This is a genomic window from Proteus hauseri, assembly GCF_004116975.1.
Classification (GTDB): Bacteria; Pseudomonadota; Gammaproteobacteria; order Enterobacterales; family Enterobacteriaceae; genus Proteus; species Proteus hauseri.
In genome coordinates this window covers 3,806,314-3,921,656 of the sequence record NZ_CP026364.1, presented here as the reverse complement: position 1 = coordinate 3,921,656, position 115,343 = coordinate 3,806,314, and the positions used below count along the sequence as shown (strand labels likewise).

Annotated in this window: 103 protein-coding genes, 1 tRNA gene, 1 pseudogene and 2 riboswitches (2 of these 107 only partly in view); of the genes and pseudogenes, 58 read left to right on the top strand and 47 right to left on the bottom strand. The window is 37.7% G+C overall.

Annotated elements, in window-relative coordinates:
- From flhC to PH4a_RS17970, 15 genes and pseudogenes are all read left to right on the top strand, one after another.
- Positions 1–316 (top strand): annotated as a pseudogene (gene flhC / locus PH4a_RS18040) (flagellar transcriptional regulator FlhC) (it extends 265 nt beyond the left edge of the window).
- A 134-nt stretch (positions 317–450) separates the two neighbouring features.
- The gene (gene motA, locus PH4a_RS18035) at positions 451–1,344 is read left to right on the top strand and encodes a flagellar motor stator protein MotA (protein WP_129036837.1); all 894 of its coding nucleotides are present in this window, start codon (positions 451–453) and stop codon (positions 1,342–1,344) included.
- A 2-nt stretch (positions 1,345–1,346) separates the two neighbouring features.
- On the top strand, positions 1,347–2,393 hold the full coding sequence (motB, locus tag PH4a_RS18030; RefSeq protein ID WP_129036835.1) for a flagellar motor protein MotB: 1,047 nt from the start codon (positions 1,347–1,349) through the stop codon (positions 2,391–2,393).
- A gap of 34 nt (positions 2,394–2,427) precedes the next feature.
- Complete coding sequence (cheA, locus tag PH4a_RS18025; protein ID WP_129036833.1) at positions 2,428–4,608, top strand: chemotaxis protein CheA; 2,181 nt, start codon at positions 2,428–2,430, stop codon at positions 4,606–4,608.
- A gap of 21 nt (positions 4,609–4,629) precedes the next feature.
- Positions 4,630–5,130: a chemotaxis protein CheW gene (cheW, locus tag PH4a_RS18020; RefSeq protein ID WP_064720389.1), complete on the top strand. Its 501-nt coding sequence runs from the start codon at positions 4,630–4,632 to the stop codon at positions 5,128–5,130.
- A gap of 395 nt (positions 5,131–5,525) precedes the next feature.
- The gene (locus PH4a_RS18015) at positions 5,526–7,244 is read left to right on the top strand and encodes a methyl-accepting chemotaxis protein (protein WP_129036831.1); all 1,719 of its coding nucleotides are present in this window, start codon (positions 5,526–5,528) and stop codon (positions 7,242–7,244) included.
- 59 nt (positions 7,245–7,303) lie between these two features.
- Positions 7,304–8,950: a methyl-accepting chemotaxis protein gene (locus PH4a_RS18010; protein ID WP_129036829.1), complete on the top strand. Its 1,647-nt coding sequence runs from the start codon at positions 7,304–7,306 to the stop codon at positions 8,948–8,950.
- A gap of 6 nt (positions 8,951–8,956) precedes the next feature.
- Complete coding sequence (gene cheR, locus PH4a_RS18005; RefSeq protein WP_129036828.1) at positions 8,957–9,847, top strand: protein-glutamate O-methyltransferase CheR; 891 nt, start codon at positions 8,957–8,959, stop codon at positions 9,845–9,847.
- Entirely contained in the window at positions 9,840–10,892 is a 1,053-nt protein-coding gene (locus tag PH4a_RS18000) for a protein-glutamate methylesterase/protein-glutamine glutaminase (protein ID WP_129041736.1), read from the top strand. Before cheR ends, PH4a_RS18000 begins: the two co-directional genes overlap by 8 nt.
- 59 nt (positions 10,893–10,951) lie before the next feature.
- Positions 10,952–11,341 carry a chemotaxis response regulator CheY gene (gene cheY, locus PH4a_RS17995; protein ID WP_129041734.1) on the top strand — a complete coding sequence of 130 codons (390 nt, stop codon included), beginning with the start codon at positions 10,952–10,954 and terminating at the stop codon, positions 11,339–11,341.
- 9 nt (positions 11,342–11,350) lie between these two features.
- Positions 11,351–12,004, top strand: coding sequence for a protein phosphatase CheZ (cheZ, locus tag PH4a_RS17990; protein WP_064720383.1), 654 nt, complete (start codon positions 11,351–11,353; stop codon positions 12,002–12,004).
- Positions 12,005–12,412: 408 nt separating this feature from the next.
- The gene (gene flhB, locus PH4a_RS17985) at positions 12,413–13,561 is read left to right on the top strand and encodes a flagellar biosynthesis protein FlhB (protein ID WP_064720382.1); all 1,149 of its coding nucleotides are present in this window, start codon (positions 12,413–12,415) and stop codon (positions 13,559–13,561) included.
- Positions 13,554–15,641 carry a flagellar biosynthesis protein FlhA gene (gene flhA / locus PH4a_RS17980; protein ID WP_129041732.1) on the top strand — a complete coding sequence of 696 codons (2,088 nt, stop codon included), beginning with the start codon at positions 13,554–13,556 and terminating at the stop codon, positions 15,639–15,641. The genes flhB and flhA overlap by 8 nt, the downstream gene beginning before the upstream one ends.
- Positions 15,642–15,878: 237 nt before the next feature.
- On the top strand, positions 15,879–17,102 hold the full coding sequence (locus tag PH4a_RS17975) for a two-partner secretion domain-containing protein (RefSeq protein ID WP_129041729.1): 1,224 nt from the start codon (positions 15,879–15,881) through the stop codon (positions 17,100–17,102).
- Between the two features lie 218 nt (positions 17,103–17,320).
- Positions 17,321–18,643 carry a two-partner secretion domain-containing protein gene (locus PH4a_RS17970; protein ID WP_129041727.1) on the top strand — a complete coding sequence of 441 codons (1,323 nt, stop codon included), beginning with the start codon at positions 17,321–17,323 and terminating at the stop codon, positions 18,641–18,643.
- 107 nt (positions 18,644–18,750) lie between these two features.
- Here the strand turns inward: PH4a_RS17970 and PH4a_RS17965 are convergent, their stop codons facing one another.
- From PH4a_RS17965 to flgA, 3 genes are all read right to left on the bottom strand, one after another.
- The gene (locus tag PH4a_RS17965) at positions 18,751–19,191 is read right to left on the bottom strand and encodes a flagella synthesis protein FlgN (RefSeq protein WP_129041725.1); all 441 of its coding nucleotides are present in this window, start codon (positions 19,189–19,191) and stop codon (positions 18,751–18,753) included.
- Positions 19,192–19,202: 11 nt separating this feature from the next.
- Positions 19,203–19,502, bottom strand: coding sequence for a flagellar biosynthesis anti-sigma factor FlgM (flgM, locus tag PH4a_RS17960; protein WP_129041723.1), 300 nt, complete (start codon positions 19,500–19,502; stop codon positions 19,203–19,205).
- A 118-nt stretch (positions 19,503–19,620) separates the two neighbouring features.
- Entirely contained in the window at positions 19,621–20,277 is a 657-nt protein-coding gene (gene flgA / locus PH4a_RS17955) for a flagellar basal body P-ring formation chaperone FlgA (protein WP_129041721.1), read from the bottom strand.
- Between the two features lie 210 nt (positions 20,278–20,487).
- Between flgA and flgB the strand changes: the two genes are divergently transcribed.
- The 11 genes from flgB (at position 20,488) to flgL (ending at position 30,628) form a co-directional block, all read left to right on the top strand.
- The gene (flgB, locus tag PH4a_RS17950; RefSeq protein ID WP_129041719.1) at positions 20,488–20,901 is read left to right on the top strand and encodes a flagellar basal body rod protein FlgB; all 414 of its coding nucleotides are present in this window, start codon (positions 20,488–20,490) and stop codon (positions 20,899–20,901) included.
- Positions 20,902–20,906: 5 nt separating this feature from the next.
- Positions 20,907–21,311, top strand: coding sequence for a flagellar basal body rod protein FlgC (gene flgC, locus PH4a_RS17945; RefSeq protein ID WP_064720373.1), 405 nt, complete (start codon positions 20,907–20,909; stop codon positions 21,309–21,311).
- 12 nt (positions 21,312–21,323) lie between these two features.
- Positions 21,324–22,157, top strand: coding sequence for a flagellar hook assembly protein FlgD (locus PH4a_RS17940; protein ID WP_244212914.1), 834 nt, complete (start codon positions 21,324–21,326; stop codon positions 22,155–22,157).
- Positions 22,158–22,184: 27 nt separating this feature from the next.
- Positions 22,185–23,399, top strand: a complete 1,215-nt coding sequence (flgE, locus tag PH4a_RS17935; protein ID WP_129041717.1) for a flagellar hook protein FlgE — start codon at positions 22,185–22,187, stop codon at positions 23,397–23,399.
- A gap of 21 nt (positions 23,400–23,420) precedes the next feature.
- The gene (locus PH4a_RS17930) at positions 23,421–24,176 is read left to right on the top strand and encodes a flagellar basal body rod protein FlgF (RefSeq protein WP_064720370.1); all 756 of its coding nucleotides are present in this window, start codon (positions 23,421–23,423) and stop codon (positions 24,174–24,176) included.
- Between the two features lie 19 nt (positions 24,177–24,195).
- Positions 24,196–24,978 (top strand): flagellar basal-body rod protein FlgG, encoded by a 783-nt coding sequence (flgG, locus tag PH4a_RS17925; RefSeq protein ID WP_064720369.1) that lies wholly within the window; start codon positions 24,196–24,198, stop codon positions 24,976–24,978.
- A gap of 62 nt (positions 24,979–25,040) precedes the next feature.
- Complete coding sequence (locus PH4a_RS17920; protein WP_064720368.1) at positions 25,041–25,784, top strand: flagellar basal body L-ring protein FlgH; 744 nt, start codon at positions 25,041–25,043, stop codon at positions 25,782–25,784.
- Between the two features lie 14 nt (positions 25,785–25,798).
- Positions 25,799–26,905, top strand: coding sequence for a flagellar basal body P-ring protein FlgI (locus PH4a_RS17915; RefSeq protein WP_064720367.1), 1,107 nt, complete (start codon positions 25,799–25,801; stop codon positions 26,903–26,905).
- Positions 26,905–27,891: a flagellar assembly peptidoglycan hydrolase FlgJ gene (gene flgJ, locus PH4a_RS17910; RefSeq protein WP_129041715.1), complete on the top strand. Its 987-nt coding sequence runs from the start codon at positions 26,905–26,907 to the stop codon at positions 27,889–27,891. The genes PH4a_RS17915 and flgJ overlap by 1 nt, the downstream gene beginning before the upstream one ends.
- Positions 27,892–28,009: 118 nt before the next feature.
- Positions 28,010–29,650, top strand: a complete 1,641-nt coding sequence (gene flgK, locus PH4a_RS17905) for a flagellar hook-associated protein FlgK (RefSeq protein ID WP_064720365.1) — start codon at positions 28,010–28,012, stop codon at positions 29,648–29,650.
- A 27-nt stretch (positions 29,651–29,677) separates the two neighbouring features.
- Entirely contained in the window at positions 29,678–30,628 is a 951-nt protein-coding gene (flgL, locus tag PH4a_RS17900) for a flagellar hook-associated protein FlgL (RefSeq protein ID WP_064720364.1), read from the top strand.
- A gap of 137 nt (positions 30,629–30,765) precedes the next feature.
- Here flgL and PH4a_RS17895 read toward each other — a convergent pair whose 3' ends face one another.
- From PH4a_RS17895 to fliF, 14 genes are all read right to left on the bottom strand, one after another.
- Positions 30,766–30,996, bottom strand: a complete 231-nt coding sequence (locus PH4a_RS17895; RefSeq protein ID WP_129041713.1) for a hypothetical protein — start codon at positions 30,994–30,996, stop codon at positions 30,766–30,768.
- 907 nt (positions 30,997–31,903) lie between these two features.
- Complete coding sequence (gene fliR / locus PH4a_RS17890; RefSeq protein WP_064720362.1) at positions 31,904–32,686, bottom strand: flagellar biosynthetic protein FliR; 783 nt, start codon at positions 32,684–32,686, stop codon at positions 31,904–31,906.
- Positions 32,687–32,691: 5 nt separating this feature from the next.
- The gene (gene fliQ, locus PH4a_RS17885; protein WP_064720361.1) at positions 32,692–32,961 is read right to left on the bottom strand and encodes a flagellar biosynthesis protein FliQ; all 270 of its coding nucleotides are present in this window, start codon (positions 32,959–32,961) and stop codon (positions 32,692–32,694) included.
- 14 nt (positions 32,962–32,975) lie between these two features.
- The gene (gene fliP / locus PH4a_RS17880) at positions 32,976–33,746 is read right to left on the bottom strand and encodes a flagellar type III secretion system pore protein FliP (protein WP_064720360.1); all 771 of its coding nucleotides are present in this window, start codon (positions 33,744–33,746) and stop codon (positions 32,976–32,978) included.
- Positions 33,746–34,195 (bottom strand): flagellar biosynthetic protein FliO, encoded by a 450-nt coding sequence (fliO, locus tag PH4a_RS17875; protein WP_129041711.1) that lies wholly within the window; start codon positions 34,193–34,195, stop codon positions 33,746–33,748. The genes fliP and fliO overlap by 1 nt, the downstream gene beginning before the upstream one ends.
- 3 nt (positions 34,196–34,198) lie before the next feature.
- Complete coding sequence (gene fliN / locus PH4a_RS17870; RefSeq protein WP_064720358.1) at positions 34,199–34,609, bottom strand: flagellar motor switch protein FliN; 411 nt, start codon at positions 34,607–34,609, stop codon at positions 34,199–34,201.
- Positions 34,602–35,633 carry a flagellar motor switch protein FliM gene (fliM, locus tag PH4a_RS17865; RefSeq protein ID WP_129041709.1) on the bottom strand — a complete coding sequence of 344 codons (1,032 nt, stop codon included), beginning with the start codon at positions 35,631–35,633 and terminating at the stop codon, positions 34,602–34,604. Before fliM ends, fliN begins: the two co-directional genes overlap by 8 nt.
- 5 nt (positions 35,634–35,638) lie before the next feature.
- Positions 35,639–36,121: a flagellar basal body-associated protein FliL gene (gene fliL, locus PH4a_RS17860; RefSeq protein ID WP_064720356.1), complete on the bottom strand. Its 483-nt coding sequence runs from the start codon at positions 36,119–36,121 to the stop codon at positions 35,639–35,641.
- Between the two features lie 177 nt (positions 36,122–36,298).
- Positions 36,299–37,714, bottom strand: coding sequence for a flagellar hook-length control protein FliK (locus PH4a_RS17855; protein ID WP_129041706.1), 1,416 nt, complete (start codon positions 37,712–37,714; stop codon positions 36,299–36,301).
- Entirely contained in the window at positions 37,714–38,160 is a 447-nt protein-coding gene (gene fliJ / locus PH4a_RS17850) for a flagellar export protein FliJ (protein ID WP_064720354.1), read from the bottom strand. The genes PH4a_RS17855 and fliJ overlap by 1 nt, the downstream gene beginning before the upstream one ends.
- Before the next feature lie 36 nt (positions 38,161–38,196).
- Positions 38,197–39,564 (bottom strand): flagellar protein export ATPase FliI, encoded by a 1,368-nt coding sequence (gene fliI / locus PH4a_RS17845; RefSeq protein ID WP_064720353.1) that lies wholly within the window; start codon positions 39,562–39,564, stop codon positions 38,197–38,199.
- Positions 39,564–40,283 carry a flagellar assembly protein FliH gene (gene fliH / locus PH4a_RS17840; protein ID WP_064720352.1) on the bottom strand — a complete coding sequence of 240 codons (720 nt, stop codon included), beginning with the start codon at positions 40,281–40,283 and terminating at the stop codon, positions 39,564–39,566. Before fliH ends, fliI begins: the two co-directional genes overlap by 1 nt.
- Entirely contained in the window at positions 40,276–41,271 is a 996-nt protein-coding gene (fliG, locus tag PH4a_RS17835; RefSeq protein WP_064720351.1) for a flagellar motor switch protein FliG, read from the bottom strand. The genes fliH and fliG overlap by 8 nt, the downstream gene beginning before the upstream one ends.
- Entirely contained in the window at positions 41,268–42,992 is a 1,725-nt protein-coding gene (gene fliF / locus PH4a_RS17830; RefSeq protein ID WP_129041704.1) for a flagellar basal-body MS-ring/collar protein FliF, read from the bottom strand. Before fliF ends, fliG begins: the two co-directional genes overlap by 4 nt.
- Positions 42,993–43,268: 276 nt before the next feature.
- Here fliF and fliE point away from each other — a divergent pair, with 276 nt between their 5' ends.
- The 3 genes from fliE to PH4a_RS17815 all read left to right on the top strand — a co-directional run bounded on the left by fliE (position 43,269) and on the right by PH4a_RS17815 (position 45,239).
- Positions 43,269–43,580 (top strand): flagellar hook-basal body complex protein FliE, encoded by a 312-nt coding sequence (fliE, locus tag PH4a_RS17825; protein WP_064720349.1) that lies wholly within the window; start codon positions 43,269–43,271, stop codon positions 43,578–43,580.
- A gap of 502 nt (positions 43,581–44,082) precedes the next feature.
- Positions 44,083–44,868, top strand: coding sequence for a hypothetical protein (locus tag PH4a_RS17820; RefSeq protein WP_129041702.1), 786 nt, complete (start codon positions 44,083–44,085; stop codon positions 44,866–44,868).
- Positions 44,859–45,239, top strand: coding sequence for a HEPN domain-containing protein (locus tag PH4a_RS17815; RefSeq protein WP_129041699.1), 381 nt, complete (start codon positions 44,859–44,861; stop codon positions 45,237–45,239). Before PH4a_RS17820 ends, PH4a_RS17815 begins: the two co-directional genes overlap by 10 nt.
- A gap of 115 nt (positions 45,240–45,354) precedes the next feature.
- Here the strand turns inward: PH4a_RS17815 and PH4a_RS17810 are convergent, their stop codons facing one another.
- Entirely contained in the window at positions 45,355–45,726 is a 372-nt protein-coding gene (locus PH4a_RS17810) for a nuclear transport factor 2 family protein (RefSeq protein WP_129041697.1), read from the bottom strand.
- Between the two features lie 177 nt (positions 45,727–45,903).
- Between PH4a_RS17810 and PH4a_RS17805 the strand changes: the two genes are divergently transcribed.
- From PH4a_RS17805 to PH4a_RS17770, 8 genes are all read left to right on the top strand, one after another.
- On the top strand, positions 45,904–46,245 hold the full coding sequence (locus PH4a_RS17805) for a GlpM family protein (protein WP_129041694.1): 342 nt from the start codon (positions 45,904–45,906) through the stop codon (positions 46,243–46,245).
- Between the two features lie 195 nt (positions 46,246–46,440).
- Positions 46,441–47,400 (top strand): cytochrome P450 family protein, encoded by a 960-nt coding sequence (locus PH4a_RS17800; protein ID WP_129041692.1) that lies wholly within the window; start codon positions 46,441–46,443, stop codon positions 47,398–47,400.
- Positions 47,397–47,774 (top strand): antibiotic biosynthesis monooxygenase family protein, encoded by a 378-nt coding sequence (locus PH4a_RS17795; protein WP_129041690.1) that lies wholly within the window; start codon positions 47,397–47,399, stop codon positions 47,772–47,774. Before PH4a_RS17800 ends, PH4a_RS17795 begins: the two co-directional genes overlap by 4 nt.
- A gap of 71 nt (positions 47,775–47,845) precedes the next feature.
- A complete protein-coding gene (locus PH4a_RS17790) occupies positions 47,846–48,067 on the top strand; it encodes a DUF6500 family protein (protein WP_129041688.1) in 222 nt (73 codons plus the stop codon).
- Between the two features lie 101 nt (positions 48,068–48,168).
- Positions 48,169–48,384: a hypothetical protein gene (locus PH4a_RS17785; RefSeq protein WP_064720341.1), complete on the top strand. Its 216-nt coding sequence runs from the start codon at positions 48,169–48,171 to the stop codon at positions 48,382–48,384.
- A 332-nt stretch (positions 48,385–48,716) separates the two neighbouring features.
- Entirely contained in the window at positions 48,717–49,850 is a 1,134-nt protein-coding gene (locus PH4a_RS17780) for a hypothetical protein (RefSeq protein WP_129041686.1), read from the top strand.
- A gap of 243 nt (positions 49,851–50,093) precedes the next feature.
- Positions 50,094–50,375, top strand: coding sequence for a DUF2622 domain-containing protein (locus tag PH4a_RS17775; RefSeq protein WP_129041684.1), 282 nt, complete (start codon positions 50,094–50,096; stop codon positions 50,373–50,375).
- 236 nt (positions 50,376–50,611) lie between these two features.
- On the top strand, positions 50,612–51,070 hold the full coding sequence (locus tag PH4a_RS17770) for a GNAT family N-acetyltransferase (RefSeq protein WP_129041682.1): 459 nt from the start codon (positions 50,612–50,614) through the stop codon (positions 51,068–51,070).
- Positions 51,071–51,196: 126 nt separating this feature from the next.
- On the opposite strand, the gene fliT is transcribed toward PH4a_RS17770, so the two are convergent.
- Genes fliT through fliD form a run of 3 tightly spaced genes read right to left on the bottom strand, consistent with a single transcriptional unit; the run spans position 51,197 to position 53,418 of the window.
- A complete protein-coding gene (gene fliT / locus PH4a_RS17765) occupies positions 51,197–51,550 on the bottom strand; it encodes a flagellar protein FliT (protein ID WP_129041680.1) in 354 nt (117 codons plus the stop codon).
- A gap of 18 nt (positions 51,551–51,568) precedes the next feature.
- A complete protein-coding gene (fliS, locus tag PH4a_RS17760; RefSeq protein WP_064720336.1) occupies positions 51,569–51,967 on the bottom strand; it encodes a flagellar export chaperone FliS in 399 nt (132 codons plus the stop codon).
- A gap of 20 nt (positions 51,968–51,987) precedes the next feature.
- Complete coding sequence (gene fliD / locus PH4a_RS17755; protein WP_129041678.1) at positions 51,988–53,418, bottom strand: flagellar filament capping protein FliD; 1,431 nt, start codon at positions 53,416–53,418, stop codon at positions 51,988–51,990.
- A 387-nt stretch (positions 53,419–53,805) separates the two neighbouring features.
- On the opposite strand from fliD, the gene PH4a_RS17750 reads away from it, so the two are divergent.
- The 5 genes from PH4a_RS17750 (at position 53,806) to fliZ (ending at position 59,430) form a co-directional block, all read left to right on the top strand.
- Positions 53,806–54,969, top strand: coding sequence for a FliC/FljB family flagellin (locus tag PH4a_RS17750; RefSeq protein WP_129041676.1), 1,164 nt, complete (start codon positions 53,806–53,808; stop codon positions 54,967–54,969).
- A 311-nt stretch (positions 54,970–55,280) separates the two neighbouring features.
- Positions 55,281–56,399 (top strand): FliC/FljB family flagellin, encoded by a 1,119-nt coding sequence (locus PH4a_RS17745; protein ID WP_129041674.1) that lies wholly within the window; start codon positions 55,281–55,283, stop codon positions 56,397–56,399.
- A gap of 153 nt (positions 56,400–56,552) precedes the next feature.
- Positions 56,553–57,671: a FliC/FljB family flagellin gene (locus tag PH4a_RS17740; RefSeq protein WP_129041671.1), complete on the top strand. Its 1,119-nt coding sequence runs from the start codon at positions 56,553–56,555 to the stop codon at positions 57,669–57,671.
- A 450-nt stretch (positions 57,672–58,121) separates the two neighbouring features.
- Positions 58,122–58,844 carry an RNA polymerase sigma factor FliA gene (locus tag PH4a_RS17735; RefSeq protein WP_036912728.1) on the top strand — a complete coding sequence of 241 codons (723 nt, stop codon included), beginning with the start codon at positions 58,122–58,124 and terminating at the stop codon, positions 58,842–58,844.
- 58 nt (positions 58,845–58,902) lie between these two features.
- Positions 58,903–59,430, top strand: coding sequence for a flagella biosynthesis regulatory protein FliZ (fliZ, locus tag PH4a_RS17730; protein WP_064720291.1), 528 nt, complete (start codon positions 58,903–58,905; stop codon positions 59,428–59,430).
- Positions 59,431–59,847: 417 nt separating this feature from the next.
- On the opposite strand, the gene putA is transcribed toward fliZ, so the two are convergent.
- On the bottom strand, positions 59,848–63,816 hold the full coding sequence (gene putA, locus PH4a_RS17725; RefSeq protein ID WP_129041669.1) for a trifunctional transcriptional regulator/proline dehydrogenase/L-glutamate gamma-semialdehyde dehydrogenase: 3,969 nt from the start codon (positions 63,814–63,816) through the stop codon (positions 59,848–59,850).
- 472 nt (positions 63,817–64,288) lie between these two features.
- Here putA and putP point away from each other — a divergent pair, with 472 nt between their 5' ends.
- Positions 64,289–65,773, top strand: coding sequence for a sodium/proline symporter PutP (gene putP, locus PH4a_RS17720; RefSeq protein WP_129041667.1), 1,485 nt, complete (start codon positions 64,289–64,291; stop codon positions 65,771–65,773).
- A 197-nt stretch (positions 65,774–65,970) separates the two neighbouring features.
- Here the strand turns inward: putP and PH4a_RS17715 are convergent, their stop codons facing one another.
- Positions 65,971–66,810, bottom strand: a complete 840-nt coding sequence (locus PH4a_RS17715; protein WP_129041665.1) for a hypothetical protein — start codon at positions 66,808–66,810, stop codon at positions 65,971–65,973.
- A gap of 545 nt (positions 66,811–67,355) precedes the next feature.
- A tRNA-Lys gene (locus PH4a_RS17710) sits at positions 67,356–67,431 on the bottom strand.
- A gap of 259 nt (positions 67,432–67,690) precedes the next feature.
- Here PH4a_RS17710 and cycA point away from each other — a divergent pair.
- The 3 genes from cycA (at position 67,691) to PH4a_RS17695 (ending at position 70,865) form a co-directional block, all read left to right on the top strand.
- The gene (gene cycA / locus PH4a_RS17705; protein ID WP_129041663.1) at positions 67,691–69,103 is read left to right on the top strand and encodes a D-serine/D-alanine/glycine transporter; all 1,413 of its coding nucleotides are present in this window, start codon (positions 67,691–67,693) and stop codon (positions 69,101–69,103) included.
- Between the two features lie 322 nt (positions 69,104–69,425).
- A complete protein-coding gene (locus tag PH4a_RS17700; protein WP_129041661.1) occupies positions 69,426–69,860 on the top strand; it encodes a universal stress protein in 435 nt (144 codons plus the stop codon).
- 186 nt (positions 69,861–70,046) lie between these two features.
- The gene (locus tag PH4a_RS17695) at positions 70,047–70,865 is read left to right on the top strand and encodes an MBL fold metallo-hydrolase (RefSeq protein WP_129041659.1); all 819 of its coding nucleotides are present in this window, start codon (positions 70,047–70,049) and stop codon (positions 70,863–70,865) included.
- A 162-nt stretch (positions 70,866–71,027) separates the two neighbouring features.
- Here PH4a_RS17695 and PH4a_RS17690 read toward each other — a convergent pair whose 3' ends face one another.
- On the bottom strand, positions 71,028–71,474 hold the full coding sequence (locus tag PH4a_RS17690; protein ID WP_064720280.1) for a universal stress protein: 447 nt from the start codon (positions 71,472–71,474) through the stop codon (positions 71,028–71,030).
- Positions 71,475–71,710: 236 nt separating this feature from the next.
- Here PH4a_RS17690 and psiE point away from each other — a divergent pair, with 236 nt between their 5' ends.
- Together psiE and rlmA are read left to right on the top strand one after the other, a co-directional pair.
- Positions 71,711–72,124 carry a phosphate-starvation-inducible protein PsiE gene (gene psiE / locus PH4a_RS17685; RefSeq protein ID WP_064720279.1) on the top strand — a complete coding sequence of 138 codons (414 nt, stop codon included), beginning with the start codon at positions 71,711–71,713 and terminating at the stop codon, positions 72,122–72,124.
- 106 nt (positions 72,125–72,230) lie between these two features.
- Positions 72,231–73,043, top strand: a complete 813-nt coding sequence (gene rlmA / locus PH4a_RS17680) for a 23S rRNA (guanine(745)-N(1))-methyltransferase (protein WP_129041657.1) — start codon at positions 72,231–72,233, stop codon at positions 73,041–73,043.
- 124 nt (positions 73,044–73,167) lie between these two features.
- Here rlmA and mntP read toward each other — a convergent pair whose 3' ends face one another.
- The 4 genes from mntP to pabB all read right to left on the bottom strand — a co-directional run bounded on the left by mntP (position 73,168) and on the right by pabB (position 77,901).
- A complete protein-coding gene (gene mntP / locus PH4a_RS17675; protein WP_064720277.1) occupies positions 73,168–73,755 on the bottom strand; it encodes a manganese efflux pump MntP in 588 nt (195 codons plus the stop codon).
- 6 nt (positions 73,756–73,761) lie between these two features.
- Positions 73,762–73,954: riboswitch (yybP-ykoY riboswitch) on the bottom strand.
- Between the two features lie 467 nt (positions 73,955–74,421).
- Complete coding sequence (locus PH4a_RS17670; protein WP_064720276.1) at positions 74,422–75,783, bottom strand: L-serine ammonia-lyase; 1,362 nt, start codon at positions 75,781–75,783, stop codon at positions 74,422–74,424.
- A 185-nt stretch (positions 75,784–75,968) separates the two neighbouring features.
- Positions 75,969–76,529 (bottom strand): CoA pyrophosphatase, encoded by a 561-nt coding sequence (locus PH4a_RS17665; RefSeq protein WP_129041654.1) that lies wholly within the window; start codon positions 76,527–76,529, stop codon positions 75,969–75,971.
- On the bottom strand, positions 76,516–77,901 hold the full coding sequence (gene pabB, locus PH4a_RS17660; protein WP_129041652.1) for an aminodeoxychorismate synthase component 1: 1,386 nt from the start codon (positions 77,899–77,901) through the stop codon (positions 76,516–76,518). The genes PH4a_RS17665 and pabB overlap by 14 nt, the downstream gene beginning before the upstream one ends.
- A gap of 116 nt (positions 77,902–78,017) precedes the next feature.
- Here pabB and PH4a_RS17655 point away from each other — a divergent pair, with 116 nt between their 5' ends.
- Positions 78,018–78,200 carry a YoaH family protein gene (locus PH4a_RS17655; RefSeq protein ID WP_064720273.1) on the top strand — a complete coding sequence of 61 codons (183 nt, stop codon included), beginning with the start codon at positions 78,018–78,020 and terminating at the stop codon, positions 78,198–78,200.
- A 97-nt stretch (positions 78,201–78,297) separates the two neighbouring features.
- Positions 78,298–78,693 carry a protein YebF gene (gene yebF / locus PH4a_RS17650; RefSeq protein WP_129041649.1) on the top strand — a complete coding sequence of 132 codons (396 nt, stop codon included), beginning with the start codon at positions 78,298–78,300 and terminating at the stop codon, positions 78,691–78,693.
- A 114-nt stretch (positions 78,694–78,807) separates the two neighbouring features.
- Here yebF and PH4a_RS17645 read toward each other — a convergent pair whose 3' ends face one another.
- Positions 78,808–79,041, bottom strand: a complete 234-nt coding sequence (locus PH4a_RS17645; protein WP_129041647.1) for a DNA polymerase III subunit theta — start codon at positions 79,039–79,041, stop codon at positions 78,808–78,810.
- A gap of 1,332 nt (positions 79,042–80,373) precedes the next feature.
- Between PH4a_RS17645 and PH4a_RS17640 the strand changes: the two genes are divergently transcribed.
- Positions 80,374–81,846: an alanine/glycine:cation symporter family protein gene (locus tag PH4a_RS17640; protein WP_129041645.1), complete on the top strand. Its 1,473-nt coding sequence runs from the start codon at positions 80,374–80,376 to the stop codon at positions 81,844–81,846.
- Between the two features lie 100 nt (positions 81,847–81,946).
- Positions 81,947–82,786, top strand: coding sequence for an N-acetylmuramoyl-L-alanine amidase (locus PH4a_RS17635; RefSeq protein WP_129041643.1), 840 nt, complete (start codon positions 81,947–81,949; stop codon positions 82,784–82,786).
- A 91-nt stretch (positions 82,787–82,877) separates the two neighbouring features.
- Here the strand turns inward: PH4a_RS17635 and brnQ are convergent, their stop codons facing one another.
- From brnQ to PH4a_RS17620, 3 genes are all read right to left on the bottom strand, one after another.
- Complete coding sequence (gene brnQ, locus PH4a_RS17630; protein ID WP_129041641.1) at positions 82,878–84,236, bottom strand: branched-chain amino acid transport system II carrier protein; 1,359 nt, start codon at positions 84,234–84,236, stop codon at positions 82,878–82,880.
- 300 nt (positions 84,237–84,536) lie between these two features.
- Entirely contained in the window at positions 84,537–85,343 is an 807-nt protein-coding gene (gene yidA / locus PH4a_RS17625) for a sugar-phosphatase (RefSeq protein ID WP_129041638.1), read from the bottom strand.
- A gap of 135 nt (positions 85,344–85,478) precedes the next feature.
- Complete coding sequence (locus PH4a_RS17620; protein ID WP_064720266.1) at positions 85,479–85,865, bottom strand: helix-turn-helix domain-containing protein; 387 nt, start codon at positions 85,863–85,865, stop codon at positions 85,479–85,481.
- 308 nt (positions 85,866–86,173) lie between these two features.
- Between PH4a_RS17620 and mgrB the strand changes: the two genes are divergently transcribed.
- Both mgrB and PH4a_RS17610 read left to right on the top strand, forming a co-directional pair.
- Complete coding sequence (gene mgrB / locus PH4a_RS18390; RefSeq protein WP_341868138.1) at positions 86,174–86,383, top strand: PhoP/PhoQ regulatory lipoprotein MgrB; 210 nt, start codon at positions 86,174–86,176, stop codon at positions 86,381–86,383.
- Positions 86,384–86,529: 146 nt separating this feature from the next.
- A complete protein-coding gene (locus tag PH4a_RS17610; protein ID WP_064720265.1) occupies positions 86,530–87,903 on the top strand; it encodes an amino acid permease in 1,374 nt (457 codons plus the stop codon).
- A gap of 140 nt (positions 87,904–88,043) precedes the next feature.
- Here PH4a_RS17610 and pagP read toward each other — a convergent pair whose 3' ends face one another.
- Positions 88,044–88,679 (bottom strand): lipid IV(A) palmitoyltransferase PagP, encoded by a 636-nt coding sequence (pagP, locus tag PH4a_RS17605; RefSeq protein WP_129041636.1) that lies wholly within the window; start codon positions 88,677–88,679, stop codon positions 88,044–88,046.
- A gap of 1,095 nt (positions 88,680–89,774) precedes the next feature.
- A riboswitch (TPP riboswitch) is annotated at positions 89,775–89,864 on the top strand.
- 58 nt (positions 89,865–89,922) lie between these two features.
- Here pagP and thiD point away from each other — a divergent pair.
- Positions 89,923–90,720, top strand: a complete 798-nt coding sequence (gene thiD / locus PH4a_RS17600) for a bifunctional hydroxymethylpyrimidine kinase/phosphomethylpyrimidine kinase (RefSeq protein ID WP_129041634.1) — start codon at positions 89,923–89,925, stop codon at positions 90,718–90,720.
- A gap of 60 nt (positions 90,721–90,780) precedes the next feature.
- Here thiD and fbaB read toward each other — a convergent pair whose 3' ends face one another.
- From fbaB to PH4a_RS17560, 8 genes are all read right to left on the bottom strand, one after another.
- On the bottom strand, positions 90,781–91,830 hold the full coding sequence (gene fbaB / locus PH4a_RS17595) for a class I fructose-bisphosphate aldolase (RefSeq protein WP_064720262.1): 1,050 nt from the start codon (positions 91,828–91,830) through the stop codon (positions 90,781–90,783).
- A 49-nt stretch (positions 91,831–91,879) separates the two neighbouring features.
- Positions 91,880–92,773 (bottom strand): lipid kinase YegS, encoded by an 894-nt coding sequence (gene yegS, locus PH4a_RS17590; RefSeq protein WP_129041632.1) that lies wholly within the window; start codon positions 92,771–92,773, stop codon positions 91,880–91,882.
- A gap of 325 nt (positions 92,774–93,098) precedes the next feature.
- Positions 93,099–94,478 carry a prephenate-dependent tRNA uridine(34) hydroxylase TrhP gene (gene trhP, locus PH4a_RS17585; protein ID WP_129041630.1) on the bottom strand — a complete coding sequence of 460 codons (1,380 nt, stop codon included), beginning with the start codon at positions 94,476–94,478 and terminating at the stop codon, positions 93,099–93,101.
- A gap of 119 nt (positions 94,479–94,597) precedes the next feature.
- The gene (gene baeR, locus PH4a_RS17580; protein WP_064720259.1) at positions 94,598–95,305 is read right to left on the bottom strand and encodes an envelope stress response regulator BaeR; all 708 of its coding nucleotides are present in this window, start codon (positions 95,303–95,305) and stop codon (positions 94,598–94,600) included.
- Positions 95,306–95,313: 8 nt separating this feature from the next.
- Positions 95,314–96,690: an envelope stress sensor histidine kinase BaeS gene (baeS, locus tag PH4a_RS17575; protein ID WP_129041628.1), complete on the bottom strand. Its 1,377-nt coding sequence runs from the start codon at positions 96,688–96,690 to the stop codon at positions 95,314–95,316.
- Complete coding sequence (gene mdtC, locus PH4a_RS17570) at positions 96,687–99,770, bottom strand: multidrug efflux RND transporter permease subunit MdtC (protein WP_129041626.1); 3,084 nt, start codon at positions 99,768–99,770, stop codon at positions 96,687–96,689. Before mdtC ends, baeS begins: the two co-directional genes overlap by 4 nt.
- Complete coding sequence (locus PH4a_RS17565) at positions 99,767–102,898, bottom strand: MdtB/MuxB family multidrug efflux RND transporter permease subunit (protein ID WP_129041624.1); 3,132 nt, start codon at positions 102,896–102,898, stop codon at positions 99,767–99,769. Before PH4a_RS17565 ends, mdtC begins: the two co-directional genes overlap by 4 nt.
- A complete protein-coding gene (locus tag PH4a_RS17560) occupies positions 102,898–104,139 on the bottom strand; it encodes an MdtA/MuxA family multidrug efflux RND transporter periplasmic adaptor subunit (protein ID WP_129041622.1) in 1,242 nt (413 codons plus the stop codon). Before PH4a_RS17560 ends, PH4a_RS17565 begins: the two co-directional genes overlap by 1 nt.
- 563 nt (positions 104,140–104,702) lie before the next feature.
- Between PH4a_RS17560 and dtpA the strand changes: the two genes are divergently transcribed.
- The gene (gene dtpA / locus PH4a_RS17555) at positions 104,703–106,169 is read left to right on the top strand and encodes a dipeptide/tripeptide permease DtpA (RefSeq protein WP_129041620.1); all 1,467 of its coding nucleotides are present in this window, start codon (positions 104,703–104,705) and stop codon (positions 106,167–106,169) included.
- A gap of 147 nt (positions 106,170–106,316) precedes the next feature.
- Positions 106,317–106,946, top strand: a complete 630-nt coding sequence (locus PH4a_RS17550) for a helix-turn-helix domain-containing protein (protein WP_129041618.1) — start codon at positions 106,317–106,319, stop codon at positions 106,944–106,946.
- A gap of 23 nt (positions 106,947–106,969) precedes the next feature.
- Here the strand turns inward: PH4a_RS17550 and PH4a_RS17545 are convergent, their stop codons facing one another.
- Positions 106,970–107,656 carry an RES family NAD+ phosphorylase gene (locus PH4a_RS17545; RefSeq protein WP_129041616.1) on the bottom strand — a complete coding sequence of 229 codons (687 nt, stop codon included), beginning with the start codon at positions 107,654–107,656 and terminating at the stop codon, positions 106,970–106,972.
- A 243-nt stretch (positions 107,657–107,899) separates the two neighbouring features.
- The gene (locus PH4a_RS17540) at positions 107,900–109,267 is read right to left on the bottom strand and encodes an MFS transporter (protein WP_129041614.1); all 1,368 of its coding nucleotides are present in this window, start codon (positions 109,265–109,267) and stop codon (positions 107,900–107,902) included.
- Positions 109,268–110,037: 770 nt separating this feature from the next.
- Here PH4a_RS17540 and PH4a_RS17535 point away from each other — a divergent pair.
- On the top strand, positions 110,038–110,259 hold the full coding sequence (locus tag PH4a_RS17535) for a hypothetical protein (RefSeq protein WP_129041612.1): 222 nt from the start codon (positions 110,038–110,040) through the stop codon (positions 110,257–110,259).
- Between the two features lie 536 nt (positions 110,260–110,795).
- Here the strand turns inward: PH4a_RS17535 and mgtE are convergent.
- The 3 genes from mgtE to ppk1 all read right to left on the bottom strand — a co-directional run.
- Entirely contained in the window at positions 110,796–112,259 is a 1,464-nt protein-coding gene (gene mgtE, locus PH4a_RS17530; RefSeq protein WP_129041610.1) for a magnesium transporter, read from the bottom strand.
- A 234-nt stretch (positions 112,260–112,493) separates the two neighbouring features.
- Positions 112,494–114,026 carry an exopolyphosphatase gene (gene ppx / locus PH4a_RS17525; RefSeq protein ID WP_129041608.1) on the bottom strand — a complete coding sequence of 511 codons (1,533 nt, stop codon included), beginning with the start codon at positions 114,024–114,026 and terminating at the stop codon, positions 112,494–112,496.
- A 4-nt stretch (positions 114,027–114,030) separates the two neighbouring features.
- Positions 114,031–115,343, bottom strand: the 3' portion of a protein-coding gene (gene ppk1, locus PH4a_RS17520; RefSeq protein ID WP_129041605.1) for a polyphosphate kinase 1. Its footprint extends 769 nt past the window's final position; only the last 1,313 of its 2,082 coding nucleotides appear in the window; the start codon falls outside the window, past its right edge; its stop codon occupies positions 114,031–114,033.

Below are 115,343 nucleotides of genomic sequence, written 5' to 3'. Positions count from 1 at the left end.
TGTTGGTGTTGAAGCTGTCGTTAAAGCATATCGTCTATATCTAGAACAATGTCCACCAGACAAAAACGAAGAACCAATTTTAGCCTTAACAAGAGCATGGACATTAGTACGCTTTGTTGAAAGTGGTATGTTGCAACTTTCAGTTTGTACCAGATGTAATGGTTCATTTATTACACACGCACATCAGCCAGCCAGCAATTATGTTTGTAGTCTGTGCCAGCCACCTTCTCGCGCAATAAAAAAACGTAAACTTTCCGCCAATCCTGCCGATATTAACTTACAACTGTTGGATGGTCTTGAACAGTTTGCAATGTGATTCGAGATTGAAAGTTAAATACCAGGTTATAGAGTCAACTTTTCTATAACCTGAACCGCTTCTTCATCCCCTCCTATCTCTTGCTGCTATGTTCGCCATTCTCTCTATAACGAAATTAGCTAAAGGGATATCGCGTGTTAGTACTCTTAGGATATATCGTGGTTACTTGTGCTGTCCTCGGAGGGTATACCCTCGTCGGAGGAAGTTTAGGCGCATTATATCAACCCGCAGAGTTTTTAATCATTTTTGGTGCCGGCATCGGTGCTTTTATTGTAGGTAACAATGGTCGCGCTATCGTATCGACGGTAAAAATCTTACCTAAGTTACTGCGTAGCACAAACTACAATAAAGCGATGTATATGGATTTAATGGCACTCATGTTTCGTTTATTGTCCAAAGCACGCCAAAACGGCATGTTAGCGCTAGAGAGAGATATCGAAAATCCGCAACAAAGTGATATTTTTTCGCAGTATCCTCGCATCATGAAAGATGCCTATATTCTCAATTTTATTACCGACTATATGCGCTTAATGGTTACTGGGAATATGAACCCTTATGAAATCGAATCGTTGATGGATGAAGAAATTTCCACTTTCGAAGAAGAGAGTGAAGTTCCTGCTTCTGGCTTATCAACCATGGGCGATTCATTACCCGCATTTGGTATTGTTGCTGCGGTAATGGGGGTTGTAAATGCTTTAGGTGCAGCAGATAGACCCGCTGGTGAAATGGGTGCGCTAATTGGTCACGCGATGGTGGGTACTTTTCTAGGTATTTTATTAGCTTACGGATTTATTTCTCCGTTAGCATCACGGATCAGACAACGCTCTAGTCAACAAATGAAAATGATGGAGTGTATCAAAACAACCTTGTTATCTAGCATGAATGGATATGCACCACAGATAGCAGTTGAGTTTGGGCGTAAAACCCTCTTTCTGGCAGACAGACCTTCATTTATTGAATTGGAAGAACATGTACGTCAGGTACGGACACCGATGCAGGCAAATCCTGATGCAATGAAAGAAGAGTAACTATGAAGAGTAATTCACAGATAATCAGGGTTAAAAAGCGAGGGAGAAAACAGCATAACACTCATGGCGGCTCATGGAAGATAGCTTATGCTGACTTTATGACTGCAATGATGGCTTTCTTTCTGGTGATGTGGCTGCTTTCTATCGCCAGCCCACAAGAATTAACGCGTGTAGCAGAATATTTTCGTACACCACTAAAAGTCGCTATTGAAAAAGGGCGCTTTAGTGGAGATGCAACAAATCCTATTCCTGGTGGTGGTCGTGATCCTGTCTACAATGAAGGTGATATTTTGCCAAAAGGGCAGGAAGATAAACAGCTCAATGAAAAACAACAGTTTCGTCGTTTAAAAGATAATTTAGAGCAAGTCATTTTAAATGATCCTCGCTTAAAAGATCTTAAACCACATTTGCTGATCGATATGATGGATGAAGGATTACGTATTCAGATTATTGATAAAGAAAGCCGCCCAATGTTTAGGGTGGGCAGTGCCATAGTTGCGCCTTATATGAAGGATATTCTAACTGCTATTGCACCCATTCTTAATGATACGCCTTATAAAATAAGTCTATCAGGTCATACCGATGATATTCCTTATGCCAGTGGTGCAATGAAATACAGCAACTGGGAATTATCGACAGATCGTGCAAATGCCTCTCGCCGAGAACTTATTGGTGCAGGTCTAAACGAATGGAAAATTTTACGAGTTGTTGGAATGGCATCAACAGTTCATTTAGTCAAAGAGGATGGTTTTGCTCCTGCAAACCGACGGATAACAATCATTGTGTTAACTAAGCAGGCAGAACAAAAAATTATACATGAGAATGAGCGGGTTGCACCGACAGTAAAAGAGGCATCAGAAGTTGAGCCTCTACTTTCAGGGCAAGAAACCCCACAAGAAAAAGCAGGAAACACACAGACACAACCGTCTGTGTCTTCCGCATCTGAGCTTCCCGAATCAAAAAAGGAAAATGTTGAAACAGGAGTTTCTGGGGAAAGTTTGCCATCACAATCGACAAATATTACGACAAGACAGGGTGCAAGCTCTTAATTGTTAGTAATCGCGTAAAGGTGAATGAGTAACGATGGATATTACTGAGTTTTATCAAACATTTTTTGATGAAGCAGATGAGTTGTTAGCTGATATGGAGCAGCATCTTCTATTACTTGATCCGCAAAACCCGGATCAAGAACAGATGAATGCTATTTTCCGCAGTGCGCACTCCATAAAAGGAGGGGCCGCAACATTTGGCTTCGTTAAACTTCAGCAGACCACTCATGTGCTTGAAAACTTGCTCGACAGTGCAAGACGCCATGAGATGGCGCTCACCGACGACATTATTAACCTGTTTCTGGAAGCGAAAGATATTATGCAACAGCAATTGGATGCACATAAAAACTCACAAGAACCGGATGAGGAAACATTTAACTATATTTGTGAGAAGTTGCGTCAGTTGGCTCTCGATGTAAAAGATGAACAATCAGCACCGACAGTAGAAGTGGTCGCTGAGGCAACATCTTCAGCCGTAGATGCCCCACCTCTTAACAGTTCTGCTCAATCATCAGAAGTTGATAATGTACAAACTGAAGAAGTTGAGACTAAATCTCAACGCGCAGCGGATGGTCACTTTTACCATCACATTATTTTATCTGACCTTAAAGAGACAGATATTGATTTAATGCTAGATGAATTAAAACATCTTGGTGAAGTCAGCCAAGCTGAAAAACAGCATCATGGCCTTGAAGCAATATTAAAAACAACAGCGACAGAAGAAGATATTAGTGCTGTTCTTTGTTTCGTCATTGAGCCAGAACAGATCTCATTTGGTAAATCAGCATCGCAAGAGAACACGAGCAATAATCATCAAGAAGCCTCTGAAGTAAAAAAAGAAGCTAATGAAATTGCTGCTGCGGATAGTGTAAAAGAAAAAAGTGCTGATTTAGCAGAGGTTGCACAATCTCCAACACCTGAAATAAAAGAGCCTACTAGCCCAGCACCTGCCGCTACACCATCTGCTCCCGCAAGAAGACCGACAGCTGCTGCGACACCGAAAACAGAATCTACCAGTATTCGAGTTGCGGTAGAAAAAGTGGATCAGTTAATCAACTTAGTTGGTGAGCTGGTTATTACACAATCTATGTTGGCGCAACATAGTGATACGCTTGAGCCATCTATTTACAGCGATCTACTAAGTTGTATTGCTCAATTACAGCGTAATTCTAGAGATTTACAAGAATCGGTTATGTCGATTCGTATGATGCCGATGGAATATGTTTTTAGTCGTTTCCCCCGAGTTGTACGCGATGTAGCGGGTAAAATGAATAAAAAAGTTGAGCTAAATATGATTGGTAGCTCAACTGAACTCGATAAAAGTTTGATTGAAAAAATTATTGATCCACTGACTCATTTAGTACGCAATAGCTTAGATCATGGTATTGAAATGCCAGCAGATCGTGTTGCAGCTGGTAAACCTGAAGCGGGGCAGTTAACTCTGTCAGCAGAACATCAAGGTGGCAATATTTGTATTGAAGTGACTGATGATGGTGCTGGGTTAAATCGCGAACGTATTTTGAAAAAAGCGATGTCTTCAGGGCTTTCTGTTTCAGAAAACATGAGTAATGAAGACGTTGCAATGCTGATTTTTGCACCTGGTTTTTCTACCGCCGAAGTCGTTACTGATGTGTCTGGCCGTGGTGTGGGTATGGACGTTGTAAAACGAAATATCCAAGAAATGGGCGGTCAAATTCAAATTAGTTTTGAAGTTGGCAAAGGGACACGTATTCGTATTTTACTTCCGCTGACGTTAGCCATTTTAGATGGTATGTCTGTAAAAGTTCAGGATGAAGTCTTTATTTTACCACTGGGCACGGTTGTCAGCTCGTTACAACCTGAAGAGGATGATATTTATCCACTTGCGGGTGATGAAAAATTATTGCAAGTAAGGGGTGAATACTTACCGCTTATTGAACTACATCGTACTTTTAATATTGAAGGTGCTCAAACTGATATTACGCAAGCTATTGCCGTAATAGTACAAAGCGCAGGACGTCGCTATGCATTATTAGTTGATAAATTAGTTGGCCAGCATCAGGTTGTGGTTAAAAATATAGAAAGTAATTACCGAAAAGTTCCGGGTATTTCTGCGGCAACAATTATGGGTGATGGCAGTGTTGCTTTAATTCTTGATGTGCCAGAATTACAACGTTTAAGTCATACACAAATGACAAAAAAGAAAAAGAATACAACTGCAAGTGCAGTTATTTAATAGTGAGGATAAAATAAGATTATGGCTTCGGAACATTTCGAGAAATTATCCGGTGAAACTGTTGGACAAGGATTTCTAATTTTTACGCTGGGCGATGAAGAATACGGAATTGATATTTTAAAAGTACAAGAAATTCGTGGATATGATCAAGTTACTCGTATTGCTAATGCACCAAGCTTTATTAAAGGGGTAACTAACTTACGGGGTGTAATTGTTCCGATAGTTGATCTACGTATTAAATTTTCACAAGAAAATGTGACTTATAATGACAATACTGTTGTTATTGTGGTTAACTTATTAAACCGTGTTGTGGGTATTGTTGTGGATGGCGTTTCTGATGTTCTTACGCTAAAACCAGAGCAAATCTGCCCTGCGCCAGAGTTTGCAGTTACAATGTCAACCGAATACTTAACAGGACTTGGCACTTTAGATGAAAGAATGTTGATTCTGGTTGATATTGAAAAATTACTCAATAGCGAAGAAATGGAATTAGTTGATAGCGCAACAATCCAAGCTAAATAAATTTTATTTTTTAAAAATATATTTATTCTAACACTGTTCCGGTAGCTTTACCGGAATAGCTATTTTTATATTTTATATTTTTTTATTAAATATAAATGAAAATTTCACTTAATTTAAACTTAAGCGAAATTAGGGATTAAAAAATAAATTTATAATTTCATTTAAGTTTTGTTTCTTTAGTTTATTAAATTAAGATCACCAATCAATTACCTGTAGTATTATTATTTTTACAAATATAACTATAAAGTTTTTTATGCTAATCATTTTAATATTGAACAATATTAACACCGTTTACTAATAGAGTAAAAACGGCATTAAGGCGAATGAAAACCTATAAAGTTTCTCTTAAGTCTGCCGATAACTTGCTCATACCATTTATTATAAAAAGGGAAACTATGTTTAGCCGAATGAAAATAGTGACTGGATTATTATCCATTCTTCTGTTGTTTGGTGTTTTGCAATTTATATCCGGGGGTGTTTTCTACTCAAATATAGTAGAGACAAGAAGTGACCTTGATAAAACACTAACGATACAAGAGCAACGTGAGCGCCTAGATGAAATCTGGGCTAACTTACTACAAGCGCGTAATAATATTAATCGTGCCGCGATTAGCTATCTATTACAAGATAGAGAGATGAAAGTTGACGAATCATTATCAACCGATTATCTCACAGGTCTTGCACGTAAAAACATGGCGCGTGCTGATGAGAAATTCAAAGAATTTGAAAAGAACGTTACGGCTTTTGCCGTTCATTCAGAAGATGATGTTCGTGCCTTAAAGGGACGTTTTATTGAATATTTCTCAGCATTAAATCAGCTGGAAATTCTCCTTCAAGATAAAAACTTGAAGGATTTTTTTGAACAACCCACTACGACTTATCAAGATGGATTCTATAAAGAATACCTCTCTTATGTAATGCGTAATGAGAAATTTAATGAAGAATTAAATCTGGCATTAGAAGCCTCTCATCAACGTACAGTCGCGACCATGATTGCATTAGCCGTTATCGTCATTACTGCATTAATTCTATGCTGGTTTGCGCTGCGTAATGCATTGATTAGACCGCTAAATGCACTTTTATTAAGTATTAAAACCTTCTCAGAAGGTGATTTACGTCCAAATATTGAAGTGAAAGGACGTAACGAGATGAGCATGTTAGCCAGCGGATTGAAACACATGCAACAAGAGCTCATCCATACCGTTCGCGGTGTTTATCAGAGTACAGAAAATATTTATAACAGCACTAGCGAAATTGCTGCGGGAAATAATGATTTATCTGCACGTACTGAAGAGCAGGTGGCATCACTGGAAGAAACTGCGGCAAGCATGGAACAGTTAACTGCGACAGTTAAACAGAACGCAGATAACGCTCGTCAAGCAAGTAATCTTGCGAATGATGCTTCAGATATCGCCCGCCAAGGCGGAAAAGTTGTTGCTAATGTGGTGCAAACAATGCACGACATAGCCGGAAGTTCTCAAAAAATCACCGATATCACAGCAGTGATTGATGGCATCGCATTCCAGACCAATATTTTGGCGTTGAATGCGGCTGTTGAAGCTGCAAGAGCTGGTGAGCATGGTCGCGGATTTGCCGTAGTTGCCGGCGAAGTTCGTAATCTTGCACAGAGAAGTGCAGAAGCTGCTAAAGAAATAAAAACACTGATTGAAGACTCTGTTAGTCGTACAGAAACTGGCTCTGTGCTAGTAGAAAGTGCGGGAGAAACCATGACACGCATTGTGGATTCAGTGACTCGTGTAACCGATATTATGGGGGAAATTGCCTCGGCATCGGATGAGCAAAGTCGAGGAATATCACAAGTTGGTCTTGCTGTATCTGAAATGGATCGTGTCACTCAGCAAAACGCCTCTTTAGTAGAACAATCTGCAGCCGCTGCTGCTGGTCTTGAAGATCAAGCAGTTGCATTAACCCGCTTAGTTTCAATCTTCAAATTACCGGGTCAACAAAGTCAGGAAGAAGTCGTATTGCAAGAAAAAAAGGAATTGGATGCAACCCCTGTAGTTAAAGCCGCTGCTCCACTTATAAAACCAGGAACCTCAGAAAAGAAAAAGAGCAGCAGTGTTGAAGATCCCGCTAACTGGGAAACTTTCTAACAACAACAAGTGGCTGACAAGCGGTGGCAATTTACCACCGCTTTAAACGAGGTGAAGGCATGTTTAGGTTTCGCAAATTAAAGATATCCACCAGTCTATATATATTACTGATGATGTTTTGCGTTATGCAGGTGATTTCTAGTGGTATCTCACTGGGAATAGTGCATTTGAATAACAATCAGATCACCAGAATAGATTTAGATACTTCCAAGCGAGATGAATTAGGATTAAGTTGGGCATCTTTGATACAGACCCGCAATGCGATTAATCGTGTTGCTATCGCAATGAAAACTGAACAGTCAACGGATTATATTCAATCTATTGAATCAATAGCACTTTCACGCTTGGAAACGGCGAATACTCATTTTCAAACTTTCCTCGCTGATATTAATAAAGAGGCGATACCTGAAGCAGAAAAAGAGATAGTTGATTCTGTAAAAAGTGATTATCAAGCGTTATATAGCGCATTAAAAGATTTACACCGAATGCTCAAAAGTGGTGACTTCCAAGGATATTTAGATCAACCGACAGAACGTTATCAAACAGCAATGGAAAATTCATTTAATACCTATATGAATTATGTACAAAACGAAATTACTGACTCTATTGAACAAGGACATCAATCTTATTCTATTGCTATTTTGATGTTTATCGGTGCAATAGCGATGGTTATTGTCGTGTCAATTGCTGCTCATCGCTGGCTAAGTTTTAATATCATTAAGCCTTTTGCAAGTTTAAGCCATTACTTCAATGATGTTGCTACAGGCAAATTAAATCGTGAAATCCTCGTTTTTACTGATGATGAAATTGGTGATGTGTTTCGCAAGCTTCGGGATATGCGAGGCAAACTTGCAGGCTCTATTCGTATTGTACGCGACAACAGTCATGCGATGCATTCTGGTATTCAGGAAATTTCTAGAGGAAATACGGATCTCTCTTCTCGCACCGAGCAACAAGCTGCTTCTTTAGAAGAAACGGCGGCTAGCATGGAGCAGTTAACAGCAACAGTTAAACAGAATGCGGATAACGCGTTGCAAGCGAGTAAGCTTGCGGAATCTGCATCTGAAACAGCAATACGTGGTGGTGAAATCACTCACAGTGTTGTTGAAACGATGGATGCGATTACACAAAGTTCTCAAAAGATAGGTGCTATTATCAGTGTGATTGATGGTATTGCGTTCCAAACCAATATATTGGCACTTAACGCGGCAGTGGAAGCTGCTCGTGCGGGTGAACAAGGGCGTGGATTCTCTGTTGTTGCAGGAGAGGTTCGTAACCTTGCCCAGCGTAGTGCTGATGCTGCTAAAGAAATTAAGTTATTGATTGATGAATCTGTTTTACGTGTCTCTCAAGGTTCTCAATTAGTCAATAATGCAGGGCAAACAATGGAGGAACTCGTCACATCAGTAAATAAAGTCACTGAGTTAATGGCAGAAATCGCCTCCGCTTCTGACGAACAAAGCAGAGGTATTCACCAAGTCGCTGATGCAGTCAGTCAGATGGATCAGGTGACACAGCAAAACGCTGCACTGGTGGAGCAATCAGCATCTGCTGCCGCAGCATTAGAAGATCAGGCTAATAACCTTGTTAATGCTGTATCGGCATTCGAGTTGCCTGAAACGGATGAGAACGAGTCTTCTCAATCCCTAGAAGGTAATGGGTTGAAAAAAGCAGATAAAAAATCATTTTTTAAAAAGACCCATTAAAAAATAATGAAACGTAATGTTACTGAAGTCTTATCAGATATCGCTGCTCAACCGTTAGACATATTTGCCCAACGGTTCATGTTGTCCGATGATCAGTTTCAATCCATATGCCAATTGATTTATCAAAAGGCAGGTATTGTACTGACTAACAACAAAAGGGAGATGGTCTATAACCGTCTCACTAGGAGGTTACGTGAATTACGGATGAATAACTTTGGTGACTATCTTGCGTTTCTTAAAAGTGATGTACGCAACCCTGAATGGCAAGAGTTTATTAATGCATTAACGACTAATCTCACTGCATTTTTCAGGGAAGCGCATCATTTTCCTATTTTGGCAAAACATGCCAGAAAAAGGGCAGGAGGAGTCTACCGAGTATGGTGTGCAGCTGCATCTACTGGAGAAGAGCCTTATTCAATAGCGATGACTTTACGCGATGTTTTTGGAAACAATCCCTATAAAACAAAAATTATTGCCAGCGATATCGATACGAATGTGTTGGATAAAGCCCGTAAAGGTGTTTACCGACAGGAAGAGCTTAAAACATTAAATGAGGAATATTTAAAAAAATATTTTCTCAAAGGTGTCGGCGATTTTGAAGGATACGTGAAAATTAGACAGCAAATCAGCGAGATGGTCTCTTTTCAGTATTTGAATCTACTCGAAAGGCAATGGAATTTAGAAGGTGGTTTTGATGCGATATTTTGTCGTAATGTGATGATTTATTTTGATAAAGCAACACAACAAAGTCTACTTAGCCGTTTTATTCCATTACTTAAGCCAGATGGAATGCTATTTGTTGGGCATTCTGAAAATGTAAGCCAGCTTAGCAAGGAATTCTACTTGCATGGGCATACCGTTTACGGGCTGACACCAGTAAGGAGAGGTTATGAATAAAATAACGGTACTCTGTGTTGATGATTCGGCATTAATGCGTCAAATCATGCGAGAAATAATCAATAGTCACAGTGATATGGAGGTCGTTGACTGTGCTCCAGATCCGATTGTTGCACGTGACTTGATAAAAAAGTACAACCCTCAGGTATTAACGTTAGACGTTGAAATGCCACGAATGGATGGTATTGATTTCTTGGAAAAACTGATGCGGTTAAGGCCAATGCCTGTAGTGATGGTTTCATCATTAACTGCAAAAGGTTCAGAGGTGACGCTAAAAGCATTAGAGCTGGGTGCAGTTGATTTTGTGACTAAACCACAATTGGGTCTGCGTGAAGGTATGCTGGCTTATAGTGAATTAATCGCAGAAAAAATTCGTGCAGCCGCTCAGGCTAGACTTAGTCGCCGTGAAGTAAAAGCTCCGCCTTCTAAGGCGATATCATTTACTCCAATGATATCAAGTGAAAAGTTGATTGCAGTGGGTGCTTCAACCGGTGGAACAGAGGCAATTCGTAACTTTTTAGAGCCATTACCTATTACGAGCCCTGCGGTATTAATTACCCAACATATGCCAGCAGGGTTTACACACTCATTTGCAGAACGACTTAATCGTTTATGCCAGATAAGTGTAAAAGAAGCAGAAGATGGCGAGCGCGTATTACCTGGTCACGCCTATATTGCACCAGGTGATTTCCATATGGAACTTCGTCGTAATGGTGCTAATTACCAGATCCATATTAATAAAGAACCCGCGGTGAATCGCCACCGTCCTTCAGTTGATGTGCTGTTTAGATCGGTTGCGAAATATGCAGGGCGTAATGCGATAGGCGTTATTTTAACAGGGATGGGAAGTGATGGCGCTGCAGGCTTATTAGAAATGCGTCGTGCAGGTAGCTACACCTTTGCACAAGATGAAGCGAGTTGCGTCGTCTTTGGCATGCCTCGTGCTGCGGTTGAACTGGGCGCAGTTGATGAGGTGAAAAGTATCAATGCAATGAGCAAAGCGGTATTGATGAAAATCAGTAGTACGCAATCATTGCGCATCTGATTTAGTTCAGTTTAAAAAGTAATACAGTCATTTGCCGATATATTTTGAAGGAGTTTTCAATGGCAAGTAAGGATCTGAAATTTTTAGTGGTTGATGATTTTTCAACAATGCGCCGCATAGTTCGTAATTTACTAAAGGAATTAGGTTTTACGAATGTAGATGAAGCAGAAGATGGTGCTGACGCGTTAGCTAAATTACGCAATTCGACTATCGACTTTGTTATCACAGACTGGAACATGCCAAATATGGATGGTCTAGAGCTGTTGAAAAATATTCGTAGTGATGCTGGATTAGCGACAACACCTGTACTTATGGTGACCGCCGAAGCCAAAAAAGAAAACATTATTGCAGCAGCGCAAGCGGGTGCAAGTGGATATGTTGTTAAACCTTTTACAGCAGCTATTCTCGAAGAAAAACTAAATAAAATTTTTGAAAAACTGGGCATCTAAGGAGTCACAATGAGTGGGAATCCAATTATGCCGAAAGATAATATCGATAACACATCAGATATTATCAGCCGGATCGGACAATTGACGCGGATGTTACGCGACAGTTTGCGAGAATTAGGATTGGATAAGGCAATAGCCGAAGCAGCAGAAGCCATCCCTGATGCCAGGGAAAGACTGGATTATGTTGCTCAAATGACCGCTCAGGCAGCTGAGCGTACATTGAATTGTGTTGAAGCTGCGCAACCGAAACAGGAAGCGCTAAGTGCCGATGCAAGTAAGCTAACTGAACGCTGGAACCAATGGTTTGAGCAACCAGAAGAGCTAAAAGATGTACGCTCACTTGTTACAGATACCCGCAATTATTTGCGGGATATCCCTGAGTCGACGGCTTTTACAAACAGTCAATTGTTGGAAATCATGATGGCACAGGATTTTCAGGATCTGACGGGTCAGGTAATTAAACGCATGATGAGTGTGGTTCAAGAAATTGAAAAACAACTTGTGATGGTATTAATGGAGAACTTACCACCAGAGCAACTTGAGAAAAATGTGAAGAAAGAAACAGACTCTTTATTAAATGGTCCACAAGTGAATAAAAACAATGCTGGTGTGATCAAAAATCAAGATCAGGTTGATGATTTACTGGAAAGTATGGGTTTCTAATTTATTGATGAGTTGTAGGGCGATATGGATGTTATTAATATGCAGGATGCATTCGCTCTATACTCTGCAACTCTGCAACTCTGCACGTTTAGGATTGTTTACTTTATGGATAAAAAACAACTCAATAAAACTTTAATAGAGCATTCTATTGAGGAAAATGTAAGCCGCTTTTTTAAGCGGCTTCTGAATTATCCCTTTAAGTTTTGCTTTACTTTTCTAGTGAATTGATAATTTATTTTTATTTGTACGATTTTTTGTGTGATCCGCATTATATTTTCCTTTCTTATGCCATAGCCTAAAAAGCCCCGTAAATTTGTGATTGTTCCACCCATCAATTTCCGCTTAATTTGTCATGCTTAGAGTCATTTCATTGATACTTTTAAACTCATTATCTAAATCGGACTGACTGTGGCTGAAGATAGCGATCTCGAAAAAACAGAGGAACCCACACCCCATAAAAAGGAAAAAGCGAAAAAGGATGGACAGATTGTTCGTTCTAAAGAGCTTTCATCAGTCTTGATGATCTTAGGTGGTGTCAGTTTATTGTGGATGAGCGGTGGGTTTATTACTCATGGGCTACATGCCATGTTAACGGAAGGATTTACTTTTAATCATCACCTTATTGGTAATGAAAATTTACTCATTCCTCGTTTTGGCAGCTTGATTAAACAAGCGGTCTTTGCGCTATCGCCTGTTTTCTTAGGGTTAGTTTTGGTTGCCATTGGTGGCTCAGCCCTATTGGGTGGTATTAACTTTAGTAGTAAATCAATTAAATTTGATCCAAAAAAATGGAACCCTATTTCTGGATTAAAACGTATTTTTTCTATGAATGCGTTGGCAGAATTATTTAAAGCGATATTGAAATCACTGTTTGTTGGATTAGCCGCGTATATTTTCTTGTGGCACAACTGGAACGATATTCTTCATTTGATCACGCTTCCTCCATTAAGTGCATTAGCCAATGCTATGCAACTACTGATTTTTGCCGTGTATATTGCTGTATTGATGTTAATACCTATGGTTGCATTCGATATTATTTTCCAAATACGTAGTCATTTGAAAAAGTTACGCATGACTCGACAAGAAATTAAAGATGAATTTAAGCAACAAGAAGGTGACCCTCAACTTAAAGCACGTATTCGTCAGCAACAACATGCGATGTCTCGCCGTAGAATGATGGCCGATGTACCTAAAGCTGATGTTATCGTCACCAACCCAACACACTACGCCGTTGCTTTGCAATATAACGATAAAATGACAGCACCAAAAGTATTAGCTAAAGGTGCGGGAGTTATTGCGTTAAAAATCAAAGAAATTGGTGCAGAACATAGAATTCCGCTGCTGGAAGCCCCTCCGCTTGCCAGGGCATTATATCGTCACAGTGAGATTGGCCATGTTATACCCGCAACGCTTTATGCAGCGGTTGCTGAAGTATTGGCGTGGGTTTATCAACTGAAACGATGGAAAACCGAAGGTGGTTTAAAACCTAAACAACCTATGAACTTGCCAGTGCCTCCCGCACTGGACTTTGCTGGAGAAGATAATCGTCATGGCTAATTTGGCCTCATTACTCCGCTTGCCGGGAAATTGGAAAAGTTCTCAGTGGCAGATACTGGCAGGGCCAGTGCTTATCTTGATGATACTGTCAATGATGGTATTGCCATTGCCACCTTTTCTATTGGATCTATTATTTACCTTTAATATTGCACTCTCTATTATGGTGCTGTTGGTGGCGATGTTCACTCGACGCACATTAGATTTTGCTGCTTTTCCAACCATCTTATTATTTACAACGTTATTACGTTTATCCCTAAACGTTGCTTCTACCCGTATCATCTTAATGGATGGTCATACGGGTTCGGCTGCCGCAGGACGCGTTGTTGAAGCCTTTGGTCACTTCCTTGTTGGTGGTAATTTTGCCATCGGTATTGTGGTGTTTATTATCCTTGTATTGATTAACTTTATGGTTATCACCAAGGGTGCGGGGCGTATTGCTGAAGTTGGTGCGCGTTTCGTGTTAGACGGAATGCCGGGTAAACAAATGGCAATTGATGCCGATTTAAACGCCGGCATTATTAACGAAGAAGAAGCGAAAATACGTCGGAAAGAAGTTTCTTTAGAATCAGATTTCTACGGTTCAATGGATGGTGCGAGTAAGTTCGTTCGTGGTGATGCTATCGCTGGTTTGATGATCCTCGTCATCAACGTTGTGGGGGGCTTAATTGTTGGTGTTGCTCAACACAACATGCCACTAAACGATGCTGCAAGTACTTATACTCTATTAACCATTGGTGATGGACTGGTTGCCCAAATTCCTGCATTAATCATTTCAACAGCGGCGGGTGTTATTGTTACGCGTGTTGCGACTGACGAAGACGTTGGTCAGCAAATGGTGACGCAGTTATTTGATAACCCACGTGTATTATTGCTAACAGCCGCTGTATTAGGCCTAATAGGTTTAGTACCAGGAATGCCAAACTTTGTTTTCTTAGTCTTTACTGCGGCACTGGCTGGGCTTGGTTGGTATATCTTGCGTCGTAACGCTAATCCCGAAGTACAACAACAAAAAGAGATGGAGCAAGTTGAAAAGCAAAGTCGTGTTGTTGAAGCGTCATGGGAAGATGTGCAATTAGAAGATCCACTGGCAATGGAAGTCGGTTATCGCTTAATTCCGATGGTAGATAGCAAGCAAAATGGCGAGTTGTTAGGCCGTATCAGTGGTATCCGTAAAAAGTTTGCCCAAGAAACTGGCTATTTACCGCCAGTCGTGCATATCCGCGACAACATGGAATTAAGGCCATCTGCCTATCGTATTTTAATGAAAGGGGTAGAAATTGGTCATGGTGAAGCGCATCCGGGGCGCTGGCTAGCGATTAATCCAGGAAATGCGGTAGGTTCACTAGAAGGTGATATTACTCAAGAGCCTGCTTTTGGCTTACCTGCGGTATGGATTGATGACAGTTTAAGAGAGCAAGCACAAGTACAGGGTTATACTGTTGTTGCTGCAAGTACCGTGATTGCAACACACTTTAACCATGCACTGACCAAATATGCTTCTGAGCTGTTTGGCCGTCAAGAAGCACAAATGTTGTTTGATAGGGTAAGTAAAGAACTCCCTAAAATGACAGAAAACATGATCCCAGATATGCTTTCTCTTACGGTATTGCACAAGGTATTGCAGAATTTACTTTCTGAACAGGTACCAATTCGTGATATGAGAACCATATTAGAAGCATTAGCTGAGCACGCACCAGAACAAAAAGATCCGAGTGAATTAACGGCGGTTGTTCGTGTGGCATTACGTCGCGCTATTACTCAGCATTGGTTTGGTGATCAAGACGAAATTCAGGTTATTGGGTTAGATGCTGGCTTAGAGCGTTTATTATTACAAGCCATGCAAAGTGGTGGTGGATTAGAACCGGGGCTGGCTGAAAATATTGAACACCAAGCGGCTGATGCGGTGCGACATCAAGAGATGTCAGGCGGTGCACCAGTATTATTAGTTAATCATGCGCTGCGTTCATTATTATCACGTTTCTTACGTCGTAGCCTGCCACAATTAGCTGTGTTGTCGAATATGGAAGTTAGTGAAGGCCGCCGTATTCGTATGACGTCAATGATTGGTGGTAATCAGTAGTAAATCCTCCCAATAAATAGAATTAATTTTAAAGCCACTTAATTTAATTAAGTGGCTTTTTTCGCTGTAATATGCCATGTGATAGATACAAGTAGATGCGTTATTAATCAATATATTAATTCTATATTTAAATTATAAATATACAAATTTTTGAATATGTTTTATTTATAATATCTTGATTTAATTACTTCAATAATAATCCTCGCCCTTATCAATTTTAATTAAAAATAATTTAATATGACAAGAAATAGAATTATAACTTTTATTATTGCATCTACTCTTCAATCAACACCATTATATTGTCAAGATCTTATTAAAAAAGATAAATATTTATCTAAAGGATTAGCTATTCATTATGATGGAAATAAGCCTATTATAGAAATAGAAAAAGCTAATATTCAAGGTGTTTCACATAATTATTATGAGAGTTTTAATATAGGGAAAGAGGGAGCATTACTTAAAGTTGGGGAACATAATTTTCCCACAACAGTGATTAGTGAAGTGACATCAAACAACGAAAGTGTATTAGCAGGTAAATTATCAGTAGAGGGTATGCCTGTTAATATGATAATTGCTAATCCTAACGGTATTACGTGTACAAATTGTGATTTTGATAATATAGCAAAGTTGACCTTAATAACAGGATTTACTAGTCGTGAAAAACCGATAGATTTTATGATAAATTTTATCTTGACGGATCAATCAAAAATCACTGTTAAAACTAAAAATAATATGATGTATAATGATGTTTCTATTATTTCTAATAATATTCTATTTAAAGGTAATGGAACTATTTATGCAAATAAAATGAAAATTATCAGTGATGAATTAATATATAGTTTATATAATAAAAATAATAGAACTGTAGCTAAAGGTCGTTATCATGGTGCTACTTCCATTGAAAAAAATATTACTTTAAATATAAATAATTTTTCTGTTACATCAAATAAAAGCGATTTTATTAATCGAGGTGTTATTAATACGGGATATTTTACGCTAACATCTAATGCAAAATTAAAAAACTTTAACGAAATAAATATAAAAGGAAGTCGTATATTACCTTTTTTAACCTTATTAGATATCAAAGAAAAATATGAAGTAAACATTAATTCTGGTTCAAGTATAAAGTCAACTATTTTCTCAAATAATAAAGGTTCAAGGTTTACTGTATATAAGACAAATTTAAATATTGACCTATCTAATGGTGATCTAATTAATAAAGGTTATCAAAGGTTTGAATATTCTAATGTTGATTTTAAATCCGGAAATTATATTCAGCATGAGGATGCTAATCTAGTTAATATTTTATCATCAGTAAGTTTGTCGGTTAATGATAATATTGATATTAATGGAAATATTTATGCTATTAATAATGATTATAATGATAGAATAAATATAAAAAAAGGAAATAAAATCAATATTCACAATGTGAATAGAGATAAGGTTATTATTAAAAAATGATAATTTCATTAAGATAGAAGTGCTTATATAAGAGTGGTTAATAATAATGACGCTATGAAATATATCGTCATTATTTTTTATTTATTCTGGTTGTCTTTAAATAAATTTTAGTCCGATTTTTTAAAAACATTAATATTATTTGTGTTTTATTTTTAATATTATTATGGGGTCATTTTAATAAAACTAGCAACTTATTTTTAAATGTAGGATGCTAATTTATGATGTTAACAAAGAAAAAGTTTAATATATTCTCTATTGTTTTAATTGGACTAAGCACAAGTTCTTATGCGACTCAATCAAGTGTTTTACTCGCACCACAATCAGAACAAGGTGGTGATGCTTCTCCCACGCTGGAAGTTTATTATGATGTTTCTTCTCCGCTGAAAATATATCATGATGCTTCAGGTAATATAGTAAAAGAGCGGGTAGGAAAGCCCTCTATTATTATTAATCATACAAATAATGATGGAGTTTCTCACATTTATTATAATAAATTTAATGTGCCGGAGGTTGGACTAAAATTACATAACAAATCACAAGCAGATCTTATTATTAATGAGGTGGTTTCTAATGAGCCTTCTTTATTAAATGGAGAACTTTTTGTTGTCGGAAAAAAAACGGATATTATTATTGCAAACCCAAATGGCATTTCTTGCTATGACTGCTCTTTTTCAGGGGCTAATAATATCAAACTGATTACAGGAAGTAGTCAGGAGGCGTTTTCAAAACAATTTGATTTATCTAATGCAGGTATTAATTTTAGTTTTGAAAAAAACTTGAAAAATATTAACGAATTTACGCTATTAAAACGTAATTTTAAAGATATTACTTCTAAAAGTATAAATATTATCTCTAATAAAATTGATATTAAAAAAGGTGATTTTAATGCTGAGCTAATTCGTTTTGATATAGGTTTAAATAAATATAAGGTAGGACCTGGAAACAATAATTATCTTAAAAAAAATCTTAAAAAAGATGATTACTCTCGCCTTAGTATCCATAAGGGAGCCGGTATTAATAGCCAATTTTTATTAATAAAATCGGCTGGAGGTGATGTAAATAATGAAGGTGAAATAAATACACGTACTTTGGTCTCTGAAACAGACATATTTATTAATGAAGGGATTTTAGATATTAATCATTATTCCAATATTTACGAACCTCGATATAACAGTAAAAACCTCTCTTTTATAAAAACAAATGACTATTGGGGTTATGAAAACTCTGAATTAAATATTATTGATGCAGGCTTGTATATAGATGCAAATTACAGTTTATATATTGATGGAAATACTGATCTAGTTAATAGCCAATTATTAATGAAAAGTAATGAAATTACAATGGCTAGTCTTAATTTATTGGATTCACTGGTTCGTATTAAATCTGACTATATAAGCATTGCTAAAGGAATTAATGGAACAGGGCAAGTAATTTTAGATGGAAAAGTTCATTTTTTAGACAAGGGTTACTTTGTATTAAATGATATAAACTATAAAGCTCATATTGGTGAGGATGTGGTTTATTTTGATAGTGATGAGTAAGATTTAAAATAGTACTGAATTAAATCTTTTATCTATATTTTAAATAAACGAAATCAATGCACTATTTTATAGTGCATTGATTTTTATTGCTAAATATTAGCCAAATTCTAAACTTGGATTTTACGACCTGCCAATAGTGAACGCTGTGCTTGACCATCAGACCCATAAAGAGAAGGGCTGTGGTTCTTGTGCAAAAAACGGATAGCGTCACTATTGCGCGAGATATGTCGTTCTAATAACAGTCCGTTATGATGATTAAGACTTTTTAACTCCGCCGTAATTTCCATAATTTGTGACCACAAATCAGATAAAAAAGGCTGGCCATGATAAGGCTTATCAATACCTGCTTGTTGGCTCTGCACATGGCGCTGTTGATCGGTATGACCAAGGGCCGACAAGACAAAATTCTTCTGTTCAGTTATCTCATGAAGTGCGCTGATATCAATGCTACCTGCACATAATAACTGCTGTTCTGAGCGTAAAATACCCGCGATGGTATTTAGCTGAGATAACTGAAGATCTAAGGTCTGGCGAAGTTCTTCCATCATAATCTTTAATGTTATTTAGTTATGCTTTCAGCCGCTTCACGAAAGAGTGCGTCCGCGATTTTGCCGCTGTCCATGGTTAATGTTCCGTTGGCAATTGCTTCTTTTAAACGAGCAACTTTCTCAACATTAATATCTTTATTACCAGGCTGAACAAGTTTCTTTTGCGCTTCACTTAATTTTACGGAAGTATCACCCGCCGTTGCTTTTTGTTCAGTCATTCCTGATTTACGTGTTCCTTGTGCGCCTTCGTTAAGGTTACGCTGGGAAACGGCATTTATCGGAAGCAGTGGATTTGTGCGTTCAATACTCATAGGAAAATCCTTTGTTAGGCATCAATTAATAGTCAGATGAAGCCATTGTAAACAACCTATGTGTTTTCGCCTATCATCTTACTTCTTATATCGGCTATAAAATCAGAAACTTTAGCGTTTAAAGTGGTACGCGTACAGTGCCGTTTTCAAGGGCTTCACCGGTAATAACTTGTCCCGACTTTACTCTGACTCTAATTGTTTCATTTGCCACTGCATTATTTATCGCTTTACCTTCATAACGGATCTGAAAATGGTCGCCTTCAGCGAAAACCGTTACGCTTTGTCCCGATAAAATTGACCAAGGACGTCGTACCATTGTTGATGTTATCGGTTTTCCCGCTGAAATTTGTCGCATAGCGACCGCGTTTTTTATAAAAAGTGGATCTCGCAACACATCATAAGGTAATTTTTCTAAGTCGCCTTCGGCAGTGCTAATTGAGGATGCGCTTAACGCATCTTCACGATTAATATCTTTTTGGGCGATTAAATATGACCCACTAACACTAACATTAACCTGAATAAAACGTCGTTGGTTATCACATAAAATAGGCATCGAAAGTTTTCCCCAATTACGAGAACCGGCATGACGTTGTATCTCTTGCGTTTGGCAAAGAGGTAATTTCTCTTCGGGTGTTAACACCGTGACAGTCACTTTATCGCCTTGTTGATGCAAGGCAACAAAGAAGTCTTGCAGTTCTTCTGGCAGTGATTTTGCAATACTCACATTAACCATAAAGAAAAAAGAAAAAAGACCGATAAGAGTTCTAACTGACATTGTTTGTCACCTTACTGAGTTTGCAGGCTAATTATGTATTGGTATCTATTCAGCAGGAATAGTGTACATCGTCTTAACACGCCTTAAACGCATAAATAGCAATCCAATTTACGCCTATTCCTCCAATCATCTTTTTTTTGAGCGTTTATTCTGTCAACTGAAATTGTTTTATCAGCTGAGGTAAGTGGCATTTGCCACCAAGGATAGAGGATGCTCGATAAATTAGAAAATACGTTTCATTTTCAACAAGAAGCGCTCTCAATACGCAATCAACGCCAAGAGATTTTGGCGGCAAATATTGCTAATGCAGACACTCCAGGCTTTCAAGCTAGGGATATTGACTTCGCATCTGAGTTGAAAAAAACCATGGAAAATGGTCGTGCAGGTGTGAATGGCATTCAATTGACCATGACATCTGAAAGACACATTCCCATTAAACCGGGTCATCGCTTAGAAGCTGACTTGCTATATCGCATTCCTCATCAAACAGCGATGGATGGCAATACGGTTGATATGGATATGGAACGTAGTAATTTTGCAGATAATAGCCTTAAATATCAGGCTGATGTGACATTTATTAACTCTCAAGTTAAAAGCATGATGTCTGTATTGCAACAAGGATAAAGAGTATGTCTTTATTTAGTATTTTCGATATTTCAGGTTCGGCGCTTTCTGCACAATCACAACGTTTAAACGTAAGTGCCAGTAATATGGCAAACGCAGACAGTGTTGCCGGTCCTGATGGTGATCCATACCGCGCAAAGCAAGTGGTTTTTCAGGTTAATGCGCCAGCTGGCCAAGAAATTGGCGGTGTTCGCGTAACTGAAGTGGTTGACGATCCTGCGCCTTTTCGTATGGAGTATCAGCCAGGACATCCTTTTGCGGATGAAAAAGGCTATGTACGTATGCCTAATGTAGATGTTGTTGGCGAAATGATTAATACCATTTCTGCATCCAGAAGCTATCAGGCAAACGTTGAGGTGATGAACACAGCCAAATCACTGATGCAGAAAACGTTAACAATAGGTCAATAGGGAGAATAAATTGTGGGTATTTCCGCCTCAATGAATGAACCTTATGATAATACGCTTATCGGGGATGCGCCTTCTTCTTACCATACGAAAAAAAGTGGTAGTGAAGATATTAAGGGGAACTTCCTGAACCTTCTCATCGCTCAGATGAAAAACCAAGACCCAACAAATCCGATGCAGAACAATGAGTTAACGACTCAGTTGGCACAGATTTCAACAGTGGAAGGTATTGAGAAACTCAATAAAACTGTTAATAACATTGTTGGGCAAATAGACCAAAGTCAGGCATTACGCGCTTCGTCTCTTGTTGGACGAGGTGTCATGGTATCAGGTAATAAGATTGTCGTCTTCCAACCTACTGATGGTAAAGACGAAACTGACGTTCCCGGTGATGGTGACGATACCACAGTACCAACACCTGACACGAAAGATAAGCAAATTCGTCAGCAAATGGGAACTTATCAAGCAGATCCTGCTGATGCTAAAAAGCCTGATGGTGACCACCTTTTTTCAACACCGTTTGGTTTTGAATTACTCACTCCAACCGATTCTCTGACCATCACCATCACTAATAGCAGTGGTGCGACGGTTCGTACAATCAATATGGATAAAAAGATGCTACCGGATGTTTATAACTTCTCTTGGGATTGCACTGATGAAGATGACAATCCTGTTCCTGCAGGAAGCTATAAATTTACCGTTAACGCCACGCTTAATGATGCTCAGGTCCCTGTTAAGACACTGAATTATGCGCTGGTGAATAGTGTGTCCATGGTAGATGGTACTCCGCGCCTTGATGTGGGCTTAGGTAATACCGTTTCATTGGATGAAATTCGTCAGGTTCTTTAATCAACACATATTCAACATGGAGGGCGCATGTCCTTTTCACAAGCAGTAAGTGGTTTAAACGCAGCCGCCGCTAACTTAGATACTATCGGTAACAATATTTCTAACTCAGCAACCTACGGCTTTAAAGGTGCAACCGTCTCTTTTGCTGACGTTTTCGCCGGTTCTGGTGCGGGTCTGGGTGTTAAAGTGGCGGGTATTAGCCAAAACTTTAAAGACGGTAGTATTACCACGACTAACCGTCCAACTGACGTTGCTATTTCAGGCGGTGGTTTTTTCCGTATTGAAGATCAAAACGGTGGCGTGTTTTATTCACGTAATGGTGAGTTCGGTAAAGATAAAAACGGTTTTCTGACTAATATGCAAGGTATGCGTATTACCGGTTATCCAGTACAAACGGTTGATGGCAAAAACGTAGTACAAAAAGGCGCAACACCAACGCCTATCGTTATTCCTACCGATATGATGAATGCCAGCGCTACTGATAAAATCAATATTGCGGTTAACCTGAACTCTGGTGAAGAAAAACCCGCTAAAACAACGTTTGATCCTAAAGATAACGATTCTTATAACTTTAGTACTAACGTAACCACTTACGATAGCTTAGGTAATGAACATAACCTAAATCTATTCTTCGTTAAAACGGACAATAATAAGTGGCAGGTTCATGCTCAAGATACTTCAACAACACCATTAAAAGAAATTGATCTTGGTGAACTTGAATATACTGATGCGGGTGTATTAAAAAGCTTTACACCAAAAGATCCTTTAGCTATCGCCTCTTTAAATGGTTCTGCAGCCGGTGCTATCGAACTTGATTTTACTGGCAGTACTCAGCAAAAAGTCTCTGAATCTAGCGTGTCAAAACTAGCGCAAAACGGTTACCAAGCGGGTGAATTCACCAACTTCCGTATTGAAGCTGATGGCTCCATTATGGCGACTTACTCAAACCAACAAAGCCAAGTTGTTGGCCAAATCGCACTAGCTAACTTTGCAAACCCAGGTGGTTTAAGCTCGCAAGGCGACAACATGTGGTCTGAAACTAACGGTTCTGGTTCACCTATCGTCGGTGTTGCAGGCTCTGGTGTATTCGGCAAATTAACTAATAACGCATTAGAAGCGTCTAACGTGGATATGAGCCAAGAGTTAGTCAACATGATCGTTGCTCAACGTAACTATCAATCAAACGCACAAACTATCAAGACTCAGGATCAGATCCTTCAAACTCTGGTTAGCTTGCGCTAATAAAGCAGGAAATAATCTGTTATGGATCATGTGATTTATACCGCGATGGGCGGCGCTCGGCACTCGATGGAAAATCAAGCTGTCGTGGCGAACAACTTAGCAAACGCATCAACGCCAGGATTCAAAGCGCAGCTTAGTGCAATGCGAGCTGTACCTGTCAATGGCGATACCTTACCAACTCGTACATTAACGGTAGCGTCAACGCCTGGTAGCGATCAAAGTCAAGGAACGATGGACTATACCGGACGTTCAATGGACGTTGCATTAAGTGATAACGGCTATTTGGCAGTTCAGCTTGAAGACGGTACTGAAGCTTATACCCGTAACGGGAATATCCAACGTAATGCCGATGGCATGTTAATGGTGCAAGGCAGATTGTTGATGGGGGATAACGGTGCGATAGAAGTGCCACCTCAAGCCAATGTCAGTATCGCCAATAACGGGATTGTAACGGCACATGTGCCGACTGATCCGCCAAAAATGCTAGGGCAGATTGGTCGTTTGAAATTGGTAAAACCAGAACAAAATGATTTAGTTCGTGGCGATGATGGTTTATTCCATCTATCACCACAAGGAACTGCGCGTGCTGGTGGTGAATTACCCGTTGATGACAGCATAAAAGTGCTGGCTGGTGTGTTGGAAGGCAGTAACGTTAATCCAGCAGAAGCCATGGTCGATATGATAGCAAACGCAAGACGTTTTGAGATGCAAATGAAGGTTATTCATAGCGCGGATGATAATGCGCAAAAGGCTAACCAACTGCTATCACTGAGTTAAATAGTGTAAGGGGATAACCATGATCCGTTCTTTATGGATTGCTAAAACTGGGTTGGATGCACAACAAACCAACATGGATGTGATTTCCAACAACCTAGCAAACGTAAGCACCAACGGCTTTAAACGCCAGCGTGCCGTGTTTGAAGATTTATTGTATCAAACCATCCGTCAACCAGGTGCCATGACGTCTGAACAGACTAACGCACCTTCAGGTTTACAGATTGGTACCGGTGTTCGTCCTGTTGCGACAGAACGTCTACATAGCCAAGGTAACTTAGCGCCAACAAACGGCACCCGTGATGTGGCTATCAAAGGACAAGGTTTTTTCCATGTTCAATTACCAGATGGTACTGATGCTTATACGCGTGATGGTGCATTCCAAATGGATCAGAACGGCCAGCTAGTAACATCAAGTGGCTTCCAAGTTGTTCCAGCAATTATTCTACCTGAAACAGCTAAAAAAGTAATGATTGGTCGCGATGGTACGGTAAGTGTCGAGATTGAAGGTGACCCTGCACCGCAACAAGTGGGGCAACTGACATTAACCACTTTTATTAATGATAGCGGCTTAGAAAGTGTTGGTGAAAACCTGTATTTAGAAACTGCAAGTTCAGGCGCACCGACTGAAAATGCGCCAGGTATTAACGGCGCAGGCTTGCTGTATCAGGGATATGTTGAAACCTCTAACGTTAACGTTGCTGAAGAACTGGTCAATATGATCCAGACTCAACGCGCTTATGAAATTAACAGTAAAGCGATTTCAACCTCTGATCAGATGTTACAGAAACTAACGCAGCTCTAATTTCGTTTGTTCATTAGCCTGACAGTATTTTCTGTCAGGCGTTTTACTAAAGAGTATCGAAGATGGATACAAAGGTCATTACTGACAATTCTGGGGCAAGAAAGCTTAGTGTCAGATGGCGTCGTCATCAGCGTTTAGGTACCGCCCTGTTGGTACTGACACTGGCAGGATGCGCTTATATACCCAAAAAACCGTTGGTTGAAGGTCAAACGACTGCTGTTCCGACAGCGCCGACAGCACCTGCACCTAATGGCTCTATTTTTCAATCAACTCAGCCAGTTTATTTTGGTTATCAGCCTTTATTTGAAGATAGACGTCCACGAAATATCGGCGATACGTTGACGATTACGTTGCAAGAGAATGTCAGCGCGAGCAAAAACTCTTCTGCAAATGCCAGCCGTAATGGTAAAGCAGGGTTCCTTGCTTCAATTACACCAGGATTTTTGGAAGGATTGTTTGGTAATAGCCGTACAGATATGGGGATGGAAGGTAATAGTGACTTTGGTGGTAAAGGTGGCGCGAATGCTAACAATACCTTTAAAGGAACAATCACGGTCACCGTTGATCAGTTATTAGCTAATGGAAACTTACATGTCATTGGTGAAAAACAGATAGCGATTAATCAGGGTACTGAATTTATTCGTTTCTCTGGTGTTGTGAATCCACGAACAATCAGTGGCACAAACTCAGTGAACTCTACCCAAGTTGCTGATGCTCGTATTGAATATATCGGAGACGGTTATATCAACGAAGCACAGTCGATGGGATGGCTACAACGCTTCTTCTTGAATGTGTCACCTTTTTAATGAGTAGGATCCAGATGAAAAAAATAGCGATTAGCCTTTTCTTTATCGTGATGACATGTGTCGGATTTTCCGCCCATGCCGAACGGATCAGGGATCTCACCTCGGTGGAAGGGGTAAGAGAAAATGCGCTGATTGGTTATGGTTTGGTTGTGGGTTTAGATGGAACGGGTGACCAAACAATGCAGACCCCGTTTACCACACAAAGCCTGAATAACATGCTCTCGCAATTAGGAATAACCGTACCACCGGGCACCAATATGCAGTTAAAAAACGTCGCTGCGGTAATGGTAACGGCAAAATTACCTCCTTTTGGTCGAACTGGGCAATCTATTGATATCGTGGTTTCATCATTAGGTAATGCGAAAAGTTTACGTGGTGGTACTTTGCTGATGACACCATTAAAAGGTGTTGATAATCAGGTATATGCATTAGCTCAAGGTAATATTGTTGTCGGTGGTGCAGGGGCGTCTGCGGGAGGGAACAGCGTAAAAGTAAACCAACTCGCAGGTGGTCGCATTAGTAATGGTGCGATAATAGAGCGTGAACTCCCTTCTCAGTTTGGTCAAAGTGGATTGTTAAATTTACAGCTTAATGAAGAAAACTTTACTTTAGCTCAGCATATTTCAGACACTGTTAATAAATTACGTGGAGTCGGTACTGCAATCCCATTAGATGCACGTACCGTTCAATTACGTGTTCCTATTGGTAAAAGTGAGCAAGTACGCTTTTTAGCTGAAGTGCAAAACCTTGAAATTAAACGTGTTATTGCTGATGCAAAAGTTATCATCAATGCAAGAACAGGTTCAGTGGTTATGAACCGTGATGTGACCTTAGGAAGTTGTGCCATTGCACAAGGTAACTTATCTGTCACTGTTGATAGTCAAGTCAATGTCAGTCAGCCAAATACCCCGTTTGCGGGTGGTAGCACCGTAGTCACGCGTAATACAAGTGTGAATGTGAGTGAACAAGGTGGTTCATTACAGCAAGTGAATGCAAGCGCGAGCCTTAATGAGGTGATCCGAACATTAAATGCATTAGGTGCCACACCAACGGATTTAATGTCGATACTACAGGCGATGGAAAGTGCGGGCTGTTTACGTGCGAGATTGGAGATTATCTGATGAAAGATTTATCTCTGCTTTCTTCAATGCCAAACATTTCAAGTCCGGCATATGATAGTAATGCATTGAATAAACTTAAATATCAGGTTGGACAAAACGCCGATCAACAAGGGCTGCGCCAAGTGGCGCAGCAACTTGAAGGTGTTTTTGTTCAAATGATGTTAAAGAGCATGAGAGATGCAATACCGCAAGAAAGCATGTTCAATTCAGAAAGTACCAAAATGTATACCTCCCTTTATGATCAACAAATATCCCAAGACTTATCTAAAAAAGGCTTGGGATTTGCTGACATGATAGAAAAACAGCTTTCCGCTAAAGTGACCATGGAACCGAGTGAAATGGCGGGTAAAACGCCAATGTCATTAGATAGCAGCGATATTTTCCAATCAATGCCAACACAGGCACTAGGACAACTTTATCGTGCAATGAAACCGTATCAAAATGCGGTTGAAACTACGGTTGGAAAGTTAAAAGGATTATCAGAAAGCAGTGCTTCTTTCGCCTCTAAACTATTAGGACCAGCAAAAGAAGCCACTGAAGGTACAGGTGTTCACCATTTACTGGTAGTGGCGCAAGCTGCATTAGAGTCAGGTTGGGGTAAACGCGAAATTTTAACGGGTGATGGTAAGCCAAGTTATAACTTATTCGGTATTAAAGCAGGTAATAGTTGGAAAGGGCCTGTCACGAATATTATGACGACTGAAGTCATCGACGGTAAATCAATAAAAATGCGCGATAACTTCCGTGTTTATGATTCTTATGTTGATGCTATTCAAGACTATCTACGCTTGATTACACAAAGTCCTCGTTATGCGCAAGTACCTAAAGCACAAACCCCAGAGCAAGCCGCTTATCGTATTCAAGAAGCGGGTTATGCTACCGATCCGGGTTATGCCAAAAAATTGGTTTCTATTATTGGTCAATTAAAAGGTAGTGGTGATCAAGTCGCTAAAACGTATACCCACGATTTAAGCGATTTATTTTAACTATTTTCCCCTCAAGTTTAGAGGGGAAGAACCGATAATAAAGACCAGAGCATTTATTCCAATTTGCCAGCTATGCTCCGTGCATACGGGTGATGACTAAACGTAAAAGGATAGACAAATGTCCAACAGTTTAATTAATACAGCGATGAGCGGACTTAATGCGGCACAAGCTGCGATGAGCACTATCAGTAATAACATCGCTAACTCAAATGTTAAATGGTACAACCGTCAGATGACTGTTTTTAATGAAAACGGCGGAACGATGACCGGTAATGGTTATATCGGTAATGGCGTTAATGTCAGCCGTATTCATCGTGAATATAACGAATTCCTTGCAGGTCAAATGAACCGCGCAATGGCCAAACAAAGCGCCCTAAACAGTTACACCAGCAATATCGCACAGATTAATGATCTGTTAGCCGATAAAGGCAATGACGTTTCTACTGCGATTGATGAATTTTTTACCAGCTTACCAAATGTAACCAATAACGCCGAAGACAATCCAGCGCGTACGACCGTGATTGGAAAAGCAGAAGCAATGGTCAATATGTTTACTAAAGCGGATCAGTCTTTACGCGATTTAGAAAAAGATATTAATAGCCAGGTGAGCAACACCACTAAAAATATCAACGAATACAGTAAACAAATTGCTAAGCTGAATAATGAAATTAGTCGTTCTAAAGGCTTTAATGGTGCTGATCCTAACGACTTACTTGACCAACGTGATCGTTTAATCCAAGAACTAAATACATTAGTTGATGTACAAGTCACTCAACAAGACGGCGGTTTTGTTAACGTCACATTTGCTAATGGGTTGCCGTTAGTTTCGGGTACTCGTTCTTACGAAGTATCTGCCATTCCTTCAAGTAAAAATAGCGAACGTACCGTTATTGGTTATAGCAATGGCATCGACGAAGTTCGCGAAGTAGATGCAAAACGTATTAATGGTGGTGAATTAGGCGGGGCTTATCGTAGCCGTGAAGAGGTTTTAGACCCAAGCCGTAATCAATTAAACCAATTAGCATTAGTACTGGGTGATCAATTTAATAAACAGCATGAGCAAGGCTTTGATTTAAACGGCGACAAAGGTGAGAAATTCTTCAACCTTGGTGGTGCTCATGTGATGCCTAATGGCAAAAATACAGGTAATGCGGCATTTACAGTTGATTATACTGATACTAAAACCGTACAAGCGGCTGACTATACCGTCAAATACGAAGGTGGTAAGTGGAACGTTACTGTAGAGCCTGGTAACCGTAAATTTGAAGCCACACCGAACGGTGCGGGTGAGTTAGAATTTGAAGGTATGAAAATCACCGTAACAGGTACACCAAAAGAGGGCGACTCTATTGTGGTACAACCTGTTGGTAATGTGATTGCAGGCATGAGTGTTGCAGTAACAGATCCAAGTAAAATTGCGGCTGCGGGTGCTAAAGATACTGGCCCTAGTGATAATGAAAACATGAAGAAACTGTTTGAGTTACCTGATGAAAAAATCATTGATGGTAAAACAACTATCGCAGGTGCTTATGGCTCACTAATCAGCATGGTGGGTAACAAAGTTAACACAGCACAGGTTGACTTTGATGCGCAGGTTTCTATCACTAAAAGTATTCAGGAACAGCAACAGTCAGTTTCTGGTGTCAACATGGATGAAGAATACGGTGAAATGTATCGTATTCAAGAATATTACATGTCGAATGCGAAAGTTATCCAAACAGCAAACAGCATGTTTGATGCGATTATGCAAATTTTCTAAGCCTTCATCTGAATAAGGAATAACACTGTGCGTTTAAGTTCAAATCAAATTTACAGCCAGCGAATGGATAATATTACCTCTTCGCAAAGCAAATGGATGACTGAAGGAAACAAAATCTCCAGCGGTCGTCGTGTAGAAAAACCATCTGATGACCCAATGGCCGCTTCGCAAGCGGTAATGGTGAAGCAGTCAGAATCACGCAACCAACAATATGCAACAGCACGTGGATTTGCTAAAAACAGTATGTCTTTGCAAATGAGCTTGTCTCATCAAATGGTGAATATAACAACTAAAATTCAAGAAACTTTAGTTGCGGCGGGTAGTGATGCGACATTAAGTGATGAAGACCGAGCTTCTTTAGCTGACCAATTAAGTGGTTTAAAAGATCAATTAGTGGGTATTGGTAATACTAAAGATGGTGTAGGGCGTTATATTTTTGCGGGTTTCCAATCGGATAAGCCTCCTTTTGTTGCAGATGCAACAGGGAAAATTACTTATCAAGGTGGCGATAAGCAAATCACCCAAAAAGTTGATAGCAACATTGAAATGACGACCAACTTTACTGGGATTGAAGCATTACAATCTTCAGGCGGTACAGGTACTCAGCCTGATATTTTTAACGCCTTAGATGATGCTATTGCAGGGCTACGCACACCGTTAAAAAACGATCCTAATGCAGAAGCATTGCGTAAAGATGGGCTTGAAAAAATTGATGCAGCAAACCGTATAAATCGTGCAACATTAAATAATATCTCAAGCGTTGAAGCTAAATTAGGTTTACAACTTCAAGAATTAGATAACTTAGATGATTTAGGTGCTGATACATCATTAAGAAATGCAAAGCGCCTAAGCGAATTACGTGATTTGGATTGGACTCAAGCGATTTCTGAATACTACCAAGAAGAGTCTGTACTGCAAGCCTCTTACAAAGTATTTAACGACATGAAAGGTATGTCGATGTTTGCGATGTACCGTTAAGATTATTTTCCTGTGTTGTCTCGCGACACGTTGATGTTTCCCCTGATATTGATTTATCAGGGGATTTTTTTATTAAAAGGGTATGTAAAATAAAAATAGTTAAAAACTGTAATATGAAGTTAGAGTGATATCTCTCGTTATTTTGTGGCTAATCCCGCCATAACATTATATTTTACCTCTAAGCCAATATCTGCTTTCCAATTAGCATGACTCCGGTTTCTTTGCGAGAGTTGAGTTATTTTATGCTTAATTTCCTGTGGCGTAATATGACTTAATTGTGCTATCAAAACATATTGTTTTGCTGCATCTTCAATTGTTTTGCGAGCAGATCCAGTTAAGCAGACATTGTTATCTTTACTTTTTTGCAAGTTAACTTAAATGATAAATTCAAGTACCTCAACATATTCATTTAGAATTGGTGTTTGATCTATGATTGTTGATAGCTGTTTATGCGGCGATATATTTGCTGTTTTATTTTTATAGTGTTTAGTCTTCGATGATTTTTTAATACTCATATCATTCATCCCTACATCCACCATTACTGTATTGGTTTATTATGATTGATAATTGCTCACAAAGATTAAGTGCTCAATATTTTGCTCATGAGTTTAGCTCTAGGTTTGTTATTTCTTTTTTGTCGAGCTTTATCCGCAGTATTTAATTCATATCCTTGTACGGTATATTGAGCAATAAGTCCTTTGGCTGGGCGGTTATGCAAAGTTGTTTAATCTTGTACTCTAAAGCAAAGCTCTCAGCAATAATTAATGCGATAGATAATATATAGCCTGAAAGAAGGTGTTTATTAGGATTACCTTCTAAATAGTGTCATGTTACACATAATCGTTTTCTTGCGCGTTTTGCTAGCATTAATCCACATAAAATATCGCGACATCAAATGGTAACATCACTTCTTTTGGTTTTACGAGAACAAGCTTGAGACTAATCGAATTCTATTCAATCGCGTGTATTAGACTTTCTCCATTTATCAATTACTTCTTGTGAGTCTTTATAATAAATATGATCTAATTTTATTTCACTTACGGGGAGAATATGACCAAAATCAGTAGTGCAATTAATTATTGCATTATGAATTACCAACGTTCGTATTAATTCATGTCTTATTGGTGGATTAGTCAAGTCTATATTGTTCTGGTATGTGTCATCCAATATTATGCTTTTCTATTAAAATAAGTCAGTTGGGTTAATTTAAAAGAGTTTTCTCTTTGAATGCATTAATTTATCTATTATACGTAAATCTATAAGTTGATTGAGATTTTAAGAAACCAGTTGCTGTAATATCAGTGTAATGCGGTTAAATGTGTCACTAAATACACGTTCAGTAAAGACAGGCAGCGCAGGCATTATCATCGACATAGCCAAAATACCCACAGTTAATGTGAGAGGAAAACCGACAACAAATACCGATAACTGTGGTGTCATACGATTTAAAATACCTAATGACAAGTTAAGCACTAAAAGAAGGGTGATTAATGGCATTGCTAACATCATGCCGTTAATAAAAATGGCACTAGCACTTTGAACTAAGGTTAAAAAAGCCAAAGAGTTAAAGGTTTGATTTTCTATCGGAACGACATAGAAAGTATCTACTAAAATAGATAACAGCCATAAATGCCCATCAAATACCATAAATAGCAACATGGTGAGCAGATTAAAAATACGCGCAAGAATGGGCATATTGGGCCCACCAGAGGGGTCAAAGAAAGTGGCAAAGGATAGGCCCATTTGCAAACCTATTACCTCTCCAGCATGGCGTACAGAGGCAAATGCCATCTGCATTGCTAGTCCTAGCAGTGTACCAATAAGGATTTGCTGGAGTAGCACCCAAAAGGCAATGATAGAAAATAACGGAATATTATTTTGCGGCAATCCCGGTGCAATGAGTGCGGTGATAAGAAAGGCTAACGCAATACGAAACTTTTTTGGTGTTTGCTTTTCACTAAAAAGCGGTGCCGTGCTAAAAAGTGCAAGGATGCGAACAAATGGCCAGAAAAAATCACTCATGTAGCCGGTAAGCATTTCACTGGTCAGGGTCATCATTGCAATTAACCAATCATTCCTGGAATACCCGTAAATAAGTTACGCATATAATCTAATAACAAACTGAGCATCCAAGGTCCTGCAACTAAAATAGCGGCTAATACAGCCAGAATTTTTGGAATAAACGATAATGTCATTTCGTTTATTTGCGTTGCCGCCTGAAGCATACTGATGACTAAACCAGTCACAAGGGCTGAAAGTAACAATGGGCCGGCAAGAGATAAAGCGATTTTCATCGCTTCTGTACCAAGTGCTAGAACGGATTCTGGTGTCATAAATAACCTCAGCGCTAATGAAAGAAGCTTTGTGCTAATGAACCCAGTATTAACTGCCAGCCATCAACTAACACAAATAGCATGAGCTTAAAGGGGAGTGAGACCGTAGCAGGGGGTACCATCATCATACCAAGCGCCATTAAAACACTGGCAACCACCAAGTCGATAATTAAGAAAGGAATAAATATCATAAAACCGATTTGGAATGCGGTTTTTAGTTCACTAGTAATATAAGCTGGAACTAATATACGCATTGGTACGCTTTCGCGAGTTTCAAATGCAGGTGCATCGGCAAGGCGTGCAAATAGCGCTAAATCTGTCTCACGTGTTTGTTGCATCATAAATTCACGTAGTGGTTTAGAACCATTATCTAACGCTTGTTCAAAAGAGATTTTATCTTCACTAAATGGCATATAGGCATCTTGATAAATTTTATCAAATACGGGAGCCATAATGAAAAAAGTCATAAATAGCGCAAGACCAAGAACAACTTGGTTTGGCGGAGCAGAAGGTGTACCTAACGCATTACGTAATAGCCCCAGCACAATAATAATGCGCGTAAAACTTGTCATCATCAGTAAAACAGCAGGAATAAATCCAAGTGCTGTAATAAAGATTAATGTTTGTACGGGCAATGACCAACTCTGACCACCCCCCGGTAACGATTGAGAAACAATACTGGGAAATTGAGCAAACGCGCTGCTAGGTAATAGTGACAAAATCAGCACACTAGCCAAGAGATGCCAGCGCTTTAATGCGTTAAAAAAAGAGACACATTGATGCATTATGAGTTGCCTTTATCTCGCTTTAGCGTTTTTTGTAATAATTGGGTAAATAGTGGAGATGTGGGTGATGCTGTCGCTTCCTGCGAGGCGTTATCAGGGATAGGTAATTTATGTAACAGATTAATCTGTGACGTAGTTACCCCTAATACTAGCCATTCCTGTTCAATTTCAACAACCACCACACGCTCTTTGGCACCTAATGAACAACTTGCTTTTACGTTAAGTTGAGCCTGAGCACCTTTAAATGTTCCACGAGCTAAACCGAAACGACGGAATAACCACATTGCAACAATGATAAGAACAATAATACCGGCCAGCGCCGTACTGACTTGCGCAAGGCTTTGACCTACAGGTAAAGGCGGTTGTGCAACGGTTTGGACAGTTTGTGTTGTAGCGGGTGCGGCAATTGTCTCCGCACCTTGGCTGGAAAAGGAAGGAAGCTGTTCCATAAATTAACGGCTCAGACGACGCATACGTTCTGATGGTGTAATGATATCGGTAATACGGATGCCATATTTATCAGAAACAACAACAACCTCACCTTGAGCAATCAGATAGCCATTGATCAGAATATCAAGGGGTTCTCCTGCTAAACCATCAAGAGAAACCACAGAACCTTGTGACAGGCTAAGTAATTTTTTGATAGTCATTTTGGTGCGACCTAACTCTACCGTTAATTTGACTGGAATATCCATAATCAAATTGATATCAGACAGATGGCTCAGTGCATCCTCTTCGGGTAACAGGTGCTCAAATAAATCGGAACTATTGTCCTGGCTTTTCCCAGTTTGCTGTTCCATTGCTTCAGCCCACATATCTTCAGCAGGTTGTGAATTATCAGTTGGGCGATTCGCATCACTCATCGGTTTGTTCCTCATCCAGAGCGTTTAAAACAGGGTTAATTAGGTGTTCAACACGTAAGGCATACTGCCCATTTACCGTACCATATTGGCTGGTTAATACAGGTACACCATCAACATGTGCAATCAATCTTTCCGGTTTATCAATAGGGATAACATCCCCTTGTTTTAGTGTAAGCACTTTTGATAAACGTAACGGGATATCGGTAAAGTTAGCAACCAATTCAAGTTCTGAATGTTGAACTTGATTGACTAAGCTATCTAACCAGATCCCATCTTCTTGACGGACATTCTCAATAGGTGGATTAATCAGTCGTTCACGTAACGGTTCAATCATGGCAAAAGGAATACAGATACTAAATTCCCCAACCATTGAACCGATTTCTACCTGAAAAGGTGTCGTAACAACGATGTCATTCGGTGATGAGGTGATATTAGTAAATTTAACCTGCATCTCTGAACGTACATATTCAACTTGAATTTTGAATATGGAATCCCAAGCATCACGGTAGGCATCAAGTGCCAGTTTCAACATTTTGTTGATGATCCGTTGCTCTGTGTTTGTAAATTCACGGCCTTCCACAGGGATAGGAAAGCGCCCATCACCACCAAACAGGTTATCAACCGCGATATAAACTAGGTTAGGTTCAAAGGTAAATAACGCTGTGCCACGTAACGGTTTTAAATGTACCAAGTTCAAGTTAGTTGGTACGGGTAAGTTACGTGCAAAGTCGTGATAAGGATGAATTTTAACGCCACCAACAGTAATATCTGGACTCCGACGGAGCATGTTAAACAGCCCCATACGAAATTGACGAGCAAAGCGTTCGTTAATAATTTCTAACGACTGTAAACGTTCACGAACTACACGACGTTGCGTGTTCGGGTCATAAGGCTGAATATCCGGTTCATTCGGATCCTTCGCTATCGCAGGTTCCCTGTTCGCGCTTTTTTGGGCGTCGTCACCTGATGTGTCATCATTCAGCAGAGCATCTATCTCTGCCTGTGAAAGGATATTATCGCTCATAATGATTATCGCAGAATAAACGTGGTAAACAGTACATCGGAAAGGATCTGTTCAGATTCTCCCGGTACGAGAGTCGGTCTCAGCGTTTCTTTTACATCAGTCATTAGCTGGATTTTTCCATTATCTGTCGCAAGCTTGTTAGCTTGTTGACGAGAAAGAAGTAATAACAACCGGCTGCGGACTTCGGGTAAGTAGTCATGCAGACGTTTACGAGTATCGTCATTATGTAATCGTAATGTGATACCGATATAGAGCACTCGGTCTAAGTGTTCTTCATCATCAATTAGATTTACAGTAAAGGGTTCTAATGACATAAAAACGGGGGCCGGTATAACTTTTTGCTGACTTGTGCCCGCTGAACCTGATTTAGCATGCTTCAATGCCCACCAACTATATCCACCGAATGCCGCTGCAATAATGGCGACCACCAATAATACGATGATCAGAATTAAGCTATAGCTTTTACGTTCATTGCTGTAATTAGACATGGACAGTTAAATTCCTGTTTTGTAGTGGATACGTGTTCACTGTTGTGGACTTCCATATCCATCTAAATCAACCTTAATTATCCCGCTATTTCTGTTTTTTAATTGCAGAAACAGATAGGGAAAAAACCATTAACTCTTACGTTTATTGACATAGTGTGTCCTCCCAATACATTTGTATTAGGCAAAAATATCGACGCCACCACGAGCAGATGCTAATTCTTGCGGCGTAAGAGTTATCTTTTGTAGTGCCGTTTCAGAGGCTAATTGCATCGAATTACCCTCACTTCCTTGATGATTATCGGCACCATCTCCACTAAATTGAGAGGAATCTGACATATTTTCTTGTTGCCAACCGTCTTGACTGTCGCTAGACACTTGGCTTTGCGTGAGCTGGATCCCATTTTCAGAGAGCGCTTGACGCAAATGGTGGATGGCATTTTCTAATACAGAACGCACTTGCCCATTCTGAGAAGCAAGATGTAACTGTGCCTGACCATCTTCTATCTTCATACGAATGTGCAATGAACCGAGCTCTTCAGGATGTAAACGCAGCTCTGCTTTTTGTAAGCCATTACGGCTAAACATCACAATTTGCTGGTTTAATTGCTGTTGCCACTCTGGTGTGCCCACCTGTGCATTTAATACCTGTGTTGCCATTGGTGAAAAATGTACTTGAGGTTGGTTTATCGCTGATGTGTGCGTACCGGCGATAGCGTGCGAAGCAAAAGAAGAGGTCGTTGATAACGTATTATGAAGATCTCTTTCAGCAAGGCTGTTTGTTGCCACAACGTGTTGAGCCGCATTTTCTGCAAATTTACTTGCTGATAGCTGCTTGTCACCATTAAGCAGTGAATTCACTTTCTCTGCGCTTGGTGTAAGCAATGAAGCGAGAGGATCAGTTTTCTTCGCTTGTGGCTTCTCAGTTTTATTTGCTGTTACGCCAATACTTTGCGTTGCTAATGCCGCAGTTTCAGGCCGTAACTGTGCTAATAGTGATTTTTCATCAGATTTTACAAGATTTTGTTGTTCGGAAAGGTTGAGATCCGATAACGCATCGTTGTCTTTTGAAAAAGAATTAGCCAAAGAAGCCAAGCTATCTTCTCGTTTTAGCGAGTGCGGTTGCTGTAATGCCTGAGCTAGATGCTCAGAACCCAATGGGGCGCGTTTTAAGCCCGGTAATCCTGCTAATTGAACAGGAAGTTCAGCTGCAAGTTCTTCGGCTGACATTAACGAAGGTACTGTTTTATTATCAAGAATGGCAGCAAACTGTTCGTTGTCAGGTAAAGAGAGGGCTAGGGGAGATTTCTCTTGAGGCTGCTTCTCTTCGATAGGGGACTGAGTAGCAACAGATACGATGCTATTTTCGTCCTCTTTATTCTTGTTTTTATCTTCTTCAGAGTGAAGATGTGCCTTATTCTCTTTTGGTGATTGACCTTCGATATGGGCATTTTTTTTGTCACTCTGAGCATTCTGCGGTTGACTACTCAAAAGTTGAGCAAATGTCGAAGCATTATCACCGGGCTGACTATTTGTCGAGGATGTCGGTCCCGGAGATGGTGCTATGACATCCATAGTCAGAAGCGTTATCTCCATTAAGTTGTTCTCCGTAAAGTACTACGCTGTGCGTACTCGTCCATTTGTTTCTGTTCAATACGATCAAGATGTCGCTTACGGCTATCCTCAGCACGCTGCTCCAAAGTCTCAAATGCATTGAGCCGTTGCTGTTTTTCTCTCCATTGATTAGTCGCTAAATCTAGCTGCTCTTGCCAATGGAGAAGTTGCTGTTTATGTTGCTCGATAGTCAGTTCGAGTGTTTTGAGAAACTGCTGGTAGTTTTGCCATGATGCAGATGACATCCCACCTAAGTTTAGCGTCTCATTCAGACGTACACGGTATTCATCCTGATACCCGATCAACATATTGAGTTGCTGTTCCATTTGTTGATGACTCTGCCGGACCTGAGCCAGTTGAATAGCGGCTTGTTCAGCCGCTGTCTGTGCCAGTTCTCTCAGTGTCACTAAAGGTGACTGCTCCCGCATTGGAACCCTCTTTACGTTCTCTGATTATGTTCAGAATTAGTTTAGTGTGATCAGTTGATTAAGCTGTTCACATGCACTCTGATAGCTGCATTGTTCTTGGATATCTTGTTGTAAGAACTTCGACAATGAAGGGTAAAGCGCAATGGCTTTATCAAGCATTGGGTCACTTCCCGCGGCATAAGCACCCACGTTAATTAAATCGCGGTTACGCTGATAACTTGATAACAACTGTTTAAAAACTTGTACACGACGATAATGTGTTTTATCAATCAATGACGTCATAGCACGACTAATTGATGCTTCAATATCGATAGCAGGGTAGTGACCTGATTCTGCCAATGAACGTGAAAGCACAATATGCCCATCTAAAATAGCCCGAGCTGAGTCTGCAATGGGATCTTGTTGGTCATCACCTTCGGTTAATACGGTGTAAAAAGCGGTAATCGACCCCCCGCCATCAACACCATTACCTGCACGTTCAACCAATGCGGGTAATTTTGCGAATACAGATGGTGGGTAGCCTTTGGTTGCTGGTGGTTCACCTACGGCAAGAGCAATTTCACGTTGCGCCATACTGTAACGAGTGAGTGAATCCATAATCAGCAAAACATGTTTACCGCGATCACGAAAATCTTCGGCAATACGTGTGGCATAAGAAGCACCTTGCATACGTAATAATGGTGATACGTCAGCAGGGGCAGCAACCACAACAGAGCGGGCTAAGCCTTCTGTGCCAAGAATATTTTCGATAAAATCTTTAACTTCACGGCCACGTTCGCCAATCAATCCAACGACAATCACATCAGCTTGCGTAAAACGTGCCATCATGCCTAATAGCACACTTTTACCTACACCTGAGCCAGCAAAAAGCCCCATTCGCTGTCCACGACCCACGGTTAAGAGTGAGTTGATTGCTCGAACACCAACATCCAGTACATCGGTTATCGGTGTGCGTTGGAGTGGGTTAATTGGCGGTGTGATAAGTGGTGCACGATAACCCGTATCTGGTGGTGGTAAACCATCTAAAGGATAGCCAGAACCATCAAGAACCCGGCCTAATAACGCATCACCTAGCGGTAATTGACGACCTTCATTTTCACTACCTGGCGCAGCTTGTGCATAGACTCTGGCACCGGGTGTTAATCCCTCGACTTCCTGTAAAGGCATTAACAACATTTGGCTGCCATTAAATCCAACCACTTCACTTTCTACTTCTTCAACCGTCTTGCCGATGGTGCGTTCTATTAAACACGTAGAACCAAGAGGCATCACTAGCCCCTTAGCTTCCATAACTAAACCGGTTGCTCTGGTTAAACGCCCATATTGACGAACACGTGGAATTTTATTTAAACGCGCTTCTGTCTCACTGAGTTTTTCTAGCCAACGCCCCAATCTTGCTGTCATTACAACGCCTCCGGTGCGGCAAGACGACAAAGTTCATGCCAACGGGTTGCAATGGTTGCATCAAGATCGCCATCGTTTGTTACAACGCGGCATCCACCAACATGAATACTGTTATCGGCAACAACTTTCCAACCATGAGCAGAAAGTGAATCACCTAACTCTTTTTCAATCAGTGGGATATGCTTAGGGTTAATCCGCAATTGCGGATTCCCTGTAAACATCTGTTCTTGCTGAACCATTAACGTAATCTGAGCAAGCAATGCAGAACCATCACAGACTGCAGGTTGACCTAATACTTCTTTTGCAGCAGTGAGTGCAATTTGCATTAATCGTGCGGCAATAACGCTATCTAACCCATTAAGTGAATGTCTAAACTCAGAGAGTAAACCTTGCCATTCATTAATTAATGGATCTTGCTGCGCAATACCTTGACGAATGCCTTCTTCGATACCCGATTGTAATCCTGCCTGATAGCCGTCCTGATAACCCTGGTTTTTCCCTGCCTCAAAGCCTTCAGCGTGGCCCATTTTCTGAGCCTTTTCTTTCATGTCATCGAGCATATTGATTTGCTCAAGGACTTTCTGTTGCTGAACGACTTCTTTTTCCTGTTTTTCGTCATCCTTTTCGCTTTCTGCCGTATCCTCGGCAGCTAATTCCCAATCAGTGAGTTCTTTTGGAACCCAAGGCTTCCAGTTTGTATCAGTATGTTTATCAGACATAGGTATCGTCTCCTCCATGAAGCACAACTTCTCCGGTTTCTGCTAAGCGGCGAACGACCAGCAGAATGGCTTTCTGCTCTGCTTCCACCTGGGACATACGAACAGGCCCACGAGAAGACAAGTCATCACGCATAATCTCAGCAGCACGTTGCGACATATTGTTGAGGAAGTGATCGCGCAGCTCTTGATCGCATCCTTTCAATGCCACAACCAAGGAGTCGGATTCCACTTCCTGTAGAATGCGTTGAATAGAACGGTTGTCGATATCGATAAGGTTCTCGAATAGGAACATTTCGTCGATAATTTTTTGTGCCAGCTCGCCGTCGTAGTCGCGTACTGCGGTAATAACATTCTCTTCCTGTTGACTCTTCATCAGGTTGATAATTTCCGCAGCAGTACGAACACCACCCATTTTGCTGCGTTTGAGATTCTGACCATCAAGCAGGTTATTCAGAACTTCAGTTAACTCAGCTAATGCGGATGGTTGAACACCACCAAATGTCGCGATACGCAGCATGACGTCATTACGCAGCTTCTCATCGAACAGAGCAAGAATATCAGCCGCTTGACCACGTTTAAGATGAACCAAGATAGTTGCGATAATCTGCGGATGTTCGTCGCGGATTATATCGGCAGCCATTTGTGGCTCCATAAAGTTAAGCGTTTCAATCCCTGTAGAGGTTTCTCGTGTTTCAGAGATTTCATCTAACAGATTATTTGCACGTTCTTCACCCAATGCTTTAACAAGAACAGAGCGTAGGTAGTCATTTGCATTTACATTTAGTGCAGCATATTGAACGGCGTCTTCTTCAAAACTCGCCATTACATCAATCAATTGCTGATTTGAAATCTGGCGCATTGATGACATTGCAATACTGAGTTGCTGTACTTCACGCGTTGATAGATGTCTAAATACGTCTGCCGCTCGGTCTTCACCGAGAGTTAGTAACATGACGGCGCTTTTTTCGGTTCCAGTTAAGTTACTCATTGTTCTTTACTCATCCATTGACGAATTACCATTGCCACAACGCGAGGGTCTTTCTCAGCCATTTCTCGGATACGTTGGCTTTGTAATTCGGCACTTACGCGTTGACGCGCTTGTTTACGTCTTTCTTCGTCGTCTAATTCAGCTTCATTAACGTCATCTTTCACTTTCAGCTTCGTTTTCAACACAGCTTTCTGTGCAGCCATTTCAGCTTCACGACGTTTCTCAATCTGTGGTTTAACCAGCTTACGCCATAAGATCCACGCGATAATAACCAGTAACAGCCAACGACCTAAATCTAATGCTTTTGATAAGATCTCTGGGTTTTCCCAAACAGGAACTGTAATGACTTTTTCTTCAATATCACTAAACTGAGAGTTCACAACACTTAAAGAGTCACCACGATCTTGAGAATATCCCATCGCTTCGCGAACAAGACCTTCAATTTGTTGAAGTTGTTCATCTGTAAGCGGGATCTGTTTTGTTTCAACAACAGGTTCTTCGCCTTCAGCCGCTTCTTTCTTATCTTCTACTGTTTTGTAGTTAACAATAACAGCAACAGAAAGGCGCTCGATACTTCCAACAGGGCGTTTAATATGACGGATCCGACGGTCAACTTCATAGTTAGTCGTTTCATCTAAACGGCTATTGCTGTTTGGATTACGTGTGAGGGAACGATTTGTGCCTGTAGTTGCATCCTCTTTTTTCTCACCATCTTCAGCTTTCGGTGCTTCAATCGGTGCTTGAGGTGGTGCAACAGGTTGATTTGATAATGCACCAGGTACGCCGCCAGCTAACATGCCACCATTTTGCTCGCTTTGGCTCACTTGTTTTGAGCGCACAGCAGACTGATTAGGTGGTTGGTTTGGCTTGTACTCTTCAGCGGTTTCTTCGGTATGAGAAAAATCGACTTGAGCAGTTACCTGTGCGTGAACGTTGCCACGCCCAACAATTGGGCCTAATAACGTTTCGATACGTTGTTGATAACGGGTTTCTAGTTCCTGAACAAACTTAAGCTGCGTGGAATTAAGATCACGCCCCATAGCATCAGGTTGTGTTAGTAATTTACCGCTTTGGTCAACGATGGTAACACTGCTGTCTGGCATGCCAGCAACACTGCTTGCAACGATATGCACGATGGCATTAATCTGACCTTCGTCCAGTGCTCGGCCTTGTAAAAGACCCACAGTAACGGATGCAGAAGGGGATTTCTGTTCACGAACAAAAAGGGACGGCTTTGGCAATGCCAAATGAACGCGTGCATTTTGTACCGGACCTAATGTTTCGATGGTACGAGCAAGCTCACCTTCCAGCGCGCGTTGGTAATTAATCTGTTCACTAAACTGACTGATCCCGAACTTTTCTTTATCTAGCAGTTCAAAACCGGCAGCACCGCCTTTAGGAAACCCCGCTTGAGCGAGTTTCAGGCGTAATTCGTGAACCTGATTATCAGGCACCATAATCGCCGCGCCATTTTGAGACAAGCGATAAGGTACATTCATCTGTGTTAACTGTGTGACAATTTCGCCACCGTCTTTATCACTAAGATTACTATAAAGCACTTTATATTCAGGGCTTTGTAACCATAGAAAAGCAGCAACAAAAATGGCAATTGCCGCCGATCCCGCAATAATTAACGGGATTTTCGGATCGGCTTTTAACCGGTTAATAATGGCGTTAAAACCTTTTTTCTGGTTCACAACGTCGGTTTTTTCGGCATTCATAGACAATCCTTGCCTTGTAGTTCGGGATGAATACTAAAAGCGTGGCGTAACAAAACAGACTCCCCTTACGCAAATAAATAAACCTACTCTCAGGTGTCTCATTATTGGCCTTTTGCGTTTCATTTAATGGCGTAATTAGCCTTTAACTTTTGCGTTAATTACTCGCTTTGGAATGAAGCCCCTGTGTTAGGGTATTACTCAGTAAGCGTGTTGGTTCACTTCCTTACTATGACATTGATTCAGTAATTGAATTAGATGATTAACGCAGAGGTTTATATGTCAATTCCAGCTATTGAAAGTGTTCTGGATAAAATGCAAATCCAGAGTTTACAAGCATCCAATATTGCTAAACCCCAGCCAGTACAGGCGGGATTCGCCAGTCAGCTTGTTCAAGCTGTAGGTAAAATTAATGAAACTCGAGTTAATGCGGCCAACAAAGTACAAGCGTTTACCTTAGGAACTCCTGGCGTTGAATTAAACGACGTTATGGTTGATATGCAAAAATCCAGCATTTCATTACAAATGGGTGTGCAAGTTCGTAATAAACTGGTTGCGGCATATCAAGAAATTATGTCTATGCAGGTTTAGTTTTGAACCATTTGATATTAATGATTTTATTTTTTATTAATATTAAGTGGGCACATAGGGGACATTGGCTCAGTTTCATTTATTGTTATGATACAATTTATTGATTATTATTAAATATGCAATAAACCATCCTATTTGCGCTATTTTTGAAAATGGGTGTCCCATTTTGTGTTTTGTATGTAGAGGCAGCGTTACGGATTAATTGATGCCATTTGGGGTGGGATTTGTTACATCTAAATATTATTTAAATATAAATAATATTATATTCTTGTATGTTACATCCTAAGATTTTCAATAAAAAATCTAAGTTAATAAAAAACACTTTATTAATAATTACATTAATAACTATATTATAAATAAAAATATAGTTATTAAGCTCTATTTTTTTATTTTGCGGTAAAAGCCGAAAATTTAATTCTCCTAGATTGTTAATGATATCGAAATATTTTAATATAGCAGAGTGTTTGCAGCACACCATGCCGAGATTAAAAGAGATATATATATGCAGCCAATTCATAAATCAGAAGAATTATTAAATTTGCTTCAAGATCAAATAGTACATGAAAACGTATGTACTGATTTTGAATTTATACAGTTTATTAGAGAAATAAATAAATATAGTATAGGGTTAGAAAAAAACTACCTTAAAGCGTTAGCTTATAGTTTATATAATAATATAGAACAAGCTATTAATTTTTTCGAATTATCTCTTCAGTTTAATAATGTAGATTATGCTAGGAACTATTTGGCAGTTATAAATCAGCGTTCATCGAATAAAAAATATTTAAAATTGCTATATCGTTTTGCTGATGAGTATGAATCAGTAAGTTTTACTCTATTAGCTTATCAAGCAAGTGTTTATACAGCTAATTTAAAACTGGCTGAACATTATTTAAATAAAATAAGCAAGTTGTCTAATAAAGAAAAAGCAGATAAATATAAAAATGATTTTGAAAGAACCAAGTCAGCATTATTAAAATATTGCTTCTTATCTGGATTAAATGAAGATGAATTAATGAAGTTGGTTAGTATGGCTATTTCAATTCTTGATAATCATCAAGTTAAAATTGTGGGGGTTAATTATACCAATGCTTCTGTGCATAATGAAGAATCTAATATATTTATTATGACCGCAGAATGCGATGATGCAGATATATTATCTGAAATGAATTTACAGTTAGCATCTGAGTTAGCCGAGCATAAAGAATTTTTAGGTAAAAACTTTAGTATATTTATTAATGGTGTTGATGATGTGTCTAAATTAAAGGAAGGTTTAACGTGGCTGTAACTTATATTGATATACTTTCTTTTGCTAAAGACTGTATAAATAGAGATGATGAAGTGGGTTATAGAAATGCAATATCTAGGGCTTATTATGCAGCATACCATTGTGTATACCCATTAATAAGATATGGGCCGAAAGGTAGCCATCAAGGTTTGATTAATTATCTTCTACAAGCAGATTCAGCGAAAAAAGAATCGTGCAACAAAAAGACATTGCTTGCTCTTGCTTATGCTATGCAAAATTTAAAAGGAATGCGTGTAATTGCTGATTATAGTCTAAATAATGAAAATATGAATAAGGTTAATGCTAGCTCAAGTATTATTACGAGTGAAAAATTGATAAATAAAATCAAAGAAATAAAATCAAAGAAATAACATTTATTAATAACTTATAATCGCGTTACATTTTAATATTATTGTTTTTGTATAGTTAATTTTAACGTAGATAGCTATTGCTATATTTATAATACTTTTTTTTAGTATTTTTTTATTATGTATCATTTTTGGCTGTTCCCTGATGAAATCTTAATTGCCAATGATGTTCTTTATTTTTTATCCATATTGAAGAACGATAAGTGATTTTTATTTTCTTCTTGTTTTCTAATTGATAACTGATATAAGTTAATAGCACTGTATCATTATTTAAATATGAACAGTGATAATTTTCAGAGTAAATATTTATTCTACAGTTTTCTAATGTTAGGCTATTTATGGTTTCCATTTTATTTACACTTACACCAGAGCGACAAATTTCAATAAAGTCGTCATGTAAAAGATTAACCACGATATCTGCATTTTTTCGATTAGTTTCTGAGTGAAGTATTTTTTCTTTTTTTATTAATTTATCATAAAGTATTTTCATTTTTTTATTTTCTCTTTTTTATTATTTGCTTATTACTATTTTATTTTACTTTTTTGCCTATTTATACAGTGTTTTGTGTGAAGTTAAAACTCAATCCTGACAAAATATAATTGACTCAGATTACATTTTGATCTTGTATATTGGTACCTCAATTTTTTCTATCGATAGACTAAACTAATGGGATTACTTGCTAAAGCGTTAATTGGTGCATTCGTGGTTGTGCTTATTGCGGTTTTATCCAAAACTCGCAATTACTATATTGCCGGGCTTGTTCCGCTTTTTCCTACTTTTGCACTTATTGCTCACTATATTGTCGGATCAGAACGTTCAATAGAAGCTTTGCGTACAACAATTATTTTTAGCATGTGGGCAGTTGTGCCTTATATGGTGTATTTAGTTTCGCTCTATTTTATGCTTAATTATGTCAAATTATTTACTGCACTAAGCGCCGCAGTTTTATGCTGGGTGATTGCTGCATGGATACTAATTTTGCTTTGGAATAGATTTCATGGTTTATAGTAGATTGTTACCTATAAAATCGATTGATTTTGCTAATAAATATTGAGCTGATCATCTTATTGAAATGGTGATAGGACAAGAAAGGGCTATTAGTGATATTTTATTTGCCTGCATCAATAACATTTCGTTGTATAACGAAGTATCGATTTTATTTTTAACTATCCTTATTTTCATCCAGAAAAATAAGGAAAAAAAATGTCAAAATGTCCTTTAAACACCTCTTCATTAAATAAATTAAAAAAATACTTAAATCATAATAATTATCGGGTACGACCTGAAGAGACTCCTGTACCTAAAATTATCCAACATAGCTTATTAGGTGATATATTTTCAAAGCTAATCAGAATGCGAGATGATGAAAAGAGAGAGCCAGTAAAGCAAGCACTAACTCAAGCTTTAAATAGTTATACTTATGACGCTATTTTTAACATAACACAAAATGTAGCTAAACAAAATTTGCCGAAAACAATAACTGCTGAGGGATTAAACACTTTTTTAGCAACATTGCCTGTTTATGTATTAGGAACATTATTAGGTTATAAACCAGAGCAATGGCAACAACTCGCTTATGATGCTCACCATTTTTCTTGTACAGTTCTTTCTTTACATATTAAACCCCATGAAATATCGGCTCAAATAGAAAGTGCTGAACGTCTTTACTCTCAGATTGAACAGCAAAATGGTGAACTTTTTGTACTGTTTTCTCAATATGCACAGCAACATAAAATTGTAGATAAATCATTACTTATAAGTAATTTAATGGGGCTATTTTTTCAAATTAGCGATAGCACCACAGCACTTATTGGATTAACACTAATTGAAACTCAAAAAGGAACTGAGCAAACTATTTCATCTTTGATTGAAAAAGTATTGAATGAAATAGTTCCGATAAAACAGACTAAACGTTTTAAGTCTCAAAATAACTCAGTAGATGAAATAGCAATACCTTTGTTAACACGTGACGGTGCTTTACCCTTTGGTTATGGCAAGCATCGCTGCCCTGGTGAACATATTGCTAGAGCGATGGGATGTAGTGCTGTTAAGTTTATTTTGCAACAAAAATACAATAAAGATTATTTTACACACTATAGATGGAAAACATCGACTAATGCACAAATTCCATTATTTTACTTAAAACAGGAATTATCATCATGATCGCAGTTATTTTTGAATTAAAAACGAACGAAGAACAACAGCAAAATTATTTAACCTTAGCTCAAGATTTAAAAAAAATATTAGTTAATATAGATGGTTTTATTTCAATTGAACGTTTTCAAAGTTTAAGTGATAACGATAAATTACTTTCACTCTCATTTTGGCAAAGTGAAAATGCGATTATGCAATGGCGTAATACTGAATTACATCGTATGGCTCAAGCCAGAGGGCGGCATTCTATTTTACAGCATTATCGCTTACGTGTTGCTAGCGTTATTCGGGATTATGGATTTAATGAAAGAGAAAATGCGCCTCAAGATAGTGTGTTATATCATCAATCATCAGAAAATGAGAAAAATAATAAACTATTCTAGATTCGTATTAGCGGGAAGTTATTAAATAAAGTTATTAAATAAAAACAGTAAAAATAAAAAAAGAACAATATATGAACAAAAGACTACAGGAAAAAATTATTCAAGTTTGTGACGATAAAATAGCGATAAAAGGTGAAAATGTCGGATTATCATTTTATGCCTTTTTTGCTAATAAAAATGACAAACCAGAATTACTGATGGAAGCAGCAAATTGGTGGATAATGACGCATAAATTAGATCACTTTGAAAAAGCGGTTAAAATAAAAGCACTTATTCAGTCTGAAATGTGTTAGAGCTACCATTATTGTTTTTTACTATTTAAAAAATTTTATTAAACCGAAGATAGTTGATTATTGTCACATTAAAGAGGGAAATAAACCGTTATGGTAATTCTATGATTAATAACGTAAACGGTGATGATATGGAATATTGGTTTATTGCGTATAAAGTGCGTTCCAGAAATGGTGATACCTACGCCGGACATAAAATAGTAGAAACTGAGAGTGGCATCTCACCTCATATTGCGTTAGAAAAAGCATGTCAGGAAGTGGCTGACGGAGCTCAAGCTGATATTCCTGCAGTACGTGTAGTTGCTTTTAATCGTCTCTAATAATTATCCTAATAAAAAGATCCCACTTTAGTGGGATTTTTTTTATTAAATCGTAACACCAATAACGCCCAATAAAATAAACAAGTGAATTTATTTAGCTAAATAGAATTAGTTAAGAAGATTTAAATAAAAAATTGATTTTATTGCATTTTTTATTTATTGAGCAATTAAATAAAATTTGATTTTGTGATCTGAGCTGTGTTAGTTCATTTTTTGCAATTGAATAAAAAAAGGTGAAAGGCTAATGTTTGTCTGGGCTAAGGAATAGCTCAAACATGGAAATAAAAATCAGAATAGTGATTTTTTAGTGACAATTAAAAGGATATTAAATTATGACAGTATTAACCGTTTATTTATGTGGTACAGGCTCAAATTCATTTGATAGCAATAATCCTACCTTTTGGCATGGCGAATTAGTGGCTACATTAGCACAAAATAATCAAGATCGTGAGTTTGCACAATGGTTTATTGTGGATGGTCCAGGAAGTGGCAATCTACAAGAAGATGACTTATGGATTGAAAGTCCTAATTATTCTGATCTGAAAGGCTCTTTATTTGGTAATGGTTGGGAAGAAAATGTTCAACACGCACTTTGTTTGATGAAAGGAAATTTCGACTGGCAACGTGAGAAATTAACAGAAGAACAATATAACCAACTAAAAAAAGCTGGTATTCCTATTGAAGATGTTAAAGTCACCGGTTCTTTTTTGTGGCGTAAATATGATTATGGCGACCGCCATATAACTCAGCAGCAACTTCAACAACAAATTATCCGTACTTTTCGTAAAGATGGCATCATTCCTACCCAAGTAAACTTAGTTGGCTGGAGTCGTGGGGGTATTACCTGCCATATGTTGGCAAATGCGATGCTGACAGATCCACAATTAAAAAATATTCCAGTGAATATCTTTGCTATAGACCCAGTACCTGGCCCATTAAATTTCCAACCTGAAAAAGTAACTTTGGGTAAAAATGTTAAAGAATATGTCGGATTTTATGCAAAAGATGAGCGCTCCAAAGGCTTTACTTGTGTTATTCCAACAATTGAATCTGAAACTAAAATGCATATTTTCCCTATTTCAGGGCGTCATGCTACGTTAGTGGGTAATGCTTCTTTAGATGGCGCTAATAGTGAAAATGGCTTATATGCTCCGGGTTTATTAGTACGTCATTTTGCAGAGGTCTGCTTAACGCGTTGGGGATGTGATTTAGCGAATAAGCTTGCATTAACTAATGAACAAATTAAAGAATACCATCTTGATATTCACCATAACCTAGATAAATACACCGCAATGCGCCGTAAAACCTATTCTATTTATGAAAGTACAGGTAACGACGAACGCAAAGTTTCATTAGGCAAACAGGGTAAAGCCTTCCCTGAAATTGTAGGGGCTCAATTTACACCGTTTAATGGATTAACTGCAGATTACTTATCAGATAATCATCTTTATGATGTAATTAAATAATAGATAAAAATATTTTTAATTCTGTGTAAATAAACTTAATTAAAACCATCGCCTGCTATTTTATTTAGTAGGCGATTTTGTATAAGGGCATTCAGTATAAAAATAAGCGATAAACTTAATGATAAATTGAAAATCACACTATTTATCACATTATTAGACTATGAAAATAGTTATCAATTTACTATATTGAGTAACGAGAGCTAACAGGATCTTATGGACATAGGCTTATTGTAGGAGAATACTATGCCTGAATTTACTGTTAGAGTTGAGCTTTCTGATACTGAAAATGCAGATTATGCATTGTTAACTCAAAGAATGCTTAAAGAAGGGTTTAAAAAAGAGATTTATGGACTGAAAGGTAAATATATTCTTCCACTGGCTGAATTTAATTATCAAACTGAAACACAAAATCATAGAGAAGTGATAGAGCTTGCTTTTTCTATTGCTGAAAAAATTGCATTAAATCCAGCAATTTTAGTGACTAAAGTAAAAAATAGAGCCTGGAAAGGGCTTGAACGGATTTGAAAATAATTTGGTGTTATATTTGTGATAAGTCACTAGAAACTGAGATAATCTTGATATAAAAAGGCTCGTGGGGAGTCTGTTATTACGTTGCTGTATCATTTCAAATGGTTAAACCAATAGCTAATCCAATAAATGTTAATGTAATGCGTTTAAATCTGTTATAAACAGCTAATAAATGCTGGCATTACTATGCTGTTTTACTTTTTTTATTATACCAAACAGGGAATAAAGAACTTATGAATTGGGTTTTAAAAACATTTTCACAGCTAACTTCAGATGAACTGTATGCTATCTTAGCCTTAAGAAATCAGGTTTTTATTTGTGAACAGCAATGTGCTTATCAAGATTTGGATGGTATTGATCAACAATCATTACATCTATTTGCTAATGATACGATAACTTCACAGTTAATCGCTTATGCGCGTTTATTGCCTCAAGGTATGGTATTTCCACAGGCATCAATAGGGCGGGTGCTTGTTGCTAAAGAGTATCGTGGTGGTGGCGTTGCTCATCAATTATTAAAAGAAGCCATTTCAGCATCTTTTAAACAGTTTAAAACCAATAGTGTAAAAATAATGGCTCAAACTTATTTAGTCGATTTTTATCAATCTCATGGTTTTGTTATCGACTCAGAAAGTTATCTTGAAGATGATATTCCTCATATCGATATGGTATTAATGCAGTCTAATAAATAAAATAACTTACAGATAAACCAGAAAAGAGTACGTTACCGATAACAAATTTAGCTGAATAAAAGTCTCTAATTGCTTAGATAAAAAGACGCCATTAGCTAGTAAACCGGCTTTTGGCGCAGAGGAACGTTATTTGAGATTAAGGTCAGGATAATAACTATGCTCTGTAAACTGACCATAGCTATTTTGTACCCTCTGCTCTTGTTCAGTCTGTCTAATTAACACACCGAGCTCATCTAACCTTGCCCGTAATAAATTTCGCGTCTCGTTTTCGTTTGCTAAGATTTTCTTTAATATATCAGTAAGTCGTTGTTGTAAACTTAGTTCACCATCTGCGGGTTTTATCATCTTAGTGATAGCTTCCACATTTTTTAGGTAGTCCATTTCCATTTCAATCAGCTTATCCCACTGATGATCCTTCGCAAGCGATAACATCTGCTCACTTAATTTCAGGACATGCTCGTAAGCCGCCATAATATCCATATTCTTGTCCACTCTAATTTAATAAGAATTAATCTGCGTGCCGATTTGTTGCCAAGCATCAGAGAGTTCTGTTAAGAGCTTGATGACTTCATGAATTTTTTCGGGATTATTTTTTAAGTTAGCATCTAGCAACTGACTAACCATATAGTCATAAAGAAGCTCCAGATTTTCTGCAAGCTCACCGCCTTTTTCCTTATCCAGACCTTGTTTTAATCCGTTGCCAATAATATTAATGGCTTTAGAAATATTTTCGCCTTTAGCGGCAATATTTCCTTGTTCCATTAATATTAAAGCACGGCGAAGGGCGCTAAGCGCCCCATTAAATAGGATCTGGATCAGCTGGTAAGGAGAAGCGTTTAAAATCTCGCTTTCAACGTCGATTTGAGCATACATTTTACTGGCTGATTGTTGATACATAATGTCCTACTTTAAAAAAATTAACCTAATAAACGACCAATAGAAGCACTTGAATTAGTCATGGAGTTAACCATTTTATCAAGTTGCTGGAATTGGTTTTTATAACGTTCCATGGTGGCCGCGATATTGCGCTCAGTATTTTTAATTTGTTTATCTAACGTTTTTTTCCGTTTTTTTACACCATCAGTGGCAATATCTAGGGTGCCATCTGTAGATTGCAGTGTTTTCTTCAGGAAATTATAAGTTTGAGTACCAAAGCCGGTCTCTTTACCATCACCCATAAAAAACTCTTTTACGTTAGCCGGTTTCTCTTTTAACGCATCATCGAGTTTTTTATTATCAATCTCTAAAGTGCCATCAACTTTGAATTTAATACCCATTTTATTCAGGGTATCCATATCTGATGTTGATTGAGAGCGAGTAATAAAGCTTTTTAGCTCAGACATAATCATACGGCTGGTGCTATCACCTAATAAAACACCGTTATCTTTAGCTGAATCTTCACCTTTTTCAACTTGGGTATATTTGGTGAGATCTTTATAAGTTTTGCTTAGCTCGTTATAAGCTTCAGTCCAGGCTTTTATTGCCTTTTTCATCGGCTCAATATCACGAGCGACGCTGACAATTTCAGGCTTATCTACGTTGTCTTTATTGTTGTCAGTGGTTTTTTTCAGATTTAAGACGATACCTTCAGGGGCATCTTTAATCTCATTGGTCTGACGTTCAATATCGATACCATTAATCGTTAGCTTTGCATTATTTGCAGCAACGATTTGTTTCATACCTTGTGTATGTTTAGCGCCATCAGGATCGGGTGAATTAGATAAAAATCTATTTAATTCATCATCACCTTCAACTTTAATGGTCATCATTGAGTCTGTTCCCTCTTTACGAGAGGTCAAAATCAAGTGGTTAACACCATCATCAGCTTTAACAATAGATGCAGAAACATTCCCTTCTTTTTTATTGATTGCATCACGCAATTCAATCATTGAAGTTTGTTTATCTGTTAATTCAATACGTAATGGTTCTTTTTCACCAGGTTGAGTAATAACTACAGTACGGGTATTACCTTCACCTAATGTTTTGCCTATAGGGCTTTTAACATTATTTACTGGAATCGATTTTAATGTTTGCGCATGAGCAAGTTCTTTCACAGATACGGTGTAGTTACCAATACTGGCTTTACCGTCTGTTGTTACTTTAAATGCGTCAAACTCATCTTCAACTTTCGTAGCCGTAATTTTGTCGAATTTTTTTAGATCTTCTGAAGCTTTTTGTAATTTATCAAGTTGTCCGCGAATTTTACCGTAAGCAGTAATTTGCGCTTCGTAACTTTTCATCTGTTTATCAAGGGGTTCGAGACGTTTATTTTCCGCCGCCTCTAATTGTGCCAATGTTTGGCTTAGAGGCATCCCTGAGCCCACGCCTAGTGAAGCAATACCAGCCATACTGGTCTCCTTTCTGTGTTCGTAAAATAATCCTCAAAAAACGTTATCGGTAGAATCGGCGAAAAGTTTACGTCTATTTGGTTTTTTTGATGAGTTAAACAGGCTGCCATATAGAAGCCATTTATTGCTATTGGTAACCAAAGCGCAATTTGGGGCGAAGTAAAACGACATTAGGTGAAAAGTGATAAAAATTTAATAAAAAAATAATAAATTAATTTCGTTATTTATCATTAACTTGATATCAATTCTATAAAAAATCGCAGAAATTTTTGTAGGAAAAGTTAAAGGTTATATTTGGGGTGCCGATAAACTTGTTGCCGGTGATTGACACCGTAAATGAATAGGCAAACTTTTATTTTATCGACTTGATTTTAAAGGAATCTAGCTATGGCACAAGTCATTAATACCAACTATCTATCTCTGGTAACTCAAAACAACCTGAATAAATCTCAGGGAGCTTTAGGAAGTGCAATCGAGCGTCTGTCTTCTGGTCTACGTATCAACAGCGCTAAAGACGATGCAGCAGGTCAAGCGATTGCTAACCGTTTCACTTCAAACGTAAATGGTTTAACTCAAGCAGCACGTAATGCGAACGATGGTATCTCTATCGCTCAAACTACTGAAGGTGCACTGAACGAAATCAACAACAACTTACAACGTATCCGTGAGTTAACAGTTCAAGCTAAAAACGGTTCTAACTCAGAATCAGATATCAAATCAATCCAAGAAGAAGTTGGTGAGCGTTTAAAAGAAATCGACCGTATTTCTGAACAAACTCAATTCAACGGCGTTAAAGTACTGAGCGGCGAAAAAGAAAAAATGACCGTTCACGTTGGTACTAACGACAAAGAAAAAATTGAATTTGACCTGAAAAAAGTTGACAGCAAAACACTGAAAGTTGACGAATTAGAAGTTGGCGCAGAAGCATTTGGTGGTGTTAAAGCTGCTGATTTAACTGCTAAAACTGCTGTGCAATTAGCTCCAGCTGAAGCTGGTGTTGGTGCGGTTGCTGCTGACTTAGGTGAAATTACAACTAATTACGGTGGTAAATCACAAACTGTAACAGTTGATAGCGCAAGTGTTGATAAAAATGGTCAACATTATATCACTGCTAAACTTGAAGATGCTGATGGTGTAAAACAAACTGTTACTTTTAAAGCAGATATGAAAGTAACTAACCCAGCAACAGATACTGATGCTAAAGAAATCAAATTCACTGTTGGTAGCGAAGTTAAAGTTGCAACTGCTGATGACGTAACTAAATCAGAAGCTAAAGCTGAAGCTCAACTGAAAACGTTAGACGAAGCAATCAACACTGTTGACGGTATGCGTTCTTCTTTAGGTGCGATTCAAAACCGTTTTGAATCAACTATCAACAACCTGAACAACACTGTTAACAACTTATCTGCTGCACGTAGCCGTATCTTAGATGCTGACTATGCAACAGAAGTTTCTAACATGAGCCGTGGTCAAATTCTGCAACAAGCGGGTACTTCAGTACTTGCTCAAGCAAACCAAGTACCACAAACAGTTCTGTCTCTGTTACGTTAATTCGTACCCTGACACAAAAGATACCTTTCTATATTTAAAAGGTCCTCGTAAGAGGGCCTTTTTTTGTTTTATTTTTATATTTAACTCTACTTTTTTTAGTTTTATTTTTTCTTCCAATCTATTTTTCTTTTTTCTGCAATAAATTATTCCTTACAAATTAACTGACTGGCTTTTTTTGCTATTTTAGTGACGCCAAAAATCGTAAAACCTTCAGGATTGATGACGATAGTGTTTAGGCAAGGTTATTACAGAGACGTAGTAACCAACCTATTCATTAAAAGCATTTTAAAATCAAGTCAAAGGAATATCGTATGGCACAAGTTATTAATACTAATGTTCTGTCATTAGTTACTCAAAATAATTTAAATCGCTCCCAAAGCAAATTAGGAACTGCAATTCAACGTTTATCTTCTGGCTTGCGTATTAATAGCGCCAAAGATGACGCTGCAGGACAAGCAATATCAAATCGTTTTACTGCAAATATTCAAGGTTTAACTCAGGCCGCACGTAATGCGAATGACGGTATTTCTATTTCACAAACTACAGAAGGGGCATTAAACGAAATTAATAATAACCTTTTGCGTGTGCGTGAATTAACCGTGCAAGCAAAAAACGGTTCTAACTCTGAGTCAGATATTAAATCTATTCAAGAAGAGATTAATCAACGTACCGCAGAAATTAATCGTATATCAGAACAAACCCAATTTAATGGCGTAAAAGTCTTAAGCGAAGATAGCCAATTAAATTTGCAAGTGGGTGCGCTGGATAAAGAACAAATCAGTGTTGATTTGAAAAAAACGGATGCAACCACATTGGGTATTGATAAATTAGATCTATCAGTAAAAAGCCAAGTCGGTTCTAAAGCAACTGAAGTTGAGGTAACTGTTGGTTCAGGTACTACTGCAACAAAAGAGATGCAAAAATTAGATACAACGGATTTGGATAAAGAAGTTACCAATAATAATTGGAAAAGCTACGATATTTCTTATGGTGTAGATGCTAATGGTAAAGATGATAAATCTATCTTGGTCGTTCATAGCGTTGATAAAAACGGTAAGGATGACTATTTTAGTCTCCCTGCAGTAACCGGTGCTACAGCAGGTGCGACGGTCACAGTAGCCGCAACAGGTACGGCTATGACTGTCGATGCAGCGAATGAAAAACCATTAGCGACATTAGATAACGCCCTTGCGCAAGTCGATGGCCTGCGTAGCTCAATGGGTGCGGTACAAAATCGTTTAGAGTCCACTGTTAACAACTTAAATAATACCGTGACTAACTTAACAGCGGCAAATAGCCGTATTCAAGATGCGGACTATGCAACTGAAGTGTCTAATATGAGCAAAGGCCAAATTCTACAACAAGCCGGCTCAGCGGTATTAGCACAAGCAAATCAAATGTCTCAAAACGTATTATCGTTATTAAGATAATAAGACTAATTAAATCTTATTTTGCCTATTAATTTATTTTTAAATACAAAATTACTACTTATCTTTAAATAAAGTATTTGATTGGGTATTTAGGAGTTTAATTAATAGGATTAATTAAATTTTAGCTAGATGATAGCTAATATAGGAATATTTATGGCACAAGTTATTAATACTAATGTTCTGTCATTAGTTACTCAAAATAATTTAAATCGCTCCCAAAGCAAATTAGGAACAGCAATTCAACGTTTATCTTCTGGCTTGCGTATTAATAGCGCCAAAGATGACGCTGCAGGCCAAGCAATATCAAACCGCTTTACTGCAAATATTCAAGGTTTAACTCAAGCCGCACGTAATGCGAATGATGGTATTTCTATTTCACAAACTACAGAAGGGGCATTAAACGAAATTAATAATAACCTTTTGCGTGTGCGTGAATTAACCGTGCAAGCAAAAAACGGTTCTAACTCTGAGTCAGATATTAAATCTATTCAAGAAGAGATTAATCAACGTACCGCAGAAATTAATCGTATATCAGAACAAACCCAATTTAATGGCGTAAAAGTCTTAAGCGAAGATAGCCAATTAAATTTGCAAGTGGGTGCGCTGGATAAAGAACAAATCAGTGTTAATTTGAAAAAAATGGATTCAACCACACTGGGTATTGATAAGTTAGATTTATCAGCAAAAAGTCAAATCGGCTCCAAAGCAACTGAAGTTGAGGTGACTGTTGGTTCAAGTACTCCTGCAAAAAAAGAGATACAAAAACTTGATACTCAAAAGTTAGATAGCGATGTGAAAGCAGGCACGATTAAAAGTTATGATATTTATTATGCAAAAGGTGCTGATGGTAAAGATGATAAATCTAAACTGATTGTTCACACGGTTGATGGTAAAGGTGTAGAAGGCTATTTTGATGCCAAAGTGACTCCTGGTACGACTGGTGCGCCAGCCAAAGTGGAAGCAACTACAACTGCAGCCGCAAATGTAGATATGGTAAATGAAATGCCACTCAATGCCTTAGATAACGCCCTTGCGCAAGTCGATGGCCTGCGTAGTTCAATGGGTGCGGTACAAAACCGTTTAGAATCCACTGTTAATAACTTAAATAATACCGTGACTAACTTAACGGCTGCCAATAGTCGTATTCAAGATGCGGATTATGCAACTGAAGTGTCTAATATGAGCAAAGGCCAAATTCTACAACAAGCCGGCTCTGCGGTATTAGCACAAGCAAATCAAATGTCTCAAAACGTATTATCGCTCCTTCGTTAATTCAAAATAAGTTGTTTCTTTATTTGATCTCTTAAACACTCACTATAGAAGATGTAGTGGGTGTTTTATCATCGATTAGATAGGTTTTTTAATCAATTATCTTGGCGTGGTTGAAAGCAATATTAAGAATGTTAAATCTCACAAAATAAAATTATATGATTTATATGTTATTTTTTTATGAACAGAATGCAATTTCTATGAGCTGATTTCTTTTAATGAGAGAAAGTATCAATTTAATTAACGGTTTTTCTAAGGATTAGTCACTAATGTTTTAGGGTAAAGTAGTTCTCGTAATGCAATGACAAATTAATTTATCAATGAAAACCCGATTTTCTCTGAAAATTTGGCATAGGTGAAAAAGAGGCGCTTTTGCTTCACTGTTCAACCGATTGCTGAATCTATTTCGCCGGATAATGGTTTCCGGTCTTTTATCCAAAGGTGTCTTTTGTTGTGAGTGATTTGTATACCGCCGAAGGCGTGATGGACAAAAATAGCCTCTGGGAGCGATATGTCCCCTTGGTTCGCCATGAAGCATTACGATTACAGGTCAAGTTACCTGCGAGTGTGGAATTGGATGATCTCTTGCAAGCGGGTGGAATAGGGTTATTAAACGCCGTTGAGCGTTATGACTCAATGCAGGGTGCTGCATTTACCACTTATGCTGTTCAACGTATTCGTGGCTCAATGTTAGATGAGCTACGCAGCCGCGACTGGGCGCCACGCAGTGTGCGCCGAAATGCCAGAGAAGTAACACATTCAATTCATCAACTAGAGCAGGATCTAGGACGACCACCATTAGAACAGGAAGTTGCTGATCATTTGCAGATTGAGTTAGCAGAATACCGGCAGATCCTATTGGATACGAATAACAGCCAATTGTTCTCTTATGACGAATGGCATGAAATTTACGGTGAAAGCTGTGAACCGTCTCAAGACGAAGATCATGATGACAATCCATTACAGATGTTATTAGAAAGTGATATTCGCCAAAGAGTCATAGACGCGATAGAATTGCTTCCCGAAAGGGAAAAAATGGTTCTTACTCTGTATTATCAGGAAGAACTTAATTTGAAAGAAATAGGCGCAGTGCTTAATGTCGGGGAATCCCGCGTAAGCCAGCTACACAGCCAAGCAATTAAAAGGCTGCGAGCACGCTTAAACCCAGAGAAATAGAAGTTTTGCTTATTTTTGTTTTTGTTTATTAAGACTACAACACAGGGCTTTATCTCTTATGTCTGTTTCAACACAAAAGAAACGGCCTCTAAGCCGTTATATTAAAGACTATAAACACAGCCAGACCCATTGTTTACATTGCCATAAGGCGCTTGATCGTATTTCGCTCGTATTCAATCGCCAAGTTATTAATAAAGAAGCCATTTCTGAAATGACTGATTTAATTGATGATGAAACGTGGGACTCTCTGCAAGAGAAATTTTCTGCGCTGTGCCGTTTTTGTAGTGAGATTTACTGTAATAGTGAAACTGATTACTTTGACATTATGGCTTTTAAACAGTATCTATTCGAGCAAACGGAAATGAGCCACAGTACTGTTCGTGAGTATGTGGTGCGTTTACGTCGTCTTGATGAATTACTGACTTCAACTAATTTTCCTCGTCAAGAGTTTACGACAGAGAAAATTCAGTCAGACTTGAGTAAAAAGCTCACTCCCTCTGCATTTAGTAACTACAACATTGCGTTGCGTAAGTATGAGCAATATCTCGATTGGTGCCAAGAGCCTCCATCGTTAAGTAGCCACTAATCACTATCAAGAGAGACCTGAAAAGGAGTAGCATTGCCTACTCCTTTTTTATTACTTATTTTCCTGCTTTCCTTTTTTATCCGTTTTATCTATTTCTTTTTATTCTAAATTTTTCACTAGATCTTTATTATTATTAATTTAATAAATAAAAATGCGCCCCGATGGAGCGCAAATAATACAAGTATTCATAATGACGTATTTATATCAATCTTGATGTTGATATTTGATTAAGTATATTTATCGGAATTAAGAGACACTAACCATAAATAGTTAAAAGGTGAGTGCTATCACAACCTTTCATTAAATAGCGGTATTTTTTGTCAATAGAACCAGAAATAGATAATAAAAAAACCACCTTTAATAAAAAATAACGTTAAAGGTGGTCTAAAATTTAAGGAGAGAAAGAGAATTTGTTAACTAGCTAATTGTCATTAAGCTTGCATTACCGCCAGCTGCAGCCGTATTAATGCTGAGGGCTCGCTCGTGTAATAAACGTTCTAACAATAAATTTGTCTCATCTCTAGCGAATCCTTGTACTGAAATGATAGCACCTTTACGTTGCGCTATTTTTTGACAAATTTCTTTAAGTTGATCGCAATCACCATGATAAATAACGGCGTTAATTTTAACTGAATCATCATCCCATTTATCAGTAAGAGTGATAGATTTCCTAACGTCATCCGGTAATTCACGATATGTTTTTTGCGAGAATGCACTGTTAACCACAATGGCATGACAGCCTGAAGCTAATACTCCTGCTATTTGGCTAAAGCCATCTTTTTCGTTATCTGCAATGCAAAGTACATTGCCACAAGGAACTAACTGATAAGTATTACGTTCACCAGTCGGACCTGGTAATACACGCAATGTGCCTGTCTGAGAGGCAGCAGCGTAATCTTCTAATGCAGCATAATGCGTTTTTTCAACTTTGTTCACTAACCATGCCATAAAGTTATGATAGGTTTGCAACAAACTATTACGCATTGAAGTATCAAGAGGGAGATAAGCATCTTGGCGCGATAAGGTTTGTGTTGTCGCATTTTCAGGGCGTTTAGATAATAAGCGATATAAATAAGCAGGCCCACCCGCTTTAGGCCCCGTACCTGATAATCCTTCACCACCAAAAGGCTGAACACCTACCACAGCACCTACCATATTTCGGTTTACATATAAGTTTCCTACTTTTGCATGAGTAGCAATATACGCAATAGTTTCATCAATACGAGTATGAACGCCCATAGTTAAACCATAACCTGTGGCATTAATCTCATTTAATAAAGTAGGCAAATCTTGGCTTGCGTAGCGAACAACATGTAAAACAGGACCAAAGATCTCTTTTTTCAGTGAACTGACTTTATCTAACTCAATTAAAGTCGGTTGAACAAAAGTACTATTGTTCTCGATATGTTTCGGCAAACTATTATGAGTCGCTTGATAAACAGAACGCCCTTCAGTACGCATCGCTTGGATATGGCGGTCAATACCTATTTTTGCTTCTTTATCAATAACTGGACCAATGTCGGTTGATAAAAGACTTGGGTCGCCAATATTTGCTTGAGCCATCGCACCTTTAAGCATTTCAATTGTGTGATCAGCAACTTCTTCTTGAATACATAAAATACGTAATGCTGAGCAGCGTTGACCCGCACTATCGTAAGCGGAGGCCATTACATCGGTTACTACTTGCTCAGTGAGTGCTGAAGAATCAACAATCATGGCATTTAAGCCGCCAGTTTCGGCTATTAAAGGAACTGGACGACCTTCACTATCTAATCTACCCGCTAGTGTTTTTTGTAAAATATGAGCAACAGCGGTGGAGCCAGTAAACATCACACCACGAACACGGTCATCAGCAACTAAGTGTGCGCCAATCGTTTCGCCTTGCCCTGGTAATAATTGTAATGCAGCGTGAGGAATACCTGCTTGATGAAATAATGCAATTGCTTTAGCAGCAATTAGAGGAGTTTGCTCAGCAGGTTTGGCTAATACGGTATTTCCTGCCGCTAATGCCGCAGCAATTTGTCCACTGAATATTGCTAATGGGAAATTCCAAGGGCTAATACAAACCACTGGCCCTAAAGGCCGATGGGTATTGTTATCAAAGTCTTTTTCAACCTGAGCGGCATAATAATAGAGAAAATCTATTGCTTCTCGTACTTCAGCTATCGCATTGTTATACGTTTTGCCAGCTTCTCGAACGAGGATCCCCATTAATGGACCCATTTGCTGTTCCATTAACTGAGCCGCGCGAATTAAAAACGCAGCGCGTTCTGCTGGTGGTGTTGCAAACCAAATCTCACCATTTTCTTGAGCTATCGTTAAGGCAAAATCAGCTTCAGCTTGTGTTGCTTCGCGGACAGTTCCTACAATATCGGCATGATTTGCTGGGTTTAGTACTGATTGAGATATTAATGATGTTTCTGGTTGACTAAATTCACCACCAAGTATTGGCTCACAGTGCATTTTTTCTGTTGCTGACGTTAACAAGGCACTAGAGAGAGATGCCAAACGATGTTCATTCGACATATCAAGACCTTGAGAATTTTTACGCTCATCACCATAAAGCTTATCAGGCAGTGGAATTCGAGGGTGAGAAAGTCCAACGTGACCTTCTGTTTGAGCCATTTTATTGACTTCTTTAACAGGGTCGGCGACCAGTTCATCTAACGAAATTGTGGTATCAGCAATACGGTTAACAAATGAAGTATTAGCTCCATTTTCTAATAAACGACGCACTAAATAAGCTAATAACGTTTCATGAGTACCAACGGGGGCATAAATACGGCAAGGGCGACCTAATTTACCTTCAGCTATTTTACCTACAACCTGAGCATAGAGAGGTTCGCCCATACCATGTAAACATTGAAATTCATATTGACCCGGATAATAGTTTTGTCCAGCTAAATGGTAGATCGCAGAAAGAGTATGCGCATTATGTGTTGCAAACTGAGGATAAATAAAATTAGGTGAAGACAGTAATTTCTTTGCGCAAGCAAGATAAGAAACGTCGGTATACACTTTGCGGGTATATACAGGATAATCTTCAAGCCCGTCAATTTGAGCGCGTTTAATTTCACTATCCCAATATGCGCCTTTAACTAAGCGAACCATTAACCGACGACGGCTACGTTGTGCTAAATCAATTACATAATCAATGACTAATGGACAACGTTTTTGGTAGGCCTGAATAACAAAACCAATACCATTCCAACCGGCTAATTCTGGCTCAAAACAGAGTTTTTCTAATAAATCGAGAGAGATTTCTAATCTATCGGCTTCTTCGGCATCAATATTTATGCCGATATCATATTGTTTAGCTTGCAGTGTTAAAGAAAGCAGGCGAGGGTAAAGTTCAGACATAACACGTTCATATTGCGCACGGCTATAACGAGGATGTAATGCTGATAGTTTAATGGAAATTCCCGGGCCTTCATAAATACCTCTACCATTAGAGGCTTTACCAATTGCGTGAATTGCTTGTTGGTAAGAGACTAAATAATCTTGGGCATCTTTTTCAGTTAAAGCAGCTTCACCTAACATGTCATAAGAATAACTAAATCCTTTTTCTTCTAATTTACGCGCATTAGCAAGAGCCTGAGAAATTGTTTCTCCGGTAACAAATTGCTCACCCATCAAGCGCATTGCCATATCAACGCCTTTGCGGACAAGCGGCTCACCACTTTTAGTTAAAATACGATTGAGTGAATTAGATAGTTTTTCCTCGTTATGTGTTGAAACTAATTTTCCAGTAAAAAGTAATCCCCAAGTTGCAGCATTAACAAACATAGATTGGCTTTGGCCTACATGTGAACGCCAATTTCCATGGCTAATTTTGTCACGAATAAGCGCATCTCGAGTTGCTTTATCTGGAATACGCAATAAAGCTTCAGCCAGACACATTAAAGCCACCCCTTCTTGAGAAGAGAGCGAAAACTCTTGTAGCAATCCTTGAACTAGTCCCGAACGACCAATACCATTTTTTTGTTTTCGTAGTTTTTCTGCAATGGAATAAGCCAGTTTATGGGTTGCTTGTGCTTGATTCTCAGGCAGTGTTGCTTGTTGTAATAACATAGGAACTGCTTGTGTTTCTGGTGTGCGATAAGCAGAAGTAATTGCTGAGCGTAAAACTGATTGAGGATGAATATGTTCAGCAAATTCTAAGAATGGTTGATAATACATTGCTGGAATATCAGTGTTTTCATCAATATCTTGTGCTGCGAGCACTGAATCTGTTAATACCAGCTGATTATTATCAATTTGTTCAAGATAATTAAAAATTGCCTGTTTAATTAACCAATGTGATGTTCTATCTAATTTTTGTGCCGCATTTTTTAATCGATTACGGGTTTCTTCATCAAGCCTGACACCCATTGTTGTGCTACTCATGCAGTGCTCCTCATATCGTACATCTTATCCAACATGGCACAGTTACCAGTTATTTTTATTAATATCATTCATGTTGCAACTTTGTGCAACATTGTTAACAATATTTTTATAAATAATGTGAAAATAGTCAGGTTTTATTTTAGATGGAAAATATAATAATAACAGAAAAAATAAATAATATTTATATTTCAATTGATTATATTCTAGTGGTTTTAGAGGAGAGTTTCTTCATTTGTTCTAATCCAGACGAATAGTGTGAAGTTACATACAAAAATTAAACATTTAAAGGTTAACATCTTGTTAAAACCATCAGATTTATTCTAGGATTGGTGTGAATGGTTTATTTGTTTCTGTAAGAAATTATTTTAATTAAAAACTGATAAGGTCATTTGTGTGCAACTAAGTGCAACGTTCCTGTACCCAGTGAAAGCATATCAATTGATCGTAAACAGATTGATGGAGAACTGCAATTATGGCTTTAAATTCGCCAATGCTAATTACATTTACGATCTATATCTTAGGTATGCTTTTTATCGGCTATCTTGCATATCGATCAACAAAAAACTTTGATGACTATATTCTTGGAGGTCGCCGTTTAGGGAGTGTGGTAACTGCTCTTTCTGCAGGGGCTTCGGATATGAGTGGCTGGCTGTTAATGGGATTACCCGGTGTCGTTTTTTTTGCCGGGATCTCAGAAAGCTGGATTGCGATAGGATTATGCCTTGGTGCATGGTTAAATTGGCGTTTGGTTGCTGGTCGATTACGCTTGCAAACAGAAAAAAATAATAATGCTTTAACGTTACCTGATTATCTTACTTCACGTTTTGACGATAAAAGTAAAATGTTACGTATTATTTCAGCATTAGTTATTTTGGTTTTCTTTACTATTTATTGTGCTTCAGGTGTTGTTGCTGGTGGTATGTTATTTGAGTCAACTTTCCATATTCCCTATCATGAAGCCATGATTTATGGCGCATTAGCGACAATTGCTTATACCTTTCTTGGTGGTTTTCTTGCGGTTAGTTGGACTGATACTGTTCAGGCAACTTTAATGATTTTTGCGCTTATTCTTACACCTATTATTGTTATTTTCTCCATTGGTGGAATAGATACTTCTATTGAGATCATTAAAGCTAAAGATCCTTCTTATCTTGATATGTTTAAAGGTCTTGATTTTATCGCCATTATTTCTTTATTAGCTTGGGGATTAGGCTATTTTGGACAACCACATATTTTAGCTCGTTTTATGGCCGCTGATTCAAATCAAACGATCCGTAAAGCGCGTCGTATTGGTATGACATGGATGATCCTCTGTTTAGGAGGTACTGTTGCAGTAGGATTTTTTGGTATTGCTTATTTTGAGCTAAACTCAGCACAAGCTGGCCCAGTGATGGCTAAAAATGAACGTATCTTTATGGAATTAGCTTCATTGCTATTTAATCCGTGGGTGGCAGGTGTATTACTTTCGGCAATATTAGCTGCAGTAATGAGCACACTGAGTTGTCAACTTTTAGTGTGTGCAAGCGCATTAACCGAAGATTTGTATAAACCTTTTATTCGTAAAAATGCGAGTCAAAAAGAACTGGTTTGGGTCGGCCGTGGAATGGTGTTATTAGTGGCTATTATCGCAATATTTCTAGCACGAGACCCTGAAAATAAAGTTCTCGATTTAGTAAGTAATGCGTGGGCTGGCTTTGGTGCTGCATTTGGTCCGGTTATTTTGATTTCAGTAACATGGAAACGAATGACTCGTAATGGTGCATTTGCTGGTATGGTAATTGGCGCATTAACGGTATTAGTGTGGATGCAGTTTAAATGGTTTGGTCTATATGAAATTATTCCTGGCTTTATTTTTGCCTCTATCGCCATTATTGCGGTAAGTTTGATGGGGAAAGCGCCAAGTGCTGAAAATCAGCAACGTTTTAATGAAGCAGAAACAGAATATCAAAATACTTAATAATTAATTTGAGTTTATAGCTTATATAGAATACCGCCCATTAGTTTAATCGGCGGTATTTTTATGGAAGTATTAGAAAACATCTTTGGGGGAAATTAAGATAATTGGTAAAGTATAAACCAGCCTATTGATTTCTATTAGCCTGGTTTTATTTTAGATATCTTTATAACACATTGTAAATAAAGTAATATTGAAAATCATTCATAGTATTCAAACCGATTGTGTATTACGGCTTTACTGTAATTAACCACATTATCATCGAATTTAATGGTACTTTCTAAATCCCAAGTTAAACAGTTATTATATTTATCCCATTCAAGACAAGTAAAATCATAGGTTTTTAATTCATCAGAAAAACCTTTAACTGATTGTGTCTGGCCTAATATTTTGCCATTTTCATCATATTTAAAATTCAATGTAACGATATTATCTTCTTCCGATTTCAATAGTCTTTTTTGAGCATTATATTCGTAACTAATCGTTTTTTTCTCTGTATCAAGCGGGTCTTTTATCTCTATCGTTTCTAAAGTAATTCTATTATCTTTTGTTGTAAATTGAGATAAGTCTTTACCAATAGGTTCACCTGCAGCGTTGTAAAAGGTGGATACCTTTTTGTCGAGTAAATTTTGACTATTTTTACTGAATATCTCATGTATATAGAAGGTATGGGTATAATCACGATTCTTTAACTGATATTTATATTTAAAATCGTAAGGTGTATTTTCAGACATTCTAATAATATTGCTTTCGATATTACCAAATGTATATTCTTGCAATGAAGCGTGGTATTTAGTGAGGCTACCGCATTCATCAAATTTTATTTCACTTTTGATCGCTTTAAATCTACCATCTGGAGGAAGCGTACTTGTCGTAACGATAGATTTTATTGGACCTGTAAATGCTTCTAAGGCAACAATTGTGTTATTGGCAAAGTTTATATCTTTGTCTACTTCATTGCATTCGGCAGATGCATTCGCTAATAAAGGGAAAGAAGAAAATGCAAAAAATGAGAAGGTGAGTAGTAATCGTGATTTCATAAAGCTATCCATGTTGTAATGATCAGATTAGGAATGCAAATCAGTTGAGTTGCTCCCATTGCATTATCAAATAGTATAAATGAAATAGATTATTTTAGTAACAATGTGAGCTATTGATATTACTTTAATAAGTAAATTCACTTATCAGCAATTTTTGTTAATATATACAGTGGTAAATTAATATTTTTATCTATTTTCTAGATTAAATTCTATTTTTTAAAAATAAAAATTACATATTGAAATCAAAGCTGAAAATAATAAAAATGCATTACTTAAAATAGAGTAAATTATCTTTTTGATAAAAAAGGTTTTTTTATCGACGCTGCCTATTTTTATGGTTAAATATGCTGATTTATTTTATTTTTGCAGATTATAATAAAACTCTTTTTATGGTGAAAAAAGAATATTTAACTAAATAATAATAAATCATTTAATTAGTGAAAAAGATGCGTAATTCTGTCGCCATCTTGTCGCCACTTTCTTCCAGATACAAAGAAGCCACTTATTAATAAGTGGCGTAACCGTCTGATTTATCAGCTTAAATTTGGTGGGTCGTGGGAGGTTCGAACTCCCGACCAATTGATTAAGAGTCAACTGCTCTACCGACTGAGCTAACAACCCGATGCATTGATTATTCTCCTCTCAATAGCTGTGGTCAACCCCTTAATTTGATTTTTTTTCTGAATGGATAAAATATCGTCGATTACTTTAAAGAAAGGATCTTGTCTGGTTATCAAAGCATCACCTATTTGATTAAATGTGATCTTTTCATTACTTATACTGAGATTTATGTCACAATAATTTTGCAAACATAGCCACGTTAAAAAATAAAATAGTGGCAAAACAACATCGAAAAATATAAACACACTTCAGGTATTGTATGGAAGATCAAACACAAATATCTCAGCCCGGTAGAGTGAAAAATGCCACTCTTCAGCGCGGGCTAACAAATCGTCATATTCAATTAATTGCTATTGGTGGTGCTATCGGTACTGGTTTATTTATGGGATCAGGGAAAACCATCTCGTTAGCTGGACCATCAATTATTTTTGTCTATATGATTATTGGTTTCGTCCTATTTTTTGTAATGCGAGCAATGGGCGAACTTCTATTATCTAATTTAGAATATAAATCATTTAGTGACTTTGCTGGTGATTTATTAGGATCTTGGGCCGGTTTTTTTGTTGGCTGGACATATTGGTTTTGCTGGGTGATTACGGGTATTGCGGATATTGTTGCAATCACATCTTATATTAGTTATTGGGCTCCGGGATTTCCTGAGTGGGGTACTTCATTTATCTGTGTATTAACCTTGCTTATTTTAAATTTAGCAACGGTAAAACTCTTTGGTGAAATGGAATTCTGGTTCTCAATGATAAAGATTACCGCGATAGTGTCGTTAATAATCGTCGGTGTAGTGCTAATTAGTATGGGATTTCAATCACCAGCGGGGCATACCGCAGCGCTAGAAAATATATGGAATGATGGTGGAATGTTTCCTAAAGGGCTTAGCGGATTTTTTGCAGGTTTTCAAATCGCTATTTTTGCTTTTGTGGGAATTGAATTAGTGGGTACGGCTGCGGCAGAAACGCGTAACCCTGAAAAATCACTACCTAAAGCAATTAACGCTATTCCTATTCGTATTATTACTTTTTACGTGTTAGCTTTGGCTATTATTATGTCAGTAACGCCTTGGCGTTCAATATTGGCAGATAAAAGCCCGTTTGTTGAACTCTTTGTTATGATAGGTATTCCGGCTGCTGCCAGTTTAGTTAACTTTGTGGTATTAACCGCAGCCGCCTCTTCAGCTAATAGTGGTATATTCTCAACCAGTCGTATGTTATTTGGGTTATCTAAAGAAGGTGAAGCACCAAAACAATTTAGTCAATTATCTAAACGTGCGGTTCCTGCTAATGGGCTATTATTCACTAGCTTGTGTTTATCATGCGGAATTATATTAATTTATTTTATTCCTGATGTTATGCATGTATTTACGCTGGTTACTACGGTATCTGCGTTACTGTTTATGTTTATTTGGAGTATGATTTTATGCTCTTATTTAGCCTATCGTAAAAAACGGCCACAGCTTCATCAAAAATCTATTTATAAAATGCCGCTAGGTATTTTTATGTCGTGGTTATGTTTAGCTTTCTTTGCTTTTATGACTATTTTATTAGCATTAGAACATGATACTCGCCAAGCGCTAAGTGTAACACCAATATGGTTTATTGCTTTGGCTGTTGGCTATCAATACGTTAAAAAACGTAAGCAAAAATTAGCCACTCCAAAATAATAAAGATAATCAAAAATATTATTTTAAATAAGAGCCCTACCTTAATACGGTAGGGCTTTTTTATTTGATAAAGAATAAACTTAATTAAGCAAAAATATTTTTATCACTATATGCTAAATTCACGATACTCTAGATAAATGATTTATTTAAAATAAAATTTATTTTTTGTTTAATTATTTATAAAAAATTGATTTTGGATTGTTGTTTTGAATGAAAAGTAATCGTTAATTAGCATTGATAAAATATTTATAAAATATGTTAACTGTATCCGGTATTTTTTTAAAAATGCACTATCCTACAAGTAAAATAAAAAGGAGGCGGTATGTATAAGAATATTTTGGTTCCCATTGATATTGATGAAGATAATTTGATGAACAAAGCCATTCCATTAGTGGAAGATATTGCAAAAAATGAAGACTCTTATGTTCACTTTTTGTATGTGCTGCCTAAATTGCCTCAATCGTCCTATTATCGGTTAGTTATGAATGGCGATCAATTAGATCAAGGATGTTTAAAAACTTCAGCAGAAATTGAGGTGAAAAAAATTATTGAGCGTTTTGATTTACCCGATGACAGAGTAGATACGCATATTCGTATTGGGAAACCAAGAGACGCAATATTGCAAATAGCCGATGAAATAGATGCTGATTTAATTATCATCAGCTCACATAATCCCGAAATAGATGTTTATCACTTAGGCTCAACGGCCGCAGATATTACGCGCTATGCAAAACGTTCAGTGATGGTTGTTCGATAAAAGAATAGAGTATTAGTAGATCTTTGTACATTAAGATGATTAAGCGTTTATAAGGGGGCATCGCACTAGCAAGAAAGTGAGTTTGCGATGCCTTTATCGCACAAATAAATTGCTATTCTATTTGGCTCATTCCTAATTTTTAATTATTATGCCTTTACTCTGCTAACGATAATAATTAAAAAATTCATGTTAACCATTACTGCACTGTTAGAAAACAAAACGATAAATCCTTCACTTAGCCATTATCCTGGCCTGTCGCTTTTACTTGAAGATAGTGAAAGTAAAACTCAAATAATCTTTGATACCGGAAAAGATCTTACTTTTATATCAAATGCCCAAAAAATGGGAATTGACTTAACAGAAGTAAAAATCATAGTGGTATCTCATGGTCATTACGATCATTTTGGCGGTTTAACACAATTAAGTGCTGATTTTTTTACGAAGAAACCACGGATTATTGCTCATCCTCATCTTTTCTCAGTTCGCTATTCAGCGTTATTTATAGGCAATAAAAATATTAAATTTAAACGATTAGCACCTCTATTTGATAGGAAAAAATTAGAATCGCAGTTTACTTTTGAGCTAACAGATATTCCACTGTCAATAAGCAAAAATTTTATTTATTCTGGCCAAGTAAATCATCGACAAATAAATAAACGCTATGGTGTTATTATAGATGATTCCGGTGAAATGGATGATTATGTATTAGATGACAGCTTTCTTATTTGGCAGGGAAGTAAAGGGCTGGTAATTATTACAGGTTGTAGTCACTCAGGAATTGAATCTATTATTCAACATGCTAAAAAAATTACAGGTAATAGTAAAATCCAAGCGATAGTTGGAGGGTTACATTTGCGTTGTGCGACACCCACTGCATTACAACGGGCTAAAAAGGCCATAGAAGAACATGTGGTAGTTTATGGTTGCCATTGCACAGGTATATTAGGCAGAAAATATTTAAATGCGAAAGACTTTAATGCAGGGCAAACATTATCGTTTGAGTAATCTGTGACTTTAAATGGCTTTGCCATTTTACCCACAATAGGAATATTTTGCGTAAGTAAGATAATTACAACGAGTGTGATTAAGGCTAATACAATGAATAAGCGAATAAAAATGGCAACAGCTTAAATAAGCCATTGCCCAGAGAGTATAATATAGAAGCGCCTATCTGCGAATAACTAGCACAGATCGCGGTGTATTATTAACGATATAATCAGCGGTAGAGCCTAATAATATATTACGTTTATTACGAGAACTTGAGCCAATAACTATGGTATCAGCATCAGTTTTATCTGCTAATTCAAGAATATTGTAATTAGGTGTGCCAATTACAGCATGACACAGATATTGATTTTCTGGTAAAGCAAATTGCTGTTTTATACACTGTTGAAGCTTTTCAGTTAATAGAATTAAAGCTTGGTTCTTTTTTTCTATTACAGATGGGCTATCACAATTAAGTCCATAAGCTTCAAGTGAGCGTAAATTTGGCATCACGGTAATAAAATGGAAATAATTTTCTGGTTTCCTTGCTAGAAACTGAACATCAGTGATCATTTGTTGAATTATGCTATCTTCTAATAAGTCAATTGCTACAAGTATTGTTTTAGCCATAATTTGCCTTTGTAATAATTTAACTCTTTCTAACAGTATAAGTAAGTTAGCTTACAAGTTGAAATTTAAAAGCAAATATTGCGATTATCGCACCATAATTCTTGAGTTTTAAGCTCTAAAAGATAAAAAAATGGTGTGATGAAATGTCAAATCCTTTAAAATTTATACCAATCTACTTATTGGCATTTTGCCGCTATTTTATTTTTCAGGGAACGACACCTTAGGTTATCAATAAAATGAGAAAATCGAGCGAAGAATTACTTAAATGTATTGCCACCATACTACAGTGGGTACTTAATATTGGATTACTAATCTTAGCAATAGTGCTGGTTAGTTTTCTTATTAAAGAGACTTATGTTATTGCATCGTTGTTGTTTAATTTAGGCGCGCAAGAATCTTCTTATCAATTGTTAGAGGGGATCCTTATCTACTTCCTCTACTTTGAGTTTATTGCTCTTATTGTTAAATACTTTTTATCTGGTGGGCATTTTCCATTAAGGTATTTTATTTATATTGGTATTACGGCAATAGTACGACTTATTATTGTTGAGCATAAAAACTCTATGGACACGTTAATTCAATCTGGTGCAATTTTACTGTTAGTTATTGCATTGTTTATTGCTAATACTGAAAAATTAAAACGAGCTTAATCAATAAAATAGCTTAAGATTAAAAATAACAGCAGTGATTGTCCGCACAATGAGGGAGATATGCTATTATCTCCCTTAAATTTATTCTGAGTTACGCAAAATTATTATGTCTTATCAATGTCCATTATGTAATAAATCACTCTCATTAAATGCACATAGTTGGGTATGTGAAAATAATCATCACTTTGATTGTGCGAAAGAAGGTTATGTTAATTTATTACCTGTGCAATTTAAGCGTTCAAAAGAACCTGGTGATAGTAATGAAATGATCAGTGCACGACGCGAATTTTTAGATGCTGGTTTTTATCAACCAATGCGCGATAAAGTTGCTGATTTAATGACAACTTTATTGCCTGAAAATAATTGTGCAGTTTTGGATATTGGTTGTGGTGAAGGTTATTACACAGACTATTTTTATCAAGTATTAAAGTCAAAAAGCCCACAAATTTATGGTTTAGATGTGTCTAAAGTTGCAATAAAATATGCGGCAAAACGTTATTCATCTATTCAGTTTTGTGTTGCATCAAGTCAGCGATTGCCATTTTGTGATGCTTCATTAAATGCAGTAATACGTATTTATGCACCTTGTAATGGTGACGAATTAACAAGGGTAATAGCGAAAGAAGGCTATATTATTACTGTAACACCTGCACCTCGTCATCTTTATCAGCTAAAAGCGTTAATTTATCCGCAAGTTCATCTTCATCCATTAAAAGAAGAAGAGTTTATGGGGTTTATAAAAATAGCTGAGCATCAAGTCGCCTATAAAATGAATTTAAGCGGCAAACAAGCATTTGATTTATTACAAATGACACCCTTTGCTTGGCGTGCAAGTGAGGATGTAAAACAATCATTGCTTACGAATAAAACTTTTGAATGTGAGACTGATTTTTTGATCCGTATATATCAGCATGTTTAAAGTTTTTTATGATATATAAAGAAAATAGGGTAATTATTAGTAAGACATAACAAGACATAATTATAAAAAGCAAAAGCTTAGGCAAATTAAACCTAAGCTTTTTATTTTGGCTCTTAACTCTTAATTAGTTGGCGTACATAAATAGTTCAAGATGTTCAAAAACAATATTAAAGCCGATAGCTATTAATACAATACCACCGACAATTTCTGCTTTTTTTCCTAGAACAGGACCAACATAACGACCAATTAACATACCCAGAGTTGCCATAATCATAGTCATCATGCCAATAGTCATTGCGGTATGAACGATATTCACTTGAAGAAATGCAAGTCCAACCCCGATAGCCATCGCATCAAGACTAGTGGCAATGCCTGTTGCGATAAGTGAGAGCGAACCGTGGCGCTGTGGTGCATCTTCTTCACAAGGGCAATCATCAGCACGTTTTAGGCTTTGATAAATCATTCTACTACCAAGTACAAATAATAAACCAAAGGCAACCCAATGATCCCACTGTATAATGTATTGGCTAGTATATAGACCTAATGCCCAACCTATTACTGGGGTGCTAGCTTCGATAATACCGAAAATTAAACCAGTGCGGAGTGCTTCTCTAAAACGGGGTTTATGCAGTGTGGCACCTTTACAGATTGCAACAGCAAATGCATCCATAGAAAGGGCAAGGGCGAGAATAATAGTGGCGTAAAAACTCATAAATATAGCCTCGGTTGGGTGATTCCATATACACAAAATTGCCCCCCAACCAAAGAAGTACAATTATGTGTCTATGGTCTTGCCAACCGTTAAACGGCATCTGCACCACGCTAAATGAAAATAAGCGAGTATGTTGATACAGACTTTTCAAAAATAAAGTTTCTATTCTTGAAACAGGCTACTCCCCAATGACTTGGTGCAGAAGATAACATATTATTTTTTAAAGGCAACATATTATTTAATATATTTAAAAGATGATATTGATAATAATTATCATTATTAAATCGATGGCATTAATATATATTTATTAATATCATTAAATGTTAAAAATATGATAAATTTCAATATGATGAAATATTAACCATGTAATAAACAATGGATTTCATTTATTTAAATAATAAAACTGTGATGTGGATTAAATATAAATACACACAATAAATATAAGCTTTAAACTACTTCTTTTTTAAATGAATATTAAATAAGCATATAATTAATAGGTGATTAAAAATATTTAAAATCACTTTTTTTATAAAAATATAAATTTTAAAATATATATTTTTATATTTAAGATTATTTTTAGGTTATTTATCTATCACTTAGTGTGATCAAAATAAATAAAAAAAGCCATTCTAGATGAATGGCTTTTAGTGCTAAAACACGAGGTAATTAGTCACATTGAACTTTAATTGCTAATCCACCACGAGATGTTTCACGGTATTTTGCGTTCATGTCTTTACCTGTTTCATACATAGTTTCGATAACTTTGTCGAGAGAAACGCGTGGTTCACTTGTACGGCGTAATGCCATACGTGCTGCGTTCACTGCTTTTACAGAGGCTATTGCATTACGTTCGATACAAGGTACTTGAACTTGGCCTGCAACAGGGTCGCAAGTTAAACCAAGGTTGTGTTCCATACCAATTTCAGCCGCTATACAAACTTGCTCTGGGCTTCCACCTAATAATTCAGCAAGACCAGCAGCAGCCATTGAACAAGCAACACCGACTTCACCTTGGCAACCGACCTCAGCACCTGAAATTGAGGCATTCATTTTGTATAGAATACCAACAGCACCAGAGGCTAAAAAGTAGCGTAGATAAGTTTCAGGCGTGACCGGCTCGATACAGCGATCATAGTAAGCCAATACCGCAGGAACAATACCACATGCGCCGTTTGTTGGCGCAGTAACAACGCGCCCACCAGCCGCATTTTCTTCATTAACTGCAAGCGCAAACATGTTGATAAGATCAACCACTTTCATTGGATCGTTTGAAAGGCTGTTGCTTGATGTTAATAGACGATTTAATGCCGCTGCACGACGAGGAACACGTAATGGCCCCGGTAATACACCTTCAGTATTTAAACCGTGCTCAATACATTCCTGCATTGTTTTATAAACATCAGCAAAATAAGCGCTAATTTCAGCTTGAGTATGAAGGTCTAGCTCATTTTTCATCATCAAACTAGAAATGGATAGACCCGTTTCTTTGCAGTGTTTTAATAACTCTTCAGCACTTGCATAAGGATAAGAGACAGGCTGGCTATCAACGGTAGATTTACCGAAGTTTTCTTCATCAACAATAAAACCACCACCAATTGAGTAGTATGTTTTTCTGTAGATTTCTTTATCACCCGCAAAAGCATGGATCGTCATGCCATTTTCATGTAGTGAAAGATTATCATTGCTAAAGTGCATGCTTTCTTTTGGAAAATCGACGACTTGTAATCCATTTGCTAATGATAAGCGGCCAGTTTCTTCTACTTCGCGAATAAAACCGGGAATGCCGTCAATATCAACAGTTGCAGGTGCATTACCAGCTAGTCCCATAATAATAGCGATATCAGTATGGTGGCCTTTGCCTGTCAATGATAATGAGCCGTAAACATCAACAGCTACACGGGTGACAGACGCAATCAGTTCCTGGCTGACTAAATCATCGACAAATTCTTTACCCGCTTTCATTGGTCCTACGGTGTGAGAGCTTGATGGTCCTATGCCCACTTTAAACATGTCGAAAACGCTAATCACGTCAGACTCCTTAATAATAAGAGAGAGGGTTAAAAAAGAAAAAATATAGTTATTTATAGTAAGGGGATCGTTTTTACAATTATATCGTCCCGTTAATGATGTAGTTTACAACATTTTTTTAAAATAGCTAAGTACAGTTATGGTTGTGACGAGAAAAAGCGCAAGCTGAATATTAAAGACACAAATTAAGTAATCTGAAGAGCTAATTTATGCAAAATTGCGGCGGTTAATCCCCAAACTAAATGTCCGTTATAAGGATAAAAATAGATACGATGATTTTTACCAGAACGGCGAAAATCTAGGGCTTGATATTGCTGAGTATTCAATACATAGCTTAATGGTATTTCAAAGATAGATGCAACTTCGTCAGGATTGTGGCGTAAAGGCAAACCCGCAGGAATAACACCAATAATCGGTGTCACAAGATAACCACTAGCGCTTTGTAACGGGGCAAGTTGCCCAATAACAGAAACTGCATTTGGGGGGATCGCCACTTCTTCGTGCGCTTCTCTTAGTGCGGTTGCGATAAGGTTGGTATCTTCAGGATCACGTTTACCACCTGGAAACGCAACTTGACCTGCGTGAGAGCGTAATGTGGATGCGCGCTCCGTTAAGAGGAGTGTTGGGACAGGTTTATTAATAATCGGCAGCAAAACAGCCGCCGTTTTTTGGCCATCAGAAGACAAGTTTACCGTATCGGGTAATGTAAGCTGAAATCGATTGATAAAATTATCAATGGGTGTCATCGAGAGTTGGCTCACTTAATATGGTTAATATTTTTCCAAGTTTATCAAAGGTTTCTTGATATTCTTTTTCAGCAACGCTGTCAGCGACAATACCACCCCCCGCCCAGCAGTAGATTTTATTTTTTTCAGTTAATAAGGTTCTAATGCTGATATTGGTGTCCATAGTGCCACAAAAACTAATATAGCCAATGGATCCACAATAACCATGACGACGATGAGGTTCTAACTCCTCAATAATCTCCATAGCCCTAATTTTGGGGGCGCCAGTAATTGAGCCTCCTGGAAATGCAGCACGTAATAAATCGGTTGCAGTTAAGTGATTAGGTAATTCAGCGGTGATTGTGCTAACTAAATGATGCACTGCAGGGAAGCGTTCAACAACAAATAGCTCAGGAACTTTGACAGAACCCGTGCAGGCAACTTTACCAATATCATTACGCATTAAATCGACGATCATTAGGTTTTCAGCACGATCTTTTCGTGAATTTGCTAATAGCTGTGCTTGTTCATCATCTTCTTCAGGTGATGCTTTACGTGGTAGTGTTCCTTTTATAGGTCGCGTCTCTATTTTGTTATCCACTAAATGGATAAAACGTTCAGGTGAAACACTAATAACATAATTGTTAGGTAAACACATAAAAGAAGAGAAAGGTGCTTTATTCTCTTTATTTAAGGTTAAAAAAGCATTCCATTCAGCACCGGTATAATTAGCACAGAAGCGTTGGGCAAGATTAACTTGGTAACAATCACCTGATAATAAATATTGATGAATTTTAGCTATTTTTTTGTTGTATTCATCACTGCTAATATTAGATTGCCATTCTGTTATTAATTCAAATTTTTCATTGCTATTTGTATTAGTTTGATTTTCTAACCACTGTAGACGAGCATCAATATCATGATAGCTAATAAGTGTTGCTTTATGTAACTTATGGTCAACAATCAGTGCCCAATCGTAGATCCCTACCGCCATATCTGCGAAATTGAGTTCATTTTTGGCAAGATCTGGTATTGTTTCAATACGGCGACCTAAATCGTAACTCCAAATACCTAACGCGCCCCCTAAAAAAGGCAGATCTTCGTCGTGAGTTGGATGGAAATCAAAATGAGCTAAAGCCGTTTGAATAAGTGTAAAGGGATCTTTTTTGGAGCGTTTAACCGCTGTATTTTTTTCTTTTATGGTGGTTGTCTGTTTACGTGTTTCTAAAGTAATAACAGGGTCGGATACCACAATATCAAAACGGTTATGAGGATGTTCGGCTGCACCAGAATGGAGTAAACTAGACCAAGGTAATGAGGCTATTGGTGTAAATACCTGTAGTGCTAAATCTGGAGTATAGGTTAATTCGCGTTGTTGTAATTGCATATCCATTTTATGACCATTTAAACAAAGTATTCTGTATTTACTAAAGCCTAATCATTCATAAATGATAACATTTATGTAAATACAAAATAGAAATCAAAATCGATAAAGACAAGAGTAACATTATGTTTCTAGGAATGCCTACATTAACACATGAAGAACAGCAAAAAGCAGTAGAAAAAATTCAAACCCTGATGGCTGATGGCATGAGCAGTGGTGAAGCTATCCAATTAGTTGCCCAAGAATTACGTGAAAAGCATACTACTCGAGAATCAGTTTCTATCGTGTTTGATGATGATAACGAATAAAACAATTTTTTAACAAATGTCACAATTGTCCTGTTTGGCTTATGCTATGCTTACTGAAAAACAGATCCTGCTTTAAGGGATATTTTCGGGAGGTTGTATGAAATTAAGCAAGCTAGTTGGTCAAACAGGGATACTGAGTGCAGCTCTTTTACTTACAGTTTCTTTTGGAGCATCTGCAGAAAGTGTCGAAAAAGTAAGTACAGAAAATGATATTGTGCGTTCAGCACCATTTTCTAGTTGTATTAATCTAGACAAAGATCAGCTTGCAGCCAGAGTGAAAAATGATTATCTACAAAATCGTTTACCTCGTTGGCTGGACGATAAAAAAGAACTGGGTCCCAAGCCCGTAGCGACCATCAATGCAAATGATGTTATCAAGATGGATAATAACTACCACGTTACATTAAATGTGCGCGGTGCACGTACGGATCTTCGTTACAATGTAGAAGTCAATTGTGATGAGAAAAAAATTACTTATATTTCAGCTAAATAGCAAAGAGAAAAATAAGTAAGAGAAATACAGTAAATGTGTATGAGAGCACATAAGAGAAATCAAAAGATTTAAACCACACCCCAATGTTGAATTCAGCCTTGGGGTGTTTTTCTATTATTTTTTTGATTGTGGTTCGAAAGGTAAACGTGAATAGTGCTGACTTCTTGCACGATAAAACAGAAGTCTTTCTTGAAAAAATGTCCTTAAATATTCAGGTTGTTCTCTTGCTATTGCTTCAGCAACAACGGGCATGTTGTAACGCTCTTTAAACGCTACACCGGATGCAGCCAAACTCACATTAATTTTGTCTTTTTCTTCTTGAGTTAACTCTGAAAGGTTATAAGCCATTATTTTCTCCCTTAATAACAATTATTGTAAAATAAAAGAGCATTAGAATTAATGCAAGTGGATAAAATAAAAATAAGTAGTGAACTACTACCAAAAAGACGCTCAAAAAATAGACTAAAAAAGAAGCATAATAAGGTAAGTGATTTATAGATTAATTGTTATACCACTTTATTGGTATTGTTTTTTTATTAATTAATAATAAGAAATATTAGTTCTTAATTAAATTTAAAGAAATATTAATTTTACTTAGCATAAATTAAGCATCATTAAAAATGATCTAAATCAATTTAATGTTAATAAATATTAATTTAATGTGATATTAAATTATATATTAATGAATAAAAGGTTGTTTTTATTTTCATTATGTACTTCGTTTGATTTTTTTGTATTTGTTTTAACCGTTTTAAATATTAACTCTATGAAATTTAATGATAAAAAAAAGCCCTGCGGGGAAGCAGGGCAAAAAATAATACAACACCAGGGAAAGATATATTATAAATAAAATTAACCAAATGTTTAATAAGTAAACTTACGTGATTATTGTTTTTTTTTATAAATGATAAAAGTAGGATATTTATTTTTTAATAAAATAAAAGTGAGTAAGATAAATTAAAAATTAACCATAACGGATATTTGTGGCGATTCAATATTTTCTACTAGCTATTTATATTAATGAAAAATCATTTTAAATATCAAATATATTTTTTACTTTTTTACTTTTTTACTTTTTTACTTTTTTACTTTTTTTATTTATATTTAATTGATAATGTATTGTTAATTCATAAGTGTTTTATAGTCCTTATCAATATAACTATTCCATTGTTAATCGCTATAAATTTTCATATAAACTAAATTTAAATTCTTTAAATTATAAAATTAAATAGTCGTTTATTTTAGTTTCTAGCTTAAAGTGATTTATTAATATATATCTATAAAGCTATTAAACAATTAGTTGAGTTTATTTTTTAATCAGGTTAATTAATTTTTAAATGCGTGATTTATTTTTTTATTAACGCTATCTATAACCTTATTTAGTTAACTGATTAAATAAGGTTATAGCTTATCCACATGAAAAATAATGTTTTTTTATTTTGTCGAAATGACTATTCTAATTAATGTTGCAATTAAGTCCTAGCGTTAATAAATAAAAAAATAAACAAAAAATATACACGAAGTATAATATTGTGTTACATTCTACTCGCTTTTTAACACAGCAATATATAAAGGCAGAGAGGGGTCATTTACTGATTTCATTTAAACTCTGTCGCTTAATTTTTATTACGATAGCGATGTAAGGAACGGTTATATACGTTATTATATAGGAGAACTAATTTGACTAACCTAATAAACTTTGCAAACAATATTTTATGGGGATATGTCCTTATTTACTTGCTCCTTGGGGTTGGCATCTATTTTACTTTTCGTACTGGATTTATACAAATCCGTCATTTTAGCCACATGTTCTCTATTTTAAAAAATAGCAATAGATCAGATAAATCAGGCATCTCTTCATTTCAAGCATTATGTACGAGCTTAGCCGCTCGCGTAGGAACAGGAAATCTTACGGGTGTAGCTATTGCATTAACAGCTGGTGGGCCAGGTGCTATTTTTTGGATGTGGGTTGTTGCACTTATTGGCATGGCGACTTCATTAATTGAAAGTACGCTTGCTCAGCTCTATAAAACGAAAGATGATCAAGGAAATTACCGTGGTGGTCCCGCTTATTATATGACAAAGGGACTTAAAATGCGTTGGATGGGCGTGATGTTTGCGATCTTCTTAATCATTGCTTTTGGTTTAGTGTTTAATGCCGTTCAAGCTAACTCTATTGCCCAAGCAACTGCTTCTGCATTTGATTTTGATCCTCTTTATGTGGGAATCGCTTTAGTTATCTCTAGTGGATTTATTATCTTTGGCGGATTGCGTTGGATTGCAAGGGTTGCTGAATTAGTTGTTCCTATTATGGCGACCGCATATTTATTATTAGCATTTTGGGTTGTTGCTGATCATATTGAACGATTACCTGAAGTCTTTTTATTAATATTTAAAAGTGCATTTGGTTTACAAGAAGCGGCAGCAGGTGCGATTGGCTATAGTATTAGCCAAGCAATGACACAAGGTATTCAACGAGGATTATTTTCTAATGAAGCTGGCATGGGCTCGGCGCCTAATGCGGCTGCCTCAGCAACGCCTTATCCCCCGCATCCTGCCTCTCAAGGCTATATTCAAATGCTTGGCGTGTTTATGGATACGCTGGTTATTTGTAGTGCTACAGCGGTAATTATTTTGTCATCGGGTGTATTGGATAGTTATCCTGAAGGTATTAATGGTATTCAACTCACTCAATTGGCATTGTCGTCAACCGTCGGTGGATGGGGAAGTACCTTTATTGCCATCGCGATTTTCTTTTTTGCTTTTACATCTATTATTGCTAACTATGCGTATGCCGAAAGTAATATGATTTTCCTAGGTCGTAATCATACTACAGGGCTATTTTTATTACGTTCAGCAGTGTTAGCTATGGTGATGTTTGGTGCATTAGCCGATATGCCTTTAGTTTGGAAAATGGCAGATCTTTCAATGGGATTAATGGCAATGACTAATTTAGTCGCTATTATTTTACTTTCAGGTGTTGCTTTAAAACTTATCAAAGATTACAACCAACAACGGCAAGCAGGGCTGCTTCCTACCTTTGATATTAACCAATATCCTGAGTTAAAAGATGATATTGAAGAAGGCATATGGGAAGAGCCGGTTGTATCTGATGAACCTTTAATTCGTTGCGAAAAAGTACGTCAGTCTTAAGAATATAGCGAAATACCGCCAAATCTTGAAGCCCATATTTTTTAATATGGGTTTTTTCATTACAATTTAGCTTTGGGCTTATTTATTTTTAGGATGAAAAATGAAGTTAAATAGGTATTACATAGGGTTACTTGCTTCGATAAGTCTACTGACAAGTTGTGCTCAGCCATCAAAATATATTGATAGAGGCAACTACATTGCGCAAATCGTACCAAATAAACAAGAATCAAGTGACTGTGTAAAATATTTGGTGATGCATTATACCGCACTAGATGACGACAAATCGTTTAAAGTATTAACGGCTGGGAAAGTGAGTAGTCATTATCTAATTCCTACTCATCCAATGAAAATAGATGAAAAACCCGTTATTTATTCATTAGTTGATGAACAGCAAATTGCGTGGCATGCAGGGGTTAGCCAGTGGGGGGATGCAACAAGCTTAAACCGTTGCTCGATAGGAATTGAGATTGTTAATTTGGGTTATCGCGATAATGGTAAATTTAGATATTGGTATCCTTATACAGCGGACCAAATAGTTACTATTAGTGCAGTAATGAAAGATATTATTCAGCGTCATGATATTGAACCGCAGAATGTCTTAGGACATAGTGATATTGCCCCCCAACGGAAAGTTGATCCGGGCCCTTTGTTTCCATGGGAACGACTCGCAAAGCAAGGCATAGGTGCTTGGCCTGATGAACAATCAGTCAACTTTTATTTGGCGGGACGCGATCCTTCAGAACCAGTTGATATTGCAAACTTTCAAAAATTACTGTCGGAATATGGGTATCAAACACCTAATAGTGGTGTTCTAGACAATAAAACCCAAAAGGTCGTTAAGGCATTTCAAATGCATTTTAGAGTGACTAATGCGAACGGTATTCCAGATGCACAATCAGAAGCGATATTAAAAGCATTAATACAAAAATACAAAACGTAATATTAAGTTAGATCTCGATAAAAAGCCTCTTATACCATATTGATATAAGAGGCTTTTTTGTACAAACTAACTATATAAGAAGAACATTTGTTTAGAGCGTTGTATTTGCTTCTTTGGTTGTCGTTATTGCAGGCACTTCTTTTAAATTCAGGCTAATTAATAGCGACACCAGAAAAGCAATAGCGCCAGGTAGTAACCAGCCTAAGCCATATTCAGAAAGTGGTATATAGCTAAATAATTGTAGTAAATCTGCATTTAGCCATTTCAATTGTTTTAAGGTATCAAATAAGCTCATTAGTACAATTACGCCAATAGTTAAGCGATAAGTAAAACGAGGTGCTTTTAATTTGTTACGAATAAATTGAAGTAGAACCAAAGTGACTGAAGTTGGATAAATCATCAGTAATGCAGGAATAGTGACACGCAATAAGGTATCAAGACCAAATGTTGAAACAACAGTGGTCATTAAGGTGAATACAACAACCCAAAAACGATAACCTAAACGATGATGAAAGGTTGCAAAGTAATCAGCAGCAGCACTTGTTACACCGACTAGCGTTGTCATACTTGCTAGTAATACAATGCCACCCATTAGCCATGTACCCACAGAGCCAAATATGGCATCAACATAACGAGAAAATATTTGTCCACCGTTTGTTGCATTTAATGCAGGATCGGCAAACACAGAAACTGAATGGCTAGTGGCACCTAAATAGAATAAACATAAATAAAGTGCAGCTAAGAGTAAAACGGAAATCATGCCCGCTTTAACAGTAATTAAACCTATTTGTTTTGGTGAATTTATACCCTTGGTATATAACGCACGAGCTACAATTCCCCCAAATGCCATTGCTGAAAGCACATCCATAGTTTGGTAGCCATCAATAATGCCAGAGAAGAAACCATTAACAGCATATAAACCGGTAGGTTCTTCAATAGGAGAAAGTGGTTTGGCAACGACAGCAATACCGACAACCACTAATAAAACGAGAAGTGCGGGTGTCATAAACTTACCTATCGCACTGATCATAGTGCCTTGTTTAAGCATAAAAAACATACTTAAAATATTAAAGGTAAGTGCAAAAATAAGGTGAGTTACAGTATTTTTCTCAATAAGGCCTAAAGGTAAAAATCCCATTTCATAGGCCGTATTTGTTACACGCGGCATAGCAAAGGTGGAGCCAACGATAAGGTAAAGGGCAACCCAAAATATGACGGCAAACCATGAAGGTAAATCGACTGATAAACGTTCACCACGGCCGCGAATAGCGACGATAACTAATGTGAGAAAGGGAAGCAATACACCAGTAACAAGAAATCCTAAAGATGTACTGAACCATTGATTTCCTGATTGAAAACCAGCCATAGGTGGAAAAATAATATTGCCAGCACCAAGAAAGAGGGCGAAAACCATCATTCCAAGAACCAGCATATCTTTTGTCGAAAGCATAACGAATACTACCTGTCTGTGAAAAATATATTAATGATTTATATTTGTTATTCTACATTTAGCCTATTAACTAGGTGATTGTGTTGTAAAAATACGATTTGAATAACGAAAAGAGAATTGATAGTAACAAATTCTGAGCAAGATGTAAGAACAATGGGATATTTAATGCTAAATCGAAAGGGAATATAGAATAATAAATTACTAGTGAATAGATATAAAAGCAGTGCGATCCTCTGCTCAGGATCACAAAAGCTTTATAATTTTGTCGGCATTAGAGATAAAACACAAAAAAGATCGTGTTTAAATAAATTTATTAATTGCGATGGCAACGCCATTTTCTTCGTTAGATAATGTAACAAATTTAGCAATATTCTTAATGGAGTCAGGAGCATTTCCCATTGCTACACCTAATGCCGCATATTTAAGCATCGCGAGATCGTTTTCTTGATCACCAATACACATAATTTTTTCGGGGGTGATTTTTAAATGTTCTGCGATTTTTTGTACCGCACTCCCTTTATTCACATTGGTATTTAAAATTTCGATAAAATAAGGTGCGCTGCGAAGTATGCTGTATTGTTGGTAGATATTGGTAGGAAAATACTGGATCGCGCTATCTAATACAGTAGGCGCATCAGCAATCATAAATTTGCTAAATTGCATATCCCTTTGCATTTCATTTACTGGGCGATAATAGAGTGGTGTCCAAGATAAAAAGGCTTCTTGGCAAGTGAAATGGCTAATATGAAGGTTAGAAGTGTAGATTTTATTATCGCTCAGAACATGAAAATGGACACCGATCTCGCGTGATAAATTCTCAAAATAGAGATAATCCTCAAAATCAAGCAAATCTTCAATAATCACTTCTCCGTTATCTGCTTGATGAATTTGACTACCATTATTACTGATGCAAAAACAATCTGCCAAATCAAGGTTAAGTGCTTTTAAATAAGGATAAATACCATTAAAAGAGCGACCTGAGGCTAGAACAATATGAACACCTGCTTTTTTGGCTCGCAGAACTGCATTTTTTACTTCTGGTGTAATTTCATGTTGTTTATTGAGTAAGGTTCCATCTAAATCAATAGCAATAAGCTTAATACTCATTAGTATCCCCATATAAAAGAAAATAAAAACAGTCAAAATGACAAGTCAGAAGTGAAGCGTTTTATCATCACATAGGTGACACTCTATTTGTGTGATATAAAAGGCGTTATAGGATATATCACACAGATAGAGGGTTTATTCACAGCAAGGTGACTGTAAATGCAGTGGTTGTTTAGTTTCTAATTCAATTTCTTGGTTTTGTCTAAAATCAAAAGGCGTGATGCCATATTCTTTACGGAACATATAAGTAAAGTGCGATTGTGAACCAAACCCAAAATCAAGTGCGATATCAAAAATTGAACGCTCACTTGTACGTAATAAATAAATAGCGCCAGCCAGCCTACGTTGGCGAATATACTTTCCTAAAGAGGTTCCTGTGACTTCTTTAAAAATTTTCTGCATATGCCAAAGAGAATAGCCAGAATAAGCCGCAAGTTCTTCCAGATGAATAACGCGACCTAAATGCTCCTCAATCCATTTGCTTAACGCGCAAACCAATGCGAGATGATTATCTTGTGGCATTACAATTCCATTCTATCGATGAAGTTAAGGTAAAAAGCAAAATTAACTCCCTAATATTATACAAAAAGAGGCAAACAGAGAAATCCATATTAATGGATAGTCATCCATGATCGTTGGCAAAATGTGTAGTTGAGAAGGTATATGCACATTAAACAGTCAGATCAAATTAAAAATAATACAAACTATCTTGGTTTTGTCGAGGAAGCATTTAACTTTCTTTATGAAAACTATGCTAAATTCACAGCCAGAGATAAGTTATCGCGGATTTTATAACAACAACTCCTTACGCCGTTATCAAATTAAAGCGAATGCTTATTATTGTTACTAATCATGCTAACAAAATGTATTTAAAGGATTTTAAATTGAACGCAAAAAAAATAATTATTAGCATAATTATTGTATTAGCCATTAGCTTAGGTTTGTATCTTATAGCTTTAGATAATTTTTGCGATCAAGGAGAAGACTTTCAACAAGGTATTTGTCGATTTACCACGCTATTTCCCTCTAAACACGGTTAGTTTTTCACCTTTTCTAATTATTTTCCCTTTAACATGAAATCTATTTGTTATTCAAGTCAGAATAGTGTTTTAATGGTGGCTTAAAATAAACATAAGTGTAAACATTAGTTTACGATTTGAACTGATAGATCAATAGAAGAGGATGTATGGCGAGAGAGTCGCAACAAGCAGAACTAAAGCGCGGTTTAAAAAATCGACATATCCAGCTTATCGCGCTGGGTGGTGCCGTCGGCGCGGGTCTGTTTCTTGGAATAGCGCAAACCATTAACATGACAGGGCCATCAGTAATTTTAGGTTATGCGATAGGTGGTTTTATTGCGTTTATGATCATGCGCCAATTGGGCGAAATGGTTGCCGAAGAACCAGTTGCGGGTTCATTTAGTCACTTTGCTAATAAATACTGGAGCCCATTTGCTGGCTTTTTATCTGGCTGGAATTATTGGGTCATGTTTATTCTTGTCGGTATGGCTGAATTAACCGCCGCAGGTAAATATATTCATTATTGGTTACCTGATATTCCTGTCTGGGTTTCTGTTGCTGTCTTTTTTGTTGCCATTAATCTTATTAATCTGATCAACGTAAAAATGTATGGTGAAACCGAGTTCTGGTTTGCCATTATTAAAGTTCTCGCCATTGTGGGGATGATTTTATTTGGTAGCTATCTGCTGGCAAGTGGTAATGGTGGACCTCAAGCTTCTGTTACTAACTTATGGGAACTGGGTTTCTTTCCTCATGGCTTTACTGGATTTATGTCGGCACTTGCCATAGTGATGTTCTCTTTTGGTGGACTTGAGCTGGTAGGCATTACGGCGGCAGAAGCCGAAAATCCGAAAGTTAGCATTCCTAAAGCGACCAACCAAGTTGTGTACCGTATTTTAATTTTTTATATCGGTTCATTATTAGTATTACTATCACTTTATCCTTGGACGCAAGTTGTGAAGGGTGAAAGCCCATTTGTGCTTATCTTTCATCATTTGGATAACTTCTTAATTGCGAATATTTTAAATGCCGTGGTGTTAACCGCCGCATTATCTGTATATAACAGCGGTGTGTATTCAAATAGTCGTATGCTTTATGGTTTAGCGAAGCAAGGTAACGCGCCACGTTCATTATCACATGTCAATAAACGTGGTGTGCCAGTGATATCATTAGCATTATCTGCGGTAGCTACCTCTTTAGGTATTTTGGTTAACTATGTGTTGCCTGATCAAGCATTAGAGCTGTTAATGGCATTAGTGGTAACTACATTAGTGCTTAACTGGATCATGATTTGTTTAGCAAACTTAAAATTCCGTGCTGCAAAAATTAAAGAAGGTGTTGAACCATCATTTAAAGCGTTATGGTATCCCTATGGTAACTATATTTGTCTTGCCTTCTTATGCATGATTTTAGTGATTATTTTGTTAATGCCAAAAATTAATATCTCAGTAATTTTAATGCCATTCTGGATTGGTTTTTTATGGTTAGGTTTTAAATTGTCGAGACCAAAGAAAGAACCAGTAGCAGATGAGGCTAGGTAAGTTATTTCAGCTAAATAGATAAAATAACAATTTATAATTTAATTATCCTTCTTAGCGAAAACAAAAAACGCATCTAAAACTAGATGCGTTTTTTATTGGGTCATTGAAGGGTGAAATAAATAAAATTTATTTAAATAATATTACTGCCAACGTAGCCAAGCAAATAACACATTACCATTATTATAAGTACCCGGAACATAAGTTGCTTGTAATGAGAGATGACCATATTCAACAGAAACCATCGGTAGTGGTAATGGCATAGGAATATAATTATATTCATGGCGTGCTGTAATACTTAAAGTAAAACCCGCCCCCATTCGAAATCCATCAAGATCACCAGGTACCCACATTTTTTGAAAGCCATAACCGACTATCGGTTGTACGCGATTATTTGAGTCCATAAATGCCATTGCATACAGCGCATGCCAGTCGTTATCGCTATCATAGCGATATTTTCCCATTCCAAAGCCCCAAGGTGTTTCGTTATAGCGATCTGTTTTTTCTTTATCGTAAGTAAAGCGGTTATGCCAAGTCCAGACAGGTAAATAGTAGTTATAATCGTCACTATCCCACGTTTGAGAGACATTACGCTTAAATTTTCCCCAATAGCTTTCTTCATTATTTTGTTGCAAAGATTGATCTGTTGTTTGGGCGTTTTTTATCGTAATTGTCTGAGTGTTGGCTGGGCTATTTTCAGTAGCAAAAGCATGGGTTGTTAACGTGAGTGAAAACAACGTAGTTGCTAATGCTCTATGACGAAAATGGGGTGATGACATAATATAACTCCGAATACTACACAGCTATGATTCTGGTAATGGCAAATAGATTTTAATAATAGTGTTATTTAATTAGTGATAATTTAAGATAAGAGGTATCTGAAATTATACTTATTGAATATAATCCTAAGGTATTTTAGTGAGTTGAACAGAGAATAAATCCACTCATTGTATGGTATCGATTAATTTTCTTAAGACTAAATTCTGCGATGATATTATCACTAGCACATTGTTTTTTATGGACAAAATGTGTTGCTGATAATGTAAGTTCAGAAGTTAAATATAAGAGATTAATCATAAGAAATTTAGTTATTGGGAAGATATCAGAACATAAGATGAGCGAAATACCTATTTCTATCCCTTTTTATATAAATATTAGTCTATTTAGTATGAGTAATAATTCTTATTTATGATGTAGACAAATATTTGCGTTGGGATAATAAATTAATCGATAAAAAAGCGTTAATTTAAATCAGATAAAATAAGATGTTTGTTTATGAAGCGTTTAAGTTTTTACTGATACTTAAAAGAGTATGCCAGTGAGATATATTGATTTGTAGTGATTAACATGGGTTAAAAAAGAAATGTGAATGACTATTGCGATAAAAGCATTGATAGTAACCATTATTGTGAGTATTTTTCTTTAGAATTTGAATCAATGAGGAAGGCGATAATGAGGTAATATGAAGTCTTCAACTCTTTTTTCAATAAATTTTTTTGTATGCGCAATATTTCTAGAGTGAATTATCAATACCATATTAATATCTGCATCAAGTATAAGATAATACATTGATTTTTCTTCCTGTCACTGTGGTAGTTTTTTCTTCATTTTCCCTTCTACGTTGTTTGGTTGTCCATAAATGCATTATAAATATCTCATTTGGCAGATCATATATCGAGTGTCGTTAAAATCAGCAAAATGATTTGTTTTTTATCGGAATATATAATTATTATTTATTTAAGGGGAATATAAATAAGTTTGTATCTATTATATCGTCTTGATTTGTTTATCCTAGATAACCATAAATAAAGCGAGAGACTGTGGCTAGTATCTTTACTTTGGTCATGCGATACTCTCTATTGCCTGAATTTACAGGCTTTGGCTCGGGGCGCCTTATGGCTGAGATGAAACCCGTATAACCTGATCTGGATAATGCCAGCGTAGGGAAGTCAAGGTAACTCTGCGATGTGCTGATTAACAGAGACCGACTTTTCTGTAACTGGTAAAAGTAGGAGTTAATCAGTGAGATTTAATGCACTAACTATTGCAGGAACGGATCCTAGCGGCGGCGCAGGTATTCAAGCAGATCTAAAAACCTTTTCTGCCCTCGGTGTTTATGGCACAACAGTAATGACGGCTCTTGTCGCTCAAAATACTTGTGGTGTACATAGCGTGTATGATTTATCCCCTGACTTTGTCGGCGCACAATTAGATGCAGTTCTTTCCGATGTTAGAATAGATAGCGCAAAAATTGGCATGCTTTCTAACGCAGATATTATTGAAATTGTTTGTCAGAAACTGCATCAATATTCTATTCCTTTTGTTGTTCTTGATACTGTTATGATTGCAAAAAGTGGCGATCCACTTTTGCAACCCAATGCTGTCGAAAAGATGGTTAATAAACTTCTTCCTCTTGTTGATTTAATTACACCTAATTTACCCGAAGCCGCAGCTTTGCTAGGGTGTGATGTTGCACAAGATGAACAGACTATGAAACAGCAAGGCTATGCATTACTCGCTCAAGGCTGTAAAGCAGTGCTAATGAAGGGGGGACACTTAACAGAAAATGAGAGTCCAGATTGGTTATTTACACCAAAAGGTGAATGGCGTTTTACCTCACCGAGAATTAATACAAAAAATACCCACGGAACAGGTTGCACACTTTCAGCTGCACTCGCCGCAATACGTCCTCAAGTAAGTAATTGGGAAACTTGTGTGGAACAAGCCAAAGCTTATTTACAACAGGCATTAGAACATGCTGATAGTTTAGATGTCGGGCATGGATTTGGCCCTGTACACCATTTTTATCGCTGGTGGTAAAAATAGGTCATATAAATAAAAAAGCCACCTTTGGCGGTGGCTTTTAATTGAATAACGTTTTTACGCTATGGTTACTGATTTATTGAGATACACATCTTGTACTGCATTAATCAGTGCGACGCCGTCCTTCATTGATTTTTTAAATGCTTTACGACCTAAAATTAAGCCCATACCACCTGCACGTTTATTAATAACGGCGGTACGTACCGCATCTTCAAGGTCGTTTTTACCTGATGCACCACCCGAGTTAATTAAGCCAGCACGGCCCATATAACAGTTGGCTAATTGGTAACGTACTAAATCTATTGGGTTTTCAGTGGTAAGTTTGGTGTAAACTCGCTCATCAGTGTGACCAAAACCTATTGCTTTAAAACCACCATTATTTTCGGCCATTTTTTGCTTAACAATATCAGCACCAATGGTGGCGGCTAAATGATTGGCTTGACCCGTTAAATCAGCGCTAGCGTGATAATCTACGCCATCTTTCTTAAATGCAGGGTTACGCAAGTAAGCCCACAATACAGTAACCATACCCAGTTCATGCGCACGTTCAAATGCCATTGAAATTTCTTCAATTTGGCGACGGCTTTCTTGTGAACCAAAGTAAATAGTCGCACCAACGGCAACCGCGCCCATTTCAAATGCTTGTTCAACACTGGCGTACAGCGTTTGGTCGTATTGCGCAGGGTAGCTTAAGGTTTCGTTATGATTAAGCTTTACAAGAAAAGGAATTTTATGTGCGTAGCGGCGAGAAACAGAAGCAAGAACACCATAAGTGGAGGCAACACAGTTGCAACCTGCTTCTATCGCTAATTCAACAATATTTTTAGGATCAAAATAGAGTGGGTTAGCCGCAAATGATGCAGCAGCAGAATGCTCAACACCCTGATCCACGGGTAAAATGGATAAATAACCTGTACCTGCGAGACGCCCATGATTAAGCAATGTTTGCATTGAACGTAAGACCGTATTAGGACGGTTATTATCAATCATTACACGGTCAACAAAATCTGAACCTGGCAGGTAGAGATTATCACTTGGGATTGTTTGACAGCGGTGTTCCAATAATGAGTTAGCATCAGCACCTAACAAACTTACTATATCAGTCATTACTTACTCCAGTTCACGATTAGATGAAAGTGATTGTCATTTATATACATTAAGATAACAAGCCACATTGAGGCGGTAAGCGGCAGTGGATCGCTTCAGGTAACACAATAAATGCAAATTTATCGCCTAAAAGGGGTTCTCCATCTAAATTAAACACCATTTCATGTGTAGCACTAATGTTTACCCAACGGCTTTCAAGCTCGATAATTTTGTCGTTCTTTTTGCGATCAAATAGACTTGTTAATAAAGAAGGAAGAAGTTCATTAGCTTCAACAATGGTGATATTAAGTTTGTTGTCGTTAATTAATGCATCAGGGCAGAGCTGTTGTCCTCCACCTGCTTGTCGACCATTCCCAATACCTAAAACCAATGCTTCACCTTTCCAATGAAAATTTTCTGCCTCAATAGTGCAAGGATCTGCTTTAAGGGTATCGATACGTAATAGACCATGAAGAAAATAGGCAACTCCACCTAATGAAGATTTTAGTTTTTCCGGCGTTTCTGTGGTGATTTTGGTACCAAATCCACCTGAGGCCATATTAATAAAATAATGTGTCTTATTTACATTAATCACATCAATAGGTACAGCTCGCCCTTTAATCGCTAAATTTAGTGCATTCTCCATATCTTGTGGAATAAGTGCACTGGAGGCAAAATCATTTGCTGTACCCAATGGAATGATGCCTAAAACAGGCAGAGATGAAGGCGATAAGTGAATAAGTTCAGAGACTACGCTATTGATCGTGCCATCACCACCCGCAGCAATAACGGTTTGTGCTCGAATATCAAGGGCTTCTTGAACAAAACGTCTAATATCACTTGATTCCCATGTGACTCGAACTTGAATATTAAAACCTTCGTTACGGAGTTGATAAACAGCGTCGCGCAGTGCGGCATTACCTGAGTTTTTTCCATTAATAATCAGCAAGCTGATTTGGTTCATTAGTATCACTCCTTAAATTAAACTACTCTTTTAAAAGTAATAGATATCGAGATAATTACCATTTTTTTACAAAAAATGAATAAACGGAGAATTAAATAAGGGAGTTAATATTTAAGTGAAATGAGAAAACAAAATAGGAAGGGCTAGTGTGGATAGAAAAAGAAAAGGCAAATCCAAGGGAGATTGGATTTGCCAAGGAGGTGGTTCCTAGTCTTACTGTATTCATTCTAGTTCTTTATTTTTCGAAACAGATGATACGGTAAACAAATCATTATTGATGTGATCTGTATTTGAAATTGACCACTTTAAATCAGATTATGACGTTTTACTTCACTTCTACGGCATCAATCTTGTGAGGTTGACGCGTTGTCGTTCCCTCTAGATTGCGGATCAGCAGTGCAAAGTTTAAATCAACATCATCAGGAACAGACAAATAAACCATGTGACCATTACCGGGTGCCACATCTGTTGACTGAAGTTTTTTGTTAAATAGCTCTGCCAAGGTAAATTGGATATTCCCTGTCGGTGTCATTAATTCTAAGCTATCACCTAAAATAAATTTATTTTTAACATCGACTTCAGCTAAGCCATTAACACGCTTACCGGTGAATTCACCGACAAACTGTTGAGTGTCTGAAACAGAATAACCATATTCATAAGTTTGGTATGAATCATGGGTATGGCGACGTAAGAAACCTTCGGTATAACCGCGGTGTGCTAAGCCTTCTAATGTGGTTAGTAGCGTTGGGTCGAAAGGTTTTCCTGCAACAGCATCATCAATAGCGCGGCGGTACATTTGTGCAGTACGAGCACAATAATAGAAAGATTTGGTACGGCCTTCGATTTTTAGTGAATGCACACCCATTTGGGTGAGTTGTTCAACGTGTTCGATAGCACGTAAGTCTTTTGAATTCATGATATATGTACCGTGTTCATCTTCGAACGCTGTCATATATTCACCAGGACGTTTTGCTTCTTCGATTAAGTAAACTTTATCGGTTGGCGCGCCAACACCTAATGTAGGTTCAACATTTTTGACGGGAATAGGTTGGTATTTTTCAACGATATTACCAACATCGTCTTCTTTACCTTCTTCTACTTTGTATTCCCAGCGACAAGCATTGGTGCAAGTTCCCTGATTTGGGTCACGCTTGTTGATATAACCAGATAATAGGCAACGACCCGAATATGCCATACATAATGCACCGTGGACAAAAACCTCAAGTTCCATCTCTGGTACTTGTTTGCGGATTTCTGCAATTTCATCAATAGAAAGTTCACGAGAAAGAATGACGCGAGTTAACCCCATTTGATGCCAAAATTTAACGGTTGCCCAGTTAACGGCATTAGCTTGTACTGAAAGGTGAATATCCATTTCAGGGAAAGCTTCACGTACCATCATGATCAAACCAGGATCTGACATAATTAGTGCATCAGGGCCCATATCGATAACGGGTTTTAAATCGCGAATAAAGGTTTTTAATTTAGCGTTATGAGGTGCGATATTCACCACAACATAGAAGCGTTTACCTAATTCGTGCGCTTCTTGGATCCCTTTAGCAAGGTTCTCGTGGTTAAATTCGTTATTACGGACACGTAAGCTATAACGGGGCTGACCTGCGTAAACGGCGTCAGCGCCATAAGCAAATGCATAGCGCATATTTTTTAATGAGCCAGCGGGAGAGAGCAATTCGGGTGTAAACATGTTTAATTTCCTGGTTCTGATTTCAAGTCAGTCCTCTACACTAAAGGTAGGGGTATATCATAAAGGGGAGGATTCTAGCGCTTAACTATGGCGAGGTTCAATGTATTCCGTAAAAAAGATTATCTAAAGCGATAAGCTTGCATCTCCCAGCGATAACCTTGACCATAAATTGACCGAATAAACTCAATTTGAGCATTTAGCTGCTCAAGTTTCCGGCGTAAGTTTTTAATATGGCTATCAATGGTTCGGTCCGTGACTATTCGATAATCATCATAAAGATGATCCATTAGCTGATCACGAGAGAGTATTTTACCCGGTTGTGTTGCCAAGGCTTTGAGTAAGCGAAATTCTGCTGTAGTGAGATCTAAAATTTTATTGTTGTATTGAATTTGATAAGCCTGTTCATCAATAACCACTAACTTATCGGTTTGAATAATATCTTGAGGGCGATAATAGCGTCGCAATAAGGTTTTAACTCGGGCAACAACTTCTCTAGGGCTATAGGGTTTACAAATATAGTCATCAGCACCAATTTCTAATCCTAATAGTCGGTCAACTTCTTCTGTTTTTGCCGTCACCATAATAATGGGGATATCAGAAAATTGGCGTAGCTCTTTACATACCGTAATACCATCTTTTATCGGCAGCATTAAATCAAGTAAGACTAAGTCATAGTGTTGCTGTTTTACACATTCGCTGACTTCAGCGCCATCTGCCAACCAATGTGTTTGATAGCCAGATGCTTGCAGATAATCAATCAGCAACTGAGCCAGTTTGGGTTCATCTTCTACTATTAATACACAATAGGTTTTTTCGGTGATTGTCATCCATTTACTCAATTATCATTAGAATGTGCGGGTAATTCTACGAGAATTTTTATGCCACCTAAAGAAGAAGGCATCGCGCTAATTTTTCCATTATGAGCCTCAACAATATTTTCGCAAATTGCAAGGCCTAAACCAGAGCCGCCGCTTGCACGATTACGTGAGCTTTCAGCCCGATAAAAACGTTGAAAAACAGCCTGATATTGCGCTTCATCTAGTCCTGGTGCGCTGTCTTCCCAAGCAATAAATACACGATCATGTTCTTTGCGCGTCGTTATCTGTAATTGCCCACCAGAATAGGTATAACGCAAACTATTCTCTAATAAATTATGAAATAGCTGAATAAGCCTATCAGGATCTGCTTGTACAATGATAGGTGAAATATCGTCTAATTGAGGTAACAGGGCAATATCTTTACTCTGATAAGCATGGCGATAAGATGCTGTTGCAAGCAAAATCACGTCATTAATATCAATAAAATCTTTGCGATAAGCCAGTGAACCGCGATCAGATAACGAGAGCTGGTGTAAATCATTAACTAATTTAGTGAGGTTCGTTACTTCAAATAATAATGAATTAATCGTTTCGGTCGTGGGTTTTCTTACACCATCTTGTAGTGCTTCAAGCTCACCTTTTAAGATAGAAAGTGGTGTACGTAATTCATGTGAGATATCAGCCATATAATCACGACGAATTTGTTCATTTTTTTCTAAGGTGCTGGCGAGTTGATTAAAATCGATAGCAAGTTGACTTATTTCATCTTTATTAGTTGGAGTGACTCGAACTGCAAAATCCCCAGCCGCCAATTTATGCGTTGCATCAACGAGTCTTTTTACTGGGCGTATCATGCTACGAGACAAGATTAATGTGATTAAGAGTGCAAATAAAACCGTTGCGCCTGCAATAATCCAGCTTGTACGTAATTGTTGTTTATCAAAACTAATATCAGCCTCGTTACTGATTTTATCTGCGGCACTAACAACCACCCAACCCACAATTTCATCATGATAAGTAATAGGCTTTTTAAACGTTTCTGCTGGAAACTGATTATCGTGTCCAAATAAACGCTGCATATTTTTGTCTACGATCCAAAATTGTGTACGCCAACCCCGTGGAGCAGGGCCTTCACTACTTTGGTTAATTTGATCTATGGTACGTAATATTTGATAAAGAGAACGATCATCTCGGTTAAGAAAGCGCCAATCACCCGTTAAGGTATATTGTTCAGTTAATGCTTCAGCGAGAAGCGTTGCACGTTGTTCACTGTTTTTTTTGATATACCCGATAAAGCCTTGTTGAAAACTACCACGAATACCAATGTGCATGGCTAACACAACGACCATACAGGTTGCAAAAATAACCAGAAACAACTTGCTTCTTAATTTCATGCATTAGCCTCTTTCTTGCTGATACGTCGTTGTTGCCAGCGTTCACGAAGTCCATCAAAAAATAGATAAATAACCGGCGTGGTATATAGCGTTAGCAGTTGGCTCATCAATAAACCACCAACAATGGTAATACCTAAAGGTTGTCTTAACTCTGCGCCATCACCACTGCCGAGCATTAATGGTAAAGCGCCAAAAAGTGCTGCTAAGGTAGTCATAATAATAGGGCGAAAGCGCAGTAAACTTGCTTGAATTATGGCCTCTTTTGCTGACAATTTACCCTCGCGTTGTGCCGTAATAGCAAAATCCACCATGATGATGGCATTTTTCTTCACAATACCTATTAAGAGCATAATGCCAATAAGTGCAATTAAGCTAAAAGGAGTATCGAAGAGTCGCAATGCTAATAGCGCACCAACGCCCGCAGAAGGTAACGTTGATAAAATAGTCAGAGGGTGAATATAGCTTTCATACAGCACGCCAAGAACCAAATAAACCGTCACTATCGCTGCTAAAATAAGTATTAATTGTGATTTTATCGTTTCTTGGAAGATTTGAGCCGTACCTGCAAAGGTACCACGTACGGTATTAGGTACGCTGAGTTCGGTCATCGTACGTTCTATTGAGCTAATTGCATCAGATAAGGTGTAACCTTCAGGAATATTAAATGCAATGGTCGATGCGGCAGATAATCCTTGGTGGTTAACGCTTAATGGCGCATTAGCCGGAGACCAACTGGCAAATGCAGATAATGGAATGCGATCACCTTTATTATTAATCACATACATTTTATCTAACGCAGAAACATCTTGGGTGTATTGTTCTGAGACTTCCATTACCACTTTATATTGGTTTAAAGGGGCATAGATAGTCGAAATTTGTCGCTGACCAAACGCATTATTAAGTAGATTGTTCGCATCGCTGACGCTAATACCTAATTGCGACATGGTATCGCGATCATAAATCAGTGCCATTTCAGCGCCTTTGTCTTCTTTGTCTGAGTTAACATCAATTAGTTCAGGTAATTCACCGAGCGCTTTACGTACAATAGGTTCCCATTTACGTAATTCGCTTAAATCATCAGCTAATAAAGTAAATTGATAACTGGAATTCGCTTGTCGCCCACCTGCACGCACATCTTGCACTGGCATTAAAAATAGGTTTGCACCTGGTTCATCGGCTAATTTAGTGCGTAAACGGTTAATGACCTGATTGGCGCTATCTGTGCGTTCTGATAATGGATTAAGCGAGATAAACATAAAACCACTGTTAATGCGCCCTCCGCCTGTAAAGCCAGTGACGCTATCGACATCTTTATCTGCATTAATTTCTTGCATAAAGCGCGCCATTTTGTCTTTCATTGATTGAAATGAAATACTTTGATCAGCACGCACAAATCCCATTAAACGGCCTGTATCTTGATCAGGAAAAAAGGCTTTAGGAACGCTAATATATAAATAGACATTTAAGCCTAGGGTTGCGAGAAAAATTGCCATAACCCAGCGCCGATGGCGCAATGCAGCCTGTAGTGTGACACTGTAACCCTGCTGCAAACGAAAAAGTAGCTTACCAAACCCACGTAAATGCGCCTGTGCTTTAGGTTTTACGCCCTTAAGTAAATGAGCACACATCATGGGTGTTAAGGTTAAAGAGACAAACAATGATATAGCGATAGCGGTAGTTAAGGTGATAGCAAACTCTTTGAATAATCGACCAACTAATCCTTCCATTAGTAATAATGGAATAAATACGGCAACTAACGAGATACTCATTGAAAGCACGGTAAAACCAACTTCACCAACCCCTTTTAATGCTGCTTGTTTAGGTTTTAAACCATTTTCAATATGGCGAGAAATATTTTCTAGCACCACAATGGCATCATCGACGACAAAGCCTGTCGCAACAGTAAGTGCCATCAATGAAAGGTTATTTAAACTAAAGCCACACAAATACATAGCTGAGAAAGTACCAATTAATGAAACGGGTACTGCAACTGCGGGGATAAGTGTGGCTCTGCCAGAGCGCAAAAATAGAAACACCACTAAAATCACTAATGCAACCGCGATAGAAAGTGCGCGTTCAACTTCAGCTAATGAAGCGCGAATGGTTGGTGTTCTGTCTTGTGCGACTTTTAAATCGACACTGGCAGGAATAAGCTCGCGTAATTCAGGTAATTCAGCACGAATGCGGTTTACCGTCTCAATAATATTGGCACCCGCCTCACGACGAATAACCAGTAAAATAGCCGGTTCTCCTCCACTCATACCCGCGGCGCGTGAGTTTTGAACGGAATCTGTTACCTCGGCAATATCGCTTAAACGTACTGTCGCCTCTTGATTGTAATGAACAATTATAGGGCGATAGTCAGCGGCTTTGCTGAGCTCATCATTAGTTTGGATTTGCCAGCGACTTTTATCATCATTGACAAAACCTTGAGGGCGTCGGACATTAGCTTGACTAATCGCTTTTCTAACATCATCAAGGCTAACATTTTGATTAAAAAGCGCATCAGGATTAAGCGCAACACGTACTGCAGGTAATGATCCGCCACCGACAGAAACTTCACTTACACCTTCAATTTGTGAAATTTTCTGTGCCAGCCGAGTTGATGCTAAATCATACAGCTCACCAGTATTTTGCGTATCGGATGTCAGCGTTAAAATCATAATCGGTGCATCTGATGGATTTGATTTATAATAACGCGGACGACTTGGCATACCCGACGGCAATAGGCTTTGTGATGCGTTTAATGCGGCTTGCACATCACGAGCAGCGGTATTGATATCTTTATTTAAATCAAATACTAAAGTAATACTGGTGCTGCCTAATGAGCTGCTTGATGTCATTTCATCAATGCCCGCAATGCGCCCTAATGAGCGTTCGAGAGGGGTCGCAACAGAAGAAGCCATCGTTTCTGGAGATGCTCCCGGTAATGAGGCGTAGATATTAATCACGGGGTAATCTACCTGTGGCAACGGTGCCACAGGTAGCAGCATAAAGCCTAATACACCACAAAGAGAGATTGCTAAGCTCAATAGCGTTGTTGCTACAGGGCGCTGAATAAAGAGGGCGAAGAACTTCATGATATCGCCTCGTTATCATTTTTAGTGCGTTTATTTCGATTGAAATAAATAGATAGCTTATCAAATAGCAAATAAATAACCGGTGTTGTAAATAGGGTTAAGATCTGACTCATAATCAAACCACCAACCATACATACCCCTAATGGTTGACGTAATTCAGCACCAACACCAGTACTTAGCATTAATGGCAATGCACCTAGCAATGCAGCCATTGTGGTCATTAATATTGGGCGAAAACGCAGTAAGCATGCCTGATAGATAGCTTCGTAAGGTGCTAGGCCTTGTTCTCGTTCAGCTGCTAATGCGAAGTCTATCATCATGATGGCGTTCTTTTTCACAATACCAATGAGCAAAATAATACCGATGATCGCGATAATATCGAGCTCATTGCCGGCAGCCATTAAGGCCAATAATGCACCGACACCAGCCGTTGGTAAGGTAGAAAGGATCGTAATTGGATGAATAAAGCTTTCATACAGCACACCTAAAACGATATACATTGCTACAATAGCAGCAATAATTAACCATAATGTGCTAGAAAGCGCGCTTTCAAATGCCAGCGTCGCACCTTGGAATTGTGTGGTGATATCTTTTGGCATTGCAATTTGTTCTTCTACTTGTTTAACGGCATTGACCGCTTCTTCAAGAGAGGATTTTTCGGCAACATTAAAAGAGAATGTAGCTGCTGGGAATTGCTCTTGGTGATTAATAGAAAGCGGTGCTAGGCGCTGTTCTACTGATGCAATAGATAAGAGCGGTACCATTGCGCCATCTTTACCCGATAAATGAATGGCAGATAATGCCTGTAAACCATCACTATTACGAATATCTTGTTCTAATACCACACGATACTGATTTGCTTGAGTATAAATGGTGGAAATAAGACGCTGGCCAAAGGCGTTGTAAAGTGCATTATCAATGGCACTCATTGAAATACCCAAGCGGCTAGCTGAATCTCTATCTACCTTGATATAGGCCATCATGCCGCCATCTTGCCAATCGCTGCTAATATCCGTTAATTCAGTACGTTGTTTTAATGCCTGAGAAAGTTTTGGCACCCATTGTGCTAATTCTTCCAGTGAGGTCGCTTGCAACGTAAATTGATATTGAGTACGAGACACTTGTGTATCTATGGTTAAATCTTGTGTTGGCTGAAGATAAAGTGTCATACCTGAAATATCAGCAACTCTCTTTTGTAAACGGGGAATAATCACATCAATACGATCATCACGTTGATTTAGCGGCTTTAGCGTAATTTGTAATCGGCCTGTATTAAGCGTGGCGTTATTGCCATCAATGCCGACAAAACTGGCAATATTATCGATAGCAGGATCATCAATAAGTTTATCTACCACTTGTTGTTGTTTATCGACCATCGCTTGATAAGAGATTGATTGCGATGTTTCTATGGTACCTTGTAATAAACCATTGTCTTGTAATGGGAAAAAGCCTTTCGGTATAAACATATAAAGCAATACCGTTAAAACCAGTGTGCTCAATGCAACACCGAGGGTTATCCATTGGTGATTTAACACTCGTTTTAGCCAAACAGCATAAACGGCAATCATTTTTTCAAAGAAGCGTTCACAAGCCATTTCAAAGCGATTGTGTTTAATTTCACTTTCAGGTTTTAGTAAACGAGCGCACATCATTGGCGTTAAAGTTAAAGAGACAACCGCCGAAATGAGTATGGCCACCGCAAGGGTGATGGCGAACTCTCTAAATAAACGACCAACAATATCGCCCATAAAAAGAAGTGGGATCAGCACGGCAATTAACGAAAAAGTTAATGAAATAATGGTAAAACCGATTTCACCCGCCCCTTTTAGTGCTGCGGTAAGCGGTTTATCACCTTGTTCGAGATAGCGAGAGATATTTTCAATCACGACAATAGCGTCATCCACCACAAAGCCAGTGGCAATGGTAAGCGCCATTAAGGTCAGGTTATTCACAGAAAATCCACAAAAATACATCACGGCAAAAGTACCCACTAATGAAAGTGGAACCGCAATACTCGGGATTAGTGTAGCGACACCATTGCGTAAGAATAAGTAAATAACCATAACAACTAAGGCTATCGCTAAACCTAATTCGAACTGTACATCGCTAACCGATGCGCGAATGGTGGTGGTTCTATCGGTTAAAATTTCAACGCTAACAGATTTAGGTAGGTTAGACACTAAGTCGGGTAATAAATTGCGAATATTATCAGTAGTATCAATAACATTAACACCAGGCTGACGCTGTACATTAATAATAATTGCTTGCTCATTATTCGCCCATGCGCCTAATTGATTATTTTCAGCTGCTTGTTCAATGGTTGCGATATCAGATAAACGAATAGGTGCGCCATTTTTATAGGTGATAATCAATTGACGATAATCATCTACCGTCTTCATTTGGTCGTTAGCCGATAATGTTACAGAGCGGGTTGGGCCATCAAGGCTACCTTTTGCAGAGTTGACGTTGGCATTATTAATTGCAACACGAACTGTTTCACTATCTAACCCATAAGATGCTGCCGCTTGCGCATTAAGTTTAACTCTTACTGCCGGGCGCTGACCTCCCGCTAAAGAAACTAAACCTACACCATTTACTTGTGAAATTTTTTGCGAAATACGAGTTTCAACCATATCTTGCAATTGTGTCATCGGAAGTGCAGAGCTGGTTACGGCCAAGGTTAGGATCGGGGGATCTGCGGGGTTTACTTTGCTATAAATGGGAGGGTAAGGTAAATCTGAAGGTAGCAAATTAGTTGCTGCATTAATGGCTGCTTGCACTTCTTGTTCTGCAACATCGAGTGGCAAAGTAAGTTGGAACATTAATGTAATAACAGAAGCGCCACCTGAACTTTGTGACGACATCTGTTTTAATCCTGACATTTGGCCAAATTGACGCTCTAGTGGTGCAGTGACTGCGGATGTCATTACATCAGGGCTGGCGCCTGGATAAAGTGTAACCACTTGAATAGTAGGATAATCAACTTCTGGTAATGCTGAAACCGGCAGCATGCGATAGCCCACAATACCGGCTAATAAAATCGCAATCATAAATAACGTTGTGGCCACAGGACGTAAAATAAATAAGCGAGAAGGGCCGCCACCTGTACCGTGTGTTTTTTCGGTCATTACGCTTTCTCCGCTATAACACGGTTAGTTTCTTTACTTTTTGGTACAGTCGGAGTGACGATATCGACTTTTGCACCCTGCGTTAATCGGTCAACACCATCAGTTACTACACGCTGATTTGCCGATAAACCAGAAGCAATCACTACTTTATCTGCATTTTGCAGTGCTACTTCAACACGTAATTTGCTGACTTTATTTTCATCATCAACCGCCCAAACAAAGTGTCCTTCATTGCCCATTTGCAATGCAGCGTTAGGAATAACAACGGCTTTTTCTAATGTTTTGACATACAAGCGGATATTAACAAATTGATTTGGAAACAGCGTGTTTTCTTGCTGAGGAAAACGTGCTTTTAGTTTAATTGTGCCAGTGGTGGCATCTATTTGGTTATCAATACTAAAGAGTTTTCCTTGGGCCAACTCAAACTGATTATTGCGATCAAATGCGGTAACAGGTAAATCCGCATTAGTTTTGCGCGCTTGAATGACACGGTTTAGTTCTTGTTCTGGCAATGTAAATAGTACATCGACGGGATCCATTTGGTTGATAACAACGATAGGTGTTGATGATCCCCCAGAAATATAGTTGCCAACATCAACCTGTTTTAACCCCACTCGACCTGAAATAGGTGCTGTAATTTTGCTATAGGTTAATTGTAGTTGAGCATTGCTTATCGTGGCTTCATCGATACGAAGGCTGGCTTCAGATTGTTTAACTAACGCAATTTGGTTATCTAACTCTTGTTGTGAAACTAAATTAGTTTTCGCTAGTTTTTGATAACGAGTTAAATCAAGACGCGCATTAGCTAAGGTTGCTTGATCTTTTGCTAATTGACCTTTGGCTTGGGCTAATTGCACTTCAAAAGGTCGCGAGTCAATTTCGGCAAGTAAATCACCTTGTTTGACATGTTGGCCTTCAGTAAAGTGCAACGCCATTAATTGGCCTTCAACACGGCTTGTAACCGTCACGCTATTGGTGGCACGCACGGTGCCCAGTGCAGATAAAAATTGTGGGACATCTTCTTCAATTGAATTAGCCACTTGTACCGGTGGAAGTGGTGGGCGACGAGAACCCGATGTTCCGCGATTTGTTTGTCCTGATGTTTGTGCTTGCTCGCCTTTGGTTTCTGTTGTGACTGTTTTGGTGCTATTGAATTGCCAATAGGCGCCAGCGCCAGCAGCAATAACGATTATTGCGATAATAAGAGAAAGTCTTTTTTTAGCGTTTTTGTTTTTATTCATTGTTTTTGTGATCCCACTGGCAACGAGCTAATCAGGAATAGTGAAATTAAATTTCGGAATGGTGACATTCTACCTGTTTCTGCATGGTTAAAAATGGAGGAAATATGGAAATTAAGTCAAGGAATGTGTTTTGTTGATGTTATTTTCACCAAATGAGTAAAAATAGCGATGATAAAATTTTTTTTGTTTCTATTCAATGAATAAGCAATTACTGAAAAATGAACAATGATCAGGTTAATTAAGTGGTTTATCAGTGAATAATATAGTGTGAAATAATTTATTTATAATCAGTGGGTTATTTTGTTTGCTCTTTTTTTAATCGCATAACTATTTTGTACAATTGCACTTATATGTGATAAAACGCAATAGTTAGTTATAAAACTTAGATAATTATGCTTTCCAATGATAGAATGCCGACCTTGTTTTTCTCTGCGTTGAACTCTTTTCAAAGAATAACAATCCAGTATGAAATACACCGCGCTTTAACTCTGTCTTAAAATGAAAAGTTTTTTGTAAAAACGAGCCTAAATATAAAGGCGTAATAGAATAACTAGAGGTTTTTAGTGTCAACTGCAAACACACCTGATGATGGACAAAAACCGAGTCTGAATGCATTTAAACAGCCTCGTGCGTTTTACCTCATTTTCTCTATCGAATTATGGGAACGTTTCGGCTATTACGGTCTGCAAGGGATCATGGCCGTATATCTGGTTAAAATGCTGGGAATGGGTGAAGCGGAAGCTATCACTGTTTTTGCTGCATTTACCGCACTGGTTTATGGTTTTGTTGCTATCGGTGGATGGTTAGGGGATAAAATCCTCGGTACTAAAAGGGTTATTATCCTTGGTGCAATAGTGCTGGCAATAGGTTATGCCATGGTCGCGTTCTCTGATCATGATAAAGATGTTATCTATTGGGGATTAGCAACAATTGCTGTGGGTAATGGTTTATTTAAAGCCAATCCATCATCATTATTAGCAACCTGTTATGAGAAAAACGATCCGCAATTAGACGGTGCATTTACTATGTACTATATGTCTATTAACGTCGGTTCTTTCTTCTCAATGTTAGCAACCCCGTGGTTAGCTGCTAATTACGGTTGGGATGTGGCATTCGCACTCAGTGTAGTGGGTATGTTAATTACACTGGCAAACTTCGTTGTTTGTCGTGGTTGGATTAAAGATAAAGGCTCAAGACCTGACTTTGAACCGCTTAATTATTCAAAATTGCTGTTAACGCTGGTGGGTATTGTTGTATTAGTTGCTTTATCTACCTGGTTATTACATAACAATGAAGTTGCGAGCTGGTCTTTAGCGATTATCTCTTTAGGTATCATTCTGATTTTTGCTCGTGAAACCTTTATGATGAAAGGAGCAGCGCGTCGTAAGATGATTGTTGCTTTTTTATTAATGGTTGAAGCTGTTGTGTTCTTTGTACTTTATGACCAAATGCCAACTTCTTTAAACTTCTTTGCTATTCATAACGTTGAACATTCGCTATTGGGTATCAGTGTTGAGCCAGAGCAATTCCAATCACTAAACCCATTCTGGATTATGCTTGCAAGCCCATTATTAGCAGCTATTTATAATTTTATGGGTGATAAATTACCTATGCCTTATAAGTTCACTGTGGGGATGTTTCTCAGTGCAACTGCTTTCCTCGTTTTACCATTAGGTGCGAGTATGGCAAATGAAGCGGGTATCGTTTCTTCATGGTGGTTAGTTGCGAGTTATGGTTTCCAAAGTATTGGTGAACTGATGATCTCGGGGCTTGGATTAGCGATGGTGGCTCAGTTAGTACCACAACGCTTAATGGGCTTTATTATGGGGGCTTGGTTTTTAACCTCAGCGGCGGCAGCGATTATTGCCGGTAAAGTTGCCAGCCTAATGGCTGTACCTGAAGATGTGCAAAGTGCACATGCTTCGTTAGAAATTTATAGCAGTGTATTTTTACAAATTGGTATCGTAACAGGCATTATCTCGATACTGATGCTGATCACTGCACCTATGCTGAGTAAAATGATTCAATAGTATTTAAATCTTATTTATAAAGCATAGAAATAAAGGGTGCCAATAGGCATCCTTTTTTGTATTTTTTATTCACTCACTGTTCATTTATCACTCTTGTATTTGACACTTTACCTAACATATAATCATGAAAAAATAAGTGAGGTGAAAATGAATCATATAATACACAAGGAAACACATAAGCAGTTATCAATAGAACGTGTAACCATGCTTAAGCGAATAGCAAACTTAACAGAAGAGATAGTCAATCAATTGGTTAAGGATAAATGTTTAACAAATGCATTAAAAATGACAGATAACGAACTGACTAAATTAATGTTTGAGACCCAGCTAGAGCGCACCTGTGCAATTTCGGCAAGAGAAAAACGCAAAATCACACGTTTAAATGAAGGTGCAATTAAATTTGCAGAGCAACTAAAAGCGTTAGGTGGAACATGTCGAGCAAGTCAAGCGGCTGAAATTTTAGGTGTTAAAAGACAAACCATTAATAACCGATTAAAAGCAAATAAGTTATTGGCAGTAAAAGTTGGAGGAGAATATCGATTGCCTATATTCCAGTTTGATGGTAATCGTTTAGTCGATGGACTCGAGGAAATACTCCTATTATTAAGTGATTTTAGTTCTACGACTAAAGTTTCATTTTTAACAAGCCTGTATTTCTTTAAAGATGAGAATGATCTCAATGTGATAGATATTTTAAAAAAATATGGTCGTATGAGTGATCAAATGCAGGAAATCTGTCGGCAAGCGAAGCTTTTTGCCCAACAAGAGTCACATTAATAAAAGCTCACGTTGTTGAGCTTTTAATCATCTCCATTGAGATTAAACTTGAGGGTTTCTGTAATAATCTCAATACCTGAAATATCTTTTTCAACCCAGTTTTGAGGAAAATTCTCTTTTTTATTATCGATATATAAATCAATGGAACAGACGGAAACATCTATAAGTGGAGGTATTATTTCTTTTCGAGCCCAGAATGCTGTACATATACCAGCATAATGGCGTGAAGGATAAGAAATACCATCATAATTAAGTGCTGGGGTATTTGCTGCCCAATCAACTATTGCTTGTGTTGTACCATAATTTTTGCCCATCATTTTATCTACTGTAATGTGTAATATTCCTGATAATCTGAGCATATCGATAATTTTCACTTTTCGAGTTATTGTGAGTGTATATATCTGTGCTTTTTGCAGATCACTTAATCCAATAATAACGGCTTTATTATTTTGATAAATGCGACCTAAAGATTCAGCTATCGCAATAACAGCATAGTTAGCTGTGTAACAAACTCCTGTTCTAGCAGAAGGGTCATTATAACGACCCATTTCTAAGGGATTATTTGGTGTGAAATAATGAATACCTGATGGAGATGATTTCCATTGCCAGCGTTTTTGTTGAAGTTTTTTATAGGTTTTATAAGGAATATAACCTTGTAATTCGAGTTCATTTAACTTTTTATAAAGTGATTTATTATTTTTAGTTACCATCGATCCTCTCTATTACTGATGAAGTAAAACATCCATTTGTAATAGAGTAAAGACCCCAAATAAACTTATCAATTGTTTGATTTTAAAAATAAAAAAATCAGAATAACTGCATTTGAATACTTAGAAAAAATAATATTTAGGTATATTTATTTTTTATTAATACATAAAGGTTATAACGTAACAAAAAAATACAGCACCTATAAAGATGCTGTATTGGAAAGGGGACTATCATAATGAGTTATTTTAGTTAATGGCTTTATCAGCTTGTAATGCAACATCTTTCTCATGAGTTGAGGGTTTAACTGCCGTCCAGCCTTTATAAGCTAAAGGTAAGAATGCAACAACAATAGCTAATGCAGAAACCCCCGCAACATAATAAGCGCCTGCCATCGCGGTTTTTTCTAACCAAGCGCCCGTTAACATTGGCGTTAAACCACCAAATACGGCGTAAGCCATATTGTAAGCAAAAGACAACCCTGAAAAACGAATAGAAGGTGGAAATGCCCTTGTACTCACAATGGGTGTAGTTGCAATTGCGCCAACAAAAAAGCCCATCAAACCATAGTTAAATGCTAATTGAATACCTGACATTGTGGTATCTAAACTGCCATAGAAATAAAATGCAGTAGCAATCAATCCACCCCATGATAATGTCATGGAAATACGTGTACCCAATTTATCGCCAATCCATCCCCAGAAGATACAACCTAAGGTTAAGGTTAATGTTGCGACACAGTTAGCCTCTAAAGACGTTGTCCTATCAATTTTGTAAATACCTTCAACAATGACACTTGGTGTCATCAAAATAGTGACAACTATTGCGGTAGATAATGACCATGTTAATGCCGCCGTAATTAAACAGGCTTGTTTATGATTTTTAATAACAGAGACAACTGGCATCTCTTGTGCTAAAGCTTTTTTTGCGGCCATTTCTTTAAAGATAGGTGTTTCTTGCAAAAATCTACGCAAATAAACAGAAATCAAACCGAAAATACCCCCTAAAATAAAGGGGATACGCCATGCAAAATCGTTAACTTCTTGAACGCTATAATTACGTTGAACAATAATTGCCACTATCGAGCCTAATAAAATACCGCCAGTAATACCTGATGTTAATGTACCAACACCTAAGCCATAGCGCTGTTTTGGCGTGTGTTCGGCGATAAAGACCCATGCACCGGGCATTTCACCACCAATAGCAGCACCTTGCATAATGCGCATTAATAACAGTAATAATGGCGCCATAACGCCTATAGTTTCATAGGTCGGTAATAAGCCAATAATTAAAGTAGGCACTGCCATTAAGAAAATACTTAAGGTAAACATTCGTTTACGACCGATAATATCGCCATAGTGAGCCATAATAATGCCACCCAATGGGCGAGCAAGGTAACCTGCGGCAAAAATACCTAAGGTTTGCATCTGTGCGATAAATGCATTTTCACCAGGAAAGAACAAGTGGCTCAGTGTTTTCGTAAAGAACACGAAGATCACGAAATCATAGAACTCCAAAGTTCCCCCTAGTGAGGATAAACCCAACGTCTTATAGTCGCTGCGATTTAATGGTCGTGCCGTAGGTTGACTCAACGGCGGAGTTGATTGTGATGTCATAATAACAACCTATAATAATCATCGTGATAAAATGGTTAATAACAAAGTCACAGATAATTTTCTTTAATTAATAACGAATAAAATAGAACGAAATATAAATAATAGAGGAAAATTATTTATCGGCTATTTATACGAGAAAGAATAATATTGTGATGATGACTAAAGTTATAACAGGAAGCTCTTAATGATGTAAATAGCTAAAAATAAAATAGTGATTTTAACTGAGAACTATATCCATTACTGATTGTTTAACTGCTATATGAATAAATTGTTGTTTTTATCACTTAAATTTAAGGTTAATTTGGTTTTTTATAAAATATTCTTTAAATATATCATAGGCCTTTAAATTAAAATTTTTAAATAAGACTCAATATATATTGAATATATTAATGACAAATTGACTCTTTAATTTAATAGTTAAATAATCAGTTTTAATATTTATTATTTATTGTAAATTAGATGATAACTAGAGAATTGATAAAGCATTTATTGTATGGATGGATAATATGAGCTGTTAATTATCTTATTATTGGAATATTCAACTATATGTTAAATTTAATTTCATTGAAATTTAATGTTAATAATTTAAATAATATTGGTATTAAATTGCTTTTAATTTTATTTTTTTGAATCTATTCGTGTCTTTTTATGCACTGTGTGATTTTCAAATCTATTATTCATTAAGGAGAAATAAAATTAGAAATAAAGCGCAAAAAACTAATTATTGATTATAATTACATCAATGAGTCAATCAATATGTCGGAGGGTTTATGGTCTCAATTTCAATGAGTGCTGTTCTCTTAACCGCAATTGCTCTATTTGCAATACTTTCTATCGTCGCATTAGGTGGGAGTTTGGTGTTAAAAGGTATGCTTAATAATATTGAGCAAGGTGATAGCTATTTATTGAGAGCATCGGTAAAAAAAACCTTTATTACATCGCTAGTGGTTGCATTACTGCTAGTTTACTATTACCTCTCTACAACAGCTTAGTTCTTTGCATTATGTACTTGCCAGTGCTGTTACAAGAAAGTAATGGCACTGCATTATTAAATATATAATTTCAATTCTTGGATTTTGCTACCTCTTCTAATTTAGCAAAATTATCTTATGCTTGGCGCATATAGCAGCCATTATCTATCGCCATTGAGCCTTGATAACGTTTTACACTTAATGGCTGAACACGTTTAAGATCATCAGTGAAATCTTCAACTTACCAATATAAGACAATCTCTTTTTTTACCAAAACCTATTTGCTGATCAGCTTGTACCACTTCGATAGTAAAATTATTCAGATGCAATAAAATCAAAACCAGCTAAATACTCAGTCGTTGCTGTAGGAAAAGTTTGTTGATATTAAGCTAGACTGTCAAAAACATTAGCAACATGAATAAGGATCACGTTTGGTTTAATAATCATAATATTGAGTATTTAAGAAAGACGAAGAGCAAAGTCTTTATGATAAGAGAAATAAAAACGCCACTGACTAGGGTATCAAGTGCAGTGGCGTAATTTTGATAAGGATAGTTTTAGACTAAGAACAGTGTTGCTAAGCCTAAGAAGATAAAGAAGCCGCCAGTATCAGTAATTGCCGTGATCATAACGCTTGAGCCTATCGCGGGATCTTTACCCATTTTAATCATGGTCAATGGAATAAGTACTCCCATTATAGCGGCCATTAATAGGTTAAGTATCATCGCCATTGTCATTACAGCGCCCATGGCGGCATCACCATAGAGTAAGAAGGTGACAACACCCATGATACCCCCCCAAACAATACCGTTGATTAACGCAACGCCGAGCTCTCTTAAAATAAGGAATGAGAAACTACCAGTTTGAATTTGGTGTAAAGCTAATGCACGAACAATCATCGTGATAGTCTGGTTACCTGTATTACCACCAATACCTGCTACTATCGGCATTAAGGTTGCTAAGGCAACAAGCTGAGAAATAGTATCTTCAAAAACACCGATAACACGAGAGGCAACAAAAGCAGTACATAGGTTGATTGCAAGCCAAGTCCAACGGGTTTTTACTGCTTGTCCTACTGGGGCAAAAACGTCTTCTTCAGGGCTTAACCCCCCCATACGACGAAGATTGGTATCACTTTCTTCATGCATGTTATCAACGATATCTTCAACGGTTAGTCGCCCCATTAAAAGGCCGTTGCTATCAACAACCGCGGCTGAAATTAAGTCATAACGTTCGAACGCACCTGCCGCGTCTTCTCCTTTTTCTTCAGGCATAAAACTCACGGTGTCAGTTTTCATTACCTCTGAAACTAGTTTTTCAGGAGATTGCGTTAATATTGTAGTTAAAGGCAATTCACCAAGAAGATGATTAGCGCCGTCGATAACAAAGATTTTATCCGTTGCTTCAGGGATTGAGCCACGTTGACGTAAATAGCGTTGAACTGTTTTTAAAGAAACATTGCCGCGCACAGTCACGAATTCAAAATCCATCATCTGGCCGACGCTGTCTTTTGGATATTGAAGGACTTCTCTAATTCTATTACGCAGACTTGGTTCTAAATAGGTTAGAAGACGACGCATGGTATCGCGGGGTAAATGCTCTGCGATATAAGCTTGTTCGTCGACATGTAATGTTGCAACCGAGCGTAATAGCTCTCGGTCTGTCATATCTTTAATTAAACTGTCCCAAACGGCGACAGAAGCTTCGACTAAAACAGCACCACGCTCATTGTTATCAACTAAGTGCCATAACGCTAGACGTTCATCATAGGGTAAAGCTTCAAGAATATCTGCAATATCTGCCGCGTGTAGATCTTGTAGTAATTCTCTTACTGTAGTGATTTTCTCATGAAGTTCTTGGTGGCTCAGTCTATCATTTTCACTTGCTTCCCCAAGAACGGTTTCAACAAAGTGATCATCTTCGAGAAAGATGGTCAAAATTTGCTGACGCAGGTGAGCCACTTTTTGTGAATACGGATTGATGGCAGCCGCAGTATCATTGTTGATAGCTGGTTGAGACATGTTATTCCTTTTTAATTCTTACGAGGGAGATAACCATTTAAATATTAATTATTCCATTTGAGGATGATTATCGGTTTTCTCCGTATAAAAAATATGAATCTTGAACAATATTGTATTGGTGATGTTCATATTATCGTCACAAATCAAACCTATGTTGTTATGTGATAGTCGTTGTAAGATAAATGCAATAAAAGACGCTCAGGCTAGCGTCTTTTTCTGTATAATATCATATTGTTAAGCAGATTCCTCTTTTATATCTAGTTTCCAGCCGGGAACTGACTGCCAATGCTCTTGTTCTTTTTCTAAATCGAGTTCCATCAATGTGTTATCGGAAAGATAATTTGCAGGAAAATAAAGAGTCCAATGGTTTTCATCAGTGACTAAACGCAGAGATGCTGGTTTTGTCGTCGATTGTCGCTGATTATTAAGTAATGTTGCTAGTCTTAATATTTGCACTAAAGGGAAATATTGTTTCTTTTTATAGAGATTAAACCTTGGTAGCTCATCTAGTTTAATCCCCTTACGGTGATAACGAACCAGCGTTGTTAAAAGTAGCTGCTGTTCTTGGTTAAAGCCGGGTAAATCAGTATTAGACAAAATATAAGCAGAATGACGATGTAACCCACTTAAATTAATACTTAAGCCAACCTCATGTAACATAACCGCCCAAACTAAAATTGCTTCTAAGTCAGGTTTTGCTAATTTTGGATTTTGTTGTGCCCACTGTGCATAAAGCAACTGCATGGTTGTCAATACACGTTTAGCTTGTTCTCTATCTATATTGTAGTGTTCTGCAAGACTTTTTGCGGTACGCTGGCGAATATCTTGGTGACGAAATCGGCCTTCCATTTCATAAAGTACACCTTCGCGTAATGCACCATCAGATAAATGCAGTGCTTTTAAGCCTAATGAATCAAAAATTCCACATAAAATAGCTAAACCTGGCACAAATACATGTTTACGTTCATCAGATAAACCGGGTAGGGTGATATCTTTGAATTTTTTAAAACGCAATACTTGCTTAGTGAGCATAAGTAAGCGCTCTGGGGTGATAACACCATCTTTTTCACCAAATTCAACCAGAATTTCATGAGCTGCTTTAATAGTGCCAGAGGCACCTAAAGCGACATCCCAACCCGTCATTTTATATTGCCATGCAATCTTTTTCATTTTTCGTGCTGCTTTTTCGCGTGCTTTGCGAAATGCAGACTCACTAATTTTTTGTTCAGGAAAAAATTGACGGCTAAAACTGACACAGCCCATACGTTGGCTTTCGATTAGAATAGGTTCAAAATTTTCACCAATCACCAATTCGGTAGAACCTCCGCCGATATCAATAACGAGTTTGCGCCCTTTTTCTGATTGAGTGTGTTCAACGCCCATAAAAATAAGTCGAGCTTCTTCATGACCCGAAATAATTTCAATAGGATAGGGCATAACTTCTTTTGCGCGTTGAAGAAATTCTTTCGCGTTAGTGGCAACACGTAGTGTATGTGTACCCACAACAGTGACATTTTCAGCAGGAAATCCTTGTAACCTTTCAGCAAAAAGAGAAAGTGCAGAAAGACCACGTAACATTGCTTCTTCGCTTAATTCATTGTCATTATTAAGACCATCTGCAAGATATACACGTTGTTTTAAACGGCTTAATACTTGTAATGCACCGTTAACGACACGGGCAATAATCATATGAAAGCTATTAGAACCCAGGTCAATAGCCGCAATTTCCAACGGGCGTGGTGAAGAGTCTTCTTGTGATAAAGGCATATGATTACGCTCGTGATTCAGGTTGTTCTAACGATTTAATATATTCATAGACAGCTAATTGGGCTCGAATTTTACGTTTATTTCCACGAGGAACATAGTTATTTGTTAAGTCTTTATCAATATAACGCGCTTTTACGGTGTCATTAAATTGAATATCGAGAATATCTAGAACGCGTTGTTTTAGCTGAGGATCAAGTAACGCCACAGCAACCTCAATACGATAATCTAGATTTCGAGTCATCCAATCGGCCGATGAAAGATAAATTTTCTCATCCCCTTTGTTGGTAAAAACATAGACTCGATCATGCTCTAAAAAGCGGTCAACAATGCTAGTAACCTGAATATTCTCACTAAAGCCTTGTTGATTAGGAACTAAAGAGCACATTCCGCGCACCAATAAACGAACTTTAACCCCCGCTTCAGAGGCATCATAAAGGCGATTCACTAGCTCTTCATCGACTAAATTATTTACTTTTAGAGTAATCCCCGCCGGATGACCCGCTTGAGCACTATGAATTTCATTAGTAATTAATTGGTTAAGCAAAGTGCGTGAATTTTGAGGAGATACCATTAGGTGCTCAAAACTGACAGGGCGATAAGGATTTTCAATAAAATTAAATACCCGCCGCACTTCATTAGTAATTTCTGGGTTAGTAGTGAGTAACGAATAGTCAGTATAAAGACGGGCTGTTTTTTCGTTAAAATTTCCTGTGCCAATATGGGCATAACGCACTATTTCACCTTCTTCTAAGCGCGAGATAATAAATAATTTTGCGTGGATTTTTAAACCTGGCGCAGAGAAAATAACATGTACACCTGCTTCTGTGAGTCGTTTAGCCCAATGAATATTTGCAGCTTCATCAAAACGTGCTTGCAATTCAACCACCACACTCACACGTTTTCCATTGTGTGCAGCGTGGATCATTGAATCAATAATACGAGAGTCTTTAGCAACACGATAAATATTGATTTTTATAGAGATAACACTCGGGTCAAAAGAGGCTTGGCGGAGTAACTCCAACACATGTTCAAAGGTATGATAAGGATAATAGAGCAAGACATCGCGCTCGCGAATGGCATCAAAACCATTGCGGAAATTATCAAACCAGACATGGCGTAAGCGTGGAATTTGTTTATTTAATAAAAATTTACTTCCCTCATTTGGAAAATTAATAAAATCTTTAAAGTTATGATAACGACCACCAGCAATAACGGAGTCATTATTTGATAAACCTAATTTGCTACGCAGTAATGCAACCATTTCGTCCGGCATATCACGCTGATAAACAAAGCGCACAGGTTCCGCAGTAAGACGCT

What these genes read in the sequence shown, in the direction of transcription:
- fliM (WP_129041709.1), bottom strand. Translation starts at nt 35,633, where the DNA reads ATGAGCGATAATATCCTTTCACAGGCAGAGATAGATGCTCTGCTGAAT.
- cheW (WP_064720389.1), top strand. Translation starts at nt 4,630, where the DNA reads ATGGCTTCGGAACATTTCGAGAAATTATCCGGTGAAACTGTTGGACAA.
- flgM (WP_129041723.1), bottom strand. Translation starts at nt 19,502, where the DNA reads ATGAGTATTGAACGCACAAATCCACTGCTTCCGATAAATGCCGTTTCC.
- PH4a_RS17535 (WP_129041612.1), top strand. Translation starts at nt 110,038, where the DNA reads ATGGTCTCAATTTCAATGAGTGCTGTTCTCTTAACCGCAATTGCTCTA.
- ppx (WP_129041608.1), bottom strand. Translation starts at nt 114,026, where the DNA reads ATGCCTTTATCACAAGAAGACTCTTCACCACGCCCGTTGGAAATTGCG.
- flgG (WP_064720369.1), top strand. Translation starts at nt 24,196, where the DNA reads ATGATCCGTTCTTTATGGATTGCTAAAACTGGGTTGGATGCACAACAA.
- PH4a_RS17645 (WP_129041647.1), bottom strand. Translation starts at nt 79,041, where the DNA reads ATGGCTTATAACCTTTCAGAGTTAACTCAAGAAGAAAAAGACAAAATT.
- fliP (WP_064720360.1), bottom strand. Translation starts at nt 33,746, where the DNA reads ATGCATCAATGTGTCTCTTTTTTTAACGCATTAAAGCGCTGGCATCTC.
- mgtE (WP_129041610.1), bottom strand. Translation starts at nt 112,259, where the DNA reads ATGTCTCAACCAGCTATCAACAATGATACTGCGGCTGCCATCAATCCG.
- fbaB (WP_064720262.1), bottom strand. Translation starts at nt 91,830, where the DNA reads ATGACTGATATAGTAAGTTTGTTAGGTGCTGATGCTAACTCATTATTG.
- flgE (WP_129041717.1), top strand. Translation starts at nt 22,185, where the DNA reads ATGTCCTTTTCACAAGCAGTAAGTGGTTTAAACGCAGCCGCCGCTAAC.
- cycA (WP_129041663.1), top strand. Translation starts at nt 67,691, where the DNA reads ATGGAAGATCAAACACAAATATCTCAGCCCGGTAGAGTGAAAAATGCC.
- PH4a_RS17560 (WP_129041622.1), bottom strand. Translation starts at nt 104,139, where the DNA reads ATGAATAAAAACAAAAACGCTAAAAAAAGACTTTCTCTTATTATCGCA.
- fliE (WP_064720349.1), top strand. Translation starts at nt 43,269, where the DNA reads ATGTCAATTCCAGCTATTGAAAGTGTTCTGGATAAAATGCAAATCCAG.
- fliH (WP_064720352.1), bottom strand. Translation starts at nt 40,283, where the DNA reads ATGTCTGATAAACATACTGATACAAACTGGAAGCCTTGGGTTCCAAAA.
- PH4a_RS17930 (WP_064720370.1), top strand. Translation starts at nt 23,421, where the DNA reads ATGGATCATGTGATTTATACCGCGATGGGCGGCGCTCGGCACTCGATG.
- PH4a_RS17915 (WP_064720367.1), top strand. Translation starts at nt 25,799, where the DNA reads ATGAAAAAAATAGCGATTAGCCTTTTCTTTATCGTGATGACATGTGTC.
- yebF (WP_129041649.1), top strand. Translation starts at nt 78,298, where the DNA reads ATGAAATTAAGCAAGCTAGTTGGTCAAACAGGGATACTGAGTGCAGCT.
- cheR (WP_129036828.1), top strand. Translation starts at nt 8,957, where the DNA reads ATGAAACGTAATGTTACTGAAGTCTTATCAGATATCGCTGCTCAACCG.
- baeR (WP_064720259.1), bottom strand. Translation starts at nt 95,305, where the DNA reads ATGACAATCACCGAAAAAACCTATTGTGTATTAATAGTAGAAGATGAA.
- PH4a_RS18010 (WP_129036829.1), top strand. Translation starts at nt 7,304, where the DNA reads ATGTTTAGGTTTCGCAAATTAAAGATATCCACCAGTCTATATATATTA.
- cheY (WP_129041734.1), top strand. Translation starts at nt 10,952, where the DNA reads ATGGCAAGTAAGGATCTGAAATTTTTAGTGGTTGATGATTTTTCAACA.
- PH4a_RS17780 (WP_129041686.1), top strand. Translation starts at nt 48,717, where the DNA reads ATGACAGTATTAACCGTTTATTTATGTGGTACAGGCTCAAATTCATTT.
- PH4a_RS17970 (WP_129041727.1), top strand. Translation starts at nt 17,321, where the DNA reads ATGATGTTAACAAAGAAAAAGTTTAATATATTCTCTATTGTTTTAATT.
- fliL (WP_064720356.1), bottom strand. Translation starts at nt 36,121, where the DNA reads ATGTCTAATTACAGCAATGAACGTAAAAGCTATAGCTTAATTCTGATC.
- PH4a_RS17550 (WP_129041618.1), top strand. Translation starts at nt 106,317, where the DNA reads ATGAATCATATAATACACAAGGAAACACATAAGCAGTTATCAATAGAA.
- rlmA (WP_129041657.1), top strand. Translation starts at nt 72,231, where the DNA reads ATGTCTTATCAATGTCCATTATGTAATAAATCACTCTCATTAAATGCA.
- fliS (WP_064720336.1), bottom strand. Translation starts at nt 51,967, where the DNA reads ATGTATCAACAATCAGCCAGTAAAATGTATGCTCAAATCGACGTTGAA.
- PH4a_RS17775 (WP_129041684.1), top strand. Translation starts at nt 50,094, where the DNA reads ATGCCTGAATTTACTGTTAGAGTTGAGCTTTCTGATACTGAAAATGCA.
- PH4a_RS17800 (WP_129041692.1), top strand. Translation starts at nt 46,441, where the DNA reads ATGTCAAAATGTCCTTTAAACACCTCTTCATTAAATAAATTAAAAAAA.
- flgJ (WP_129041715.1), top strand. Translation starts at nt 26,905, where the DNA reads ATGAAAGATTTATCTCTGCTTTCTTCAATGCCAAACATTTCAAGTCCG.
- PH4a_RS17565 (WP_129041624.1), bottom strand. Translation starts at nt 102,898, where the DNA reads ATGACCGAAAAAACACACGGTACAGGTGGCGGCCCTTCTCGCTTATTT.
- PH4a_RS17920 (WP_064720368.1), top strand. Translation starts at nt 25,041, where the DNA reads ATGGATACAAAGGTCATTACTGACAATTCTGGGGCAAGAAAGCTTAGT.
- PH4a_RS17635 (WP_129041643.1), top strand. Translation starts at nt 81,947, where the DNA reads ATGAAGTTAAATAGGTATTACATAGGGTTACTTGCTTCGATAAGTCTA.
- PH4a_RS17785 (WP_064720341.1), top strand. Translation starts at nt 48,169, where the DNA reads ATGATTAATAACGTAAACGGTGATGATATGGAATATTGGTTTATTGCG.
- yegS (WP_129041632.1), bottom strand. Translation starts at nt 92,773, where the DNA reads ATGAACCAAATCAGCTTGCTGATTATTAATGGAAAAAACTCAGGTAAT.
- brnQ (WP_129041641.1), bottom strand. Translation starts at nt 84,236, where the DNA reads ATGCTTTCGACAAAAGATATGCTGGTTCTTGGAATGATGGTTTTCGCC.
- trhP (WP_129041630.1), bottom strand. Translation starts at nt 94,478, where the DNA reads ATGTTTACACCCGAATTGCTCTCTCCCGCTGGCTCATTAAAAAATATG.
- flgC (WP_064720373.1), top strand. Translation starts at nt 20,907, where the DNA reads ATGTCTTTATTTAGTATTTTCGATATTTCAGGTTCGGCGCTTTCTGCA.
- putA (WP_129041669.1), bottom strand. Translation starts at nt 63,816, where the DNA reads ATGAGTAGCACAACAATGGGTGTCAGGCTTGATGAAGAAACCCGTAAT.
- PH4a_RS17820 (WP_129041702.1), top strand. Translation starts at nt 44,083, where the DNA reads ATGCAGCCAATTCATAAATCAGAAGAATTATTAAATTTGCTTCAAGAT.
- PH4a_RS18000 (WP_129041736.1), top strand. Translation starts at nt 9,840, where the DNA reads ATGAATAAAATAACGGTACTCTGTGTTGATGATTCGGCATTAATGCGT.
- PH4a_RS17740 (WP_129041671.1), top strand. Translation starts at nt 56,553, where the DNA reads ATGGCACAAGTTATTAATACTAATGTTCTGTCATTAGTTACTCAAAAT.
- psiE (WP_064720279.1), top strand. Translation starts at nt 71,711, where the DNA reads ATGAGAAAATCGAGCGAAGAATTACTTAAATGTATTGCCACCATACTA.
- PH4a_RS17620 (WP_064720266.1), bottom strand. Translation starts at nt 85,865, where the DNA reads ATGCCACAAGATAATCATCTCGCATTGGTTTGCGCGTTAAGCAAATGG.
- mdtC (WP_129041626.1), bottom strand. Translation starts at nt 99,770, where the DNA reads ATGAAGTTCTTCGCCCTCTTTATTCAGCGCCCTGTAGCAACAACGCTA.
- PH4a_RS17540 (WP_129041614.1), bottom strand. Translation starts at nt 109,267, where the DNA reads ATGACATCACAATCAACTCCGCCGTTGAGTCAACCTACGGCACGACCA.
- PH4a_RS17655 (WP_064720273.1), top strand. Translation starts at nt 78,018, where the DNA reads ATGTTTCTAGGAATGCCTACATTAACACATGAAGAACAGCAAAAAGCA.
- pabB (WP_129041652.1), bottom strand. Translation starts at nt 77,901, where the DNA reads ATGGATATGCAATTACAACAACGCGAATTAACCTATACTCCAGATTTA.
- fliR (WP_064720362.1), bottom strand. Translation starts at nt 32,686, where the DNA reads ATGATGACCCTGACCAGTGAAATGCTTACCGGCTACATGAGTGATTTT.
- fliT (WP_129041680.1), bottom strand. Translation starts at nt 51,550, where the DNA reads ATGGATATTATGGCGGCTTACGAGCATGTCCTGAAATTAAGTGAGCAG.
- flgB (WP_129041719.1), top strand. Translation starts at nt 20,488, where the DNA reads ATGCTCGATAAATTAGAAAATACGTTTCATTTTCAACAAGAAGCGCTC.
- PH4a_RS17975 (WP_129041729.1), top strand. Translation starts at nt 15,879, where the DNA reads ATGACAAGAAATAGAATTATAACTTTTATTATTGCATCTACTCTTCAA.
- PH4a_RS17610 (WP_064720265.1), top strand. Translation starts at nt 86,530, where the DNA reads ATGGCGAGAGAGTCGCAACAAGCAGAACTAAAGCGCGGTTTAAAAAAT.
- fliO (WP_129041711.1), bottom strand. Translation starts at nt 34,195, where the DNA reads ATGGAACAGCTTCCTTCCTTTTCCAGCCAAGGTGCGGAGACAATTGCC.
- fliG (WP_064720351.1), bottom strand. Translation starts at nt 41,271, where the DNA reads ATGAGTAACTTAACTGGAACCGAAAAAAGCGCCGTCATGTTACTAACT.
- mntP (WP_064720277.1), bottom strand. Translation starts at nt 73,755, where the DNA reads ATGAGTTTTTACGCCACTATTATTCTCGCCCTTGCCCTTTCTATGGAT.
- PH4a_RS17715 (WP_129041665.1), bottom strand. Translation starts at nt 66,810, where the DNA reads ATGAAATCACGATTACTACTCACCTTCTCATTTTTTGCATTTTCTTCT.
- PH4a_RS17855 (WP_129041706.1), bottom strand. Translation starts at nt 37,714, where the DNA reads ATGGAGATAACGCTTCTGACTATGGATGTCATAGCACCATCTCCGGGA.
- flgK (WP_064720365.1), top strand. Translation starts at nt 28,010, where the DNA reads ATGTCCAACAGTTTAATTAATACAGCGATGAGCGGACTTAATGCGGCA.
- motB (WP_129036835.1), top strand. Translation starts at nt 1,347, where the DNA reads ATGAAGAGTAATTCACAGATAATCAGGGTTAAAAAGCGAGGGAGAAAA.
- PH4a_RS17545 (WP_129041616.1), bottom strand. Translation starts at nt 107,656, where the DNA reads ATGGTAACTAAAAATAATAAATCACTTTATAAAAAGTTAAATGAACTC.
- PH4a_RS17690 (WP_064720280.1), bottom strand. Translation starts at nt 71,474, where the DNA reads ATGGCTAAAACAATACTTGTAGCAATTGACTTATTAGAAGATAGCATA.
- PH4a_RS17790 (WP_129041688.1), top strand. Translation starts at nt 47,846, where the DNA reads ATGAACAAAAGACTACAGGAAAAAATTATTCAAGTTTGTGACGATAAA.
- fliI (WP_064720353.1), bottom strand. Translation starts at nt 39,564, where the DNA reads ATGACAGCAAGATTGGGGCGTTGGCTAGAAAAACTCAGTGAGACAGAA.
- yidA (WP_129041638.1), bottom strand. Translation starts at nt 85,343, where the DNA reads ATGAGTATTAAGCTTATTGCTATTGATTTAGATGGAACCTTACTCAAT.
- PH4a_RS17805 (WP_129041694.1), top strand. Translation starts at nt 45,904, where the DNA reads ATGGGATTACTTGCTAAAGCGTTAATTGGTGCATTCGTGGTTGTGCTT.
- fliJ (WP_064720354.1), bottom strand. Translation starts at nt 38,160, where the DNA reads ATGCGGGAGCAGTCACCTTTAGTGACACTGAGAGAACTGGCACAGACA.
- putP (WP_129041667.1), top strand. Translation starts at nt 64,289, where the DNA reads ATGGCTTTAAATTCGCCAATGCTAATTACATTTACGATCTATATCTTA.
- pagP (WP_129041636.1), bottom strand. Translation starts at nt 88,679, where the DNA reads ATGTCATCACCCCATTTTCGTCATAGAGCATTAGCAACTACGTTGTTT.
- PH4a_RS17795 (WP_129041690.1), top strand. Translation starts at nt 47,397, where the DNA reads ATGATCGCAGTTATTTTTGAATTAAAAACGAACGAAGAACAACAGCAA.
- fliZ (WP_064720291.1), top strand. Translation starts at nt 58,903, where the DNA reads ATGTCTGTTTCAACACAAAAGAAACGGCCTCTAAGCCGTTATATTAAA.
- PH4a_RS17965 (WP_129041725.1), bottom strand. Translation starts at nt 19,191, where the DNA reads ATGATGGAAGAACTTCGCCAGACCTTAGATCTTCAGTTATCTCAGCTA.
- flhA (WP_129041732.1), top strand. Translation starts at nt 13,554, where the DNA reads ATGGCTAATTTGGCCTCATTACTCCGCTTGCCGGGAAATTGGAAAAGT.
- PH4a_RS18015 (WP_129036831.1), top strand. Translation starts at nt 5,526, where the DNA reads ATGTTTAGCCGAATGAAAATAGTGACTGGATTATTATCCATTCTTCTG.
- fliF (WP_129041704.1), bottom strand. Translation starts at nt 42,992, where the DNA reads ATGAATGCCGAAAAAACCGACGTTGTGAACCAGAAAAAAGGTTTTAAC.
- PH4a_RS17770 (WP_129041682.1), top strand. Translation starts at nt 50,612, where the DNA reads ATGAATTGGGTTTTAAAAACATTTTCACAGCTAACTTCAGATGAACTG.
- fliD (WP_129041678.1), bottom strand. Translation starts at nt 53,418, where the DNA reads ATGGCTGGTATTGCTTCACTAGGCGTGGGCTCAGGGATGCCTCTAAGC.
- PH4a_RS17750 (WP_129041676.1), top strand. Translation starts at nt 53,806, where the DNA reads ATGGCACAAGTCATTAATACCAACTATCTATCTCTGGTAACTCAAAAC.
- PH4a_RS17700 (WP_129041661.1), top strand. Translation starts at nt 69,426, where the DNA reads ATGTATAAGAATATTTTGGTTCCCATTGATATTGATGAAGATAATTTG.
- flgA (WP_129041721.1), bottom strand. Translation starts at nt 20,277, where the DNA reads ATGTCAGTTAGAACTCTTATCGGTCTTTTTTCTTTTTTCTTTATGGTT.
- fliN (WP_064720358.1), bottom strand. Translation starts at nt 34,609, where the DNA reads ATGAGTGATGCGAATCGCCCAACTGATAATTCACAACCTGCTGAAGAT.
- mgrB (WP_341868138.1), top strand. Translation starts at nt 86,174, where the DNA reads ATGCTTATTATTGTTACTAATCATGCTAACAAAATGTATTTAAAGGAT.
- PH4a_RS17745 (WP_129041674.1), top strand. Translation starts at nt 55,281, where the DNA reads ATGGCACAAGTTATTAATACTAATGTTCTGTCATTAGTTACTCAAAAT.
- PH4a_RS17810 (WP_129041697.1), bottom strand. Translation starts at nt 45,726, where the DNA reads ATGAAAATACTTTATGATAAATTAATAAAAAAAGAAAAAATACTTCAC.
- cheA (WP_129036833.1), top strand. Translation starts at nt 2,428, where the DNA reads ATGGATATTACTGAGTTTTATCAAACATTTTTTGATGAAGCAGATGAG.
- baeS (WP_129041628.1), bottom strand. Translation starts at nt 96,690, where the DNA reads ATGAAATTAAGAAGCAAGTTGTTTCTGGTTATTTTTGCAACCTGTATG.
- fliQ (WP_064720361.1), bottom strand. Translation starts at nt 32,961, where the DNA reads ATGACACCAGAATCCGTTCTAGCACTTGGTACAGAAGCGATGAAAATC.
- PH4a_RS17665 (WP_129041654.1), bottom strand. Translation starts at nt 76,529, where the DNA reads ATGACACCCATTGATAATTTTATCAATCGATTTCAGCTTACATTACCC.
- cheZ (WP_064720383.1), top strand. Translation starts at nt 11,351, where the DNA reads ATGAGTGGGAATCCAATTATGCCGAAAGATAATATCGATAACACATCA.
- PH4a_RS17695 (WP_129041659.1), top strand. Translation starts at nt 70,047, where the DNA reads ATGTTAACCATTACTGCACTGTTAGAAAACAAAACGATAAATCCTTCA.